The organism is Flavobacterium azizsancarii, from assembly GCF_027980145.1.
GTDB classification, from domain to species: domain Bacteria; phylum Bacteroidota; class Bacteroidia; order Flavobacteriales; family Flavobacteriaceae; genus Flavobacterium; species Flavobacterium azizsancarii.
Map to the genome: position 1 here is coordinate 1 of NZ_JAMZNK010000020.1, position 99,627 is coordinate 99,627.

Here is a 99,627-nt window from a genome sequence, read left to right on the forward strand (position 1 = left end):
GACATGTACCTAAAATGTATCGTAAATTAAGAACCGCCTTGGTACGGATCCGTATGCCAGGTGGTGTGGAAGGTCACCTAGGGAACTAATCCCTAGGTTCCTATCCGATTGCTAACCACCAAAATATTTACTCTGAAAACTCTAATTTTTGTAATTTATTCCAGCCTCCACGAGTGAAATCAGGAATTTCTACAGGAACAGAACCTTTATCCAGAGAAATTTCTGTTAACGGACCTAAACAAGACCATTCTGCAAGATCGTAAACATCCATATCAAGCGGAAGTCCTTTTTGCAGGCAGTGAATTAATCTGTAATCCATTACGAAATCCATTCCGCCGTGACCGCCTACTTTTTTAGCCTGCTCTTCAATGTCTTTAACGATCGGATGTTTGTATTTTGCCATTAGTGCTTTTTTAACCTCTTCAGGAACAAAAGAGTGTGCGCTTAGTTTTTCGTGATTTGGTTTTACATCATCGCCTAATGCTGCACCATCTAAGGCATAACCTTCTAACGGATATTTGTTTGCAAAACCTTTCGTTCCGCTTAACTGATACATTCTGCTGTATGGTCGGGGAGAAGTAACGTCATGCTGAATTTGGATTGTTTTTCCGTTTTCGGTACGAATCATTGTCATAGTGTGATCTCCGTTTCTAAAATCTTTAATTTCCTGTCCCGATTTTTCTTTGATATAGGCAGGATTTCCAACTGCTTTTGTATCCATAGAAACCAGGAAATTCATTTTGTCACCACGATGAATATTCAATGCCTGACACGCTGGCCCCATCCCATGAGTCGCATAAACATCACCGCGGTGTTTAATGTTGTAATCCATTCTCCAGTTGTTCCAGTATTCGCCCCAAAAAGGCTGAAGTCCGTGAATGTATGATCCTTCGGCATGAAGAATTTCTCCAAATAATCCTTGCTGTGCCATATTTAATGTCGTCAATTCGAAGAAATCGTAAACGCAATTTTCAAGCTGCATACAGTGTTTACGTGTTTTCTCAGAAGTATCAATAAGATCCCAGATTTCTTTCATGGTCATTGCTCCCGGAACTTCAATGGCAACGTGTTTACCGTCTTTCATTGCCTGAACTCCAATTAATGCATGGTGTTTCCAATCTGTAGCGATATAGACTAAATCTACGTTTGGTAATGCCGTTACTTTTTTCCAGGCATTTTCATCTCCAAAAAATTCCTGTGCTTTAGGAAGTCCTTGTTTGGTTAAAATCTCATTGGCTGATTGTGTATTTTTTTCTGACATATCACAAAGTGCAACTATTTCTACACCAGGAATATGTGTCATGCGTTCTACTGCTCCCGGGCCACGCATTCCTAAACCAATAAAAGCCACACGAACTGTTGGAATTGGTGCTGTAGCCAAACGCAAAACATCTTGCTGACCTTTAGGGCGGGTTGGTGTTTTGGTCTTAATCATTTGTGCCGATGCAATTGTTCCTGCAAACAAAATGCAAACGACTAACATGAATTTTAAAATAGTAGTTCTCATAATTTAATTAATTTGATTTGAAATAATGATAATCTGAATACAAATTATCAGGCAAAATTGTTTTTTGTTATTGTTATTGTTTCGTTTTTAGAATCTCTCTTTTTAAGGTAAATTCGAAAAATTTATTTCTGGTTTTTTATGGTTTAAAGGTCTTGTGAAAGTAGTTTTTGGTGTGGTGTAATTATTGAAAAAGCCTCCGTTTTTTAAATAAAAGTAATCCTTATCAAGTCCGCCGGCAAAATCCATTCGATATCCTTTTGTACCAGTATTATCTGTTGTAAAACGTACTGAATTTATTTCGACCCAAATATCTTTATCATCGCAAACCCATTGATTGTTGAATAGTACTTTACGCGATAAATCGCCTTGTTCCGGAATAAAATTTTCTAAAAACGAATGAAACCTTTTAAGATAAGTACTGGTTTCAGGACGATTAAAACTCGCTATTAACAGCCATTTCTGCAGTTCTGGTGCATAAAAATAGGCAGTGTAAGTAGTTGTATTATTGTTTTGAGGAAACCCTTGTAATAAAAACTTATAAGTCGTTCCTGCTTTCCAATTGTACTTGAGGTAGCTTTGACCTCCTGAGCCTTCATTACCAAATTCTCCGGTGTGTACATTATCGCCTTTTTTTAGCATTTTAATCTTGTGGGTTTCCGGAATACTTGCGGGATCATCTGTTGTAAATGGACTCCAGACAGAGAATAAAACTCTTCTTTCTGAGGCTGAATTTACCTGAATGCCAAAATACCCTTCGCCAAAACCATTCGCCATAAAATAGGAACCTATTTTGTCTTCGTTTTCGGGAACGGTAAGTTCGTTATAATACCACTTTGCTTTTATATTTTCAGGAACCTGATAGTTTAAATGAACTGATGGTCCGCGGCGTCCCCAATGATAAAAGTTGCCTTCGTTGTTGGGTACATAAGATATTTTTACGTTATCATCACTTGAAATTGTTAAGCGGTCAATAGACGGAAATTGTTCTCCGGTTTTATTAATTCCTTTTATTTTTAGCGCAACGTAACCTTCCTTATTTATCTTCCAGGATCCTATTGCAATCGCTTTTTTTGAGGCGGTAAATTTTACTTTTTTCGATTCATTATTGATCGAAAATTCCAATTCTGATTTTCCAAAAACCTGTACAGATTCTTCTACAGTAATTTGAAATGTTCCCGCTTTAGAAACTCTGAAATAAACGGTAAAAAACTCTTCAGGATTTTTCCAGTTTTCAATGCCATTATCAGTAACAGTATTGTTTTCGTCCTCGTGTTTAGAGCTGTAAGCATTGCCGGCAAGTGGCAGCGAAATTTTGACTTTTGGATTTTCTATGTTCATTGTTTTTATCACCTTTTCTTTGCCTGAAGCAACAGAAAAGAACATTAAAAAAGACGCAAGATAGAGATAGAATATTTTTTTCATTTTACAGGGAATTAAGTTTTTTTTGAAATTCCTCTCTAATCAAACCAAATTAGAGAGGCTTCAAAAAACAAAACTACTTCTAAACAATTATGGGTTTTGAGTCAGAGTTCCCGGATAGGCATTAATTTCTGACTGCGGAATATATTGTACGACTCTTAAGCTTGAAGCTGGCCAGTCGATCATTGGTAAATGTGGACCAGGATAATGACGTGTCATAGTCTGACCATTTCTGTACACATCATAACCTCTATGTGCTTCAAATGCGAGTTCTAACTGACGTTCTTCATCTACTCGCTGTACAGCATTTGTATTGTCTAATGATGTATAACCTCCACCAACAATCGATCTTTCTCGAATAATGTTTAAGTTGGCTAAAGCGCTATTATAATCTCCTTTTTTTACATAGGCTTCCGCCATATTCAAATACATCTCGGCCAATCTTGAAATAGAAGGAGAGTAAAGGTGAGAGTCATTATTTTGCAAAGAACACTTAGTAATGTAATACATAGGATATACACGATTTAATAACATCATATAATCTTTTTCTCCTGTATAGGTTTTGCCTTCATATAGAATCGAATATTGATTTTCGGCTGCGTTTACTGGGGTTAAGTTATAATCAACAGTTCCTATTGTGATATAAAATGTACCATTAGAATTTGTTTTCAAAGGCTGTTGCATATAGTTATAACCAGTTTGTGTGCCGCCGGTATTCTTGATGTCATAAATAAAACGGAATGCCTGAGTTTTGTTTCCTGCATCGTCTGTTGTGTACTGAGGATCGATAAAAGCCCAACGAGCATCTTTTTTTAAACCTGATTTTCTTAATAAATCCAGGTATTTTGCACTCGCATACATTTCGCCCCAACCCTGGCCTTGAATATTAGCATACATACCACCAATTCCGTAATAATGATCGTAGCCTGAAAATTCTGACGCTACTCTTTTAACGGCAAAAATAGTTTCGGTTTGTTCATTAGAATCCGGTGCATAAGTATTGAATTTCATAAAACTGTCGCGGTTTAGTAATTTATACTTTCCGCTTGTAATTACTTTATTAGCATATTCAATAGATTGTGTTGCATATTCCTGATTCGGATTTTCATAGGTACCACTCATATATAAGTATACCCTGGAGAGCATTGCCTGAGCAGCTTCCTTACCGGCATACGATGCTGATTTGTCAACGGTCATTAGAGATTCAGCTTTTTTTAAATCGCTGATGGCTTGTGCGTAAGTATCTTTTACTGTTGATCTGTCCGGTAGCGTTAGATTGATTAAGTCTGCCGGTAAACCATTTACAATTGGCACTCCTAAATTAGTTTCAGGAGATTGTGAGTAAGGTCTCCCGTAAGTACGGCAGAGGTAAAAATAAATCATACCTCTTAAATAATAGGCTTCACCAAGCTGTTGGTTAACAGCAGGACTTTCTCCCTCTGACATCATTTTGATCAAATCACTTGATTGCGAAACAATTTTATAGCTGTTATTCCAGAAAACAGATAATCTGTCATTGTTAGGAATATGTTGATAGGAGATAAATGAGTAAAATGAATCTGTAGAAGTTCCTCTAATCATGATATTATCGCCAGGATATTCTCCAAGTCTGTGCATAACATCAGACCATCCTTTTAATTGCGCGTAACAGCCATTTAATAAAACCTCTACAGCCGCTACTTTATCTTGTTCTATTTTGTCTTTTGTGTATGCATTAAAAGGTTCTCTGTCTAAATCACATGAGGACAGGAAACTAATTGCCATACATAATATAAATATCTTTTTCATGATTTTGTTTTAAAGAGTTAAGTTAAGTCCCAATACAATTTTGCGAGTTGAAGGATACACATGCGTTGCAACACCAGAAATAATATATTGCTGTGTTGTACTATTGTAAGTAGGAGGAAGCTCAGGATCTACACCGGAATAATGACTAATGGTAAAAAGATTCTCTCCGGCGATGTACAATCTCAGGTTTGAGATATGAAGGCGTTGAATAGGTACATTATATCCAAAAGTAATACTTCGCATTTTTAAGTACGTTCCGGTTTCTAAGAAACGTGAAGAAGCTTTGTTAGACTGACTATTGTTGTCATAAAGTGCCTGTGGATGTGTTGCGATATCACCCGGTTTTTCCCAACGGCTCCATCCACTATGCAGTTTCATTTGGTTTCTGTCATTATAAGCACCATCTGAATCAAATTCGGCTCTGGCATAATTATAAATTTCGCCCCCAACAGAATAGCTAAAAATCGCCGAAAAATCGAAATTCTTATAATTTAAGCTGGTAGAGAACCCTCCAAAAAAGTCCGGAGTATACGTTCCTATTGCTTTTTGATTTTTAGAAGCCTCACCGTAATTGCTCGTTTTTATACGCTCTCCGGCAGCATCTGTAGTGTACCATTGTGGTTTTCCGTTTGTGGGATCAACACCAGCCCATTCTGTTAAGTACCAACTGTCAACATCTTTTCCGGGAGTTAATAATTTGCTTGCTGAACCGGCAACACCGCTGCCATCTCCTACAATAATTTGTTGTTTGTCTCCGTACAGATTTGTTACCTTGTTTTTATTGGTACCGATATTAGCATCTACAGACCAGTTAAAATTATCGCCTTTAATGATATCAACATTAACCGAAGCTTCAAAACCTCGATTGTTTACCGCACCTACATTTCTCCAGATACCCGTAACCCCAATAACTCCCGGAAGCGGTACATAGTATAATAGATCAGAAGTATTTTTATTGTAATAGTCCAAAGTAATGTTTACTCGTTTAAAGAAGCTTACATCTAAACCAACTCCGCTTGTAAAAGTTTTTTCCCAGCTCAAATCAGGATTAGCCAATTGCGAGATTAAAGCTCCCGGGGTTTCATTATAACTATTTTTCGAAAAAGAGTACAAAGGTAGATGAGGATACAAACTTTCTGGTCGATTTCCTACAGAGCCATAACTGGCTCTAAGTTTTAAGTTATTGATATAGCCCGCGTGAAAGAAAGCTTCGTTATGAATGTTCCATCCGCCACTTATAGAGTAAAAGTTACCATATTGTGCATTTTTACCAAAGTTAGATGCTCCGTCACGACGAAAAGACACCTGCGCCAAATAACGATTATCATACGAATAATTTACATTCGATAATAAAGATTGCACCGCCCATTGTTGTCTTCCGCCGCCTACTTTTTCAGGAACAGCGGCAGCATCAGGAGCTATAATTCCGGGAGGAATTCCAGTAGCTACTCCTTGAGTAAATTTTCGGTTATATTCATTCCACTCATAACCGGCAACAGCGTTAAAAGTATGTTTGCCAAATGATTTATTGAATTTTAATAATTGATTGGTATAGATTCTATTGTAATTATCCACGTTATCTTCGATCCTGCCTTTCACAGCTAAACCGTTAGAAGATCTGGGATCTGTATAAGCAGTTGAGTTTGAATTGCTAAAAATGTAATTGTTTACAGAAGAGAAAGTCAGCCAGCTTGTGAATTTAAGGTCGAAATCAAGATTCGCTCTCACTAAATAGGTTTCAGATTCAGCATAATTCCATTGCAAATCATACAAATAATTTGATCCGGTGGTGTTTACCCAAGTTGGGTTTGGAGCATTTCCCACCAAAGAACCATCTTCCAGATAAGGACTATCCCAAGGCATATTTCCGTACAAAGCTCCAACGCTATGTTGTTTATCATTAGTTGATTCTCTGGTTAGATTAATTTGTGGTCTTAAGGCAAACCAACTGATTGGTTTATACTCAAATTTCATAAGGCCATTGTACTTTTTGTAATCATAACCTTTAATAGCTCCGGTTTCTTTATATACACCAACAGATACGTAACTTTTAAAGTTTTCACTTCCGCCACTTATCGATAAGTTATAATCTTCTGCAATACCAGTTTGAGTAGCATTGTCCCACCAGTCAAAGTTTTTATTTCTTAATTCAGGATTCCACCACCAAACATTTTGAAAAACTTCTTTGTTTTCAAATGAATCATATAAATCATATAATTCAGCCCCATTCATGATTTTAAAATTTCCGTTGTTTAAAGTCGTCATGGCTGTTTTGGCAGAAAAACTAATAACAGCTTTTCCGGATTTTCCGCTTTTAGTCGTCACGAGAATTACACCGTTTGCACCCTGCGAACCATAAACCGCTGTAGAAGCCGCATCTTTAAGAACCGTCAACGTTTCAATATCAGATGGATTCATGTTAGCAGAGCTATTCCCCACAATAACACCATCAATTACCCATAAAGGATCTGTACTTCCGTTAACGGTGGTTTTTCCTCTAATGACTATTTTGGCTACTGCTCCCGGCTGACCTCCACCCGTGTTTACGTATACTCCGGACGCTTTACCAGCCAGCATGTTTTCGACAGAAGGAGTAGTTACATCAACAATTTTTTTACTGTCTAAGGTTTGTAATGATCCTGTTAAGCTTTCTTTTTTGATTTTGCTGTAACCTACAATAACAACCTCATTCATTTGTTCGCCGGCCTCTTTCATAACGATATTAAGATTCCCTTTTCCCGCTGCTATTTCCTGATTTTCCATCCCAAGAAACGAAAAGATCAGCACAGCACCTTCACTTAGAACTTCAATAGCAAAACTCCCGTCCATATCAGTTTGTACTCCTTTTGTTGTGCCCTTTATGATAACATTTACTCCGGGAATCGGAATGCCTTTTTGATCGACAACCTTACCCTTTACTATTTTTTGAAATACAGATAAATTGGTTTCGTTTACCGGAATCTTATCAGATGGTGCAGCTGTAGAAATTTGAAAACTTAAAGACATTACTGAAAGTAATGTTACTTTAAAACTTTTTTCAAGTACAGCATGTAACCTTAAATTTCCGGTTTTTTTTGAGAATGCTTTTTTCATACTCTTCGTTTGGTTTTGGTTAATGAATGTGTTTCAGTTCAGTTTCTTAAAAAAATACCACTTTACTTTTTGTATATAATTTTCTTCTGTTATAAAGACTAAAAATGAGATTAATAGGGTTAAAAAGAAGAAATAAAAGCGTAGAATATTTTTATAATACGACGAAACTATTGATTATATTTTTACTAAACAAGAAAAAAACAAAAAAATGTGCTCGAACACATATATTTTATGTTCTCGAGCACATAAAATTATACATCCTATATTTTTAAACATAAATTATTGATTTTTTTTCTAAAACAAGACACAAAAAGCACATTCCTGTATTTTATGCTTAGTTACGGGTATTTTGATTTATTTTTAAATATTGAAAAATACTGGTTTATATTTGTATGAATATCGTAATTAGTATTCGATTTAATTGATAATACATCAAAGTTTATTATTTTATAAATAGTAGGTTTTTTCTTTGTTTTAGTTGTTGTTGCAAAATAAAAGAACAGAAAAAAACAAGCAATTTTTCAAATAAAAGGATCTCTTATATTAGTACTTAAAAAAAGAACAAAAATGGAAGTGGTTTTTTGTTGTTTTTTAATTTTAAAAATTATCTTTTACCTATTTTTATATCAATTAAATTTTCTTAAAATTATGAGCTTAATTTCTAAAGATTATCAACTGTATTTCATTAATAAAAATGGAAATAAAAATGCTGACTTTTCTAATTTGTCTTTTTGGAAAGATGCTAATTGTTTGACTGATTTTTCTTCTCCCTGGGAAAATGATTCGTTTTCAAAAATTGAATTTAGGGCGCTTCACGATCTTGAAAATTTCTACTTTAAGTTCAGGGTTTTTGATACTGATATCTACATTGATAAAAAAGATGATAGTTTTGAAAGTATAGGAAACTCAGATCGTGTAGAGTTGTTCTTTAGAACAAATGAATCTCTCAATCCTTACTATTGCTTAGAAATTGATACATCTGGAAGAATAATGGATTTTAAAGCGCGCCCAAACAAGGATTTTGATTTTAATTGGAAATGGCCTAAGAATGATATAGAAGTAAAAACGTCTAAAGATGAAACTTCCTTTATTGTTTCAGGACGAATTAGTATTCAATCCTTAAAAGATTTGAACTTAATTCATAATAATACAATTGAAACAGGAGTTTTCAGTGCAAAATTTTCTCTGGTCGAAAATCTGCAATACAAACCAACCTGGATTTCATGGGTAAACCCAAATACTGAAACACCTAATTTTCATATAGCTTCTTCGTTTGGAAGATTTATTTTGAGCCCACTGATTTAGCGGATTTAAGCTGGTCTTCGCTGACTTCAATTTGTGGAATTTTTAAAAGAATCTGCTCGATCTGTTCAATCTGTGAGCTAAAAAAATTACCCACAGATTTAGCGGATTTAAACGGATTTTCGCTGATTTATTGTGCGGAATTTATAACCCGTGGGCAATCTTACGATATGTAAAATGAAGCATTCTCCGCATTGATAATATCAATAGGCAATAAAATAGTTTCCGGGATATCTTTCCTGAATAAAAAATGCTCTATCAAAGTACTAACACCTAAATAAGCTTGTCTTTTTTGATTTTGATGAATTAGAAAATGAACCAATCCCTGATTCAGGAAGTTCACATTTTTTTCGACTAAGTCATAACCAATAAGTGCAATTTTTTTATTTTTTAATGGAGATAGAATAGAGGCAATCTGATAGGCTTTTGAAGTCGTGATGAAGATTCCTTTTAAGTGTGGGTTTTCTTCTAAAAAGGCAGAAAACTTACTTTCGACATTTGGATGTTTTAATTTTAGAGTAATTAAAGAAAATCCTGCGATCTTTTTTTCGTCAAAATAATTTCTAAAGCCTTTTTCCTTTTCCTGCATATGGACTGCATTTTTCAGGCTTTCATCAATATGGATAATTGCAATTTGACCTTCGCTTAGAATCAGGTTCATTAAACTTGCTGCGACACGTCCGCTTTTATACAAATCCTGTCCAACAAAACCCTTAATAGATTCTCCTTCGATTTGATTATTAAAAGTATTCACTATAATTTCCAACTCGTCGTATTGTTTTACAATTTCCAGTGTTTCCTTATGAAATAACGGAGCGATCAAAACAGCATCAGGAGATTGTTTGATTATGGTTTCATTAGTATTCATAAACGATTTCGTGCTTTCAGGATTAAAGTAATGAGTCTCGATAATCACACTATAGGCTTTAAATTCTGTTATAGCTTCCTGAATCCCGTTAACACAAGGAAGCCAGTAAGGATCAATTTCCGGATCCGGAAGTAAAACGCAAATACGGTAAACTTTGGTGTTTTTTAAATTTCGGGCAATTAAGTTCGGCTCATAATCAATGACATTTAAAACCTCATTTATTTTATCCAGAGCCGTTGGAGATACTTTTCCTCTATTATGCAATACCCTGTCTACAGTTCCTTTCGAAACTCCAGCCATTTTTGCTATATCCTTAATTGTGTACTTTTTATCCATATGAGCAAATATAGAAACTTTGATTTAATAATTTAAAAAATGTTGTAAGAATTATTTAGTGTGCTCGAGAACATTTTATTAGTGTGTTCGAGCACATTTTTAGTTTTTTTCTTGTTTTATAAAAATATAATATATAGTTTCGTAGAATCAAAACCAAAAATTTAAAATAAATCCTTAACCAAAAATCATTGTAAACTTCTGTTTTGTAGTGATTTATTACAATATCTTTTAAGTGAAAAAAATTACTTCCTTAGCCCCGGGTCGGACATGTCTCTTTGGAGATCATCAGGATTATTTAGGATTGCCGGTTATAGCCTGTGCAATCGATCGAAATATAAAATTAACCGCAACAGAGAATCAGACCAATACATTTATTCTTAATATGATTGATATTGGCGAAATCCGTAGCATTAATATTGATGCAACTTTCGACAAATTAGAGCCTCGTGATTATTTTGCCTCTTCATTGCGCGTACTGCGCAGATATGGCTGTGTGCCCAATGTGGGGTATACGATAACCATTACAGGAGATATTCCAATTAATTCAGGAACATCAAGTTCATCCGCTTTATTAATGGCGTGGATTCGTTTTTTAATTTCGGCTTTTGGCGTTGATCAGGAAGTTACGCCTGAATTTATTTCGAAAGTAGGATATGAATCCGAAGTATTGGAACACGGAGAACCTGGAGGAATGATGGATCATTTTAGTATTGGAGCAGGAAATATTGTTTATATAAATACAAAAGATCCTTTCTCTTATAAAATTATCGGAACAGAATTAAAAGGTTTAATTACCGGAGTTTCCGGTGTTCCAAAAGAAACAATAGGATTGCTTGGCGAAGTAAAAGGAAATGCCTTGATCGCAATTGATATTGTGAAGCAGAATTTTCCGGATTTTGATCTAAATCTTTCTAAAATTGAGGATTTAGACCGCTATAGAAATTGTTTGCCAGACCGATTAATGCCTTATTTTGATGCCGCACTAAAAAATTTCCATTATACAAAAGAAGCTTTAAAAGAGTTTGAAAAACCAGTTTTAGATCTTCAAAAAATAGGCGCATTAATGAATCTGCATCACGAAGTTTTGCGTGATTTATTAAAAATTACAGTTCCGCGAATTGATGATATGATCGATGCCGCTTTACGAGCAGGAGCTTACGGAGCTAAAATTGTGGGTTCCGGAGGTGGCGGCAGTATTGTAGTTATTGCGAATCCTGAAAAAGAGGATGTGATAATCGAAGCCATTCTTAAAGCTGGAGCTCAGGAAGCATATGCCGTTACGGTAGATCCGGGCGTTAGAATTATTGAAAATATTGAAATTTAAAAAATAAATATGCACAACAATTTAGTTATTCTTGCGGGTGGAGCATCATCCCGCATGAAAAAAGAAGCCGTTCTTGATAATTTATCTCCCGAAGAAATTACACAGGCAAACGAAAGAAGCAAAGGTTTAATTGGTGTAGGAGCAAGCGGAAGACCTTTGTTAGATTATCTTTTATTGAATGCTAAAAAAGCGGGATATAAAAACATCTACATTATTATTGGCGAACAAGGAAATTTATTCAAGGAGTTTTACGGAACTCAAAATACAAATAATAATTTTCACGGACTCAATATTTCTTTTGCGGTACAATATATTCCCGAAGGACGAATAAAACCCTTTGGTACAGCAGATGCTTTGTTTCAGGCAGTCGAACAGTTTCCGGAGTTAAATACACAACAATACTCCGTTTGTAATAGTGATAATTTATATTCGGCAGCAGCCTTACTAGCATTGAGAGAAACCGATAGTCCAAATGCATTTATTGCTTACGATCGTGATGCTCTGGAATTTCCTTCTGAAAGGATTTCGCGTTTTGCTATTGCCAAATTGGATAAAAACAACCAATTACTTGATATTTTAGAAAAACCATCTGCTGCTGTTTTGCAGGATTATAAAGATGTCCAAGGTAAAATAAGAGTTAGTATGAATGCTTTTAAGTTTAACGGAAGCACTTTGTATACCCATCTTAAAAATTGTCCGGTTCATCCGGAAAGAGATGAGAAAGAATTACCAACAGTACTTTTAAATGCTGTAAAAGAACATCCAAATACCACCTTAGGAATTCCGTTTTCAGAACATGTTCCCGATCTAACAGCCAAAGAAGATATCGCTGATGTAAAAGAATATTTACAGCAGTTTTATCCGGTTTTAGACTGGGATGCTTAAGAAAAATTAACAAAAAATTGATATCTAATTTACAAATAAGTACAACTTATTAGACTACTTTTGTTTTAAAATTGCAAAAAAAATGCATTTAATTGCATTTCAATTGCAATATATTTGCAAAAAAAAGTTGATGTTATTTTAGATAGAAAAAAACTAATCTATTAACAATCAACCAAAAGTATTATGTCAAACATTGAAAGTGCATTACAAATAGAAAAAAGGAGTACTATTATTCCGATGGTCATTTTAACCGCATTATTTTTTATTTTGGGTTTTGTTACCTGGCTTAACGGACCTTTGATTCCATTTTTTCAGTTGGCGTGTGAGTTGACCTCTTCACAGGCTTATTTTGTAACTTTTGCTTTTTACATTGCTTATTTTGTAATGGCAATTCCGTCATCGTGGGTGATTGAAAAAGTAGGCTATAAAAACGGAATTTCACTAGGATTATTGATCATTGCTGCGGGTGCATTTATGTTTTATCCTGCTGCTGAAAGCCGAACTTTTTTACTGTTTTTAATTGCATTATTTGTCATGGGAACAGGTTTGGCAATTTTGCAGACAGCATCAAATCCTTATGTAGTCGTAATTGGCCCAAGGGAAAGTGCTGCGGCAAGAATCAGCGTGTTGGGAATTGCAAATAAACTGGCCGGATTTGTGGCGCCATTGATATTGACAGCTTTGGTTTTGTCTAATATGCAGGAGTTTACAGCAGATAAAATTGCGTTGTTAGATTCAGTTTCAAAATCAAACGCTTTAAATTCTCTTGCATTGCAATTGCAAAGACCTTACCTTTATATGGGATTAATTATAATGGTTCTGGCACTTTTTGTAAAGTTGTCGCCATTGCCGGAAATTGATTTGGATGAAGACGGAAATGTAACGCATTTGAGTATTTTTAAGCAAATCAGAAATGCATTCAGACGACCACAATTGGTTTTAGGCGTAATTACTTTAATGCTGTATTTGGCTGCTGAAGTTTTAGCCGGAGATTCTATTGGAGCTTTCGGAAAAGAATTAGGAGTATATGGAACCGAAGGAAATTTTTATTTAAAATTAACTTCCTTTACCATGTCTGCAATGGTGGTGGGATATATATTAGGGATAACATTAATACCTAAATACCTTTCGCAGGTTACAGCTTTAAAAGCATCAGGAGTTTTGGGTATAATTTTGGTAATGGCCATCGTTTTGATTTCGCCTAAAATTATGGTTCAGTTGCCTGGAATTCCAAATTTACCAGTAGTAATTCTGCTAGTAGCATTATTGGGTTTAGCAAATGCATTGTGTTGGCCGGCGATTTGGCCAATGGCGTTAGAAGATTTAGGAGGATATACTAAAATAGGAAGTGCAATTTTGATCATGGGTATCATTGGAGGAGCAATTTTTCCTTTGTTATACGGATTGATCACAGAAAATATAAATGCGTCAAATATTGCAAACGGAACCGCAGAGATATCAAAAAGCGGAAATCAAATTGCTTATTTAATGTTGTTACCATCTTATATAATGATACTTTTTTATGCTATAAAAGGTCATAAATATCGAAGTTGGAAAATGTAACGAGAGGAATTAAAAAAAACTATATCATGTTAAAAAGTAAAATAGACAAGGCAACAGGTTTCGAAAAGAGATTTGAAAACATCAATACGGTGGTTTTCGAAAATTCTGGTGAAGCATCAAAAGCAGTAGCGCAGGAAATTGCGGCTTTAATTCAATCCAAGCAAAAAGAAAACAAACCTTGTATATTAGGTCTTGCAACAGGATCTTCTCCAAAAGGATTATATGCTGAGTTAGTGCGTTTGCATAAAGAGGAAGGTTTGAGTTTTAAAAACGTAATCAGTTTTAATTTGGATGAATATTATCCGATGGAACCAAACTCAATCAACAGTTACGTTCGCTTTATGAAAGAATTACTGTTTGATCATGTTGATATTTTACCTGAAAATGCTCATGTTCCTAACGGACTTTTGACTAAAGAACAAATTGCAGATTATTGTACAGATTATGAAGCAAAAATTGAAGCTTTGGGAGGAATCGATCTTCAGGTTTTGGGAATTGGGGGTAACGGACATATTGGTTTTAATGAATCCGGTTCATTACAAAACTCTAAAACTCGTTTAGTAGCTTTAGATCATATTACGAGAGTAGCGGCAAGCAAGGATTTCTTCGGATTAAGTAATACGCCGAGAACTGCAATCACGCTTGGAGTAAAAAAAATCATGGAAGCTAAAAGAGTAATCTTATTAGCTTGGGGAGAAGGAAAAGCAAATGTTGTAAAAAGATCTGTAGAAGATGAAGTTACGAATAGAGTACCTGCTTCATTTTTGCAAGAACACAATAATGCTGTTTTTGTTTTAGATAAGGAAGCTTCTTCAAAATTAACGAGAATCAACAAGCCTTGGTTGGTAGAAAAAGTAATCTGGACAGATAAATTAACGCGTAAAGCAGTTTTAGGATTGGCGCTTCAGCTTAAAAAACCAATTTTAATGTTGACTGATGCTGATTATATCGAACACGGAATGAGTGATTTATTAGCTGATTCTGGTCCGGCATACGACATAAATATTAAGATATTTAATAAATTACAGAATACAATCACAGGCTGGCCAGGTGGAAAACCAAATGCAGACGACTCAAACCGTCCGGAAAGAGCAGAACCAGCCAGAAAACGTGTATTGATTTTTAGCCCGCATCCTGATGATGATATCATTAGTATGGGAGGAACTTTTATGCGTTTGCAAGAGCAGGGACATGACGTGCATGTGGCTTACCAAACGTCTGGAAATATTGCAGTTGCAGATGATGAAGCGTTGCGTTTTGCAAGATTTGTAATTGATTACAACGAAAAATTTGGAATCAAAAGTCCGGAAGCAGATGATATTTACAAAAAAGCACAAACTTTTTTAGAGAATAAAAAGAACAGTGAAATTGATATTCCGGAAGTTCGTTACATAAAAGGATTAATCAGAAAAGGAGAGGCGAGAGCAACAAGTCATTTTGTTGGATTAACCGATGATCAGATTCATTTTATGGAATTGCCATTTTATGAAACCGGAACAATTGAGAAAAAACCAATCGGCAAAGAAGACATTCAATTGACGATGGATTTAATCGAGAACATTAAACCACATCAAATATATGCAGCAGGAGATTTAGCAGATCCACACGGAACACACAAGGTTTGTCTGGATGCTATTTTTGAAGCAGTAAAAGCTTTAAAACCAAAATCTTTCATGGATGATTGTTGGTTATGGTTGTATCGTGGAGCTTGGCAGGAATGGGGAATTGACGAAGTCGAAATGGCGGTACCAATGAGCCCGGATCAGGTTTTAGCAAAACGTCACGGAATCTTCAAGCACCAATCGCAAAAAGATGGGGTTGTTTTTCAGGGAACTGACGCAAGGGAATTTTGGCAAAGAGCCGAAGACAGAAACGCAGAAACAGCTGCTTTGTACCAGGAGTTAGGTCTGGCAACGTACGCAGCGATGGAAGCTTTCGTGAGATGGCACTATTAAAAAGTTGCTAAGGTTCTGAGAAACTAAGTTCCTGAGTTTTTTATCCTTTAAAATATTCGCCATAAATTCACGAATTAATTTAAAACTAATTTAAAACTAATTTGTGAATTCGTGGCGATTTCTTTTTAATCTATGATTTTTTGAATAGGGTATTACGAGTTTTTAAGTCTCAGTTTTCAGCTGTTAAACTGTTAACCGCGACTGAAAACTGAAATCTGCGACCGCAAACTATTTTAAAATCTGTGGCTAAAAAAATAAAAAATAGCAATAGCTTTGCATCAACAAGAAGCAAGAAAGAGAATAAGTCCATATTCTATTTTCTTGCTTCTTTCTTCTTTAAAAAAATATGGAACCAGACAAAAAACTTCTCATAAAATTAGCCCATACCAAAATGCCTTTCGGAAAATACGAAGGACGATTTTTAATTGAATTACCGGAATATTATGTGGTTTGGTACCATAATAAAGGTTTTCCTAATGGCGAATTGGGGCAACAACTGGCACTTGTCTATGAATTGAAACTTAATGGACTCGAAGAATTAATCAGGAATATTAAGAAACAATATCCCAAACCAATTAAATAGTAAGAAAAATCTTTTGCTGTATCGTTTTTTTTATTTAAGTTTGATCTATAAAAATATTACAATTTTTAAAACTAATTGATACCACAAATTCAAGCCTGAATGTGTAAATGTGTACAAGTCAATATTTTAAAATTATAATATTTAATACATAAAAATATTATAATTTTTTAAAACAAATTGATACCACAGAATTCAAGCCTGAATTTTTAGATGTGTACAAGTCAATATTTTTTAAAATTATAATATTTTTTTTATGTTAAAAATTACTTCAAGAGCCAGTATTTCATAAGGCTTTATACTCGCGCCTTTCTTACGTCATTTATGTTTGGATATTCCAAATCCCCATTAAATTTATTTGTTAGTAACTTTGAAATGTTCTCTATTGTTCTCCTAAGTGTTTTTCTATTTTTGTAATAATTAAGATGAAAAAAACTAAATGGGAAACAATATTAAAACCTCGAGTTCAGGTGAAAATTTTAGCATTGCAGCTTTAGTTTTAGGAATAATTTCTAATATAGTAGCTTTCATTCCTTGTATAAATGTGGTGGCGCTGGTTACTTCACTCCTCACTATAATTTTTGCTGTAGTTGGTTTGTACAGAGCAAAAAATGCAAATTCTTCAGCTTTGTTGGCTAAAATAAGTTTGGTTTTGGGAATCGTTGCATTGGTGTTCTCAATAATTCTCGTATTAGTTTATGGCTTTATTATTGGTGCTTTATCATTTTGGGATTAGTAATAAGGATGTGATTGGTGAACAAGGTGTGAAAAATAATTATGAATACTAAAAATAACAAGAAATTCCCTTTTAATTTATTTGTTGATAACTTTGATGCATTCTATAGTGTTCACGTAAGTGTTTTTCTATTTTTGTAATAATTAACATAAAAACACTATATGGAAGATTATAAACAACGATCAAATGCAGGTTTAGGAATGGGTATTACAGCTTTAGTATTAGGAATATTAGCTGTTATAGCTTCTTTTATACCTTGCTTTGGTTTCTTTGCAGTTCTTTTTGGAGTACTAGCAATTATTTTTGGAGCAATTGGTTTGTCCCAGGCAAAAAAAGAAAATGCGCCTACTGCATTGCCGTTATCAGGTTTGATATTAGGAATTGTTGCAAGTGCATTTGTTATTTTAAGAACATTATTTTTTGTAGGTGCTGTTGGATCAGCTATAATGTCTTCGAAAGATGAAATAAACCAAGCAATAGATTCTGCAACTGCTGAATCAATAAAAGTACAGGATTCTCTAAATGCGATCGAAATAACAACTGATACTGTAAAGGTGGAAGTAACAAAATAATAAATCCCTTTTGTGGAAATAAAATCTTCTTACGAAATTGATTCTTATAAAAAGATAAACATGATTTTTATTGTAATAATCATGTTTATCTTTTTTTATTGCTTTATAGTTCCTTTTTTAGGTTTTGGGTTTCCTTCTTCTTGCGAAGGAATGCCTTTAAGTTATTGTAAAAGCCGCGGTTTGACCAGAGCTTTTTCTCAAATACTAAGATTTAACTTTAGCGAAGCAATTGCTTATAATCCCTATAGTATAAAGATTTTTTTGTTTTTTCTAATTCAATTGGCTACACGGTTTGTTATCAATAAGATAATTCGGTTATCGAATTTAAAAAGAATATTGACTTGTGATATTTTTTTTAGTGTAGTATTCTTTATTTTTTCATTTTACAATCTTGTAGTAATGTGAAAAAGGGAAAAGAACCGAGTATTATTCAAAAAAATATCTAATTAAAAGTTAAAATTATCGATTACGGAAACATGTAATCGTTCTATTTAAAAATTTGCAAATTATCTCATTCTCTAATTGATAAATTATCTAATTAAATTTGTACTTTTGCCAAGTTTTTTACACAACTACAATACAAACAACAACAGAATGAATCAAACGAAATATATTTTTGTTACAGGCGGTGTGACTTCTTCATTAGGAAAAGGGATTATCGCGGCATCTTTAGCAAAATTGTTACAAGGAAGAGGGTATCGTACAACAATTCAAAAATTTGATCCATATATCAATGTGGATCCGGGTACGTTGAATCCATACGAGCATGGAGAATGTTATGTAACAGATGATGGTGCAGAAACAGATTTAGATTTAGGTCATTACGAGCGTTTTCTAAACGTTCCTACTTCTCAGGCGAATAACGTTACTACAGGAAGAGTTTATCTTTCGGTTATCGAAAAAGAAAGAAGAGGGGAGTTTTTAGGAAAAACAGTTCAGGTTGTTCCTCATATTACAAACGAAATCAAAGACAGAATGCAATTGTTGGGTAAATCCGGCGATTATGATATTGTAATTACTGAAATTGGTGGAACTGTTGGTGATATCGAATCACTACCTTATATAGAGTCTGTTCGTCAGTTGGTTTGGGAATTGGGAGAAAATAACGGAATTGTTATTCATTTAACCTTAGTTCCTTATTTAGCTGCTGCAGGAGAGTTAAAAACAAAACCTACACAACACTCTGTAAAAACATTGATGGAAAGCGGTATTAAAGCTGATATTCTGGTTTGTAGAACAGAGCACGAACTTTCAGATGAGTTGCGTAATAAATTAGCATTGTTTTGTAATGTAAAAAGAGAAGCAGTTATTCAGTCTATTGATGCTTCGACAATATATGAAGTTCCTAATTTAATGCTTGAAGAAGGATTAGATGTTGTGGCTTTAAAGAAATTAGATTTACCTAAAAAAGCAGCTCCGGACTTAAAAAACTGGAATACTTTTTTACGCAGATTAAAAAATCCAAAACATACCGTAAATATCGGTTTGATAGGAAAATATGTAGAAATGCAGGATTGTTACAAATCTATTTTAGAGGCGTTTATTCATGCAGGAGCTTCAAATGAAACTAAAGTAAATGTAATTTCTATACACTCAGAACACATTAATAGTGATAATATAGAAGAGAAATTAGGAACTCTTGACGGAGTTTTGGTTGCTCCTGGTTTTGGAGAAAGAGGTATTGAAGGAAAAATCGAAGCAGTTCGTTTTGCACGTGAAAATAATATTCCGTTTTTCGGAATCTGTTTAGGAATGCAAATGTCAGTTATTGAGTATTCAAGAAATATTTTAGGTTATGCTGATGCCAATTCTACAGAGATGAATGAGAAAACTCCTCATCCGGTTGTAAATTTAATGGAAGAGCAAAAAACAGTTACAGATAAAGGTGGTACAATGCGTCTTGGAGCTTGGAAATGTGATATTAAACCAAACACTTTAGCACATAAAATTTACGGACAAAAGACGATTTCAGAGCGTCACCGTCACCGTTATGAGTACAATAATAAATATGCCGATGAATTGCAGAAAGCAGGATTAATTGCTTCAGGTGTAAATCCGGATACAGGTTTGGTTGAAATTGTAGAACTTGAAAATCACCCGTTTTTTATTGGAGTACAATACCATCCTGAATATAAAAGTACCGTTGCAAACCCACATCCAATTTTTGTAAACTTTGTGGCTGCAGCAGTAAATAAGCATGTGAATACGCATAAAAAATAATAATTAATATTCTAAGGATGTAACTTTTGAGTCTAACTCATTACTAATAGCCTTAATGAATAACCTTTTTTAAATTTATAATGGAAGAAAAAAAATTTGATCTTAATTCAATCATTGGTTTTGTATTGATATTTGGAATTTTGATTTGGATTATGTACCAAAATCAACCTTCTGACAAAGAGATTGCTGCTGAAAAAGCCAAGAAAGAATTAGTTGCTAAGCAAGAAGCGCAAGCTCAGGCTGATAAAACTAAAACAGCTGTTTTGCCAGTTACTGCTGCAACTCCTGGAGATACGGTTCAATTAGCGCAATTACAAAAAACATTAGGTGGTTTTGCTTATTCAGCTACACTTCCTTCTGCTAAAGAAGGTTTTACAACTATCGAAAACGAAAAGATGATACTAAAAATCGCCAATAAAGGTGGTTATATAGTTGAAGCTACGTTGAAAGAATTTAAAAGATTTGAAAAAAATTCCGGACAATTAGTAGAATTAATCAAAGACAATAATTCTAATTTAAACATTCAGTTACAAACTACGGATAACAGAACTTTAAATTCTAAAGATCTTTATTTTGAACCAACGCTAACAAAAAACGGTGCAGATCAAATATTGACGATGCGTTTGAAAGCTGGAGCTAACGAATTTTTAGAATATAAATATGTATTAAAACCAAACGAATACTTAGTTGGTTTTGATATTCGTTCTCAAGGTTTGAATAAAGTTTTAAATTCTGCTAAACCATTAGATTTACAATGGGATTTAAAATCATATAGAAACGAGAAAGGTGTTTCTATTGAGAAGCGTTATGCGCAACTGGAGTATGAGTACGGAGATCAAAAATACAATTATGTAGGTGGTGGTGTAGGAAAAGAAGAAACACCTGAAAAAGTAAGTTATATTGCCTTTAAGCAACACTTTTTTAGTGCGATTTTAGCAACTGATAAACCATTTGATAAATCAAAATTACAATCTGATGATTTAGTAAAAGATGAAACGATAGATACTACTTTTGTTAAGCAATTTAAAGCAACTGTTCCATTGGCTTTTACAAATGGAGAAGTTGATTATAAAATGAGCTGGTATTTTGGACCGTCAGATTATAAAATTTTAAAATCATACGATAAGAATTTCGAGAAAATTATTCCATTAGGTTGGGGGATTTTTGGATGGATCAATAAATGGATTTTTATTCCGTTGTTCGGATTCTTAAGTTCGACAATGGGATTATCATTAGGAATTGCGATTATCATCTTTACGATTATCATCAAAATTGCGATGTCGCCAATTACATACAAGTCATTCCTGTCTCAGGCAAAAATGAAAGTTTTGCGTCCGGAGATTACAGAGTTGGGAGAAAAATTCAAAAAAGACCCAATGAAGAAACAACAGGAAACGATGAAACTGTACAACAAAGCAGGAGTAAACCCAATGGCAGGATGTATTCCGGCATTGATTCAGCTTCCTTTTATGTATGCGTCATTCCAGTTCTTCCCGTCAGCTTTTGAGTTAAGACAAAAAAGTTTCCTTTGGGCAGACGATTTATCGTCATTTGATGCAGTAGTAAAATTACCATTCCACATTCCGTTATACGGAGATCATATCAGTTTGTTTCCAATTTTGGCAGCAGTTGCAATTTTCTTCTATATGAAAATGACTTCAGGAGATCAACAAATGGCAGCGCCTCAGCAAGAAGGTATGCCGGATATGGCAAAAATGATGAAAATCATGATTTATGTTTCGCCATTAATGATGTTAATTTTCTTCAATAGTTATGGTGCTGGTTTGAGTTTGTATAACTTTATCTCTAACTTAATTACAATCGGAATTATGTTTGTAATTAAAAATTACATTGTAGATACAGATAAAATTCATGCTCAGATTCAGGAGAATAAATTAAAAGAGCCTAAAAAACAAAGTAAGTTTCAACAACGTCTTCAGGAAGTGATGGAACAACAAGAGGCTACAAAGAAACAGAATAAAAAATAATTAGAATATTAAAAAAATCCCGATTACTCGGGATTTTTTTATATCCGGGAACTTCTTAAATTTGAAGTTTATTAAACTAAATTCTAAAAATTTAAAAAGGATAAAACATACTTTATAAGTTTCGTTTTCGTTAAAGTTTAAAATTGAATTACAATGATTTATAAAAAAATAATAGTAGGGTTACTTTTCTTAAACGCGGTTTTAGTATCGGCGCAGGATTTTAATAAATCAGACGCCAACGGAAAAAAAGATGGAGTTTGGAAAGGAACTTATGAAGTTTCTAAACGTCCTCGTTACGAAGGGACTTTTAATCACGGAAAAGAGACTGGTATATTTAATTTTTTTGATGATACCAAAAAAGGAGATGTTATTGCTACTCGGGATTTTACTGCAAATGACGGAAGCTCGTATACTATTTTTTATGATCAGAGTAAAAATAAAGTAAGCGAAGGAAAAGAAATAGGTAAAGCACGCGAAGGCGAATGGAAATATTATCATAAAGCTTCGAAAGTGCTTATGACGCTAGAAAACTACAAAAATGGTACCTTACAAGGTGTAAAGACGGTTTATTATCCGAACGCTAAAATTGCCGAGGAAATGAATTATGTAAACGGTCTGAAAGATGGTATTTATAAAAAGTACGGACAAAATGGAACTCTTTTGGAGCAAACTACTTATAAAAATAATGAATACAATGGAGATGCCGTTTTTTATGACGCTGATGGAGTTGTAGCTTCCAAAGGAAAATTTGTAAACGGAAAGAAAGCAAATATGTGGCAGTTTTACTTAAAAGGAAAACTAACCAAAGAAGTAAATATGAGTGATCCAAAAAGTAGTTATCAGGCAGACTCAAAACCTAAAACGCAATAATTGAAGATATTCTTTTTTAAGTTTTTTAGCCACGAATTCACGAATTTTTGTTTTAAAATAAATTCGTGAATTCGTGGCTTATTTTTTCTAATTGTTTACATTTGATTTGCTAATAATTTGATTCAATGGATTTAAACGAGCTTTCCGGTAGATTTTTTTTATTGTTTTTTTCGATTCTGATTTTATATTTTTTCTCTAACAGAAAAGATAATGAAACCATTAATCCGTTGATGGTAATTGTTGGTCTTTGTACTTTTTCGCTTTGTTATTTGTTTACAAAAATCGAAATTGGAGTAGGGATTGGATTTGGGTTGTTTGCTATTTTCTCGATATTAAGATTCAGGACACAATCATTTACCGTAAACGCAATTATTTTTCTCTTTGCAACAATTACGCTTTCGATTTTGGATATTATGTATCCGTATGAAAAGATTGAGGTTTTATTATTTTTTCAATTGATTATTATTGGTTCCTATATATTGGCCTCTGTTATAGTAAATAAAAAAGCATCTAAATACTTGAATGCGGTCGATGCTAAAATAGCTATTGAAGCCAATTTTTCTTTGGATAATAAAAGTATCAGGGAATCCATTCAGCATAAAATGAATATTGATGATTTCGATTTTAAAATTATCAATATTAATACCGTTTCAAACGAAATCGACGTTTTAATATTCTATTGATTATTCGTTAAACGGCCTGACTTGTTTGATATATAGATCTCTGTTTTCTCCAACAATTTTAAATTCAATATCGACTGGATGGTAGCTGTTTTTTCGCCAATAGCGGTACATTTTTTGTTCAATTTTTTGACTGACAAGAAAAAGCCTGCTCATTTCTTTTCTGCTTAATAAAGGTTCGTTGTTGTTTAAATTGGAGTTCGAAGTATAATCAACATCAAAATCAGCATCATCAGTTCCCATGTTAAAATGATAGGCGATAAATTGTTCGCAAATTTCTCCTTTTTCAGGTTTCACAACAGAGTTTTCTCCTTTTTGAATATTCACTGTAATACCCGGAAAGTTTTTTCTGAAAATATTTTTAGTGATGATAACGCCATTTGCGAGTTCATCCGGAAAAGAACGATGAACTAAAACTCCCATAGCGATACTTTGCTGATCAATACCAAAAAGTTCCCGTTCACCATAAGAAGCTTCGTTCCAAACGCTCGCCCACACTTGTTTAATCGCTTTTTCGAAAGTTTTTATACTATCTCCTCTAATTCCTGTTTTAGAGTCATACAAACCTGCGCCATTAAAATCATCTAAATCTTCGGCATTGGTAGAAGATCGAAATCTGAAGTTTTTAAAAGAAGCATTTTTAAAGGTTTCATTTAATTTTGCTATTAATTGAGGATCAATAGGTTCTTTTTTAATCGCATCCCGTATTTTTTTTAATTGATGATTTATCCATACTGTTGAGTCTTTATGCTGATAATTTAAAAGTTCTGTGATTAACGGCGAGATTGATGCTTTTTGAATGTGTTGTGTATAATAGTAAAACGGAATAGCATGTGCATTTTCGGGAGTTTTAAACGAAATATCTTTTGAGATGGCAATCAGGTAAGACATATTTTGCGCTTTAGAACCAATATAGCTAATTCCGTTTTTAGGTATTTTACTTAAATCAACCAGATCAGTAATGCTATTATTTATGATTAATTTTTTCTTTTTGGAAATGACCTTAGCAACTATTTTTTTTGTGCTTTCCCTGATATAAAAAGTGTCCGTTTGAATTTTTAGCTCTACTTTTTTCGAAAGTAATTTTTTGATATTATCATCCTTAAAAGCATTTGTATAAGCCATGATAGGAATCTTTCTGTTTTTGCCCAAAAGAACCAAATGGCTTAATGGAGTCTGAAGTTCATTGACTATAATTCCTCTTACGTTAGGCAAAATATCAGGCGTTCCGTCTAAAACTATAATTTCGTCAGGATTTGGTTTTGTAATAGCAAGATCCTTTACTTTATATTGCTTCAAAATACCAATAGTACTTCCGGAAACAACTTCCTGATAGGTAAGTTCATTGAAAATGTAATTTGATTTGACGCACGGAATTTTAAATAGATTTTGTTGAAACCATTCCATTTGCTCCGGATTATTCAAATAGAATTTCAAATTAGAACCAATAAAAGACGATTGTACGATTAAATTATAAAAGCGTTCAATTAAAGCAACAGGCATATGGTCAGATGCAGCCAACTCGAAAATCCATTTATCAGTTCCTTTAATGTGGTTCAGGTTTCCTAGTAGATAATTTCTGTTTTTTTCAGTATCACTATAATTATCATTATTAAAAACTTCGACATCCTGATTGTAGCCTAGATATCCTGTGGCAAAATCATAATGCAGCGGAATCAAAGTACTATCGAAGTAATACATTTTTTGTTTTCTGAGATCGTAAACAATTTTTACTGATTCGATATTCGAAAATTTATCTGATAAAGGTTTTCCTCTAAAAGCTTTATAGGCGCTGTAATTAGACAAAGTCGCACTGTATCTTTGTGCACTCAAAGAAGTTAAGATAAAAAAGAAAATAAAACTACAGATGTATTTTTGCATGGTATTTTTATTGAGGATTAAAAGTAATTAAAAAAAGCAATAAGTTTTATCTACCACGGCATTATATAAACTAATCAAAACTAATACAATTATCAAAAATAGGGCTTATCTTTGCACCCTTGTAAAAATATAAACGATTTAGAATGAAACGTGTAGTTGTTGGACTTTCCGGTGGAGTAGATTCGAGTGTTGCTGCTTATTTATTGCAACAACAAGGATACGAAGTTATAGGCCTTTTTATGAAAAATTGGCACGATGACTCCGTTACTATTTCTAATGAATGTCCTTGGTTAGAGGATAGTAATGATGCTTTATTGGTAGCTGAAAAACTCGGAATACCGTTTCAAACTGTTGATTTAAGCGAGGAATACAAAGAAAAAATCGTTGATTATATGTTCAACGAATACGAAAAAGGGAGAACTCCAAATCCTGATGTGCTTTGTAATCGCGAAATCAAATTTGATGTTTTCATGAAAATTGCTTTAAGTCTTGGTGCTGATTATGTGGCAACAGGTCATTATTGTCAAAAAAATGAAATTGAAGTTGATGGAAAGCCAGTGTATCAATTGATTGCGGGTGAAGATAACAACAAAGACCAATCGTATTTTTTATGTCAATTGTCACAAGAGCAATTGGCAAAATCTTTATTTCCAATTGGAGCTTTAACTAAACCGGAAGTACGCGAAATCGCTGCTGAAATGGATTTGGTAACCGCTGAAAAGAAAGATTCTCAAGGATTATGTTTTATCGGAAAAGTACGTTTACCGGAGTTTTTGCAACAAAAATTGCAGCCTAAAGAAGGTATAATTGTTCAGATTGATAAAAATGATCCAATTTATGCTGTCGAAAAACCAGTTGGAGCTTCGTTAGTAGAAGAATTGAAATTAGAAGCTAAAAAGCGTGATTACCTTCCAACGATGGGTAAAGTAGTTGGTAAACATCAAGGGGCGCATTATTTTACTACAGGACAACGAAAAGGATTGAATGTAGGCGGAACAACAGATCCGTTATTTATTATTGCTACAGACGTTGAAACCAATACCATTTATACCGGTTTAACAAGTCTGCATCCTGGTTTGTTTAAAAAAGCTTTATTTATCGAAAAATCCGAAGTACACTGGATTCGTACTGATATGACTTTAAAAGTGGGTGAAACTATGGTAGTAATGGCGAGAATTCGTTACCGCCAGCCTTTGCAAAAAGCAACTTTACACCAGTTTGAAGACGGAATGTACATTCAGTTTGATGAACCGCAATCGGCAATTACCGAAGGTCAGTTTGCAGCCTGGTATTTAGATAATGAATTAGTTGGTTCTGGAGTAATTTCTTAGCTTTATACTTTTTACAAAGGTTTTGCCTTTTGAAAAAGTAAACTATGAAGTCTTATTTTTCGTTTCTTTTATTGGTATTTTCTTCTGTGATGTTTTCGCAAAAATATGTATGGGTTTATTTTAAAGACAAACCGAATGCACAAACTTATTTTGATGTTTCGTTAAAGATGCTTTTCGTATGTGTGTTAGAGCGCACAACCAATCAAAACATACCTTTAGATTTGAAATCAATATCATTTGTAGATAAAGTAGTTTTTGCAGATAAAACGCTAAATAAAACTTCTAATAAGGTTATGGATAGTCATGTTTAAAAAGTAAATTCTATTTTTATACTTTTGATGCTGATCGCGTGCACAAAACAGGAAAGATAATCAACAATAATAGCATTTTTGATGAATAAAATCACAAAACTTTTTAATATAAAATATCCAATTATTCAAGGCGGAATGATTTGGAACAGTGGTTACAAATTGGCTTCTGCGGTAAGTAATGCCGGAGGACTGGGACTTATTGGTGCAGGATCAATGTACCCGGAAGTATTGCGGGAACATATCCAGAAATGTAAAAAAGCGACTGGTAAACCTTTTGGGGTTAACATCCCGATGTTGTATCCTAATATCGAAGAGATCATGAATATTGTGATTGATGAAGGGGTGAAAATCGTTTTTACATCAGCGGGAAATCCTAAAACATGGACTTCTTTTTTAAAAGAAAAAGGAATTACGGTTGTACATGTGGTAAGCAGCAGTGTTTTTGCTTTAAAAGCGCAAGAAGCCGGAGTCGATGCAATTGTGGCCGAAGGTTTTGAAGCGGGAGGACATAACGGACGTGATGAAACGACAACACTGACTTTGATCCCAATGGTGAAAGAAAAGATTCAGATCCCGATTATTGCCGCTGGCGGAATTGCAACAGGACGCGGAATGCTTGCTGCAATGATTCTTGGCGCAGATGGTGTTCAGGTTGGAAGCCGTTTTGCAGCATCTCTGGAATCCTCTTCGCATGATAATTTTAAACAAAAAATTGTTGATGTAAAAGAAGGTGATACGCAATTGACATTGAAAGAATTGGCTCCCGTGCGCCTGATTAAAAATAAGTTCTACAATGACGTTCAGGATTTATATGAAAAATGTCCTTCAAAAGAAGATTTAGTACAACTTTTAGGCAGGGCAAGAGCTAAAAAAGGAATGTTTGAAGGAGATCTTGAAGAAGGTGAACTCGAAATTGGGCAAATTGCAGGATTAATCCATGAAATTTTGCCAGTAAAGCAAATTGTTCAAGAAATGATGACCGATTTTGAAATTGCTTGTCAGGAAAAGTCTAAATTTGAGTTTTAATTATCTGCATCAATAGTATATGAATTCTCTACGTACCTACTTACTAGTATTTTTTTTAGGACTTGGTTTGCACCAAAGTTATAGCCAGACTTATCAATTTAAAACATCAGGTTTTAGTGTTTTAGAAAAAAATGAAAGAGGAAAATGGGGCGAATGGTCGAACCTTGATTTAGTCAAGCTATCGGTAATTCTGGATACCAATAAACACAGAATTGTAGTGTACTCGCAGGAAATACAGCTTTTTAATATTCAGGATTATATCGAACGCGAAGAAAATGATACAGATATCGTGTACTCTTTTATGTGCAAGGACAATGATGGCAAAGAATGTAAACTATCTATAATTACTCGTAAAAAGCAAGACTATCGCAAACAACTTTATATTAATTATGACGATCATATTATTTTATATAATATTTTTAGTGTTTAGATAAACAAGAAGTATAAACTTTTAATAAACTCAAAATAAATGAAAAAAACACTTTGTCTGTTAACTGTTTTATTAATGTCATTTTCAACTATAAATGAAGAACCTGTTGAAAGAATAGGAGTGAAAGGACCAATTAATTCAATAAAACAAAATTTTCGTTAGCATGGACTGCGCATCCAAAGGATAATTATTATGCTCAGGAATATCTTCCGAAAAATGAAACTATAGAGCATTTTAATCAATTGCTTACCATTCACGTTTTTGTCACGGATCTTTCTGTTGATGATGCCATAAATCAAAAAGCGAGTTGACTAAGAGAAAAGAAACAGATAAAGTTTCTAATTTTAGTGTTATGAAAAGTCCTGACGGAAAAGAAAGTATTTTAGATTGCTTATTAAGTTCGGGAAATAACGATAAAATTGATATTGTCGAATTTATAATTTATCGCTACAAACAAATAGATTTAAAAAATAATAAAAAAGCATTGCTCATTTATGCTTATTCAAAAAGAAGTTATGACGATAAAATAACATCATTTCTTGAGAACTTGAAAAACGAAAGAACAGATTTATTAAATGTTATGACGTCAAAAGAATTACCTAAAATAGCGATTAAGGAATAATAACTAACCCGAGAGATTGGAAATTGTCGGGTTAGTTATATAAAAACTTAGCGGCTTAGTAACTCAGAATCTCAGAAACTTTTAAGAATCAATATCCTTAATAAAATCATCATACTCCAGGTAAAACATTTCCAGCGCATTCATTTTTTCGAAAAAGAAATCAAAAATAGTATCCCAGTTATTGCGGTTGCTAAAACCTACACCTTGTATTTCTGTCCAGATGCGGCTAATGGTTTTACCACTTTCGAGCGTATAGTTTTTTTCGAAAACCAAATCTTTAATAAACTCCTCTTCCAGAATATTTTTTAAAGCTTCTAATTTTTCAAAATAAGCATTTCGTTTTTCATCGCTTCGTTGTTCGATATCAATTAAAACCTGTGCTTTTTTATTGTCTACGTAGAATTTAAAAGAGAAGTCCTTGATCTTCGTGTCATAAAGAACCCATTTGCGTGGATATTTTTCGGCGAAAGCCACCCAAAATTCTCTTTTTATTTTTTGTGATTCTTCTTTACTGTACATTTTTATGGCTTTGGCTTTAGAAAGCTTGTAGATACGCGTTTTCTAAACTATATTTATATTGTATTTATTTGAAAGTACAAAAATAAACTTTGATTATGGATTTTCAAGATTTTTTGCAATATGTTCCTAATTTAATTCCGGTTGAACTCCCGGCAGTTGCGGCACATATAAAAATGGCTCCAAAAGAACGCATTGAAGCTTTGAAAAATCTGGATTTAAAAATAGAAAATCCCAGAATTGCTGCTGTCATGATGTTGTTTTATCCAAAAGACGGGAAAGCCCATTTGGTTTTAATAGTCCGTAATGCTTACAACGGTGTCCATTCGTCGCAAATTGCTTTCCCGGGAGGAAAGTATGAAACTACAGATGCTGATTATGAAGAAACAGCTCTTAGAGAAACACATGAAGAAGTTGGAGTTCCTCCTGAAAAAATAAAAGTCATCAAACATTTTACTCCAATGTATATTCCGCCGAGTAATTTTTTGGTACATCCGTATTTAGGAATTTCAAAAGAAGAACTTTCATTTTATCCTGATATTAGAGAGGTGGCTGATATTATAGAGCTGCCGCTTTCTGTTTTTTTAGATGATGAAATTATTGTCGAAGCCACATTATCAACTTCTTACGCTAATAATATTCTGGTTCCGGCATTTAATATTCAAAATCACATTGTTTGGGGCGCGACTGCCATGATTTTAAGCGAATTGAGAGATGTTTTGAAAACAACTTTTGAAGGAAAATCATAAAAGCAAAAAAATAACAATTTGATATTCATTATAATAACAATTTCTTTCCCAAATTGCTTTATAGTACGGCTAAAAGAATAATTTTTGTATGTTTGCGTCATAACAAAAAATACAATACACAGCTATGGGATTGTTTAAACGAAATCCTTTTGGACATATATTATTCATTAAGAAATGGTTAATCCGTATTTTAGGCGCCATGACTCATAGAAGATACAGAGGTTTTAATGAATTACAGATTGAAGGATCTGAAATTATTAAAACACTTCCGGATACTAATGTTTTGTTTATATCAAATCATCAGACTTATTTTGCTGATGTTGTTGCTATGTTTCATGTGTTTAACGCAAGTTTAAGCGGACGTCAGGATACTATTAAGAATATTGGATACTTGTGGCAGCCAAAAATGAATATTTATTATGTAGCGGCAAAAGAAACCATGCAGGCAGGTTTGTTGCCAAGAATTTTAGCTTATGTTGGTGCCATTACCGTTGAAAGAACATGGCGTGCAAAAGGTGTTGATGTTACAGAAAAAAGGGACGTGAACCCAAATGATACAGAAAATATTAGAATTGCGCTTGAAGACGGTTGGGTAATTACGTTTCCGCAGGGAACTACAAAGTCTTTCAAACCAGTTCGTAAGGGGACAGCACATATTATTAAACAACATAAACCAATTGTAATTCCTATTGTTATTGACGGTTTCCGCCGTTCATTTGATAAAAAAGGATTACGAATGAAGAAAAAAGGAATTCTGCAATCTTTTATTATCAAAGAACCTCTTGATATTGATTATGAAAACGATACCATCGAAGAAATCGTCGAAAAAGTAGAATATGCTATAGAACAGCATCCATCATTCCTGAAAGTTATTCCAGCCGAAGAAATCAAAGTAGAGGAAGAACTTAATAAATTAAGAAGATGGGAGTATTAGATTTAAAAATTAAAAAAGCTTAAGTTTTAAGTTTTATGTTTCAGGTTTTTCTAATTCGTATTTGAAAAAACAAATGCATTCCCAATATTCTCATGGTTTTATGACTTGATAAGAAAATCTCTGAACCTTCGCTACTTGAGCCTTGCCTTCTTTTTAAAAATCAATTTTCTTTAATTCTTTATAATTAGCATACAATCTGCGTAATAAAGTTCCGTACAGTAATCTGTAAAAGCACCAGAAGATCCCAAAGAAACCTAGTATTATCAGAATTAAAATTCCCGCTGATACCAGCATTGTTTTTCCGTTGGCAGCTAATTTTTCTCTTAAAAATGCCATATCAGGATTGTAGACAAAACCAACAAAGAAACTTAAGATGGTAGATACTATAATCATTCCTAAATTGTACCATACATAATATTGTACCGTTTTTCGGGTTTTTAAAATAGCGCCCATCAACGATTTTGTAGCTACAGTAGTCGAAATAGTTCTGTAATTTTTATAAAAAACAAAAATAAAAATCAGTACAACGATATAATTGATATAGGTTAAATACTCCAGGATTAATACAATTTCAGGATGATTCATTTTTTTCAAAACATCATCCGTATTAATGAATAAATTTGAAAATGTCCAAAGTAAAACCTCTAAAATGCTAATAATCAAAATCCATCTTACAATAGAAGATGATTTTTTATGTATCATTTTATAGATGTCCTTTTCAGAAATTTGTTCGAAAGAATTTTCATTCTTTTTCCAGTCTTTTTTTAGTAAATCCAGTTCTTTCATAATAATTTTTAAGGATTTAGTATTTTTTTAAGTTTCCCTTTAATTCTGTTCATTTTCACACGTGCATTCACTTCGCTGATCCCTAAGGTTTCAGCTATTTCCTGATAATCTTTGTCTTCTAAATACATAAAAACTAATGCTTTTTCGATGTCATTAAGCTGATAAACGGCTTTGTACATCAATTTTATCTGTTCTTCTTCTTCATAATTGTAATCAACATCTTTTACAAAATGCTGATGACTTTCATACTCAACGGTTGATATGGTTCGTTTGGTTTTTCGATATAAGGTAATCGCAGTATTTAATGCGACACGATACGTCCAGGTCGAAAATTTACTATCGCCCCTAAATTTAGGATAAGCTTTCCATAACTGAATGGTGATTTCCTGAAACAAGTCTTTGTGAGCATCTTCGCCAGCAGTATATAATCTACAAATCTTGTGGATTATATTCTGATTTGCCTGCAATTGCACAACAAATGACTGTTCTAGATTTTCGCTCATAATGTATTAGTAGTAATCAAAGCTATTTTGTTACACGGTGAAATTAAAAAAAAATAGTATTAAAATAAATTTTTAGGTAAAATCTTAAAAAAGTTTCATTTCTTTCCAACCTTTTATAATAGATAACACTCTATATATAAAACGGCCTATATATGAAAAAACTATTACTCTTTCTTTTTGTATCTGCAATTGGTTACTCACAATCTATTTACAGAGGAAATGTGAGCGAAAAAGGAATGCCAATTCCCGGTGTTACTATTTGTGTATTTAACAGTAAGAGATGCACAACATCTGATTTTGATGGAAATTATGCTATTGAAGCAAAAGTTGGCGATCAGCTGCAGCTTTCATTTATAGGTATGAAAACAAAAGTGATTAGGATAAACAATACCAACTTGTTAGAAAATGATGAGTATGTAAATCAGATTGTAAGCGGAGATTATATTGAAAAATTGAAGAAAGGGAATGATTCTTTAAAAATATCAAAATCCTCAGGAAATTTTGAATTCAATCTTGCCAGTGGGATCGAACATTATGATATAATGAAGATTAGCAGAAATAATGATGGTTTCTACGAACTAAAAAATAGGGATCAATATCATAAATTAGCTTTTGAAGTAAGTAATGAATTTATTTTGTCAACACCAATCCGTCTGCCTAAATATCAGAAAACTTATGCGCAGGGAAGAAGTTTAAATGGAGAATTAGCCTATCAGTCACCACTAACAAATGAAATTTTCAGTTGGGGACCCAATGTCAATTCGTTGCAATACTCACAAAATAGTTCTCAATGCTACCCTCAGGGAGATATTGTAAACAGAACTTCTGCGGGAGCAAATCAATTACAGCTTTTTGATCCCAATAATTTTTACCAAAATACAGAGGATAATAAATTTTCATTTCTTGCTCAGATTGAAAGTCCAAAGGGTAATTTCTTAAAAATAAATTTTGGTTATAAAACAGGCAACATCATAATTCCAGCAACGCGGAATAATGAAATTACGACATCTTTAAAATATTTCAGAAATATTACTAAGTACAGTAAAATCGAAGCGCTTTTGTCGTACAATGATTTCGAAAATAATTTCTCTAATGCAAATTTTGGAATAAATAAAGTTGTTTTTGCAAATGCTGTTACCCCAATTCATTTCGATAATAAATGGGGCTCAACGTTAGAAAGTGGTTTACAGCGCAGTTATACGGCGCTTGAAAACAATCCATATTATGTGATAGCTAATAATTTAGATACAAATAAAAGCAAAGTACTTTCGTTCAATTTTAATCAGGTTTATTCTAAAGACAGAAATCAGAATGCAGTAAATGCAAGTTTTCAGTCTTCGGAAATTAAAAACACAAACGGACAGAATTTTTATTTTGCAGAAATAACAGCTCCAAACTTCGATAAAAGAATTGAAAAATTTAAGAACGCTTCAGTTTCAGATGCATTCAAACGTATTTTTAATAATTGGGCATTTATAGAATCAAAAATCGATTTTAGGTTTCAGGATAGAAAATTAGAAAGAAATTATTTTAGCGGATTTGCATCGCAGGAAGATTTTCCTGACCATGCAGCAAATCAAATTAAACTGAATGTACCTCAGGAAAGATTTGAAGTTTTATCGAATGTAAATGGTTCTTATACTTTTACTAATGTATTTTCTACTTATAGCCAGCTTGTGGTAAAAGGCAGTTCGGGTCTAAATTATTCATCAACAGTAAAAAGCCGTTTCATGTCAAATTATTTGGCTACAGTTGAGTTGAGAAGATTTTTTAATGAAGAACTTTGGCTTACAATCAGTCACGGTTATAATGAGACAGAACCTTCATTACAAAATAATAATTTGAATTTTAATTCTTTGCAATACCACGTGAATCAATTCAAACAACTTCAGAATAATTTAGAATTAATTACCCGAAAAGATGGGATTGCTACAAATGAAAATATGACCAGTCTGGATTTAAACTACAGACTAAGTTATTTTTGGAATCTTACTATGAATTATTACCATAAAAAAGTGAATAATTTATATACACCTGTTTTTAATCAGAACTCAATAAGCTGGTCTCCGGATGTTAATTACAAACAGAACGGAATTGAATTTGCAATCGAGAGAATGAGCTATTTGGGAAGGGATTTTAAATATGGTTTCAATCTGAATTTTACTTATTACAAAAATGAAGTAACAGTTTTAAATAACAGTCAAGCCAGAATTCCTTTTGCGGGTTTTGCAGACGTCAATAAAAATTATATCGTGGGACAGTCTCTGGGAGTTATTGTTGGGAGTAGTTATTTAAGAGACAATAATCAGAATATAATTATTGACGAATTAGGTTTTCCGGTTAAGGATTCGAATTCAAAGATTTTAGGAGATCCGAATCCTGATTTTGTCGTAGGTTTTTTTAATTCTTTCCAATATAAAAATTTTTTATTGCAGGTTTCTTTTGACTGGAGTCAGGGCGGCCAACTCTGGAACGGAACTCAGCAAACTTTAAACTATTACGGAAAATCTGAATTGACAGAAAGTCAGCGCAATGTTACTAATTACGTTTTTAACGGAGTTACAGAATCAGGCGCTGCAAATACAAAAGCAGTTTCTTTTTATGATACCAATCTTCCGGTCGAACAAAATCGCTGGACAAGGTATGGCGTCGATGGCGTGGCCGAAGATGCAATTGAAGACGCAACGTATTTTAGGCTGAGCAATATTAATTTGTCGTATTCAAAAGATTTCCGCGAAGACAATGTGAATAAATTCAGTTTCAAGATTTCAGTTTTTGTGAATAATGCTTTTATAATGGCAAAAAGTAAGTCGGCTTTCAGTAGTAATTCGATGTTTAATTCTATCGATACAACTGGTTTCGATTATTTTAACACGCCAATGATGAGAAGTTTTGGTTCCTCTTTAACAATTAAATTTTAAAACGATGAAAAATATAAAATATATATTGTTTTTGCTGATATCCCAAGCTTTAGTGGCACAAAATATCGAAAGTGACTGGAATACAGTTTATAAAAAGTCAATTACAGAAAAAGTATATCTGCAGTTAAATAATGTGCTGTATACGCCTGGAGAAATTATTTATTTTAAAGGATACATTGCAGAAAGTGATAATAAACCCACTTCTTTGAGCGATTATCTTTATGTTGATTTATTTGATAGTGCTAATAAAAAAATAGCGAGCCAAACGTACAGCGTAGAAAACGGAAGCGCTTCCGGCTCGTATAAAATTCCTGAAAATGGAGCTTCAGGAATGTATAAAATAAAAGCGTATACCAATATTCAGAATCAGATTGGAGAGAATATTTTCGAGAAAACATTTTTCATCCAAAAAGTAGTTTCTCCCAGAATTTTAATGACGCTGGATTTTAGAAAAAAAGCATATGGAAAAGGGGAATCTTGTAAAGCTGATTTTGTGCTGAAAAATTTAGAAAACCTGCCAATAAGAAATTATGCTTTTAAATATGACATTTTTATCGCGGGTAAAAAAATAGATTCACTTCAGGGAAAAACAGACTCTGAAGGAAAAGCGCTTATTACTTTTAAGCTTCCGGCGGATTTAAAATTAAATGACGGAATCTTAAATGTGATGTTGGATTACGATAATTTTAAGGAATCGGTAACAAGGTCAATTCCTATCAATTTGAATTTTGTTGATTTGCGGTTTTTACCTGAAAGTGGAAATTTTATTTTGAACGAAGCATCTTCCTTGTTTTTTATTGCAAAAAATGAATTTGGACTTCCAATGGATCTCGCGGGTTTTATTGAAGATGAAAAGGGGAATAAAATTAAAGATTTTAAGAGCATTCATGACGGAATGGGAAATGTTGTTCTGAAAACAGAAGAAAACAAAAGATATTTTGCCGTAATAACTTCGCCATTTAAGTCTGAGGAAAAAATAGCTTTGCCTGTGGCAGAAAAAAACCTCTTTGTAATAAACGCCCAAAAGAAACCGGAAAATGTTGCATTGAATATTTATGCACCCACTACAATAGATGCAAAAATTTTAGTTAGAAATACAAACAAAATTCATAAAACTATTAAGCTGAGTCTCAAACAAGGATGGAATTCAGTAGATATCAAAACAAACGATTTTCCTGTTGGGATTCAATCTTTCTCGTTATTGGTTGCCAATAAAATTGTGGCAGAAAGATTAGTTTTTTTGAATTATGATGACGGATTAAAAATCGAAATTAAAACAGATAAAGAAAGCTATTTGCCAAGAGAAAAAGTAAAAGTTTCAATTTTGACAAAAGATAAAAATAATGCTCCAATAGCTTCAAATATTTCTGTGGCGGTAGTCGATACAAAACTGCTGACTTATATAGATGACAAACAGGATAATATCTTATCATGGCTGTATCTTGGTTTTGAGTTGAAGGGAAAAATTCATGAACCGAGGTTTTATTTTGATGATACTAAAAAACGTGAAGAAAGAGAAGAGGCAATAGATTTGCTTTTGAATACGCACGGCTGGAGAAAATACGATCAAAGTAATCTTCAAAAAATGCTGTCAGAAACAAAAAACATAGCACCTGAAAAAAGTGACGTAATAGAAGGATTTGTTTTAAATCAAAAAAATAAACCTGTTGCTGTAAGAGTATTGTATTTTACGGATAAAGGAAAAGTGTACGAAACAAAAAGCAATTCAAGTGGTTATTTTCAATTCAATAGAGTTCAGTTTTCTGATTTAGCGTGTTTAATCGCCGAAAGCAGAACCAAGCACAAATACACTATAAAAAACTCATTTTCAGATCAAAAAGAGTTTGCCAGAATGAAAGATACCCTTTCAAATAGTGTAAGTTATAATGTGGATTATGACTATAAAGAAAAAAAAGAAGCAATAAAAGGAGAAGAACAAATCGCAGGAAATTCAGTTTCTTTAGATTCTGAAAGTAATTCTTTGCAGGATGTTGTGGTTATGGGATACGGTATGTCGGCTAAAAAAATGATTACGAGTTCAGTCACTACAATTTATGCTCAGGAAATTTTGAATTCATTAAGTGGCCGCGCTTCCGGAATTCAAATTACGTCAGCGACAGGACAGGCGGGTGCCGCAGACAAAATAGTGATCAGAGGTTTAAGCTCCATTTATGGTAGCAGAGCCGGTGGTCAGCCTTTAATTGTAATTGATGGGATTCCGTATGTAAACAATGAAAATTCTTCTATACTGGGCAGTCTTCCCGCCAGTTCGATACAATCTGTAACTATTTTAAAAGATGCATCAGCAACGGCTATATATGGTTCCAGCGGAGCTTCCGGCGTTATTCTTGTAACTACAAAAAATAAATTATTCCAAAGCAATAAGATTTTAGGAAAAAAATACAATTATACTTTTCAGAATATTAACAGATCAGGGTCTAAAATGCTCAACGAAGCGGAGAGATTTTATTCGCCAAAATATAAAACCACAATTGTAGAAGAGAAAACAGATTTTAGAAGCTGTATTTACTGGAATTCTGTTGTGCAAACCAATAATAAGGGCGAAGCAAATTTTGAATTTCATACTTCTGATGATAATACCTCATTCAAAGTTTTGGCAGAAGGAACTTCTTATAAAGGAGATTTGGGGAAAGCAGAAGCTGTTTTTTCTGTAAAAGAATTAATTCAGACCGATGTGAAAATTCCGGTTTATGCTTCGCAGGATGATGTAATTTCGATTCCAATTTGGTTAAAAAATAATTCGGTAAACAATTTAAAATTAGAATATAAGGTAGAGTTTAATAAGCAAAATGTTAAGTTGCAGGATGCTGTTGCTGACTTACAGCCAAATGAATCAAAAATAATTTATGTTTCATTATTGGCGAATACAGTTGGAGAAAAACTTCCGTTGGAAATCGTTTTAACAGCGGAAAATTATAAAACCAAAATCAAAAAAACGGTCGATATATACGCAAAAGGATTTCCTATGAATGTTGATATTTCAGGATCCGGATCTCAGGGAAAAGATTTTGTAATTACTGAACCGATTCCGGGCTCAATTCAAGCGGGATTCAAGTTATTCTACAATCCGTTTTCTTCTATTTTTGATGGTTTAGAGGGTATGTTGCGAGAACCTTCAGGATGTTTTGAGCAGGTTTCTTCTACCAATTATCCAAATATTATGGCAATGCAGCTGTTGAAGTTTAAAAATTCTTCGCCCCAATTTAAAGAGAAAGCCCTCAGATTCTTAGAGAATGGTTATCAAAAGCTTAAAAATTATGAATCAAAAGAAGGCGGCTTTGAGTGGTACGGTGGAAATCCGGGTAATGAGGCGCTGACAGCATATGGTTTACTGCAATTTTATGAAATGAAGGAATTTATAAATATTGATCAAAAATTAATTCAGAGATCGATGGCCTGGATGAATTCCAGAAAAGACAGTAAAGGAGGTTTTAAACAAAATCCAGCGAAATATGGTTTTTCCGGAATCAAATACGAAGTAAATAATGCTTACATTGTTTATGTATTATCAGAAATAGGAGATACTGATATCGAAATACAATATCAAACAGCCTTGCGGGAAGCCTTAAAAAGCAATGATTTATATCGAATGAACCTGATGGCTTTAGCTTCTTTTAACCTTAAAAAAATACAAGAATACAAACAGTTAATGCTGCTGATAAATGCAGTAATTAAAAAAACAGCATTTAAAGATGTAAAAGCAGAACAATCAGTGATACATAGTTCCGGGAAATCTATGAATACAGAAATTGTTTCACTTTATGCACTTGCTCTATTGAAAGAAAAACAAATTACAAAAGAAGTCTCAGATGCTTTAGAGTATATTCACTCGTTAAAAAGTACATACGGTTTTGGTTCAACGCAAGCAACTGCTTTGGCTTTAAAATGCATTACAGAATATGCCAAGATTACTGCTAAAGCTAATGATGAAATTATAGAGGACGCGGTTATGAACTTGAACAATGAGTCGTTTAGATTAGTCCAAAAAGACAATGAAGGAAATGTAATTCTAAAAGATTTAAAAATCAATAAAGGAAATAATAACTTTTCGATTCAGATTCCGGAAAAGAGTAAAATTCCGTATTTGTTTTATGTACAGTATCAGACCTATAAACCTAACAATTCAAAAGAATGCAAGTTAGTGCTCAAAACAAAAATATTGAGTAATAAGGTAAAGACAAGCGAAACCGTAAGACTGGAGATTGAAATTGAAAATAAGAGCCCAGGGCAGGTTTCAAATCCCATTGCCAGAATTGGGATTCCCGGCGGATCAACTCCGGAACCTTGGCAACTAAAAGAACTTATTGAAAAAAATGTGGTTGATTATTATGAGATTTTCGGAAATGAACTGGTACTTTATTTTAGAAAATTAAACGCCAAAGAAAACAGAAAAGTCAACATTGACTTAAAAGCAATTGTTCCCGGGAATTATAAAGCAGTAGCATCGTCAACTTATTTGTATTATGAAAATGAATACAAAAACTGGAACCAAGGTTTGGAAGTTGAAGTGTTGCCGTAATTTTCTTTTATTTATCCTGACAGGTTTCAAAAACCTGTTAGGTATTTAGTTTGGTGAACTTAGGTTGAAAGAATATTATAAATCTTTGTCTTTATAATAATTCACCATCAAGTCAACAAATTTGCTATAGCCTTCCATACCATCTTTTTGATTGTTTGTTTTTAAGAAATTATCATAGAAAATATGAAAGCCTTTATCAATAAAAGTATCATATTGTTTCCAGAAATCCTGACTTTCCTGATAGTTTTTTAGGATACCAATATGAACGGTTTTCTTTAATTGGGTGAATGTCTTTTCGTCTTTTGCTTGCCAAATCCCTAAGCAATAGCGAAGGGCAAAACTGTATCCGGAATACTGATAGTATAAATTTTGATTTTTTACAGTAGCCAGAACACCAATAAAATTGCATTCGCTTTCGCTGGCATAACCCATTTGATGTGCCATTTCGTGGCAGCTCGTAACAGGAAAATTGTACATGGGTAATAAATCATTAACCTGAGCTTCGTTTGTAAAAGGATTGAGATAACCACCAAAACCCATATAGGTCAGAGGCAGGCTAAAAAGTGATTTTTTGATGCTTATTATTTCGTATTTAAAGTAAGGATATTCGTTTGCCAGATTTTCATAACCACTTAAATTCATCTGGAAAGCCTGATTTTGAGAATAGGGAAAAACTATTTTAGAACTGTCTTTTTTTGTAATCTGAAACTGAATTTCGTTTGTTTTTGCAATTAGTTTTTTGGTAAAAGTTAGCAATTCAGCGTCAGTATATTCTCTTTGGATTTCCATTTTTTCAAAAAGTGGTTCCCTGTAATAATTGAATGCCCAAAGTAAATGGAAGAAAAAATAAAATATAGAAAGGACACTAAGGGCTTTTAAAAGATTGTCTTTCCATTGTGATTTCCATGTTTTTCTTATTTTCCAAATCCATCGAATCAAGAACAAAATCAAAATAGAATAGATGTAGTCTCCCACTGAAAATGGAATTTTGCCCAAAACGATTCTTGAAAAATGTGAGGTTTTAATATACAATCCGTTACTGTAAAAGCGTTCTGTGAATTCCGGAAAATACGGAAGAATCTTTAAAAGGATGATTTGTAAGAGAAGTAATAATGGTAAAATATATTTTGATTTCACAATTTTAATTTTGGATAGGTAAATATAAATACAATTAAAAAGAGTTAGCCACGAATTCCACGAATTTTCACGAATTGATGATTTTTTTCTTAGGTTACAAAATAGTAATGATTCGTGTTATCCAGTTTTACTGACATTATAACTTGTGCTAATTAGTGAAATTCGCGGCAGAAAAATTTAAGCACTTTACCCATAAAACGAGTTTAAACTTTGTAACTTTGGAGCTCTTAATTGTTAAACTTCAAACAAAATATAATGAGTCAGGAAATAAGAAATCTGGAGCCTAAAGCGCTATGGAATAAGTTTGCAGATTTAAATGCAGTTCCACGTCCGTCAAAGAAAGAAGAACGCGTGATCGAGTTTATGAAAAACTTTGGAAACAGCTTAGGTTTAGAAACTTTTGAAGACGATATTCGAAATGTAATTATCAGAAAACCGGCAACTCCGGGAATGGAAAACCGTAAAGCAATTGTTATGCAGGGGCATCTGGATATGGTGCACCAAAAAAATGCTGATACTGTTTTTGATTTTGATAGTCAGGGAATCGACATGTATGTTGATGGAGACTGGGTTCGTGCCCGTGGTACAACGCTTGGTGCTGATAATGGATTAGGAGTAGCTACAATTATGGCTGTTTTAGAAAGTAAAGACATTCCGCATCCTGCAATCGAAGCCTTGTTTACAATTGATGAGGAAACGGGAATGACCGGAGCTTTAAATCTAAAAAGAGGAATTCTTCAAGGTCAGATTCTTTTGAATTTAGATACTGAAGAAGATGATGAAATTGATATTGGTTGTGCTGGTGGAATTGATGTAACGGCTACAAGAGCATATAATGAAGAAGAAGTTCCGGAAGGTTCAGTTGGGCATATTATTACCGTAAAAGGTCTAAAAGGTGGTCATTCAGGAATGGATATTCACAAAGGTTTAGGAAACGCGAATAAAATCATGAACCGTTTGTTGTTTGATGCTTTTGAAAACTTTGGTTTGCAGGTAGCAGAGATCAATGGAGGAAGTTTAAGAAATGCAATTCCGAGAGAAAGTGTTGCAAAAGTAATTATTTCTGAAATGTTTGATGAAGCGTATATTTTTGATATGCAGGAAATCATCAATGATATAAAAACTGAATATAAAACGACTGAGCCAAACTTATCTATTGATATCGTAAAATGCGATACGCCTTCAAAAGTAATGGATTTAGGTGTTCAGGAAGGAATTATTCGTGCTGTTTATGCTGCTCACAATGGTGTTTACAGAATGAGTGCTGATATGGCTGACCTGGTAGAAACTTCAAATAATATTGCAAGAGTTATCGTAAAAGATGGTGAAATATCTATTGGATGTTTAACACGTTCTTCTGTTGAAACTTCTAAATTTGATTTGGCTAATGCGTTGCGTTCAGCTTTTGAATTGGTAGGTTGCGAAGTAGAACTTTCTGGTTCTTATCCGGGATGGACGCCAAATGTAAACTCTGAAATATTAGATACTTTGGTAGGAATCTACGAGAAACAAAACAACGAAAAACCTAAAGTAGTGGCTTGTCACGCTGGTTTAGAATGTGGAATTCTGGGAACAAATTATCCTGAAATGGATATGATTTCTTTTGGACCAACAATTCACGGTGCACATTCTCCGGATGAAAGAGCAAGTATTTCTTCGGCTCAAAAATATTGGAAATTTATATTAGAAATTCTTTCTAATATTCCGGTTAAATAGTCACAGTATTCAGTCGCAGTCTCAGTATTCAGTTTCAAAGAACTGTAAACTGAGACTGTAAACTGAGATTGAAAACTAATCTCTTTTAGGAGCATTTTTCTTTTCTCTCTTTTCTTCTTTTTTTTCTTTAGCCGTTTTTAACGGTTCTTTTTTTGCTGTTTTCTTAGCATCCTGACTCTTTGCCATAATATTTCAATTTAGATAGTTAACTTATTTTTAAAGTAAATATAGGTTCTATTTTTGAGTTTATATTAATTATTTTGTTGATATACCTCAATAGAATCTTTTTCAAGTCTTGTTTTTAGCCACATTTTCATTTTTTGTTTCATCTCTAAATCAACTTTTTTCTTGCTCTGAAAAAGAATAACGGGAATAATTTTTGATTTATTTGTTTCGCTTTCTACAGTATAATTTCCAATGGTAAGAGAGGTAACGGCAGGAAAAAGTATTTTAGCTTCATTGCTAATCTGGTTGTTATTGAATTGATATTGGGCCAATTGATTCCGTAAATTATTTATTAAAATATCCTTTTGATCGACAACACTTTGATTATTGTTGATTTGATCCATAATGTCTTTCCTTAAATTAACAGTATCCTGCCTGATAATTAATTTTGTGTTTGGAAGATTGTAGTTTACCAGTTTTTTATTAAGATTGATGATCTCAGTATCACTAAATTTTTTCGCTAAAAAGGCCAATTCAATTCTTTTTGGATCAGTATTGTATCTTATTTTTTTATAAATAATGGGGTAGTCATTGTCCAGGAATTCTTTCTGGATGAAAATTTCTGTTCTTGAATTATAATTTTTTTGAACATATAACTGGTAAGCAAAATATATACTGGGAACAATTAAAAGTAAAATAAGAATTGTAATACCATATTTTACCCTTTTCTGATGTCTTAAATCCAGTTGTTGTGCAATTGGATAATTCAAATATTTTACAATCACAAAAGTAGCAATACAAATAAACACACAATTGATAGTATAAAGATATAGCGCGCCAAAAAAATAGAGATAATTGCCAAGAGCCAAACCATAACCAGCCGTACAAAGTGGCGGCATCAATGCAGTTGCGATAGCTACGCCGGGAATTGGATTTCCTTTTTCTACACGTGTTACGGCTATTACACCAACTAAGCCTCCAAAAAACGCAATTAAAATATCGTAAATATTTGGAGAAGTTCTGGCTAATAATTCAGATTGTGCTTCCTTAAAAGGGCTAATATAGAAATATAAAGTAGAAGTAGCCAGACTTACTAGTGTTGCGATCAACAGATTTTTTATTGATTTTTTTAAAAGCTCAAAATCATACATTCCTAGTCCAAAACCGGCGCCAACAATTGGTCCCATTAAAGGAGAAATTAGCATTGCACCAATAATTACAGCTGTCGAATTAACATTTAAACCTACGGATGCTATAATAATAGCACAAGCCAAAATCCATATATTTGAGCCTCTGAACGATATAGCGCCTGTTATATTTTCGATAACTGATTTTTTATTCTCTTCGCCTTTGTGAAGATCAATAAAATTTAAAACTTTTTGAGTTATATCCTTCATGAGCTTATAATTGAGTTGAGATTGTAGATTAATTGGATAGGAGTATAGAAGTCTAATTTAATCAAAAAAAGCACTAAAACCTACCTTTGTAAGATAAAGTACTGCAAAAGGTAGGGTAAATTAATTCTATTGCTTTTTTAGAAAACAAAAAAATCCTCAATTTTAGAAATTGAGGATTTGAGTTGTAGTTATAAGATGTAACTTAATTTCGTTTTAGTACTTTATATTGTTCATAGCAACCGTTAATTGCATCCATAATCTGTAAATCATTTGCAGATTGTATAAAGGATTCAGAGTAATTACAACGTTGCAAAATTTCAGGAATTTCGTCTTTACTAACACCTAAAAGTACAGAAACAGTTTCACGGTCATATTTAGATTCCAGAAGATTTCGAACTGTATCATCCTTTCTCATTTCTTTTAATTTCTTGAGTTCCTTTGCATTTTTTCCAAAGAAACCATAAAGTACATCCGCAGGATTAAAAATAGATCCTAATACTTTTCCAAAGGCATTTGGAGAATATTCACCAGCTTCATAACCTTGGGTAAGACCTGAGATACTGTAACGGTAATTTTCTTTTGTTGGAATCAATTTTGAATCGACTTCAAGATACCCAGTTAAACTAAAAGGAGCAATGATCACTTCTTCAAGGGCAATTGCTTTTTCAGTAAGCTGTATTCTGGTCACTTTATTTTTTATCCAGTCATTTGTTACCCTAATTCTTAAAGATTGAAATCCTAAAATCGAAAAGTGAATAGTGTCATTTAATTGTACATCGATCTCAAAATATCCTTTAGCATCAGACTTTGCACCACGAACTTTGTTGGTGTTGATGATATTTACATTAGCAAGCGGTTGTTTAGTATTATCGTTGATAATGTAACCAGATACTCTTTGCGGTACTGTAGATTCAACATCTTGTGCAAAACTAATAGTAGTAGATAGTAGTGTAAAAAAGAAAACTGCGAAATATTTCATATCCTTATTTAAAGCACTAAAAGTACTAAATCAGGATTAAATATTTCGCAGTCTTCGAATATAATTATCAGAAAATTAACAAAGGTCGTAGTGGAGCTTTTAGTATTTAAATAAAATGAGATAAAGAAGATTTAGGTTACATAGTTTTGGATTCTAAATTTTTTTTATCGGAAATAACATTATTAAAGTAAAAAAAAATCCCAAATTCCAGTTGTATTTGGAATTTGGGATTTTGTATTTCAAGATATTAAAATATTAATCTCTTCTTGGTCTTCTTGGTCTTGGTGAATCACCAAAGCTTTCAGAACGTCTTGGAGCTCTGTCTGAACCACCTTCAGTTCTTGGAGCTGAATTTCTAAAGCCACCTTCTCTTGGAGCAGAGTTTCTGTCGCTTCTGAAACCACCTTCTCTTGGAGCAGAGTTTCTGTCGCTTCTAAAACCTCCACCACCAGAACCTTCACGTCTTGGTCCGAAACTTCCTCCGCCAGAACCTTCTCTTCTTGGTCCGCCAGAACTTCTTCCACCACCAGAACGTCCGTTATGGTCACGTCTTCCGCCACCATCATTTTTAGAAATTTCAACATTAATACGACGTCCTTCTAATTGTACGTTGTTTAATACTTCCATTACTTTGTCAGTATGCTCAGGATCAGTGTTAAAGAAAGAGAAACCTTCTTTTACGTCTACTTTGAAAACGTCATCACGACCTAAGTCTAATGTTTCTTTCAGGTAGTCCTTAAGTGTCATCCAGTCAAAATTATCTCTTGAACCAATGTTTACAAAATAACGAACTGCTCCATTATTATTGAATTCTCTTGGCTCAGAATCACTTCTTTCGCGTCTTTCAGAACCTGAAGACTGGTTAGAAATGTCTCTGTTTTTCTTGTAGTAAGCAATAAAACGGTTAAATTCTACTGAAACCATTTTCTTGATCAGCTCTTCTTTAGATAAACCTTCAAGAACATTGTTGATAGCTGGTAAATAGTTGTCAATTTCGTGATCAACCTCAGTATCTTTAATTTTGTTTGCTAAGTGCAATAGTTGAATCTCACAAATTTCGATTCCAGATGGGATAGTTTTTTCTTCAAACTTTTGTTTGATGATTCTTTCGATAGAAGAAATTTTACGCAACTCACTTTTTGTAACAATTACAATAGAAGTTCCTAATTTTCCAGCTCTACCAGTACGTCCGGAACGGTGATTGTAAGTTTCGATTTCGTCAGGTAGTTGGTAGTTCACTACGTGAGTAATGTTATCTACGTCAATACCACGTGCAGCAACGTCAGTTGCAACAAGCATCTGAATTTGTCTTCCACGGAAAGACTTCATTACACCATCACGTTGCGCCTGAGATAAATCTCCGTGCAATGCAGCAGCGCTGTATCCATCTTCAATTAATTTTTCGGCAACAGCCTGTGTATCTCTTTTAGTACGACAGAAAACCACAGAGAAAATGTCTGGATTTGCATCGGCTAAACGTTTCAAAGCTTCGTAACGGTCACGTGCATTTACTAAGTAAAATTCGTGAGAAACGGTAGCTGAACCTGAGTTTTTAGCACCTACTGTAATTTCTAAAGGCTCGTGCATGAATTGTTTTGCAATTCTTGCAACCTCTTGTGGCATAGTTGCAGAGAACAACCATGTGCTTTTTTCGTCTGGAGAAGTTGAAAGAATGTTTACGATATCTTCGTAGAATCCCATGTTCAACATTTCGTCAGCCTCATCAAGAACACAATAGTTGATTTGAGAAATGTTTACCAATCCTCTGTTAATCATATCTTGCATTCTACCTGGAGTAGCCACAATAATTTGTGCTCCTCTTTTAATGTCTCTTGCTTGCTCTGTAATGCTAGCTCCACCGTAAACTGCTACCACATTAATACCTTTTTCGTATTTAGAGTAGTTTTTAATTTCGTTGGTAATCTGCAAACATAGTTCGCGTGTTGGAGATAAAATTAATGCTTGTGTATTTCTGTTGTTGGCATCAATTTTTTGAATTAGCGGAAAACCAAAAGCTGCCGTTTTCCCTGTCCCTGTCTGAGCCAACGCAACCATATCTGTGTCTTTTTCCAATAATAGGGGAATCGCTTTCTCCTGTACTTCGGTCGGATTTTCAAATCCTAGATCTAAAATCGCCTTCAGTAACGATTCACTCAATCCTAATTGTTCAAATTTGTTCATATGTATTTTTAAAATAGGGTGCAAAATTACTGTTAATTATTCAGATAAACTAATGCTATTTTAAGAATTATGTATTTGTTATGATTTGATTATCAAAAAGTTATGTTTAATGTAAAATCATTTTGTTGAGAAATTGAAGAATTTTCTGCAAAATTACGTCGTGAAATATAAAATTTAGACTTTAAAATGTTGTATTTAAAACAATTATTTGATTGTGTTCAGAAAATCAATTAGTTGATTAGTAGCTTTTGCACGATGGCTGATTTTATTCTTTATCTCTGAAGATATTTCGGCAAATGTTTCGTCGTAATTTTCTGGCTTAAAAATAGGATCATAACCAAAACCCTTATCTCCTTTTTTCTCCAGAACTATATGTCCTTTTGCGATTCCGGTAAATAAATGCTGTTCTCCTTTTATATTTAATGCGATAACGGTCTTAAACTGAGCACTGCGATCTTCCTTATTTGATAAAGAGTTTAGAAGTTTATCCATATTATCATCAGAATCGCGTTGTTCTCCTGCATATCTTGCTGAATATACGCCCGGTTCTCCATTTAAAGCTTTAACCTCTAAACCGGTATCATCTGCAAAACAATCATAACCAAATTTTTCAGTTACATAATTCGCCTTCAAAATTGCATTTCCTTCAATTGTGTCAGCAGTTTCAGGAATGTCTTCGTTACAGCCAATGTCTTCGAGACTTAATAATTGGATAGATCCTTTTAAGATACTTTGGATTTCTTTGATTTTATTAAGGTTGTTTGAGGCGAAAACCAGTTGCATAAGAATTTGTTTTTATCTGTTGTTGAATATATAAACACAAATTTAGAATTCTTATATTTGATATGTGACGAAAAATTAAAATAAATGAAGATTTCTTTACTATATAAAAAAATAACCCCTTTTGTTAAGCCTTACAGGAAAATGGTTATTGCGACTTTATTGCTAACTTTTCTGGGATCGTTTGCCGCTCAGGTCAATGCATTAATATTAAAGTATACAGTAGATTCAATTAGTAATTTAATGGTTGCTCACGAACCATTATCAAAAGGTTTTCATTTATTAGAGATTATTAGTATTGTTTTACTTTCTAAAGAATTGGTTTATTCAGTAGTGCAATTTGGTCAAAAGTTTTACGGCGAAAAATTGCGCATCTTCATAACCCGTGATATTTCGCAGGCAATAGTCGAAAAAATCTTAAGCTATCGAATGGAATTTTATACGTCTGGCGAAAATGAAAGCGGAAAACTTCAAACCAGAATAGATTTAGGAATAAGCAGTTTAACACGATTGGTCCAGAATTTTTTTATTGATATCCTGCCTTTGTTTGCAAATGCTTTTGTTGCATTGGCAATTATGTTCTATGCTAATGTATATGTAGGTTTGGTGAGTTTATGCATTATTCCCATTTATTTTTATATCAGTCAATTACAGGCAACTAAATTAAGTGGGTTTAGGCGAAGAATGCGTAATTATCGCGAGACAAAAAATAACGGAATCATTAGTTTGATTGAATCCATAACTGTGATTAAATCATTTGTGCGCGAGCCAATGGAAGCAGACCGACATAAGGATATTCAGTTTGAAATGACCGAAAATCAGTTAGCAACCAGAAAGACCAGTTTTATTTTTGAAAGTATTAAAGGTTTTGTAGAACAGATAGGAGTAGTAATTATCATTATTCTGACCGCGTATTTTGTTTTGAATAATACGATGACAATTGGAGCAATCATGTTTCATATTATGTTGTTTAATAATGTCTCTGCACCAATCAGGCAATTGCACCGAATTTATGATGAAGTAAATGATGCTTTGATTTATTCTGAAGGATTTTTTGATATTCTAGAATCCGATAATGAAAAAGAAGTAAGTGGCGATTATATCCCTGAAAAAATTGTGGGACTTATCGAGGTTAAAAATGTTGACTTTGTTTATCCAAACGGAACAAAGGCTCTTTTTGGAATTGATTTTACAATAAAACCTAACGAAACCACAGCTTTAGTAGGGTTAAGTGGTGCCGGAAAAAGTACGATCATTAATTTACTAGATAAGTTTTATTTACCTACATCGGGAAAAATCTATTTGGATGGAGTAGATTTAAATGATTATAATACTGATTTTCTAAGAAAAAACATTGGATTGGTATTGCAGAAAAATCATATTTTTAAAGGTACAATAGCCGAAAATATTTTATACGGAAAACCAGATGCTTCACAATCTGAAATTATAGAGGCAGCTCAACAAGCTTATATTCACGAACAAGTAATGCAATTGCCTAAAGGTTATGATTCTGATGCACATTTACTTTCAGGCGGACAACAACAGCGAATTGCAATTGCAAGATTGTTTTTGAAAAATCCTCCAATTATTTTCCTGGATGAACCTACGGCAAGTCTGGATGCCATAGCAACAGAACAAATTAAAAAGTCTCTGGATGCCATAAAAAAAGACCGAACAGTAATTATCATTTCGCACAGTATTTCTCAAATTATTGATGCAGCAAATATCATAGTGCTGGAACAAGGAAGATGTATCGAAAAAGGAACTCATGACGAATTATACGAAAATAAATCAACCTATTATCAAATATTTACCGCAATGGCAAATAGTCTGAACCTGGATAAGATTACTCAAACACTGGATTAGTTTAAAAGTTTATCTGCGTATTTTTGTCATTCCGAGGCACGAGGAATCTCATCAAGTAGCTCGACAATTTAGGGAAAATACTTTGTGTTAGTTTCGTGGTGAGATTCCTCGTGCCTCGGGATGACAGTGATAAAAGAGGGCTAAATCGTTAAAATTTACGTTTCAAAACAATCCTTTCGATCCCAAAAGCCAATAAGATTCCCATAGTATATGCCAGAATATCTGTCCATAGAAAACCTTGACCCAGAGTATATTTTCCTAAAAGAGTATTTCTAAGTTCGTCAATCCAATTTGCATGGTAGAGCTGCGAAAATTCAATTCCGTAGCAAATTAATAAAGAGGTAATTATGATTTGAATGCCTTTTTTATCGATCATTAGTATGCGAATAAAAACATACATCATGACAGCATAAAGAAAATCTCCTGTAGATAATGGAATAAGATCCGTTTTTCGTGACATGATTCCCAGAAAAATAATTACAAGAAGTAAAATAAAATAATAAGGTCTGTGTTTTTTCAAATTTTGATTTTTGGCGGTATCATTAGTACTTTTTTGGGTAAACAAAAATACAAAGATTCGGTTACGTCTGCTTTATTTTATAAATTTATCGATTGCAAAAAAATGTAAAATAACTTTCTGTCTAAAATTAAAATAACCACATGAATACAAGATTTACGACTCTTATTTTTGCTTTATTCCTATTAGGGAATATTAGCTATTCTCAAAAAAAGAATTCATTTAATATCAAAAAGCAATTTGAATATTGTGCAGCACAAGCTTCGAAAACTTTAGCTGTAATCCCGGATGACGGAACATCGCCAAGAACTGTCCCAAATGGAAGCAAAGAATGGAAGTTTGTTGATTATAAAGATTGGACAAGCGGTTTCTGGCCTGGAGAATTATGGTATTTATATGAAGCAACAGGGGATAAAAAATGGGAAAAAGAAGCAGATAAATTCAGTCAGTTTCTAAAGCCTTTATCGGTGAGTAAAGCGAATGATCATGATTTGGGTTTTCAGATTTTTAATAGTTTTGGAAATGGATATCGTTTGACAAAAAATCCTGCCTACAAAGATATTATTCTTAAATCTGCCGATACTTTGGCAACGCTTTTTAATCCAAAAGTAGGAACGATCTTATCCTGGCCGCATCATAAATATGAAGGCCACAATACGATTATCGATAATATGATGAATTTAGAACTGCTTTTTTGGGCTTCTAAAAGCGGAGGGAATAAAAAGCTCTATGACATTGCTGTAAAACATGCCGAAACTACAATGAATAATCATTTTAGACCTGATTACAGTTCGTATCATGTTGTAATTTATGATTATGAAACGGGTAAGAAAATAAAAGGAATGACTGCGCAAGGTTATAGTGATGACAGTATGTGGGCGAGAGGTCAGGCGTGGTCAATTTATGGATTTACAATGGTGTACAGAGAAACAAAAGATTCTAAATTTTTAGATTTTGCACATAAAGTAGCGCGTGTATATTTGGACCGATTAACAACAGAAGACTTGATACCGTATTGGGATTTTAATGCACCCGGGATTCCAAATGAACCTAGAGATGCTTCGGCAGCGGCAATTGTATCTTCGGCGCTTATCGAATTGAGTTCTTATACCAAAGACACAAAACTAAAAAATGAATACCTGACAAAGTCTAAAAAAATGATTGTCTCACTTTCAGACCATTATCAAAGTCACAATGTAAATTCAGCTTTTTTGCTTCATTCAACCGGTCATAAACCTGCCGGAAGCGAAATAGATTGTTCGATAAATTATGCAGATTATTATTATCTTGAAGCTCTTTTAAGATTGCAAAAACTAAAAAACTAAAAGTTATGATCAAAAGAATTATTCAAATTTCATTTACAGTTGCTTTAGTATTGCTGATAGTAAGTTGTAAAAACACGAAACAAAAACTTCAGGAATATGTAAAAACGTATAATAGTACTGCCGTAAATTTTAAAGCAGATGATGTTACTCTTACGACTGCCAGAGGTTATATAAATGACAACAAAATCGAATTGCGATTTGAAACTAGTTTAGAGCTCAATGATTCTAATAAAGTAAAAGCAAACACATCGTTTCCGAAGCTCTTGAAAGAAATGATCAATACAAATCAAATTCCTAAAGAACTTATAGAAGAAGGAGTTCAATTTGATACTTATTTTTTAGCTAATGACAATACTGTTCTTGTAAAAGAAATAATAAACAAAGAATCTGTAGGTGAGTTATTGAAATAACTAAATTTTACTACTGTCAAAAAGCCGCTTTAATTGTTTTTAAAGCGGCTTTTTATGTTGTTTTATTGGTAGATTTCATGAAAAAATTTCCTTGTTCTTTATCCGTTTTTGTTGTTTTATTTTGGATAATCAAGTTGTAGTCAAATAATTACAGTATTTCTTTTTGTGTTTTGAAGTTGCTTTTGTTTAAAAAGATCATTATGTTTGAGTTAAAAAATAACCATAAACCTAAAAAATTATGAAAAAAATTACCCAAATCGCATTTTGTCTTATTATTGCATTGTTATTGGTAAGTTGTAAAAATACCAAGCAACGAATCCAGGAACATGTGAGTACCTACAACACTTCGTCATCAATCAAGGGAAGCGGGATTACAAGTACGAGTGCCAAAGCATTTTTGAATGACAATAAGATTGAAATCAGAATTGAAACCAATCTGGAAGAGAATGAATCAAACAAATTAACCTACAAAGATTCGTTTCCGGACTTGTTGAAGGAAATGATTAAGAACGATCAAATTTCAAGAGCGTTAATCGAAGAAGGAGTAAAATTTGATGTTTATTTCTTAGCTTATAATAATGCTATTCTTGCTCAGCGCGTAGTTGATAAAGAAGAACTGGCAGTTTTAGAAAATACTGATGGCGGTAAAGAAGAGAAAGTAACTGCTGCGAAACTCTAGTTTAAGAAATAAAGTAAATAAAAAAAGCCTCTTTGTAAAATTTGAGGGCACTGAAAAAGTCCTTTAAAGTTAAAAAGGTAATTTTATAAGTAAAATAGAGGCTCTGAGAATCGTCTGTACGAAAGTGTTCTCCGTCACCTATCCGAGGATATCAAAGAAAAAGAAGCTGTTTTCATATTTGAAAACAGCCTCTTTTGATAAACGGTTACTTTTTCAGTGCCCTCTAAAATTTCAAAGAGGCTTTTGTTTTTATCATTTCGTGACATTAGTTAAGATGTCCGGGAAATAAGAATCTGACAGATGACCAAATTCATCACCGCGCATGAAAATATTACTATCAACATCGGCATAGCTTTTTTTGCCTGCCGCTGCTAAAAGTTCATTAGCGGCATGTAATGTGTTTTTATGAAAATGGTAGACACGATCTGATTTATCTGTAACAACCAAACCTTTCATCAGCATTTTATTTTGGGTGGCAACACCAGTAGGGCATTCATTATTATGACAACGCAATGCTTGTATGCAGCCCAATGAGAACATGAAACCACGAGCGCTATTGCACATATCTGCGCCTAAAGCTATTGCATGTAAAATAGAATAACCAGATATGATTTTTCCACTGCCGATAACTCGTATTTTATCACGAATATTTAATCCAATTAAAGTTTTGTTTACAAATATCAAAGCAGGTTCAAAAGGCATCCCAACTCCATCAGCAAATTCTAACGGAGCAGCTCCGGTTCCCCCTTCAGCACCATCGATAGTTATAAAATCAGGATAAATATCCTCAGCAATCATTTCGTGGCAAATAGCTTCAAATTCGGCTGTATTTCCAATACATAATTTAAATCCAACAGGTTTTCCGTTTGATAATTGACGTAATTGAGCAATAAAATGTATAAGTCCCTTACTGTCTGAAAAAGCATGATGTCCAGGAGGAGAAAGAATCATAGTATGTGGTTCAACACCTCTTATTTTAGCAATTTGTTCTGTATTTTTAGCAGCAGGAAGTACACCTCCATGACCTGGTTTAGCACCTTGCGAAAGTTTAATTTCGATCATTTTAACGTTAGGAAGATTCGCTTTTTCTGAGAATTTTTCAGGATTAAAATTTCCTTCATTATCACGACAGCCAAAATATCCTGTACCTATTTGCCAGGTAATATCACCACCTCCGGCCAGATGAAATTCGGTTAAACCACCTTCTCCCGTATTTTGGTAGAAGTTTCCTTTTTTTGCACCAATATTGATGGCACGAACAGCATTTTCGCTTAATGAACCAAAGCTCATAGCAGAAACATTAAATAAAGAAGCTAAATAAGGTTGTTTACAATCTTTTCCGCCAACAAGCACACGAGGTAATTCCTCGTTAACTTTGGCCGGAAAAATAGAGTGTTTTATTCCTTCATAGCTATCATGATTTAAGTTTTGCTGTGTTCCAAAAGGCGTACTTGAATCAATATTTTTTGCTCTTTGATACACTAAAGATCTTTGATTTCGTGAGAAAGGTCGTCCGTCAGTAGATCTTTCGATAAAATATTGCTGAATTTCAGGTGCAATCATTTCAAATAAATACCTGAAATAGCCTAGCACAGGAAAGTTCCTTAAAATAGCATGCTTTTTTTGAAGTGTATTATAAAAGCCAACAACCAATAATACCGGTATAATAATAACGAGTAAAAAACCACGCTCAGTTTTAAGATAGATTGCAAGAACAACTAGAAACAATAAGATTCCATATATAAAGAATTTTTTTCTCATGTTTTTAAAATTTAAAAAGTAATGTTTAATAATTAATTGAATCGCAGGCGCACATATACATGTTTGATTCCTTTTTTGTCAGATTCTCTTTCATCAATTTCAAGAATATCCGTTAGCGATTTAAGCATAGGTGTAAGCTTGGAAAAACCATAATTTCTTGGGTCAAATTCAGGTTTTTTCTTTACAATAAGATTTCCAACATCACCAAGAAATGCCCAGCCATCGTCATCTTCAATGTCTTCTATGGTGGCTTCGATAAGCTCAATGGTTTGTTTGTCTATTTTATGTAACGCCTTTTCAGCAGGTTTTTCGATAACCTTTTTGGCATCAGTTGCAGAAGTTGCCGCAGTTGTTTTAGGTTTTTTCTTTTGGATTGCCCCGTCTAAAACTTCAATATAAATAAATCGGTCACAGGCAACAATAAAAGAATTTGGTGTTTTCTTCTCGCCAATACCAATTACTTTCATGCCGGATTCTCTTAGTCTGATAGCTAAACGAGTAAAATCACTATCGCTCGAAACAATACAAAATCCGTCCAGTTTTCCTGAATAAAGCAAATCCATAGCATCGATAATCAAAGCAGAATCTGATGAATTTTTTCCTACCGTATAACTGTATTGCTGGATTGGAGTAATTGCATGTTCTAGTAAAACAGCTTTCCAGCCATTAGAATTAGGTTTAGTCCAGTCAGCATATATACGTTTTGTAGTGGGTGTGCCAAATTTTGTTATTTCTTCCATCATGCCTTTTACATTACTGTAAGGTACATTATCGGCATCAATAAGAACGGCTAATTTGAGGTCTTTTGAGTTGCTTAAAGCCATTATTTAGGTGTTAGAAAAATTAGTACTTCCAAAGGTAAAATTAAAATTGGTTTTTATTTGAATTTGATCCCGAATAAGTGTTTTGTCCTTTACTAATTATTTTGGTTATAAATAAGGGATTTACTTATAAAATTAATTAAGGATAAATTTGTCTTTTATGATGCGCTTCATTATATTTGTATGGAATTAATTAATCAATATATGTTTTCAAAAGCGTGTGAGTACGGAATTAGGGCTTCTATTTTTATTGCAACAAAATCTTCCAAAGGAATTAGGGTTGGAATAAAGGATGTCGCTAAAGAAATTGATTCGCCGGAGCCATTTACTGCCAAGATTATGCAGATTTTGACTAAAAACGGAATTATTCATTCGGCCAAAGGAGTAGGTGGAGGTTTTGAAGTTTCGAATGAAGCATTAAAAGCAATAAAATTAATTCAGATTGTAGATGCAATTGATGGGGATAAAATTTATAGAGGTTGTGGCATTGGCCTTAAAGAATGCTCAGAAGAGCGTCCTTGTCCTGTACATTTTGAGTTTAAAAAAATCAGAGGACTTCTTTTAGAAATGCTTACAACAACAACTTTAGAACAGCTTGCTTTAGGAGTAAAATCAGGTGATTTTTTCCTAAAAGGTATAAATACAAACGATTAACATTTAAATAATTATTTTAAAATGAATGCAAAAACCAAAATTTCGGTATTAGTCCTAATGGGATTCTTAGCAATAACTTCTTGCGGGAAAAAAGAAACTACTCCAGTTGAAGCAACAGAAGTAAATGAAACTTCGACAGAAGGTGAAGCAGCTCCGGCGGCGGCAGAAAATGTATTAGTTATTGAAGGAAATGACCAAATGCAGTTTAATAAAAATGAGCTAAGAGCTGTTGCAGGAAAACCAATCAAATTAACTTTAAAACATGTAGGTAAAATTCCTAAAGAAGCAATGGGGCATAATTTAGTTATTCTTCAGGAAGGAACTGATGAAGCAGCTTTTGCAGTAAAAGCGATTGCAGCAAAAGATACGGATTATATTCCGGCTTCAGAAAAAGCTTCGATTATTGCTCATACTAAATTACTGGGCGGAGGTGAAGAAGATACTATCGAATTTACAATTGATAAAAAAGGAACTTATAACTTCTTGTGTACTTTTCCCGGTCATGTGGCTATGATGAAAGGTGTTTTAATTGTAGAATAAATACAAGAACTCCTAATCTTAATAAAGGTTTGGAGTTTTTTTAAGAACTAATAAAGGATAAAATAGTCCTTTATTGAATGGTCCTAAAATAGAAGAATAATTATCATAAGAAGGATGTGCATTATAAGAGATTCGATGATCTGAATAGGAATTATAACTAGGGCGTGGTTTGTATTTGATTTGACATTAAAAAAATAGAAAAAACAATAACAATAATAATTAAGGGATTATGGAAAATTTTCAAAATAAAACAATAGGAACATTTGTGGCTGAGGATTTTAGAACTGCGGCAGTATTCTCAAAATATAAGATCGATTTTTGCTGTAAAGGAAACAGAACGATCGATGAAGTTTGTGAAAAACAAGAAATTGATCCTAAAGTGCTGCTAAAAAAAATTCAGGAAGCTTTATCAGGAGAGAATGGTAATACAATCGATTTTAATTCGTGGCCATTAGATTTATTAGCAGATTATATCGAAAAAACACACCACCGTTATGTCGAAGAAAAATCAGTTATTATCATGCAGTTTTTAAATAAACTTTGTAGTGTTCATGGCGCAAATCATCCTGAATTGTTCAAAATAAATGTGTTGTTTACGGAATGTGCAGGTGAGCTGGCGCAGCACATGAAAAAAGAAGAATTGATGTTGTTTCCTTTCGTAAAAAAAATGGTAAATGGCAAAGAAGCAGGCGAGGCTTTGGCACAGCCACCTTTCGGAACTGTTTCTAATCCAATTGCAATGATGATGCACGAGCATGATGCCGAAGGAGACCGCTTTCGCGAAATTGCCAGTTTAACGAATGATTATAAGGCTCCAAGTGATGGATGTACGACTTACAAAGTAACATTCGCCATGCTGAAGGAATTTGAAGAAAATTTACATACACATATTCATTTAGAGAATAATATTTTGTTTCCTAAATCAATGGTACTGGAAAAAGAATTTGCTTAAATAAAATAAGAATGTATAATTAATTCAAGTTGCTAGTTTTTAACAATTCAGTAAATGAACTGGTTAATATATGAAAGTATACTCCCTACGGGATATTTTTATTTGGTAGCTGTCTTGTTACCAATATTTAAATCCTAACGTATTATCTATGGTCAGTCCTGTTTACAAGATTCCTTTTTCATAATAGATAAATACCGAAAATTATATCTCGTAGAGATTACATATTGGTAACAAATAATTGGAAGAACAAGATTGTCCCTTAGGGGGGACTACAGATGATTAAGTAGCAACTTGAATTAATTAATTAAAAGAGTGCACCGATAGATTAATTTACATCGGTGCTTTTTTATTTCTCATAAACTCCTTGGTTACAATTATTTTAGTATCAATTCTAAAAACTGTCGAGATAGAAAAAAAACACCACGGAGAACGCAAAGTTTTTAAATAGGATAAGTTTAGTAAAAACACAAAGTTCACAAAGTGTTGTGTGCTTGAATTGTGTAAACACAACTTGAGTTCTAGTGAACTCTGCGAAAAATCTTCGCGCTCTCTGTAACAAAAAATAGTGACTTAGTATATTTTTTTATGTTTCCTCGCAATATTCAGCGTTGATTGTATTTTAATCCATATTCCTAAGGCTTCGGTATAGATGTTTTGAGATCAGGACTAGCTATGTGAAAAAAATGAGTTTCTTTTTGTATTCTTTTTCTACACATAAAATCTATGTTTGGATGTCTTTAAACTCAAGTTTTACAACCCAAGCGAACAGATGACGTAATTAACCCGGGATATTTTTTTAATAATAATATAGGATTGTTTTGAACTACTTGAATTTAAATAAAAATGAAATTGTTATCTAAAATGAGTTCGCAAAAAAGTTGGATGATATGTTGTTTCCTTAATTTTTTGATCGCTTCAGTTATTGGGTTACTAATGCGTTATGTCTATCTGTTTCCGCTAAACATAAACTATGCTTTTTTGCTTCATGCGCATTCACATGTAGCGATGTTGGGTTGGGCTTATTTGATGATTTATGTTTTAATTGTTCGTTTTTTTATACCAGAAGAAAAAAAAGAAAAACCAGTTTACAATCGGTTATTTTGGCTGACAGAATTTTCGGTTATCGGCATGATGATTAGTTTTCCTATTCAGGGTTATGCATTGTTTTCAATCATTTTTTCAACCCTGCATATTGTATTAAGTTATGTTTTTTGCAGATTGTTATGGAAGGATATTCCTAAGGAAAAAACTCCGGCAGAAATACTTTTACGGGTTTCAGTTTTATTTATGGTTTTCTCGACTTTTGGAGTTTGGTGTTTAGGTCCGGCAGTAGGTATGTTGGGAAAGGAAAGTGTTTTTTACCAAATTGCAATTCAGTTTTTCTTGCATTTCCAGTTCAACGGCTGGTTTTTATTTGCCGTTTTAGCTTTATTCCTAAAACAATTTGAAGATAAAATCGACACAAAATCCTTTAAAATATTCTTTATTTTATTGATCATAGCAACTTTTTTAACATTTGCTTTTCCTGTAAGTTGGTTTGTCAAGAGTAGTTTTTTAAGCGGTATTAACACTTTTGGAGTTATTGTGCAATTGATTGCTTTTGTCTTTTTTTATAAAATGCTAAGGCCACAAATAAGGACGTTTAAAGCTACTTTAGATCCAAGCGCCAAAAGAGTTTACGGTTTGGCCTTGGGTTCTTTGTTTTTGAAAATCAGCATACAATTATTAGTTCTGATCCCTAATCTGGCCGAAGTGTCGCATCAGGTACGAAACTTTGTTATTGGATTTATCCATTTAACAACTTTAGGAATAATTACAGGTTTTTTGATTGGAATATTAATTGAGAATAAATTGCTTTCACATCAATCTTATTTACTTCGGACAGGACTAAAAAGTTTTATTTTTGGCTATATAGGGACAGAATTATTCTTGTTTCTCCAGGGTGGATTTATTTATTTCAGAAACGAAGCACTTTTTGGGTATCATGAGGGAGTTTTTGTAATGAGCTTTCTTATTGTTATTGGGTTATTCTTGATTGTGGCATCAATATTTAAAAAGATTTTAAAGCTTTGTCTTTAAAATGACGCGGATTAAACTGATTCGCTAAGGCGAAAACGCGGATAGAAACGGATTTTCTTTTTATTGTTTTATAATCTGTTTTTATCCGTGTCTTTACTTTTGTAAATCAGTTTAATCCGCGTTCTTTTTTTGCACCACCAATATAGCTATTGGGATAAAAGTATTTTATACTTTGCACCACTTGCGGTTAATTCTCCTGCTTACTATAAAACAAAAAACAAGAGTCGATTAATTAAAATCTTCCCTTGTTCTTTTACGAATTAATTAACCTAATTAAATTTTGTCGGCTTCCAGATTTATTCTGTCTACCGTTTTATCATTGTTCACCCCCAAACCTTCTTGTTGGTAAATCAATTCTCCATCTGGATTAAAAACACTTATAATATTAGAGTGTGAGAAATCTATAGGAGATATTTTTTTATAATTGACGGCAAGTACTGCTGCAAATTCCCGGGTATTATCTTCAGTCGAGCGCAAGAAAATCCATGGATCATTTTCCATTTTATTAGCAATAGCAAATGCTTTTAATTTTTCAGGAGTATCTGTTTCCGGGTCAATGCTTACCAGAATCAGTTTTACATTTTTCTTGGTTTTTTCATTTAGCCGTGATTCTATATTTCTCATATCGGCGACCAATCGCGGGCAGGCAGCTTTGCAGGTTGTATAAATCATTACCATGACCAGCACATTTCCTTTCAGGCTTTTCAGTTCAATATTTTTTCCATCTTGATTTGTCCATTGAGACGGCAAATTATAAATAGATAAATCACTGATTGGTTTTTCTTTTCCGGCTAATGAACTGTCTTCTTTTTTAGATTCTTTGCAACTTTGCAGAACAAAAAGAAGAATGAAAATTGCTATTATTGTTTTTCTCATTTTAAATCATTTAAAATTATAGTTTAGTTGTGCTGGCACATCTAAAACCCAGATTTCTGGTCGAGTATTGCGCCTTAAGACTGCCTCTAAAAGCATATCGCATAAAAGCGGCATAATCCATCAGGTCAGTTGCATTAACTGATGCGCCTCCGCAAAAAAGGTTTTTATCATCACTTTTGTCCTTTCTCGATTCTCCGGATAAAAAGATGCTGTTAAAATCTGCGGTCCATTCCCAAACCAATCCATGCATATCATAAACGCCCCAATAATTTTTGAATGTTTTGCCAATAGGGTTTTCGAATGTTTTCGATTTTTCATACCATGACAAAATGTATTTGTTAAATTCAGCTTTAGTTCTGGCATCAATCCTTTTTTCATCTGCCATCGCCACATATTCCCATTCATCCATTGTAGGTAAACGTTTTCCCTGGCATTCACAATATTTTTTGGCTGCAAACCACGAAACATTCGTTACAGGAGCTTTAGGATTTGAATTTCCAAAATCAAAATCAGTTTTCCAATATAGCAGATAACTTTTGTCAGCAAAAATTCCTTTAATTTTAGATTTGCTGTAAGTTGGATTTTTTTTAATAAAGCTCAGAAACTCATTATTTGTAACCGGATAAACATCTATAAAAAAAGGTTTTACAACTACAGGTTTTTTTACTGTAGCCCCGTAAAGAGGGACAAATGAACCCTCTTTTATCGGAACCATTTTCGATTCTTGTGCTCTAATCATTCCCATGTGAGCCAAGAAAAGAATAATAATGAAAATGCTTTTTTGCATCATATTTAATGTTGTTATCTTAGTGCTTTTACCATTTCAGGTGTAATATCTGTTTTGTTATTTCCCCAACTATTATATATATAAGTCATAACATTTGCTATCTCATCATCAGATAAATTCTGGCTTGGCATAATATTATTGTATTTTTTGCCATTTACAGTTACTTCCCCGCTTAAACCATGCAAGATTGTTTTAATTGCTCGTTTAGGATCAGCATTAAGATAATCAGATTTTGCAAGAGGAGGGAATGCGCTGGCAATTCCTTGTCCTTCAGATTGATGGCAGGCAAAACAAGTTGTGCCAAAAATCTCTTTTCCAATTTTTATTTTCTCAGCTACAGTTCTTTTTGGGGTTACGGTTTTAGCAGCTTCTGTAGTAGGCATTTTTTGAATAGTTCCTCCCTCGGGTAAATAAATACCTTCCTGAATAGTTCCTGAATACACTTTTTTATTCTCAGGACCTTCAACTTTTAAGATTCCCAATGCACCTTTGTTAAAAGCTCTAAAAATAGAGTGGTCAACGATGATAAAATTACCGGGAGTTTCTACTTTAAAATCAACTATAGATGCTCCACCGGCGGGAATTAGAGTAGTCTGTACATTTTTATTAATCAGAGTTCCGCCTTCTACATGCACATTGTCAAATATTTCGCCAATAACGTGAAAAGAAGATACCAGGTTTGGTCCTCCATTTCCAACGAATAAACGAACAGTTTCTCCCACCTTTGCCGTAAGTTCACCTCCATTTGCCAGCGAACCCACTCTTCCGTTAAACACAACATAATCAGGAGTTTCTTTTACCGCTTTATTCATGTCAAAAGGCTGAAGTCCTTTAGCTCCATATTCACCCTGAGTATAAAAATCACCCTGCATAACATAGTATTCCTTATCTACCGGAGGAAGTCCGCCCGCAGGTTCTACCAGAATCAAACCGTACATTCCGTTTGCAATGTGCATTCCAACCGGAGCCGTGGCACAATGGTAAACATACAGTCCCGGATTTATTACCTTGAAACTAAATACTTTTTCATGTCCCGGAGCTACCAATGATGATGTCGCTCCGCCTCCTGGTCCGGTTACGGCATGTAAATCAATATTATGCGGTAATTTATTATCCGGATGGTTTCTTAAGTGAAATTCGACTTCATCACCAACACGTGTTCTGATAAAACTTCCCGGAACAGAACCGCCAAATGTCCAGTATGTGTATTTTACACCGTCAGTCATAGTACCTTCCTGCTCTTTTATTTCCATATTAACCTTTAGCTTCATCGCAGGTCGGTTTCCAATAGGTTTAGGCACCATTGGCGGAGCTGTAAGTTCAGCCTCCATTTCTCCATCAGTTACAATAGCTGTATAGTCAGTTGATTCTTCTCCTTTTTTACATGATGTAAACAATAGCATTGTAAAAGCGACACAAAAAACAGCTTTTAATTTCAAGGGCATTTTAAATCTTTTTCTCATAACAAGTTTGGCTAATTTTAGTTTTAAATCTATAAGCAAATCTAAAAGACAAAGAAGTCTTTTATTATGATAAAAGTCATGTAAGCAAATAAATTGTAATTTAATTCTGATACTAACAATAGGGGTTAATCTTGTTAAAGTGAGAGCTTTAAAATGTGCTTTATTTTCTAAATATTGATATTCAGATTATTTTTCGATAAAAATAATTGGCAAACTCAATTTTAGAATAATAATCATTATTTTTGCACCCTGTATAAATTAAAATTATTACTTCAAAATATATTTATGGTAAAAGATTTATTCGAAAGAATTCAGAACAATAAAGGGCCATTAGGAAAATGGGCTTCACAAGCTGAGGGATATTTTGTGTTCCCTAAATTAGAAGGTGAACTTGGTCCTAGAATGAAATTTGGTGGAAAAGATATTTTAAATTGGAGTTTGAATGACTATTTAGGTCTCGCAAATCACCCGGAAGTTCGTCAGGCAGATATTGATGCAGCAACTCAGTTTGGTGCAGCTTACCCAATGGGAGCCCGCATGATGTCAGGACATACTAAATATCATGAGCAATTAGAAAATGAATTGGCTGAGTTTGTAATGAAACCGGCTGCTTATTTATTGAATTTTGGTTATCAGGGAATGGTTTCGACTATTGACGCTTTAGTAACTAAAAACGATATCATTGTTTATGATGTAGATTCTCATGCTTGTATTATTGATGGTGTTCGTTTGCACATGGGTAAACGTTTTACATACAAACACAATGATCTTGAAAGTATGGAAAAAAACCTGCAGCGTGCTACTAAAATGGCAACTGAAACAGGTGGTGGAATTTTATTTATTACTGAAGGTGTTTTTGGAATGCGTGGACAACAAGGTAAACTTAAAGAAATTGTAGCCTTAAAAGAAAAATATAATTTCCGTTTATTGGTAGATGATGCGCACGGTTTTGGTACTCTTGGTAAAACAGGAGCCGGAGCAGGTGAGGAGCAGGGAGTTCAGGACGGTATTGACGTTTACTTCTCGACTTTTGCAAAATCAATGGCTAATATTGGTGCCTTTTTAGCAGCTGATAAAGACATTATCGATTACTTAAAATACAATTTACGTTCTCAAATGTTTGCAAAAGCATTGCCAATGATTCAAACAATTGGTTCTTTGAAACGTTTAGAGTTATTGCGTAATCATCCTGAATTGAAAGATAAACTGTGGGAAAATGTAAATGCATTACAAAACGGTTTACGTTCAAGAAACTTTAATATTGGAGATACAAATACTTGTGTAACACCAGTTTATTTAGAAGGAAGTGTGCCGGAAGCAATGGTAATGGTAAATGATTTAAGAGAAAACTACGGTATTTTCTTGTCGATTGTAATTTATCCGGTAATTCCAAAAGGAATTATTTTGTTAAGAATGATCCCAACAACTTCTCATACATTATCTGATATTGATGAAACGTTAGTTGCATTTGAAGCAATTCGTGAAAAATTAGAAAACGGAACTTACAAAGAAATTGCAAGCAGAACTAAAGTTGATTTAGACGCTTAATTTCTTGAAAAATAAATTCCTAATATGGGAATTATGTAAAAAATCCATTCGTTATGCGAATGGATTTTTTTTTATTTAAAGTAATTTTATTGTACTAACCCAGTAAAAATAAATAATATGAAAAAAGTACTAGCAATTACGATTGTTGTTTTAAGCATCTTTGCTTCCTGTAAAAAGGATCAGGTAGCTGAACCTGTAGAAATTCCTGCAGGTGCACCAAAAGAAGCTGAAATAGTTGAACCTGCCGGTGATCAGTGTTACGCGTCATCTGCTGTAAAGATGAGCTTTAATGTCAATTCACATCAGGAAGTAAATGGTAAATTGAGCTATAATATAGCTGGAAAAGATAAAAATGAAGGAACGTTGATTGGCAACATGAAAGGAGATACTCTAATCGCAGATTATACTTTTATGTCTGAAGGAGTTTCATCAGTTAGAGAAGTTGCTTTTCTAAAACAAGAAGGAACTTTTGTTGAAGGTTATGGAGATGTTGCAGAAGCAAATGGAAAAGTTTCTTTTAAAAATAAAAAACTATTGAAATTTGATCAGAAAAATGTTCTGACAAAAGTTGATTGTACTGCAGAATAATTGAAGCTGAATATAAATAATGAGAATAAAAAAATCCATTCGTTTGGGGGCGAATGGATTTTTTATTATTTGTTTTTAATTTTATTTAAGTAGTTGGTAGAATTTCCATTCCAGTAACATTTTAGACAACGCAGATTATCGAATTCGTGTTTACAATTTTCATATCCGTATAAAATACTGGAACATTCAGGACATAAATTTTCCATTACTGATTTATCTTTGTAAAATTCACTTTTGCATTCGTCACAAATTTTTATATCTGACATTTCTGTGCTTGTATTATTCTGTTAGCTGAAAATGAAAACGGAATACTTCTTTAAAGGTCTTTTGAATACGTTTTTCTTTGACAGTGAATCTTTGGATCAAAATTTTTCCATAATAAATGAATAGCTGTATTCTCTGCCAATTCTGGTGTTCTGATACAATTTTTAATTCCTTTTTCAGAAAAAGTTTTAAAATACTCGTCAAAAATAATTGCTGTAACACCTTTATTCTGATAATCAGGATGAACTCCGATGAGGTAGAAAACAACATCTTTACTCTTTTTTCGGGCTCTTAATAAATGAATAAATCCAAACGGAAAAAGCTTTCCTTTTGCTTTTTGCAAAGCTTCAGAAAAACTTGGCATTACGATACTAAAAGCAACTAAATTATCATCTTTATCGACCACAAACTTGATGTATTCCGGATTGATAAAACTGATGTATTTTTTCTTGAAATATTCTTTCTGAACGTCTGAAATGGCAACAAATGAAGATAATTTTGCATACGAATCGTTAAACAAATCAAACATTTTGTCTACATGAGGCATAATGTCTTTTGTTTTAGTAAAAGTAAGCGATCTTAAACCGTATCTTTTTTTGATTAATTCCTGTGCTTTCAGAAAAAACTCTGGTTTAACATTTGAAAACGGAAAAATACTTTCGATATATTCTTTCTCAACTTTAAAACCCAATTGCTCAAAATGAGTTACATAGTAAGGGTGATTGTACCAGGTAATCATCGTTCCCATTTGGTCGTAACCTTCAGTAAGAACGCCAACTTTATCTAAATTAGAAAAACCCATTGGGCCTTCAACATGCTCCAGATTGTTTTGTTTTCCAAGTTCGTATACTTTTTCTAATAAAGCTTTGGTAACTTCAACATCATCAATAACGTCAAACCAGCCAAAACGAACTTTTCTTTTGTGCTGATTATTTACCTCAGACCAATTAATGATAGCCGTAATGCGGCCTACGATTTCATTGTCTTTGTAAGCCAGATAAAAATAAGCTTCGGCATTATCAAAAGCAGGATTTTTTGTTTTGTCAAAAGACTCTAATTCATCCGCAATAATAGGAGGAACCCAATATGGATTGTCTTTGTAGAGTGAAAATGGAAATTTGATATAGTCTGTTAATTCCTTTTTTGATTTGGCTTCTTTAATTGTAATCATTAAGATCGTATTTGTTTTAAGAATATTCCAGGTAAAATTACTCATAGAATTGATGGCAACGAATATAGTTATCTTTAGTAAAAGAAAAAAGAATGATATAAAAAAAGCCCAAATAAATGGGCTTAATTTTTTATCATGATACTTTATATCGATCTTTTATTAATGTCTTTTTTATTTTTTGTAAGCTCCCAAAATTAACCCATTGGTTGTTTTAGCCGGATTAAAATTGTTAGAATTTATTGAGGGACTAATACTAAATGTGTTCTTTTATATCTGAATTTTCCTGATTTCTTTTATTCGTACTTAGCTTTACGTTTTCTTTCTTTTGCCTGATAATCAATTTCTCTTTGTTCCATCTGATTATCTTTATTCTTTTTGGCTTTATCCTTCGCTTTAAATTCCATTTGCTTCTCTTTATAACTTCCGTCATAACGCCATGACACACCAACTCCGCCATATAAAACAGAAGGTGTGTTTTTAAAATTGGTACTTACAGAAGCATCCACTTGTAAATTTGAATTGATCAGATAAGCGGCTCCTCCACGGGCAATTGCATCGCTATATAAATCACTTTTGTAACCTTGATTTTCAACAAAACCAGACCATTTGTCATTAAATCCATGAGTTAGGGTTAGAACATAGCCATAACTAGGGTAGTCAGTTGTAACATAATCTGCAATAATATTGGTCACAAAAACCCATTTTCCGCCACCAAATAAATTTTGAGTAATCAACATTACTTTTGGCGAAATGCTAAATTGAGATGATGAATACTGCGAATGAGAACCAAATGCGTAGGGATTATCAGCGCCAACAAAATTTGCTCCTGCAAAAACAGAAACAGCAGGAATCAATTCGTGCCAGTTAAAGCTGCGATTGGCTTTGTAACTGTAGATATTCGTTTCTTTTTTGTAATTTCTATAAGGATCATAAATCAAATATTTAGCTCCTAAAACAGTTTGTTTAAAATTATTCTTTTTATAACTGGTATATGGAGTATCAAAATTTTCTGTTTGATATTGCAAATCCACAATAAACTCTAATTGCTCTAAAAAAGCACCATAACGCAAAGTCAGATCTGTACCAAAGCCACTTGCGTCATAATCTAATAAATCATGTTTTTCCTTGATACCATAAACGCCAAGTTCGGCCTGGATAACTGATTTTCCTACTGCATAGGCAGACATCGTTTCACCCGGACGATTTGAATTAATAATATCTGTATATTGTGCAAAGAAAAATTGTGGAACTAAACAAAAGGCTGCAATAAGTAAGTTTTTATTTTTTAACATGAATGTTTTTTTAGATTAAAAAGTAATAACGCATTTCAAATGTACTATATTTTATTATTTATTTAAGATTGATATTTTAATTTTAAAGAATTGATTTATTAATTTTGGGGAAAAATTATACAATTATGCAAGAAGCATCTTTTTCAGGTTTAATAAAAGCTATATTTTATATGATAGCATTTTATTATATTTTTAAATTTTTGGCTAGAATCTTTTTGCCGGTATTGGTTAAAAAAGCAGTTCAGAAAGCAGGACAGAATTTTCAGAGACAACAACAATATAGCCAGAGTGATTCGTGGCAGCAAACGCGTACAAAAAACGATGAGATAATCATTGACACTACAAATGCAAAAAAACCTCGCGAAACCAAAAAGGTGGGCGATTACGTTGATTACGAAGAAATAGATTAAGTTTGTGTCCTAGAGTTAACAGGATTCATCATTTAACCCAAACCAGCCTAAATTGAAAATAGTAAGTAAGTTCTATCCGCATGCCCTTGTTATAATGGGGTTTATTCTCGTTTCGTTAATTTATTTTTACCCGGTTTTACAAGGAAAACAGATTTTCCAGTCGGATATTGCTCAATATACCGGAATGGCAAAAGAGCAAAATGATTTTAGAGCGACAGAACATTCAGAGCCATATTGGACAAATTCTGCGTTTGGCGGTATGCCAACTTATCAGTTGGGAGCTAATTATCCAAATGATTTTGTGGGACATTTAGATGATGTTTTACGTTTCTTGCCTCGTCCTGCTGATTATTTATTTTTATATTTCTTAGGCTTTTACGGATTATTGTTAGTATTAAAAACAGATCCTTTAAAGGCATTTATAGGGGCACTCGCATTTGGTTTTTCTACCTATTTAATTATTATTCTGGGCGTTGGTCATAATGCAAAAGCACATGCAATTGCCTATATGCCGCTTGTTATCGCCGGATTTATATTGGTTTTCCAGAAAAAATATATTTGGGGAGGTTTGCTCACCATGTTTGCGGTTGCGTTAGAAATTAACGCGAACCACTTTCAAATGACCTATTATTTATTGATATTCTTATTGATACTATCGGGTTATTTTGCTTTCAATTTCATCAAAGAAAAAGAGTATAAGCCTCTTTTGAGAGCTATTGGGGTTTTGGCTGTTGCGGGAATTTTTGCCATTGGTGCAAATGCAGCCAACTTAATGGCGACCAGCGAGTATGCTAAATTTAGTACACGCAGCAATAGCGAATTAACGTTTAATCCTGACGGATCTAAAAAGGTTAATGAAAATGCTTTAAGCCGTGAATATATAACAGAATACAGTTACGGAATTCCTGAAAGTTTTAATTTAATTGCACCAAGGCTTTTTGGAGGTTCAAATCATGAAAATGTAGGTACGGATAGCCGTATGTATGCTTTTATGCTTGAACAGGGAGTTCCATCAGAACAAGCTCAGGATTTTGTATCCGGAATGCCAACGTATTGGGGAGATCAGCCTATTGTGGCTGCGCCGGCTTACATTGGTGTTGTTGTTTTCTTTTTGGGAGTTTTAGCATTGTTTATCGATGATCGAAAAATAAAATACGTATTCCTTTCAGGAGCATTAGTTTCTTTAGTGCTTTCATGGGGTAAAAATTTCCCATTGTTAACAGACTTTTTTATTGATTACATTCCAATGTATGATAAGTTCAGAGCAGTATCCTCTATTCAGGTTATTCTTGAGTTATGTTTTCCTGTTTTGGCTGTTATGGGGTTACAATCGTTTTTTAAAGCTAAAGACGAACCTAAATTACAGCAAAAGGCATTAATTCAAACAGGTACTTTTGGTATAGGAATTATTATAATTTTAGTATTTGCCAAAGGAATGTTTCATTTTACAGGAAGCAGTGATAATTATTTTTTAGAAACTTACGGACCGGCTTTCGTTGACGCTTTAAAAGAAGACAGAAAGAGTTTATATTCTGCAGATTTATTGCGTTCAGGCTTTTTTATTGTACTGACTTTTGGAATTTTATGGTTGTATATCAAAAATAAACTAGCTCAACAAACGACTTTGATTATCGTAGGTCTTTTAATGATTTTCGATTTGTTTTTTGTAGATAAAAAATACGTTTCTGCTAAAGATTTTGTGAGCCCTGCACAGATTGCGGCTCCTTTTCAGGAAACGCCTTCTGATGCTCAGATTTTAAAAGATACAACACATTACAGGGTTTTCGAAGTAAACGGAAATATGTCAAGTGCGCGTGCATCTTATTTTCACCATTCGCTTGGAGGATATCATGCTGCAAAACCTAGAAGAATTCAACAGTTATTCGATTACCAGATTGCAAAAAATAATATGGAAGTTTTGGATATGTTGAATGTTAAGTACATTATCCAAACTGATAAACAAGGAAAAGAATTTCCGACAGTAAATCCAAATGCAAATGGAAATGCTTGGTTCGTTAGTGCCGTAAAATTGGTAAATAAGCCGGACGATGTAATGAAAACTTTGGATCATATTGATACTAAAAGCGTAGCTGTTTTTAATGTTCGTGAGAATGAAGCTAAGTTTAAAAGTGCCCGTTTAAAGAAACAATGGGATACTACAGGAACGATTAAAGTAGTAGAGTACAAGCCAAACTATATCAAGTATAAATCTGATAATGCAAAAGATGGCCTGGCTGTTTTTTCTGAGATTTATTACAAAAATGGTTGGAATGCCTATATCGATGGTCAACTGACAAATCATTTCCCGGTTAATTATGTTTTAAGAGCAATGGAAATTCCGGGAGGACAACACACTATAGAGTTTAAATTTGAACCTCAGGTTATAAAAACAGGAGGTATAATTAATTTGGTAAGCTCAATAGGGATGTTATTGCTTTTGATTGGAGGAATTTATTTCGAAAGATTCTTTCGTAAAGATTCACAAAAAAGTTACAAAGAGACTCCAAAAAATAGTTAAAAATCTTTGCAAAACTTCGCGAATTTTCATGAACGAAAGAAGGTGAAAATTAAAAAGGAGACTCAAGGGGTATTCTAATTAGGAATTAGGATCATTTAGTATCTTTGCTAATACATGTTAAGGGCTAGACAATGAAAAAAAATGTATTAAGTTTTGGTACTCCAAAAGAATTGGAAGCTAATAGAATAGCTGAAATACAATCGCTTTCGTATTTAGAAAAATTAATGGCAATTATCGAAGTTTCTTATATGCTGAAAACGGCAAAAGTAATTCAATCTAAAAAACGATGAATGAACAAATAGTAGCTATTTGGAATAGTTTTTTGAAAACAAAGAAATATATAACTATTGGAAGATTTGCAGTAAATATATATGGTTATAATAGAAATACAGGTCATATTGATATTTACTTGGAAGATACTAACTTGGCAAGGCCAATAATAGAGCAGAATAATATACTTAAACTGATATTTTCAGAAATTGAATAAACTTGGAACAAAAAAAACTCTTAATTATTACCTATTATTTCCCACCGGCAGGAGGACCTGGTGTACAGCGTTGGTTGAAATTTGTAAAGTATTTGCCTGAATTTGGTGTTCAGCCTATTGTTTATGTTCCTGAGAATCCAACTTACCCAATAGTCGATGAAGGTTTGGTGAGCCAGATCTCTGATAAAGTGATTGTTTTAAAGAACAAAATTTGGGAACCTTATCAATTGGCTTCTGTTTTTTCTAAAAACAAAACCAAGAAAATTAGTTCCGGAATTTTTCCTCACAAGAAAAAGCAAACCTTTTTAGATAAAACATTTCTCTGGATCAGGGGAAATCTTTTTATTCCGGATGCCCGTGTTTTTTGGGTAAAGCCTTCTGTGACTTATCTTGAAAAGTACATTAAGGAGAATAATATCGATACGATTGTAACTTCCGGGCCACCACATAGTTTGCATTTAATAGGTTTAGAACTCAAAGAAAAATTAAATGTAAAATGGTTTGCAGATTTTCGCGATCCATGGACAACGATTGGATACCATAAAGCATTGCGATTATCAGCTTATGCTGCAAAAAAGCACAAAACTCTTGAGAGTAAAGTACTAAATACTGCAGATACCATTATTGTAACCAGTAAAACTACAAAAACCGAGTTTCAGGCGATTACCAATAAACCTATTTCGGTTATTACAAATGGTTATGATATCGAAAATGTAGAGAAACAAACTCTCGATACAAAATTTACTTTAGCACATATTGGATCATTTTTATCAGATAGAAACCCTGAATTTTTATGGGAATGTCTGGTAGAATTACTTCGGGAAATAGAAAGCTTTAAATCACATTTAGAAATTAAATTGATTGGGGCGGTAAGTCAGGAAGTTCTTGATTCGATTGCAGAATTTCAGTTAAATGACTATTTGAATCTTCTGGGATATGTTTCGCATCACGAAGCAATTGCACATCAAAAAAAATCTCAGGTTTTACTTTTAATAGAGATTAATTCTGAAGATACTAAAAGTATAATTCCCGGTAAATTGTTTGAATATATGGTGTCAAACCGTCCAATAATTGCCATTGGGCCAAAGGGTTCTGATTTTGCCGACATTATTACAGATACAAATACGGGAGTATTTTTTGATTATTCTGAAAAAGCGAAATTAAAAAGTGTAATTTTGGACTTTTATAATCAATTTTTGGAGGGGAAATTACAAGCCAATGGTGTTGGTTTACAACAATATTCAAGAAAAAACCTGACCAAACAATTGGCACAATTGATTAACGAATCTTAAGATTGCAATAATCTGAAATCAAACCCGATAGCTATCGGTACTAAAATCTAAAATCCAAAAATGGGTATTGTTTTAAATCAGTCTTTCAAAAATACAATTATTACATATATAGGTTTCGCTATTGGGGCTGTTAATACACTTTACCTGTACCCAATTTATCTGGGAGCAACATATTATGCATTGACAAACTATATTTTGTCTGCTGCAAATGTTATTATGCCATTGTTTGCTATTGGAATGCAAAATACATTAGTCAAATTTTATTCCCAGTATAAAACCGAAGAAGAAAGAGAGCAGTTTTTGTCTTTTACAGCCTTGTTTCCTATCCTGATGTGTATTCCGTTAGGGATTATCGGGATTTTCTTTTTTGATGATATTACAGCCTTTGTAACCAAGAAAAATCCTGTTGTAAAAGAGTTTATGTTCTTAATTCCATTTATTGGAATCTGTATGGCCTATTTTGAGATTTTCTATGCCTGGGCAAGAGTTCATATGCATTCTGTTTTTGGAAATTTTATAAAGGAAGTAGGTTTGCGTTTGGTTTCTACTATCGCTTTGGTAGGATTATATTTTAATTGGATGAGCCTAGTTCAGTTTGTGTATTTTACGGCAGCTATTTATTTTGTAGCATTTTTGATTACGATGTTTTATGCCTTTTATATCAAAAAGCCTAAGTTTCAAATCAGTATTCCTGTGAATGTAAAAAGTGTAATGGAATATACTTTTTTTATAATTCTCTCAGGAAGTGTAGCCAATTTACTTTTAGATGGTGATAAGCTGATCCTGAATCAATATATGAAGATTGAGAATATTGCTTATTATTCAGTAGCTACGTATATTGCTTTAGTTATTTCGGTTCCAAGTCGTGCGATGCATCAGATTGTATATCCAATTACCGCCAGATTAATGCACGAAAACAAACATGATGAACTAAATAGTTTGTATAAAAAAACCTCAATAAATCTTCAGATTGTGGGAGGATTTGTAATGTTGTGTATTTTTGTTAATATCGATCAGCTGTACGAAATTGTTCCCGAAGATTACAGAGGCGGTATTCCTGTAGTTTTTATGATTGGTTTATCAAAGTATTTTGATCTTATCTTAGGTAATAATAATGCGATCATCTTCAATACAAAATACTATCGTACGGTATTGTTTTTGGGATTGGCTTTAGTTGTTGCGACCTTTGTTTTAAATATAATTTTCATACCAATTATGGGTATTATAGGATCTGCATTTGCGACATTATTGTCCATAACCCTATACAGTTTAGCCAAGCTGCTGTTTGTGGTTAAGAAGCTTGACTTATATCCGTTTACAAAGCAAAATCTCCATTCACTAGCCGTTACAGGCGCTTTGTTTTTGATGTTTTATTTTTGGGAGTTTCCTGTTTATCCATTAATTGGAATTGCCTTAAAATCAGTTTTAGTAACGATTTTATATGTTTACCTGAATTACAAGTTTAATATCTCTCCTGATATTAATAAAGTGATCGATATGCTTTTTCGAAAAATAGGAATTAAAATTTAGTACGATTTTATTGGGAAAAGCAAAGTAATTTAGATTTGGACCTATTTTGTTTTTATATTTGTTGCAAGGATAATCAATTAATTGCCGGCAGATATGAAAAAGAAAATACTTTGTTTTTTAGTGTTCTTCATTACTTTGTTTTCTACATTGGTTTTTGCCCAAAAAGATAGTATACAAACATCAAAAACGGCGATTCCTGAATTAAAGCAAAAAAAATATCCTGTTGCTCCTTTTAAAGACACACTTTTTTATGTCTACAATAAAGTAGGTTCTTTCTCTGCCGAAAGCAGGGCAAATGCTATTACCGAAAAAATCAGAAAACTTTACGAAGATTCTTTTTTTCAGGAAGATTCTATTTCAGTCGTGCCTTCAGACATATCTCAGGATATTATGTATAAGAACGATTTTGTGATCATGTCTATTTTAGATATCGATGCAATGGCCGAAAATCAAACAGCCGCTTATATCGCCAAACGAAATTTAGGTTTGATTAAAAAAGCAATCATTTATCAAAATGAAAACTATTCAATGCTTCCTAAAAGGTTAGGATATACAGCTTTGTTAATTTTAATTATAGGTATAGTTTTGTATTTTGTAGGCAAAGCTTTTAATCGCATAAAGCTACATATCCTAAAAAACAGCGATAAATATTTTAAAGGATTTACCTATAATAATATAAAAATCCTGTCACCGCAAAAGCAGCAATTTCTTTTAATGCGTTTGTACAGCTTTGTAAAAGGTATTACGCTCATTTTAATTGTTTATTTGTCATTGCCTATACTGTTTAGTATTTTTCCGGCTACAGAAGCTTATACAACAACTTTATTGCGATGGATCCTTACTCCTGCAAAATTAGCTGTGATGGGATTTGTCGATTTCCTGCCAAGTTTGGTTACAATCGTAGTAATCGTCTTTATTTTTAAATACACCATAAGAGTAATCCGATTCTTTTTTGATGAAATTAAAAAAGAAAATATAAAAATTGATGGCTTTTATAGTGACTGGGCAATGCCAACATTTAATATTATACGATTTCTATTGCTGGCTTTTATGGTCGTTATTATTTTTCCCTATTTGCCAGGATCAGATTCTCCAATTTTCAAAGGAGTTTCAGTGTTCGTAGGTATTTTATTCTCACTAGGTTCTTCTAATGCGATTGCAAATATGGTTGCAGGATTGGTGATTACTTATATGCGTCCGTTTAAGATAGGAGATTTTATAAAAATAGGAGATGTAAGTGGTGAAGTTATCGAAAAAACAGCTTTGGTTACCCGTATCAGAACGCCAAAATTTGAAGATATTACTATACCAAATGCTACGGTTTTGTCAAGTACATCTACAAATTATTCTTCGAATACAAAGCAGGTCAACAATGGTTTGCTAATTCATACCACAGTCTCAATAGGTTATGATGTACCCTGGGCAGCAATTCATAAAGCTTTGATAGAAGCTGCATTAAAAACAGAAATGATAGAGAAAACCCCACAGCCTTTTGTTTTGCAAACCAGTTTAGATGATTTTTACGTTTCGTACCAGATTAATGTTTATACCAAACAACCCACAAAACAGCCATTAATTTATTCGTCGCTTCATCAAAATATTCAGGATTCGTTTAATGCTGCAGGAATCGAGATTATGTCGCCGCACTATAATGCAGTACGTGACGGAAACAATACTACTATTCCTGAAAATTATTTGAAAAAGGATTATGAAGCGCCTTCTTTTAATATTAAAAAGAAAGACTAAAATATCGATAATCTGATAAAACTTAAAAAAATTAACAGTGGTTTGTTTTGCAGTTAATTTTATAAAATATAATTTTATGTGAGAATTTGGCAACACTTCGCTTTTTGAGATAAAAAATATCTGACTTAAGGCAATAAAAGTGAGGGTTGTGCTGTTTTTAGGATTGTAACAATTGTTACAAAATTAAAATATACAAAGTAATTGTAGTAGTATTTGGATTAATTTATTAATGAATGATTATGAAAAAGAATGAACTCAGTCAGGAGCAAAGCTTACAAGTATTTTCTAATATGATATCAAACAAAGTTCATAATGGATTTACATTAGAAGAGAGAAATGACGAATTTCTTTTTGCAGTTCTTTCCAAAGGCGGAAAAGTGGTAAATCATGGTTTGAATTTCATTATTTTTTGCCTGACTTTAGGATTGTGGTCATTTGCATGGCTTTATCTAACCATTGAGGCCTCAAAGCAAAAAAAAGTATTAGTTGCCATTGATGAAGATGGATTTCCCTTTGAGGAAAGATGTTTAGTAGCTTAACGATTTAAATTTTTAAAACAGAAAAGCCATAAATTACAGTAAATAATTATTGTAATTTATGGCTTAATTATTTTTATTTGTCTGTCCGGCTAAGCGAAGTCGAAGCTTTACGTGATGCCCTTCGACCACTTTGCGGTAAATGTTATTTTATATTATTTTTTTTAGAATAAAATTATACCTCAGGGTAATAGTATCACAGTAAGTTCAGTCTGAAAAACTTAGAACAACCTTAGAGACTTAGTAGCTTTTTTTACAATTTATCTTTCAAATAAATCCCTGTAATTGATTTTTTCTCTTTTACAATATCTTCCGGCGTTCCCACGGCTAATAAATGCCCACCGTTTTCTCCACCTTCAGGACCTAAATCAATAATCCAATCTGCACATTTTATCAGGTCAAGATTGTGTTCGATTACAATTATCGAATGTCCCTTTTCTATCAAAGCATCAAAAGAAGCTAATAGTTTTTTGATGTCATGAAAGTGTAAACCTGTTGTAGGTTCATCAAATACAAATAAAGCTTTGTCTTTCGTGGCGCCTTTTACTAAAAACGAGGCTAATTTGATACGTTGTGCTTCACCACCGGAAAGTGTCGATGAAGATTGTCCTAATTGTACATAACCCAAACCTACATCCTGAAGCGGCTGTAATTTTTGAGTAATTTTTGTTTGTTTGTTTTTATTAAAAAAAGCAATTGCATCATCGATAGTCATAGTTAGAATATCGTTGATATTTTTATTGTCAAAAGTAATCTCTAAAACTTCTTTTTTGAATCGTTTTCCTCCACAAGTTTCACAAGGCAATGATACATCGGCCATAAAGACCATTTCGACATTTATAGAGCCTTCTCCTTTACAAGTTTCACAACGGCCTCCATCAACATTAAAAGAGAAGTGTTTCGCCTGATATCCTCTTATTTTTGATAATTTTTCTTTGGCATACAGATCACGAATTTCATCGTAAGCCTTGATATAAGTTACCGGATTTGATCTTGAACTTCTTCCAATTGGGTTTTGATCAACATATTCGATATGTTTGATCTGCGAAAAAGAACCTTTTATTTCGCTAAACTGACCTGCTTTTTCAGATGCATTTTCCAGCTTTTTCTGCATCGCCGGAAATAGGATTTTCTTAATCAATGTACTTTTCCCACTTCCCGAAACTCCCGTAATTACAGTTAAAACGTCTAAAGGAAACGTAACATTAATATTTTTTAAGTTATTTTCTCTGGCACCAACAATATCAATATGATTTTTGAATTTTCGTCTCTTTTTAGGAACTGAAATTTCTAAATCGCCATTGAGGTATTTTGCTGTTAATGAATCTGATTTTAATATTTCTTCATAAGTTCCCTGAGCGACTAAATGACCACCAAAAGTTCCTGCTTCAGGACCAATATCTATAATCATATCAGCAGCTTTCATGATATCTTCATCATGCTCAACAACAATCACTGTATTTCCTAAATCACGAAGCGAAAGCAAAACCTTAATTAATCGCTCTGAATCTTTTGGGTGCAAACCAATACTTGGCTCATCGAGAATATACATAGAACCCACCAAACTGCTTCCTAATGATGTAGCAAGGTTAATACGTTGCGATTCTCCTCCGGAAAGGGTTGCCGAATTTCGATTTAAAGTAAGGTAATCCAGACCAACTTCTGTCAGGAAAGACAAACGATTATTGATTTCGACCATTAAACGTTTGGCAATTTGCTGTTCGTAAACATTAAGATCGATGTTTTTGAAAAAAGTAACCAAATGTTTAATCGGTAAATCAACTAAATCAGAAACCGTTTTACCATTTATTTTTACGTACGAAGCCTCTTCACGTAAACGTTTTCCGCGACAAGCGTGGCATTTTGTTTTTCCGCGATAACGGGACAGCATCACACGATTTTGAATCTTATAATTTTTTTCTTCCAGTTCTTTAAAGAAACCGTTCAGACCCTGAAAATAGCCATTCCCTTTCCATATTAAATCCTTTTGCTCTTCAGAAAGTTCAAAGTAAGGTTTATGAATAGGGAAATCAAATTTGTAAGCATGTTTGACCAATTCATCCTTGTACCAACTCATGCTGTCACCTCTCCACGGGTATATTGCATTTTCGAAAACAGATAAAGAAGTATTAGGAACAACCAAATCAGCATCAATACCAATAATATTTCCGTAACCTTCGCAAACTGGGCAAGCTCCGTAAGGATTATTAAAACTGAACAAATGAACATTTGGCTCCAGGAATGTGATTCCATCCAATTCAAAATTATTCGAATACGTAAATCTTTTATCTGAGTTTAACTCCTGTAGGTAGCAAATTCCTTTTCCTTCAAAAAAAGCAGTTTGTACAGCATCTGCCAATCGATTATAAAACTCTTCTTCGTCTTTGACAACAATCCTGTCAATGATTAGTAAAATATCTTTATTGTCTAATTTGTGTAAATCTGTAGGCGTAAAATCATCCAGACGCACCATTTCGTTATTGACCAAAATACGGGCAAAACCTTGTTGCAGCAAAACTTTTAGTTTATCTTCTAATTGTCTTCCTTCTTCTAAATGAATAGGAGCAAGCAACATCCATTTGCTGTCTAATTCCAATGTTTTTACATCGGCAACAACATCAGTAACCGTGTTTTTTTTAACTTCCAATCCTGAAATTGGCGAATAAGTACGTCCAATTCTTGCGAATAAAAGTTTAACGTAATCGTATATTTCAGTCGAAGTTCCAACAGTCGAACGTGCATTCGTTGTATTTACTTTTTGCTCAATGGCAATTGCAGGTGCAATACCTTTTATGTATTCTACTTTTGGTTTGTCTAAACGCCCTAAAAACTGACGCGCGTATGATGATAAACTTTCAACATAGCGGCGTTGTCCTTCGGCATACAAAGTGTCAAAAGCCAAACTTGATTTACCTGATCCTGAAAGACCTGTAATAACGACAAGTTTATTTCTTGGAATCGCAACATCTACATTTTTTAAATTATGTACCTGCGCTCCTTTAATTATAATATTATGTTTTGGGTCGAGTGTAGAAAGATCAATTTGCATAAAAAAAGTCAATTTTTACAAAAGTAATCAATTTTGAATTGAGTTTTGTTAATGAGATTGTTACAAATTTTAACAGATTTACATTGAAGGAAAATGGTTTTAGGATTGATATTTTTTTTACTAAAAACTTGTTGGTTCATTATAAAATAAGCTATTTTAGAACTGTTTTTGTAATAAATTAATACCACGGCTAAAATTGAAGACTAAATTTACTATGCTGCTTTTTTTAATGAGTTTTCTCTTGTTTTCTCAGGAATTTCCGCCCATTGTCAAGTATTCATCAGCTGTTTATGGCGCCGGAAATCAGAGTTGGATGATTGCTCAGGACGATCAAAACTATATGTATTTTGCTAATAATGACGGGCTTTTAGAATACAATGGTACAAATTGGCAGTTATATCCTACAGCCAACGAAACTATTATGCGATCTGTAAAAGTAATTGGGAACAAAATTTATACAGGCTGTTACATGAATTTTGGGTATTGGACAAGACAAGCAAATGGCAAATTAAAATATACTTCGCTTAGTGATACTATCAAAAATAAAATTTTAGATGACGAGCAATTCTGGAACATTCTTAAGTATGATCATTGGATTTTGTTTCAATCCTTAAACCGAATTTATATCTATGATACAAAAAACGGAAAATTTAAAATAATTGCACCTAAAAATGGTGTGGTAAAGTCGTTTGCATCTAAAAATGCCATTTATTTTCAAACGCTTAATGAAGGGCTTTTTGAGATCGAAAGCGGAATAGCTAAATTGGTTTCTGATGATCCGATTCTTAAAAGGTTTACGATCGTTAATATGTTTACGACAGAAGATGGTTTGCAGATTCAAACACAATTAGACGGGATTTATAAATTGGCAGGAAAAACTTTGACACGTTTTACTACGGATGTTGATGCGGAATTAAAATCGAGTTTTGTTTACAGCAGCCAGCTTTTGCAGGACGGAAGTTTTGCATTGGGAACGGTTTCTAACGGAATCTTTATTTTATCTGATAACGGAAAATTGAAATATCATATTTCGCAAAGTAAAGGGTTGAGCAACAATACTGCTTTATCACTTTTTGAAGATAAGGATCAGAATTTGTGGGCTGGACTTGATAATGGCATCAATTGTATCAATATCAATTCGCCGGTACATAGTTTTACAGATGATACCGGGGTTTTAGGAACAGTTTATGCTTCGGCCACTTTTAATGGTTTGTTGTATGTGGGAACAAATCAGGGATTATTTTGTAAAAACATTCAAAGTAACTCTGAGTTTAAATTCATCAATGGAACAAAAGGTCAGGTTTGGTCTCTTTTTATATTTGACAACACGCTTTTTTGCGGGCATGATTCGGGAACTTTTATTGTGACAAATGATTCCGCCAGAAGTATATTTTCAGGATCGGGAACCTGGAAATTTGAACAGGTTCCAAATTCGAAGACCCAATTGCTTCAGGGAAATTATTACGGAATTTCGGTTTTAGAAAAGGTAAACAATCAATGGAGATTCAGAAACAAAATTCAGGGGTTTGATTATTCTTCCCGTTATTTTGAAATCACGGATAATTATGATGTTTATCTAAGTCACGAGTACAAAGGAGTTTTTAGATTAAAATTAGATCAGTCGTTGTTGAAAACTCAAGGTTTCTATGCTTATAAATCTCCCAATAAAGGAAAAAATGCAAGTTTGACCAAATTTAATAATCAAATTTATTATGCTTATAAAGGCGGTATTTTTAAATTAAATCCAAAAACAAAACAGTTTGAGAAAGACAATCTGCTCAGTTCTATTTTTGAGAAAGACGAATATACATCCGGTAAATTAATTGTTGATAATTCTAATAAAATCTGGTTATTCTCTAAAAATTACATTCATTATTTTTCTGCCAGTAAATTGAGCAATCAATTAAAACAGAATATAATCCCAATTCCGTCATCGTTAACCAATTCGATGCTGGGTTTTGAGAACATTACTCAAATCTCAAAAACGACTTACTTAATAGGTACTACTGATGGCTATTATACATTGAATATTGAAGATCTGAGTTTTAAAAATTATACTGTTTTTATAACGGATATCAGCATTAATAAACAAAATGAAATTTTAAAAAATGTAGCAATCAGCAGTGAAGGAAGTTTTCATGCCAATGAAAATAATATCACATTAAACTATACAGTTCCGGAATATAATAAGTACATCAACTCAGAATATCAATATTGTCTCGAGGGTTTCCAGAACGAATGGAGCGAATGGAGTACAAAGGCGACTGTGAATTTTAAAAATCTTTCTCCGGGAAAATATACATTTAAAGTAAGGGCAAAATATGCCAATACTATCTTGCAAAATACAGCCACTTATACCTTTGTTATTTTAAAACCCTGGTATCTGACAAATCTGGCCTGGTTTATTTATTTTCTTTTAATGTGTGTACTGGCTTATTTTATCAATAAATCATACAGAAGTTATTATCAGAAACAAGAAAAGAAGTTAATTGAAGAAAATAACCTTTTATTGGAAATTAAAGAACTAGAAAACGAGCAGCAATTAATGAAACTTCGCAATGAGCAGCTGTCTCAGGATGTTGATAATAAAAATAGGGAACTGGCAGTTTCGACAATGAGTTTAAACAGCAAAAATGAATTGCTTGCGTTTATAAAAGAGGATTTAAAGAAAACAAATCAAAACGACAGTAATAACATAAAATCTGTAATAAGCACCATTAACAAAAATATTACCGAGGAAGATTCGTGGAATGTTTTTAAGGAAGCATTTGATAACGCCGATAAAGATTTCCTTAAAAGAATCAAACAACTTCATCCCGTATTAACCCCAAATGACCTGCGACTTTGTGCGTACCTGAGATTGAACCTTTCATCTAAAGAAATTGCTCCATTGTTTAATATTTCAGTTCGAAGCGTAGAGATAAAAAGGTATCGTTTGCGTAAAAAAATGGATTTACAGCACGAAATCGGTTTAGTCGAATACATTCTGGCTGTATAGTACATCAACAAACGACTCAAAAAAACTATACATTACCTCAACATTAACTATTTGTTGTGAATTCACTACAAATATGTTAAATAAATTAACATTCATGATTTATAGTTAAATAAGGGTATTTTTTAAGAAATGTTAAATGTACACAGGCTTTTTTTATGATGTATGTTTTTTGTTGTGGTTAATTTTGTTGTTTTCCTAAAGAGTTATGATAAATTTATCTTTCAATAAAAACTAACTAATTATGAAATCCAAATTATTACTAACCGTACTAATTCTGTTTACATCTTATGCGTTTTCGCAGTCCCTTGATGTAAGCGGAACAGTACTAGATGGCTCAGGATTATCACTTCCTGGCGTAAATGTAAAAGTTAAGAGTTCTTCGCAAAGTACAACCACAGACTTCGACGGATCTTTTAAATTATTAGATGTTCCAAAAGGAACAACAATTGTTTTCAGTTATATAGGTTTCAGAACACAAGAAGTTGTGGTTTCAGGAACCAAGATAACAGTAAAAATGAGCGACGATGCAAGATCTCTTGATGAAGTCGTAGTTATAGGTTACGGAACTCAAAAGAAAAGAGAAGTAACCGGAGCTGTTTCTGTAGTAGACAGCAAAACGCTTGATATCCTGAGACCAGCAAGAATCGAGCAAGCACTGCAAGGAACAATTTCAGGTGTAAATGTTACGACACAATCAGGATCGCCGGGCGCAGCTCTGGATGTTCGTATTCGTGGTATAGCTACAAATGGTCAAAACGGACCCACTGCTATTATCGATGGTTATGTGGGAGATTTAAGTATACTGAATCCAAATGATATCGAAACGATTACTGTATTAAAAGATGCGCAAGCGGCTATTTATGGTACTATTGGTGCAAACGGAATCATTTTGATTACCACTAAAATGGGTAAAAAAAATTCGAAAACAAAAATATCTTTTAATAGTTATACCGGATTTCAGGAAGCTTCAAGAAAGTTACCAATGCTAGATGCTACTGAATATGCTTTGTTACTAAATGAAAGTTATGCCAATGGCGGGAAAGCACTTCCTTATCCAAACGTAAGCGGTTTGGGCAAGGGAACGGACTGGCAGAAAGAAGTTTTAGGCAAAGGTGTTCCAATATTAAATAGTGATCTGACTATTTCAGGAGGTTCTGATAAAATTACCTATTCAATCAGTGGTTCCCATTTAGATCAGGAAGGTATTGTAGGCGAAGGTAAATCGGGTTATTTAAGAAATACTGCCAGACTAGCATTAGGAGCTGACTTGAGCGATAAGTTTAAAGTAAAAACAAATGTTATCTATACTTATTTCAATAGAAAAACAATTAACGAAAATGGATTAGGATCTGTTTTATTTAATGCTTTAAATGTACCTGCAACTCTTACACCTTATGATGCAAATGGCAATTTTACATTAGTGCCAAGCACAACAGGATTAGGAACAGAAATAATCAATCCGTTAGCACAAGTTGCGAATACGTACAACGATTACAATTATAAAAAACTAAATGGAAATTTTGGACTTGATTATAAAATTTTCAAAGGATTTGTATTAACAAGTTCAATTGGTTTTAATACTGCCAATAGCGAAGGTAAAAACTTTAGCCCACAAATAAGTTATGGCGGAAAAGTGTTTGATGTACAGAGAAGTTTTGTAACTCAAAGAACAGTAAATGACAATGATTATTCTTTTGACCTTTACGGAACTTATACTGCAAAAATAGCAGAAAATCATAATATTACGGCGACAGTAGGAAATACCATTTATAAACAATGGGGAAATTCAGCAGTTGCAACAGGTTTTGATGTTCCTAATAATTCCTGGGATTATGCAGATCTTTCTTTAACAAAAGGAATCTCGACAGCTCTTAATACCGGAGGTTATGTTTACGATCAAAGAAGACTTTCTTATTTTGGAAGAGCACAATATGATTATAAAGGAAAGTATCTTTTTTCAGCAATGATCAGACGTGATTCTTCGACAAAATTTGGCCCAGGCAATAAAGTGGGATATTTCCCTTCTTTTACCGGAGGTTGGGTAGTTTCTGATGAAGGCTTCTTTGGAGAATCAAAAACATTTAATTTCTTAAAATTAAGAGCCAGTTATGGTACATTAGGAAATGATCAGATTAAAAATAATGGTTTTTTAAGTATTCTGGACGGAGAAGCTACTTATGTTTTTGACGGGGTTTTAGTAAATGGAATGGCGACAGGACAAATTCCTAACCCGGATTTGAAATGGGAAGAAGCCAGAAAGTTTGATGTTGGTTTAGATTTAAGATTAATCAACGATAAAGTTTCGATTGTAGCAGATTATTTTATTGATACACGAAAAGATTTATTAATACCAGGTATACCGGTTTCAGGAATTGTAGGAATTGGTGCTCCTGGAGCAAGTGCCCCAACAATGAATGCGGGAACAGTTAGAAACTCAGGATTAGAATTTGCAATAGATTACAAAGAGAAATTTTCAGATTCTTTTTCTATGAGCGTTGGTTATAATGTAACCTTTCTTAAAAACGAAGTGCTGGAAGTAAATAACGGAACTGGATTTATTGAGCAAGGTGGTTTTGGAGTAGGACAACCGGCAGCTTCAAGAATGGAAGCCGGAAAACCAATAGGATATTTTTACGGATATAAAACAGATGGTATTTTTCAGAATCAGGCAGAAGTTGACGCTCATCCATCGCAATTAGCTTTGGGAGCAAATGGCTCACCCGGCGATATTCGTTATGTAGATGTAAATGGCGATGGCGTAATCGACACTAAGGACAGGACCAATATTGGAGATCCGATTCCTAATGCCACAATGGGATTCAATATACAGCTGAATTATAAAAACCTTGATTTTGCACTTTATAGTTTTGCCTCAATAGGAAACGATATGGTACGTAATTACGAAAGAGTCCTTTCTGATGCCAATCGACTCGATTATGTTTTAGACAGATGGACAGGTGAGGGAACAAGTAATTCTGTGCCAAGAGTAACCACAGGAGCAACAGCAAATAATGTTCTTTCAGATTATTATGTTGAAGACGCTTCTTATTTTAGAATTCAAAACATACAAGTGGGATATACAATTAACCCAAAGGTGACTCAAAAAGCAGGGATTACGAAACTAAGACTTTATACGGGAGTAAACAACCTGTACACTTTTACCAAATATAAAGGTTTCGATCCGGGTGCTTCATTTGGACCTACAAACCAGGATGGAGTTTCTCAGTCGCCAATAGGTGCCGGAATCGATTACGGGTTTTATCCTGTTCCAAGAACCTATTTATTAGGTCTAAACATTAATTTTTAATTTCAATTAAAATGAAAAAATATTTATTTACAACCATTATAACGCTAACTCTGTTCTCGACAATAAGTATTTCTTGTTCAGATGAGTTTGTTGATCCAAAACCGAAATATTCTATAGATTCTGAAAACTATTTCAATTCTAAAGAAGATTATGAGCAGGCACTAATTGCAGCTTATGACTTGTTGCAATCTACTTATGCAAATGTTATTTTAGGAGAAATTGCTTCAGACAATACATTGGCCGGAGGAGAAAGCCCAACAGACGTAATTGGCTGGCAGCAAGTAGACGATATGATTCATACACCGATAAACAGCAATGTAAGAGACATCTGGAATTGGATGTTTGCAGGAGTTCAAAGAGCGAATTATATTCTTGAATTTAAAGATAAAACAGATTTTGAGGGAAAAAACCAACTGCTTGCAGAAACTCGTTTTCTAAGAGCATATTACCAGTTTGAGTTAGTGAAATGGTTTGGTGGAATCCCGATGAAAGCAGATGCCAGATTTAAAGTTGGAGATGAAAAAACAACACCGCGCTCATCAATTGCTGAAGTTTATGCCTCAATCGAAGCTGATTTAATTTTTGCGTCGGCTAATTTATCTCCAACAGCATCTCAAAAAGGGAGAGTTACAAAAGGTGCTGCTCAGGCATTACTAGGAAAAGCATATTTGTATCAAAATAAATATGTACAAGCTGCAGCATCTCTTGATGCCGTTATAGGTTCAGGAAAGTATGCATTACAAACAGATTTTGATGCCATGTTTGAATTAGCCGGAGAAAACGGACCGGAGTCTGTTTTTGAAGTACAGTATACAGATGTAGAAGGAGCAGCTTTTACTTGTTTGCAATGTAGCGAAGGGAATGTTGCAGTAGGTTTTAGCGGAATCAGAAATTATTCCGGCCCATTATTTTCTTCCGGATTTAGTTTTAATATTCCAACCCAGGAAGGCGCTGATGCTTTTGAAGCGGGCGACAAACGTAAAGATGTTACGATATTGGATATCGCAGCATGGGCAGCAGCAAATACAGCTTATGATAATGGAAAAGGAGTAACATTTGGAAAAGGAAATGAAGACACCGGTTATTTTAACAGAAAGTATTTGCCTAGAAAAAGAAGTGCAGAAGCACAAGGAGATTTAAATCTGACAAATCCAAACAACTACAGAGCAATCCGTTATGCCGATGTGTTATTAATGGCAGCAGAAGCCTATAACCGCGGTGGAATTGATGATACAAAAGCAAAAAATTACCTAAATCAGGTAAGACGCCGTGCTTTTGGAGATCTTAATCACGATATCTCAGCTTCAGGAGCAGCACTTACAGATTTTATTTTAGCCGAAAGAAGAGTAGAGCTTTTTGGCGAAGGACATCGTTTCTTTGATTTAGTAAGAACCGGAAAAGCAGTTGGGAAAATACCGGGTTTTAAAGCGAACAAAAACGAATTATTCCCATTGCCAATCGAAGAAATTCAATTTGCAAGCGGAAACTGGCAGCAAAATCCTGGATACTAAAAAAACACTATTATGAAAAAATTACATTTTATTATAAGCATTTTCGTTTTTACAATTCTTCTGAGTTGTTCAAGCGACGACAGCAATCTTGATTTAGAGGGGTTAAGTGCACCAACAAACATAGCTGTTTTGACTACTGTAACTCAGGATAATTCAGGTAAGGTAACTTTTACGCCAACCGGAGAAGGAGTTACCCAATACAAAATAAACTACGGAGACGGATCTCCTGATTCAGATTATTTTTCGACAGGAGCAACTACAACCCATACCTATAAAGAAGGCGTTTATAAATCTAAGATTATAGCAATGGGAGTTACAGGAAAAACAACCGAAATCAATAAAGATGTTATTGTTTCGTTTAAATCTCCTGAAAATCTTGTTGTAGTAATTACAAATGATGTATCAGTTTCTAAAAAAATAACTGTTAAAGCAACGGCCGATTTCGCTTTGTTTTATGATGTTTATTTTGGAGAACCGGGCACAACAACTCCAGTTTCAGTCAACAATGGCGAGTCAGTTTCATTTACGTATAAAGAAGCCGGAACATACACAGTTCGTATAGTTTCAAAAAGTGCTGCCATTAAAACCGTTGAACATACAGAGCAGATTACAGCAATATTAATAGTTAATCCAACTGCTTCAGCTCCAACTCCTCCAAATAGACTGGATGCCAATGTAATTTCTATCTACAGTTCGAAATATAAAGATGTAGAAGGAACTGATTTTAATCCAAATTGGGGACAATCAGGGACTTTGTCAGAATTTGAATTGGCGGGTGATAAAATGCTGAATTATACCAACCTAAATTATCAGGGAATTGAACTAAAAGGTGTGACAGTTGATGTTTCAGCAATGGATTATATTCATATGGATATTTGGACAGCAGATTTAGAGAAACTGGATATATTTTTAATTAGTAAAACGAATGGAGAAAAAGCGGTTAGTAAAAATCTAACAGCGAATCAATGGACAAGTGTTGATATTCCGATTTCGGCTTTTACAAGTCAGGGATTAACGGTGGCTGATATTTTTCAACTAAAACTAGTTGGAACTCCTGCAGGTAAAAATGTATTTATAGACAATATTTATTTTTATAAACTGCCAGCTCAATCTGTATCATTACCTCTTGATTTTGAATCTGCTGATTTAACTTTTGGCTGGGGCGGATTTGGTAATGTAGATGCTTCTGTAGTAACAAATCCTAATAAAACCGGAACGAATGTATCTGATAAAGTAGTTAAGATAGATAAAAAATCACAAGCAGAAACCTGGGGAGGAGCAAGTTTAAATCTTGAAAGTACGCCTGATTTTAGTAAAGGAACAAAAGTAAAAGTAAACGTTTGGTCGCCAAAAGCAGGAGTTGATATATTGTACAAAATGGAAGTTTCGACCTCGCCAAAAGACGGGAATGGTAATCCAACAGTATTTATAGAAGTACATGCAACAACAACAGTTGCCAATGCCTGGAATGTTTTGACATTTGATCTTACGAGTGCGGCTGATTTTAGTGCTAATAATAAATACGACAGAGTAATTTTATTTCCGGACTTTGGAAAAGCAGGAACAGGAGATACTTATTACTTTGATGATATAAAACAATCCAATTAAAATAAAAAATCATGAGCAAAAAAATAATTATAAATATCGTATTACTTTTTGCACTGGTGTTAGCAATAAGTTGTCAAAATGACGATCATTCTTTTGGAGATTTGTCAGCACCAGCGAATCTGAAGATTACGGCTGAAATCATAGGGAAAACTGCCGCTGCTCCCAACGGAGACGGATCAGGAATGGTAAAGTTTACTGCAAAAGGAGACAATACCGTTTCGTATAAATATGCCTTTAGCGATGGTACATCAGAGAATTCTCCAAGCGGTATATTTACAAAACGTTTTACAAAAACAGGATTAAATAAATATACAGTTACCGTAATCGCTTCAGGAAGAGGTGGTGTAGCCACCAATATAACGACAGAAGTCGAAGTATTGAGTAACTTTAGAGATGATGAAGCCGTTCAGCTTTTAACTGACGGAACTTCTAAAAAATGGTATTGGTCAGCTTCTGAGCCGGGACATTTGGGAGTAGGTCAAAATAATGGAGATGCTACCAAAAATTATTTTCCAAATTATTATTCAGCAGGAGTTTGGGAAAAAGCAGCATCGCCGGCAAGCAGCTGTTTGTACGATAATGTATTGACATTCTCTAAGGATGGTGACGCATTAAAATTTGAGTTAGATAATGGTGGTTCAACATTCTTTAATGCTGCTTTTGCGAGTGTAGCAGGAGGAAGCTCGCCAAGTGATATTTGTCTGGCATATAATGCGACTGGTAAAAAAACAGTTTCATTAAGCCCTTCAGAGTCAGTTGTAATGGCAAATCCAAATCACGCAACACAAACCAGAGGTACAACAATGAGTTTCTCTGATGGCGGATTTATGGGTTACTATATTGGTCAGAATTCCTATGAGATCCTGTCTATTACAGCCAATAGAATGGTCGTAAGAGCAGTTATGGGCGGTGATCCTTCATTAGCCTGGTATCATATCTTTACTACTGTAAAACCTAGTCAGGCACCTCCTGCAGAATATACAAAATTAGTATGGTTTGATGAGTTTAACACAGACGGTGCTCCGGATCCTGCTAAATGGACTTATGATTTGGGTAAAGGTGACAGCGGTTGGGGAAATAATGAGAAACAAAATTATACCAACTCAGCAACAAATGTGATTGTTCAGGGCGGAAGTTTAAAAATTACAGCTAAAAAAGAAGCTTCTGGCGGAGCTGATTATTCGTCGGCAAGATTAAAAACTGATGGTAAATTTAAATTTACTTACGGTAAAGTCGAGATAAAAGCTAAACTTCCAATTGGTGTAGGAACATGGCCGGCAATTTGGATGTTGGGATCAAACTATGCGACAAAACCCTGGCCAGCCTGTGGTGAGATCGATATAATGGAACATGTTGGAAAAAATCAGAATGTTATTCTAAGTACACTTCATTATCCTGGACATTCAGGAGGAGACGGTAATACAGGTTCTAAAACAATAGCAAATGTTTCGACAGAATTTCATGTTTATAAAACAGTTTGGAGTCCTGCATCCGTACAAACGTTTGCAGATGATGTTCTAATTCATTCCGTTCCTAATGACGGCACTTTGCCTTTTAACAGCGACTTTTTCTTAATCCTGAATGTTGCTATGGGAGGCAATCTGGGTGGTATTATTGATCCTGCCTTTACACAATCTTCTATGGAGGTTGATTATGTGAGAGTATATCAATAATTTAGATTAATTAGTAAGAATGAAGTGAGAAGGTCAGTTAAGGCTGGCCTTCTTATTTTTTTTTCGAAATTTTAAAAGAAGACAATGAAAAAAGTAATTACACTATTAATGATTTCCAGTTTTTGTTTTGCACAAGAAGTAAAAAGGAAATTAGTTTGGGAAGAGAATTTTAATAAAAAAGAAGTTAACGAAGCTTTTTGGAATTTCGAAGTTGGTGATGGTTGTCCGGACCTATGTGGTTATGGCAATAATGAAAGACAGATTTATACCAAAACAAATCACGAAATCAAAGATGGAAATTTAATTATCGAAGCCAGAAAAGAAGGCAGCAAATATACATCGACTAAAATAACAACTAAAGGCAAAAAAGAATTTAGATATGGCCGAATCGAAGCCAAGGCAAAACTGCCTGTTGGTCATGGTCTATGGCCTGCATTCTGGATGTTAGGCGCTAATATTGATCAGGTAAAATGGCCAAAAACCGGAGAAATAGACATTTTAGAATATATAGGCAGAGATCCGCATATGGTGTACACCACTTTGCATACCCAAGACAGCCATGGTAATACCATTAATACAAAAAGAACTCCTTTTCCTAATATAGAAGAAGGATATCATGTATACGCAATTGAATGGACAAAAGATAAAATTGATTTTTTTGTAGATACTACACTCGTTTACACCTTTAATCCCGAAGTAAAAAACGAAGACACCTGGCCATTTGATAAACCATTTTATATTATAGTCAATTTAGCGATAGGAGGAAATTTTGGAGGTCCGGAAGTAGATGATACTGTACTGCCTCAAAAATACTATGTCGATTATGTTCGTGTTTATCAATAAAAGAATGTTCGACTGAAAAACTGTAATTAAATCAGATATGAACGTCTTAATTGTTTTATTATTAGGTGTTTATATCTGTTTTTTTGTATTAAAAAAAGAAGGTGAATGAAGCTTTTTTAGCAATATGAGGTCTGAAATCATGTTTGTACAACAAAAATTAACGTTTTATTGTTAATTATTGTTCCACTTGTTTGCTTTTTAAAATAATAATTTGTTAAATTTGGTCAGAATATTAACATAACCACATAAACCCAAAAGAGACGCCTATTTTATAAAACTACTTTTTAGAAAATTACTCCAAATTTTAAACAGAAAACTAAAAAAGTAGTACTATGGCTGATCTGCATATTCCAGACGCTCTATTAGTGAAAAATTATGTCGATGGCAACGAAAACGCCCTTTCGACATTAATTAAAAGACACGAGTCTAAGATATATGGATTTATATATTCGAAGATTGCTGATAGAGATATTTCAAATGATATTTTTCAAGATACTTTTATTAAGGTCATTAAAACCTTAAAAAGTAATTCCTATAACGAAGAAGGTAAATTCCTGCCTTGGGTAATGCGTATTTCCCACAACTTAATCGTAGATCATTTTCGTAAAACCAAAAAAATGCCAATGTACAGAGAAACCGAAGAATTTTCGATTTTTTCTGTAATGTCTGACGATTCTTTGACTATCGAGAACAAAATGATATTCGATCAGGTCGAAGTAGACCTGAAAAAGATAATTGAAGAGCTCCCGTCAGATCAAAAAGAAGTTTTGGTAATGCGTATGTATCAGGATATGAGTTTTAAGGAAATATCTGAAATTACGGGTGTTAGCATTAATACAGCATTAGGAAGAATGCGTTATGCACTAATGAATTTAAGAAAAATAATTGATAAACATCAAATTATTTTAACCAACTAATACTATTTTAAGTAATAGCCCGTTATACTATAATAAAAACATTTTGATAGTATGGCAAAAATTTACTCTAAAAAGGCATTAGCTTCTAAAGATTTAAAACCTAAAAAAGAAGTTGTTTCTTTTTTACTTAATTATTCACAAGCATTGACAGTTGTGAAAATTGAGAATAAGAGTTTTGAAATTATAGCTAATTAAACAGCCCACTATATTTGTCGGATGTTTATTTCGAAAGAAAAACCAAATGGTCGTTTTGGTTAAAAAGCTCACTATTTGTATGCAAATACAGATAGTGAGTTTTTTTATGCGCTTAAGGCATCCCTTTACTTTTTAATAGTTCATAAAACCATTACATCAATTTAACAATGAATTGGTATATAGGTTTGTGAAGAGTGTTTTGTTAAAGTTTAATATTTTTATCTAATATCAAATATTTATTTTATATTTAGCTTTATTTTAGTTAAAAAACAATTTTTTATTTAATTAAATGGATGTATAAGTACAGTTTATGTATTAAAAAACTTTCAATATGTATAAAGCCAAATTGTTCTAATAAAAATAATAGTTTAACCAAAACCAAATCATCTATGACCAAAAACTACCCTAACCCTGTTTTGTTTGTCGTCTATTTTAATATTTCGTAAAGAATATTAGAAAAGAGAGTGTTTATTAAATATTGATAAGTAGTAAAGGTGAAAACTTTCAACCTTTTAAATCCATGTTTATAATAAGCACTCCATAAGTAGTACCCTTAATCTATTTAACAACCAAACCTAACAGAAAATGAAAAAGAGCCTTAAAACCTTATTAGTGCTACTATTGCTAAATACCGGAGCACATGCTCAAAAAGAAGAAATTAAAGAAGCACAATCCTATTTAGCCAAAGGAAAAACTCAGGAAGCAGTAGCTATTTTAAAAAAAATAGAATATCTCGTCATCAATGCCCCCGTTGAGGTAAAGTCAGACTTCTACTTTACAAAAGGAAATGTTTACAAAGACTTAGCAACTAAAAATATAGATGCTGCAACTAATTTTGCTTTAGCAGTAGGAGCTTATCAGGATGTATTATTATACGAGAACGATTCTCAAATTTATAAATATGCCTTCAAGGCAAGTGTAGCACTAAAAGAGATGAAATCTAAATTGGTAGATGGCGCTTACAACGATTTTAAAGCGGAGAAATTCAAAGAAAGTGCAGACAAAAGTTATGAAGTTTACCTGTTCGACAAAAAAGATGTCAGAAATTTATTTAATGCAGCCTCAGCTTCTTTATCAGCTAAAGATTATAAATCAGCCATTAAATATTTCGAGGAACTTAGAAAGCTAAATTATACCGGTGAAGGAGTTCTTTTTTACGCAACCAATAAAAAAACAAAAACAGAAGAAGCTTTTGTTTCAATGAGCGCCCGGGAAGCAGGTATTCAGGAAGGATTATATGAAAAACCAAGAAATGTAAATCCACCCTCAAAAAAGGAGGAAATTATGACTTCTTTAGCCTTCTCTTATATGGAAACTAATGATTATTGCAGTGCTGAAAAATATTTTGAAGATGGCTTACAAGTCAATCAAAATTGCATAACCTGTTATATTAATCTGGCTTATATAAAAATAGAGTTCAAAAAAGAATTACTTGATTTGATGGGCACCTTAGGAAACAGCCCTAAAGAAATGCAGCAATATGATAAGTTAGATGCCCAAAAAGATGATATTGTAAAGAGCGCCATTCCGTATCTTAAAAAGGCACTAACAATCGAACCAAAAAACGAAAATGCTACAAAATCACTACTCGGTATCTATAGATCGCTCAATATGACCAGCGAATACAATACACTCAAAAGCAGTATGTAAAAACGAAATAGAAGCTACTTAACAATCTTTTTAGTAGCTTCTTCCTTTTTAGTTGCTTCTTCGATCAATGATTTTTTTCCAACAGTTCTCGTAATAATATCTTTCTCTAAACTCCATCCTCTTGCAGGCGAATACTCACGTCCGTACCAGATAATTTGTAAATGTAAATCATTCCATAATTCTCTAGGGAATAATCTTTTAGCATCTTTCTCAGTCTGCACCACGTTTTTGCCATTCGATAGATTCCATCTGAGCATTAGTCTGTGAATATGCGTATCAACCGGAAAAGCAGGAACACCAAAAGCCTGAGACATCACCACACTGGCAGTTTTGTGTCCTACAGCAGGTAATTCTTCAAGAGCTTCAAAACTCTGCGGAACCTTTCCGTCATGTTTGTCAATCAAAATATGCGATAAACCGTGAATTCCTTTCGATTTCATAGGCGACAAACCACAAGGACGAATAATTTCCTTTATTTCTTCGACGGACATTTTAATCATATCATACGGATTATCAGCCTTTGCAAAAAGTATAGGCGTAATCTGGTTCACACGTACATCCGTACATTGAGCCGAAAGTAAAACCGCAATCAACAGTGTATAAGGATCTTTATGATCTAATGGAATGGGTATAGTAGGGTAGAGTTCTTTTAACGTATTTATAACAAATTGTATGCGAGCTTCTTTATTCATTTCCGTATTTTTAATCTCGTAAAAATAGTATAATTTTAATGATGTGCCTAATCCAGTTTTTCGTTACAACTCCTCGTTGTGGCAATAACATTTTTAAGCATTCGCAAGAGCTTCCGTTGGTCGCTTTGCCAATACAAAAAATGTAAATTACCGCAACTCCGGGGTTTTCACTGCAATCTGGGGCATGAAAAAAAGTTGTAAGTAAAAAGTTAAAGGTTCAAAGGTATTGACTAAATTAAATCTCTAGTGTACTTATTTAAAATCTATGTTCTATATTCTTTTTTCTAAAATCTAATAATCTAAATAAATGACAACATTAAAAGCAGGTGATAAAGCTCCTAATTTTTCAGGAGTAGATCAGGACGGAAAAACACATAAACTAGCAGATTACGCCGGAAAAAAATTGGTAGTTTTCTTTTATCCAAAAGCAAGTACGCCAGGATGTACAGCAGAAGCATGTGACTTAAGAGATAATTTCGAACGTTTTAAAGCCAATAATTACGAACTTCTGGGAGTAAGTGCTGACAGTCAGAAAGCGCAGCTAAAATTCAAAGACAAATATGAATTTCCTTTTCCTTTATTAGCAGATGAAGATAAAGCTGTAATCAACGCATTCGGAGTTTGGGGACCTAAAAAATTCATGGGAAAAGAATATGACGGAATCCACAGAACAACCTTCGTAATAGACGAAAACGGAATTATTGATGAGGTTATCGAAAAAGTAAAAACAAAAGAACACGCAGCCCAGATTTTGAAGTAGAAATTTTTGTTTCAGGTTTCAGGTTGCAATTTTGACGTGTAATTTTGGTATGGTTTTACCGCAAAGTACGCTAAGTTTTTTTGTTCCTAGTTTTATGAAAAGTAAAGTTCGCAAAGCTTTGTGTTGAAAAAGCTTTGCGAACTTTACTTTTTTTTTAAGCTTACGCATACAAAATTTAGCGTGCTTTGCGGTAAAATTTTTATTCATTCAGAGCCTTAAACAAAAAAAGTCCCTAAATAAGGGACTTTTTTCTTTAAGTATTTTGTTCTAATTCTTTCTGCGGATGATATCCAAAAAGATGATGTTCTTTTATAATTTCGGCAATACCAGACGGAAGCATCGGTTCCCAACCTGGTTTTCCCTGATTGATCATTTTTAAAACCTCGCGGGAGAAAACTTCTAAATTGTGCGGATCATAATCAGCAATATCAACCACTTTTCCGTTGAATTTAAAGAATTTATACAATTCTTTCATTCTAGGATGTACCTTTAAGTTGTTAGAGTCCATCAAAACGCCATTGTCATCTAACATCGGATATAAGAAAACTTTCATATCTCTATAGAAAAGTTTTCCAAAGGCTTCCAGGATTCCACCGCTTAAATGACGGTAGTACTTCTCATCAAAAATATCAACTAAATTGTTTACACCCATTGCCAATCCCATTCTGGCCTTAGTATAATTAGCAAAGTATTCAACCACTTTATAATATTCCTGAAAGTTTGAGATCATTACAGTCTGGCCTAGTGAACAAAGCAATTCGGCCCTGTCCATAAAATCACGTTCATCAATTTCACCATCAGAACGTAAATTCGAAAGTGTAATTTCAAAAATAACCAGTGTATTATCTTTCTCAACCTTATTTTCCTCAAGAAACATTTTAAGCGATTTCTCGTACATGTCCATGTTTACTTTTGTAACCGGACGAAAACTTCCTCTAAGAGCAAGAAGGTTCTTTTTGTATAAGATAGAAGCCGGCAGAATGTTTTTTCCTTCAGGATTGAACATTACCGCATCAGTCATTCCGTTTTTGACCAATTGCAAACTAACCAAACGATTGTCAACATCTGCAAAACGAGGTCCTGAGAAGTTAATAGTGTCAATTTCGAGTTGGTCTTTGTCTAAGTGATCGTATAGGTAGCGAAGTAATCGTTTAGGATCGTTGTATTTGTAAAAAGCACCGTAAATAAGGTTTACTCCTAAGATCCCCAGTGTTTCTTGTTGTAGTCTGGCGTCAGTTTCTTTAAAACGAATGTGTAGAATAATTTCGTTGTAAGCTTCATCAGGTTCAATTTGGTATCTGATTCCAACCCAACCGTGGCCTTTAAATTGTTTGGCAAAATCTATAGTTGCAACAGTATTGGCATAACTAAAGAAGAGTTTGGTAGGATGTTTTTCTCTGCTTAATCGTTCTTCGATTATTTGACCTTCAAGAGTCAGCATTTTTTTTAATCGCTCTTCCGTTACATAGCGGCCATCACTTTCAACTCCATAAACGGCATCACTGAAATCTTTGTCATAGGCAGACATTGCTTTTGCAATTGTTCCCGATGAACCTCCGGATCTGAAAAAATGCCTGACCGTCTCTTGTCCGGCGCCAATTTCAGCAAATGTTCCGTAAATATTCTCGTTTAAATTAATGCGTAACGCTTTGTCTTTTATGGAAGGAATCTGTTCGATGACCTTGTCACCTTTGAGTTTTATTTCTGTACCCATTTTATTTTAAATAGATTTGTTACAAAGTTAGCAAATTAGGCTTCTAATGAAAGAGAAATAATCCTATTTTTGTAAAAAAAATAAGTTCAATTGAAGGTATATTTTTTAGGTACAGGTACTTCCCAAGGCATTCCGATCATCGGAGTCGATCATCCTGTTTGCAAAAGCACTGATGCTAAGGACAAAAGGCTTCGCGTATCCATCTGGATTACGTGGGGCGAACATTCGTATGTAATAGATTGTGGACCCGATTTCAGGCAGCAAATGCTTTCGTGTGGCTGCAGACATCTTGATGCAATCCTGTTTACACACGAACATGCAGATCACACGGCAGGTTTAGACGATATTCGCCCGTTTAATTTCAGGCAAGGCGAAATTCCCGTTTATGCACATCAGCGAGTGATCGATAATCTAAAACGACGTTTTGATTATGTTTTCGAAACCGTAAACAAATATCCGGGCGCTCCAAGCGTTAAAACGATAGAGGTAACAAATAACCAACCTTTTGCCGTTGGCGATAAAATAGCTATTCCGGTCAATGTAATGCACGGCGATTTACAGGTTTTTGGTTATCGTATTGATGATTTCGCTTATCTCACCGATGTTAAAACAATTCACGAAACGGAAGTCGAAAAACTAAAAAATCTTAAAGTTTTAGTGGTAAATGCTTTGCGTGTAGAGCCACACGATACACACTTTAATTTGCAGGAAGCACTGGATTTTATCAATTTAGTAAAACCTGAAAAAGCTTATTTAACCCACATTAGCCACGTTTTAGGCTTTCATGAAGAAGTACAAAAACAATTACCTAAAAACGTATTCCTGGCTTACGATAACTTAGAAATTACAATTTAATTATACCATAAAAATGAAAAAATCCTTAATGCTTTATCTTTTTATCCTTGCGATACTTATGAATGTCTTTACTTATATGTTTTACAGCAGAGAAGTAAAATTTGGGCAGGAAAGATATGATAAAACGACTAAGAAACTAAGAGACAGTATTAATTTAGTAACAACGCAGTTGGCTGATGCTAATTATTTTTCTCTGGAACACAATGAAAATGCACAAAATTATTTTGATAATACCGCTTCAGGAGGAAAAGTAATTTTATACGAAAAATTGATTCCCGTGGTAACAGAAAAGTTATTGGATTTGAATGCGAACCCAAACGGAAACCCTTATACAGGTCAGGATAAAATAGGCCCAAACAAGTTTATCATTAATAAAGTAAAGATTTTAAACCACAGATGGATTATAGCTGATTATAGCAATGGTGAATTATGGGGAGAAGTCTTATTAAAGTATTTTGTTGATAACGATGATAAGATTACTTTTGAAGTTAATCAAACCTGGTTGTATCAAAAATAGTATTCAGGATGCTGTTTTTTATCTCCACTTTTAAAAAATAGAGTTTATGAAAAAGATATTTTTATTTTCGATTATTATTGGTCTTTCATTTTCTTGCGCGAAGAAAGTTTCAGAAGAAAGTAAAACGCCAAAAGAACAAGAACCAAAACCAGCTGTAGTAGTTGGTGGAGATTCAGATACTCATGGTTGCAAAGCTTCTGCGGGTTATACATGGTCAACGCTCAAAAATGAATGTGTACGTCTTTTTGAAGTGGGTACCAAATTATCTCATGCTGAAGATGAAAAAAAATATTCAACGGTAGCCTACGTAATTTTTGACGGGAATAAAGCCGAGCTTTTCCTTGATACTCAAAAAGAGCCCATTCTTTTAGAAAGAAAATCAGAAGGTGATTCCTGGCTTAAAGACGATTATCAATTGATTCCCTGGAAAGGTTATGTGCTGAAAAAAGCAGATAAAATTATTTATACCGGAGAATAATTAGTTTACAGTATTCAGTCGCAATTTTCAGTTTGAAGATTGCGGCTTTTTTGTTGTGTGCCCAGCATGGGCGATAACTCTAGGGTGTAAGTCCCGAACACGCCTTTACAGTGGGAAGTGTTAGCTGAATGCAAGGGTGTCCATCGCGAGGTGGAAT

The 99,627-nt window shown here is 33.5% G+C and carries 79 protein-coding genes; 54 read left to right on the forward strand and 25 right to left on the reverse strand.

Translation table 11 applies throughout. The features are described from left to right. Positions 1-127: 127 nt before the first annotated feature. The 4 genes from NJT12_RS13080 to NJT12_RS13095 form a co-directional block, all read right to left on the reverse strand. Positions 128-1,483, reverse strand: a complete 1,356-nt coding sequence (locus NJT12_RS13080) for a Gfo/Idh/MocA family protein (protein WP_271336437.1) — start codon at positions 1,481-1,483, stop codon at positions 128-130. 126 nt (positions 1,484-1,609) lie between these two features. Further along, a complete protein-coding gene (locus tag NJT12_RS13085; protein ID WP_271336364.1) occupies positions 1,610-2,929 on the reverse strand; it encodes a DUF3472 domain-containing protein in 1,320 nt (439 codons plus the stop codon). An 87-nt stretch (positions 2,930-3,016) separates the two neighbouring features. Beyond that, on the reverse strand, positions 3,017-4,714 hold the full coding sequence (locus NJT12_RS13090) for a RagB/SusD family nutrient uptake outer membrane protein (protein WP_271336365.1): 1,698 nt from the start codon (positions 4,712-4,714) through the stop codon (positions 3,017-3,019). Between the two features lie 9 nt (positions 4,715-4,723). Further along, positions 4,724-7,807: a SusC/RagA family TonB-linked outer membrane protein gene (locus tag NJT12_RS13095; protein ID WP_271336366.1), complete on the reverse strand. Its 3,084-nt coding sequence runs from the start codon at positions 7,805-7,807 to the stop codon at positions 4,724-4,726. Positions 7,808-8,455: 648 nt separating this feature from the next. Here NJT12_RS13095 and NJT12_RS13100 point away from each other — a divergent pair. Next, on the forward strand, positions 8,456-9,112 hold the full coding sequence (locus NJT12_RS13100; RefSeq protein WP_271336367.1) for a sugar-binding protein: 657 nt from the start codon (positions 8,456-8,458) through the stop codon (positions 9,110-9,112). 160 nt (positions 9,113-9,272) lie between these two features. Here NJT12_RS13100 and NJT12_RS13105 read toward each other — a convergent pair whose 3' ends face one another. Then, positions 9,273-10,313, reverse strand: a complete 1,041-nt coding sequence (locus tag NJT12_RS13105; protein WP_271336368.1) for a LacI family DNA-binding transcriptional regulator — start codon at positions 10,311-10,313, stop codon at positions 9,273-9,275. Between the two features lie 232 nt (positions 10,314-10,545). Between NJT12_RS13105 and NJT12_RS25085 the strand changes: the two genes are divergently transcribed. The 12 genes from NJT12_RS25085 to NJT12_RS13160 all read left to right on the forward strand — a co-directional run bounded on the left by NJT12_RS25085 (position 10,546) and on the right by NJT12_RS13160 (position 23,689). Next, positions 10,546-11,637, forward strand: coding sequence for a mevalonate kinase family protein (locus tag NJT12_RS25085; RefSeq protein WP_271336369.1), 1,092 nt, complete (start codon positions 10,546-10,548; stop codon positions 11,635-11,637). Positions 11,638-11,646: 9 nt separating this feature from the next. Further along, positions 11,647-12,522, forward strand: a complete 876-nt coding sequence (locus tag NJT12_RS13115; RefSeq protein WP_271336370.1) for a sugar phosphate nucleotidyltransferase — start codon at positions 11,647-11,649, stop codon at positions 12,520-12,522. A gap of 183 nt (positions 12,523-12,705) precedes the next feature. Beyond that, the gene (locus NJT12_RS13120) at positions 12,706-14,085 is read left to right on the forward strand and encodes a sugar MFS transporter (protein ID WP_271336371.1); all 1,380 of its coding nucleotides are present in this window, start codon (positions 12,706-12,708) and stop codon (positions 14,083-14,085) included. A gap of 26 nt (positions 14,086-14,111) precedes the next feature. Then, entirely contained in the window at positions 14,112-16,040 is a 1,929-nt protein-coding gene (nagB, locus tag NJT12_RS13125; RefSeq protein ID WP_271336372.1) for a glucosamine-6-phosphate deaminase, read from the forward strand. A gap of 346 nt (positions 16,041-16,386) precedes the next feature. Beyond that, positions 16,387-16,623, forward strand: coding sequence for a DUF3820 family protein (locus NJT12_RS13130; protein ID WP_271336373.1), 237 nt, complete (start codon positions 16,387-16,389; stop codon positions 16,621-16,623). A gap of 436 nt (positions 16,624-17,059) precedes the next feature. Further along, the gene (locus tag NJT12_RS13135; RefSeq protein WP_271336374.1) at positions 17,060-17,356 is read left to right on the forward strand and encodes a hypothetical protein; all 297 of its coding nucleotides are present in this window, start codon (positions 17,060-17,062) and stop codon (positions 17,354-17,356) included. Between the two features lie 161 nt (positions 17,357-17,517). Beyond that, positions 17,518-17,928: a DUF4190 domain-containing protein gene (locus NJT12_RS13140; RefSeq protein WP_271336375.1), complete on the forward strand. Its 411-nt coding sequence runs from the start codon at positions 17,518-17,520 to the stop codon at positions 17,926-17,928. A 150-nt stretch (positions 17,929-18,078) separates the two neighbouring features. After that, positions 18,079-18,333 (forward strand): DUF2752 domain-containing protein, encoded by a 255-nt coding sequence (locus NJT12_RS25160; RefSeq protein WP_414655393.1) that lies wholly within the window; start codon positions 18,079-18,081, stop codon positions 18,331-18,333. Positions 18,334-18,522: 189 nt separating this feature from the next. Then, positions 18,523-20,148 (forward strand): CTP synthase, encoded by a 1,626-nt coding sequence (locus NJT12_RS13145; RefSeq protein WP_271336376.1) that lies wholly within the window; start codon positions 18,523-18,525, stop codon positions 20,146-20,148. Between the two features lie 80 nt (positions 20,149-20,228). Next, the gene (gene yidC, locus NJT12_RS13150; protein ID WP_271336377.1) at positions 20,229-22,136 is read left to right on the forward strand and encodes a membrane protein insertase YidC; all 1,908 of its coding nucleotides are present in this window, start codon (positions 20,229-20,231) and stop codon (positions 22,134-22,136) included. A gap of 153 nt (positions 22,137-22,289) precedes the next feature. Further along, positions 22,290-23,006 (forward strand): toxin-antitoxin system YwqK family antitoxin, encoded by a 717-nt coding sequence (locus NJT12_RS13155; protein WP_271336378.1) that lies wholly within the window; start codon positions 22,290-22,292, stop codon positions 23,004-23,006. 125 nt (positions 23,007-23,131) lie between these two features. Then, positions 23,132-23,689 (forward strand): DUF4956 domain-containing protein, encoded by a 558-nt coding sequence (locus NJT12_RS13160; RefSeq protein ID WP_271336379.1) that lies wholly within the window; start codon positions 23,132-23,134, stop codon positions 23,687-23,689. On the opposite strand, the gene NJT12_RS13165 is transcribed toward NJT12_RS13160, so the two are convergent. Then, positions 23,690-25,567, reverse strand: a complete 1,878-nt coding sequence (locus NJT12_RS13165) for a PEP/pyruvate-binding domain-containing protein (protein ID WP_271336380.1) — start codon at positions 25,565-25,567, stop codon at positions 23,690-23,692. Between the two features lie 143 nt (positions 25,568-25,710). Here NJT12_RS13165 and mnmA point away from each other — a divergent pair, with 143 nt between their 5' ends. The 5 genes from mnmA to NJT12_RS13190 all read left to right on the forward strand — a co-directional run bounded on the left by mnmA (position 25,711) and on the right by NJT12_RS13190 (position 29,287). Next, positions 25,711-26,898, forward strand: a complete 1,188-nt coding sequence (gene mnmA / locus NJT12_RS13170) for a tRNA 2-thiouridine(34) synthase MnmA (RefSeq protein ID WP_271336381.1) — start codon at positions 25,711-25,713, stop codon at positions 26,896-26,898. A 44-nt stretch (positions 26,899-26,942) separates the two neighbouring features. Beyond that, positions 26,943-27,209, forward strand: coding sequence for a hypothetical protein (locus NJT12_RS13175; RefSeq protein ID WP_271336382.1), 267 nt, complete (start codon positions 26,943-26,945; stop codon positions 27,207-27,209). A gap of 81 nt (positions 27,210-27,290) precedes the next feature. Beyond that, on the forward strand, positions 27,291-28,235 hold the full coding sequence (locus tag NJT12_RS13180) for an NAD(P)H-dependent flavin oxidoreductase (RefSeq protein ID WP_271336383.1): 945 nt from the start codon (positions 27,291-27,293) through the stop codon (positions 28,233-28,235). 19 nt (positions 28,236-28,254) lie between these two features. Beyond that, entirely contained in the window at positions 28,255-28,665 is a 411-nt protein-coding gene (locus tag NJT12_RS13185; protein WP_271336384.1) for a hypothetical protein, read from the forward strand. Positions 28,666-28,972: 307 nt separating this feature from the next. Next, positions 28,973-29,287 carry a hypothetical protein gene (locus NJT12_RS13190; RefSeq protein WP_271336385.1) on the forward strand — a complete coding sequence of 105 codons (315 nt, stop codon included), beginning with the start codon at positions 28,973-28,975 and terminating at the stop codon, positions 29,285-29,287. 81 nt (positions 29,288-29,368) lie between these two features. Here the strand turns inward: NJT12_RS13190 and NJT12_RS13195 are convergent, their stop codons facing one another. Then, positions 29,369-29,806 (reverse strand): DUF4268 domain-containing protein, encoded by a 438-nt coding sequence (locus NJT12_RS13195; RefSeq protein ID WP_271336386.1) that lies wholly within the window; start codon positions 29,804-29,806, stop codon positions 29,369-29,371. Positions 29,807-29,901: 95 nt separating this feature from the next. On the opposite strand from NJT12_RS13195, the gene NJT12_RS13200 reads away from it, so the two are divergent. Both NJT12_RS13200 and NJT12_RS13205 read left to right on the forward strand, forming a co-directional pair. Continuing rightward, entirely contained in the window at positions 29,902-30,552 is a 651-nt protein-coding gene (locus NJT12_RS13200) for an NUDIX hydrolase (RefSeq protein ID WP_271336387.1), read from the forward strand. 124 nt (positions 30,553-30,676) lie between these two features. Beyond that, positions 30,677-31,486: a lysophospholipid acyltransferase family protein gene (locus NJT12_RS13205; RefSeq protein ID WP_271336388.1), complete on the forward strand. Its 810-nt coding sequence runs from the start codon at positions 30,677-30,679 to the stop codon at positions 31,484-31,486. A gap of 153 nt (positions 31,487-31,639) precedes the next feature. On the opposite strand, the gene NJT12_RS13210 is transcribed toward NJT12_RS13205, so the two are convergent. Both NJT12_RS13210 and NJT12_RS13215 read right to left on the reverse strand, forming a co-directional pair. Then, positions 31,640-32,272 (reverse strand): hypothetical protein, encoded by a 633-nt coding sequence (locus NJT12_RS13210; protein ID WP_271336389.1) that lies wholly within the window; start codon positions 32,270-32,272, stop codon positions 31,640-31,642. An 8-nt stretch (positions 32,273-32,280) separates the two neighbouring features. After that, positions 32,281-32,775, reverse strand: a complete 495-nt coding sequence (locus NJT12_RS13215; RefSeq protein WP_072956102.1) for an RNA polymerase sigma factor — start codon at positions 32,773-32,775, stop codon at positions 32,281-32,283. A gap of 152 nt (positions 32,776-32,927) precedes the next feature. Here NJT12_RS13215 and NJT12_RS13220 point away from each other — a divergent pair, with 152 nt between their 5' ends. After that, entirely contained in the window at positions 32,928-35,696 is a 2,769-nt protein-coding gene (locus tag NJT12_RS13220) for a carboxypeptidase-like regulatory domain-containing protein (RefSeq protein WP_271336390.1), read from the forward strand. Between the two features lie 4 nt (positions 35,697-35,700). Further along, positions 35,701-40,236 (forward strand): MG2 domain-containing protein, encoded by a 4,536-nt coding sequence (locus NJT12_RS13225; protein ID WP_271336391.1) that lies wholly within the window; start codon positions 35,701-35,703, stop codon positions 40,234-40,236. 75 nt (positions 40,237-40,311) lie between these two features. On the opposite strand, the gene NJT12_RS13230 is transcribed toward NJT12_RS13225, so the two are convergent. After that, a complete protein-coding gene (locus tag NJT12_RS13230; RefSeq protein ID WP_271336392.1) occupies positions 40,312-41,373 on the reverse strand; it encodes a DUF3810 domain-containing protein in 1,062 nt (353 codons plus the stop codon). Positions 41,374-41,628: 255 nt separating this feature from the next. Here NJT12_RS13230 and NJT12_RS13235 point away from each other — a divergent pair, with 255 nt between their 5' ends. Next, entirely contained in the window at positions 41,629-43,089 is a 1,461-nt protein-coding gene (locus tag NJT12_RS13235; protein WP_271336393.1) for an aminoacyl-histidine dipeptidase, read from the forward strand. Between the two features lie 251 nt (positions 43,090-43,340). Here the strand turns inward: NJT12_RS13235 and NJT12_RS13240 are convergent, their stop codons facing one another. The 4 genes from NJT12_RS13240 to NJT12_RS13255 all read right to left on the reverse strand — a co-directional run bounded on the left by NJT12_RS13240 (position 43,341) and on the right by NJT12_RS13255 (position 48,594). Further along, complete coding sequence (locus NJT12_RS13240) at positions 43,341-44,651, reverse strand: DUF389 domain-containing protein (RefSeq protein ID WP_271336394.1); 1,311 nt, start codon at positions 44,649-44,651, stop codon at positions 43,341-43,343. Positions 44,652-44,853: 202 nt separating this feature from the next. Further along, positions 44,854-45,630 (reverse strand): carboxypeptidase-like regulatory domain-containing protein, encoded by a 777-nt coding sequence (locus NJT12_RS13245; protein ID WP_271336395.1) that lies wholly within the window; start codon positions 45,628-45,630, stop codon positions 44,854-44,856. 255 nt (positions 45,631-45,885) lie between these two features. Further along, on the reverse strand, positions 45,886-47,811 hold the full coding sequence (locus NJT12_RS13250; protein WP_271336396.1) for a DEAD/DEAH box helicase: 1,926 nt from the start codon (positions 47,809-47,811) through the stop codon (positions 45,886-45,888). Between the two features lie 204 nt (positions 47,812-48,015). Continuing rightward, complete coding sequence (locus NJT12_RS13255) at positions 48,016-48,594, reverse strand: non-canonical purine NTP diphosphatase (RefSeq protein ID WP_271336397.1); 579 nt, start codon at positions 48,592-48,594, stop codon at positions 48,016-48,018. A gap of 84 nt (positions 48,595-48,678) precedes the next feature. On the opposite strand from NJT12_RS13255, the gene NJT12_RS13260 reads away from it, so the two are divergent. Then, positions 48,679-50,457, forward strand: coding sequence for an ABC transporter ATP-binding protein (locus tag NJT12_RS13260; protein WP_271336398.1), 1,779 nt, complete (start codon positions 48,679-48,681; stop codon positions 50,455-50,457). Positions 50,458-50,605: 148 nt separating this feature from the next. Here NJT12_RS13260 and NJT12_RS13265 read toward each other — a convergent pair whose 3' ends face one another. Continuing rightward, on the reverse strand, positions 50,606-50,977 hold the full coding sequence (locus NJT12_RS13265) for a ribosomal maturation YjgA family protein (protein WP_271336399.1): 372 nt from the start codon (positions 50,975-50,977) through the stop codon (positions 50,606-50,608). A 140-nt stretch (positions 50,978-51,117) separates the two neighbouring features. On the opposite strand from NJT12_RS13265, the gene NJT12_RS13270 reads away from it, so the two are divergent. From NJT12_RS13270 to NJT12_RS13280, 3 genes are all read left to right on the forward strand, one after another. Continuing rightward, positions 51,118-52,299: a glycoside hydrolase family 88 protein gene (locus NJT12_RS13270; protein WP_271336401.1), complete on the forward strand. Its 1,182-nt coding sequence runs from the start codon at positions 51,118-51,120 to the stop codon at positions 52,297-52,299. A 5-nt stretch (positions 52,300-52,304) separates the two neighbouring features. Continuing rightward, positions 52,305-52,709 (forward strand): hypothetical protein, encoded by a 405-nt coding sequence (locus tag NJT12_RS13275; RefSeq protein WP_271336402.1) that lies wholly within the window; start codon positions 52,305-52,307, stop codon positions 52,707-52,709. Between the two features lie 238 nt (positions 52,710-52,947). Then, complete coding sequence (locus tag NJT12_RS13280) at positions 52,948-53,388, forward strand: hypothetical protein (protein WP_271336403.1); 441 nt, start codon at positions 52,948-52,950, stop codon at positions 53,386-53,388. Between the two features lie 252 nt (positions 53,389-53,640). Here the strand turns inward: NJT12_RS13280 and NJT12_RS13285 are convergent, their stop codons facing one another. Both NJT12_RS13285 and NJT12_RS13290 read right to left on the reverse strand, forming a co-directional pair. Continuing rightward, positions 53,641-55,149, reverse strand: coding sequence for an FMN-binding glutamate synthase family protein (locus NJT12_RS13285; RefSeq protein WP_271336404.1), 1,509 nt, complete (start codon positions 55,147-55,149; stop codon positions 53,641-53,643). 32 nt (positions 55,150-55,181) lie between these two features. Continuing rightward, positions 55,182-55,973, reverse strand: a complete 792-nt coding sequence (locus tag NJT12_RS13290; protein WP_271336405.1) for an NYN domain-containing protein — start codon at positions 55,971-55,973, stop codon at positions 55,182-55,184. Positions 55,974-56,174: 201 nt separating this feature from the next. On the opposite strand from NJT12_RS13290, the gene NJT12_RS13295 reads away from it, so the two are divergent. The 4 genes from NJT12_RS13295 to NJT12_RS13310 all read left to right on the forward strand — a co-directional run bounded on the left by NJT12_RS13295 (position 56,175) and on the right by NJT12_RS13310 (position 60,195). After that, positions 56,175-56,624, forward strand: a complete 450-nt coding sequence (locus tag NJT12_RS13295) for an RrF2 family transcriptional regulator (protein ID WP_271336438.1) — start codon at positions 56,175-56,177, stop codon at positions 56,622-56,624. A 21-nt stretch (positions 56,625-56,645) separates the two neighbouring features. Further along, the gene (gene azu, locus NJT12_RS13300) at positions 56,646-57,164 is read left to right on the forward strand and encodes an azurin (RefSeq protein ID WP_271336406.1); all 519 of its coding nucleotides are present in this window, start codon (positions 56,646-56,648) and stop codon (positions 57,162-57,164) included. A 229-nt stretch (positions 57,165-57,393) separates the two neighbouring features. Continuing rightward, on the forward strand, positions 57,394-58,116 hold the full coding sequence (gene ric, locus NJT12_RS13305; RefSeq protein WP_271336407.1) for an iron-sulfur cluster repair di-iron protein: 723 nt from the start codon (positions 57,394-57,396) through the stop codon (positions 58,114-58,116). Positions 58,117-58,959: 843 nt separating this feature from the next. Further along, positions 58,960-60,195 (forward strand): hypothetical protein, encoded by a 1,236-nt coding sequence (locus tag NJT12_RS13310; protein WP_271336408.1) that lies wholly within the window; start codon positions 58,960-58,962, stop codon positions 60,193-60,195. Between the two features lie 273 nt (positions 60,196-60,468). Here NJT12_RS13310 and NJT12_RS13315 read toward each other — a convergent pair whose 3' ends face one another. From NJT12_RS13315 to nirK, 3 genes are read right to left on the reverse strand one after another with little or no spacing between them, the layout of a single operon-like run. Then, positions 60,469-61,071 (reverse strand): SCO family protein, encoded by a 603-nt coding sequence (locus NJT12_RS13315; protein WP_271336409.1) that lies wholly within the window; start codon positions 61,069-61,071, stop codon positions 60,469-60,471. A gap of 16 nt (positions 61,072-61,087) precedes the next feature. Next, entirely contained in the window at positions 61,088-61,858 is a 771-nt protein-coding gene (locus NJT12_RS13320; RefSeq protein WP_271336439.1) for a formylglycine-generating enzyme family protein, read from the reverse strand. A 14-nt stretch (positions 61,859-61,872) separates the two neighbouring features. After that, positions 61,873-63,261 carry a copper-containing nitrite reductase gene (gene nirK, locus NJT12_RS13325; RefSeq protein WP_271336440.1) on the reverse strand — a complete coding sequence of 463 codons (1,389 nt, stop codon included), beginning with the start codon at positions 63,259-63,261 and terminating at the stop codon, positions 61,873-61,875. A gap of 345 nt (positions 63,262-63,606) precedes the next feature. Here nirK and capB point away from each other — a divergent pair, with 345 nt between their 5' ends. Beyond that, the gene (gene capB, locus NJT12_RS13330) at positions 63,607-64,869 is read left to right on the forward strand and encodes a cysteate-C-fatty acyltransferase (RefSeq protein WP_271336410.1); all 1,263 of its coding nucleotides are present in this window, start codon (positions 63,607-63,609) and stop codon (positions 64,867-64,869) included. A gap of 117 nt (positions 64,870-64,986) precedes the next feature. Beyond that, the gene (locus NJT12_RS13335; protein WP_271336411.1) at positions 64,987-65,457 is read left to right on the forward strand and encodes a hypothetical protein; all 471 of its coding nucleotides are present in this window, start codon (positions 64,987-64,989) and stop codon (positions 65,455-65,457) included. A gap of 316 nt (positions 65,458-65,773) precedes the next feature. Here NJT12_RS13335 and NJT12_RS13340 read toward each other — a convergent pair whose 3' ends face one another. Both NJT12_RS13340 and NJT12_RS13345 read right to left on the reverse strand, forming a co-directional pair. Further along, complete coding sequence (locus tag NJT12_RS13340) at positions 65,774-66,892, reverse strand: GNAT family N-acetyltransferase (protein WP_271336412.1); 1,119 nt, start codon at positions 66,890-66,892, stop codon at positions 65,774-65,776. A gap of 293 nt (positions 66,893-67,185) precedes the next feature. After that, the gene (locus NJT12_RS13345) at positions 67,186-68,184 is read right to left on the reverse strand and encodes a transporter (protein ID WP_271336413.1); all 999 of its coding nucleotides are present in this window, start codon (positions 68,182-68,184) and stop codon (positions 67,186-67,188) included. 170 nt (positions 68,185-68,354) lie between these two features. Between NJT12_RS13345 and NJT12_RS13350 the strand changes: the two genes are divergently transcribed. From NJT12_RS13350 to NJT12_RS13385, 8 genes are all read left to right on the forward strand, one after another. Then, a complete protein-coding gene (locus NJT12_RS13350) occupies positions 68,355-68,594 on the forward strand; it encodes a DUF4834 family protein (RefSeq protein WP_479686999.1) in 240 nt (79 codons plus the stop codon). Positions 68,595-68,646: 52 nt separating this feature from the next. Then, the gene (locus NJT12_RS13355) at positions 68,647-71,112 is read left to right on the forward strand and encodes a YfhO family protein (RefSeq protein ID WP_271336415.1); all 2,466 of its coding nucleotides are present in this window, start codon (positions 68,647-68,649) and stop codon (positions 71,110-71,112) included. A gap of 131 nt (positions 71,113-71,243) precedes the next feature. Next, positions 71,244-71,402, forward strand: a complete 159-nt coding sequence (locus NJT12_RS13360) for a hypothetical protein (RefSeq protein ID WP_271336416.1) — start codon at positions 71,244-71,246, stop codon at positions 71,400-71,402. Continuing rightward, the gene (locus NJT12_RS13365) at positions 71,399-71,599 is read left to right on the forward strand and encodes a hypothetical protein (RefSeq protein ID WP_271336418.1); all 201 of its coding nucleotides are present in this window, start codon (positions 71,399-71,401) and stop codon (positions 71,597-71,599) included. Before NJT12_RS13360 ends, NJT12_RS13365 begins: the two co-directional genes overlap by 4 nt. 2 nt (positions 71,600-71,601) lie before the next feature. Further along, complete coding sequence (locus tag NJT12_RS13370) at positions 71,602-72,891, forward strand: glycosyltransferase family 4 protein (protein WP_271336419.1); 1,290 nt, start codon at positions 71,602-71,604, stop codon at positions 72,889-72,891. Positions 72,892-72,951: 60 nt separating this feature from the next. Further along, positions 72,952-74,421, forward strand: coding sequence for a lipopolysaccharide biosynthesis protein (locus NJT12_RS13375; protein ID WP_271336420.1), 1,470 nt, complete (start codon positions 72,952-72,954; stop codon positions 74,419-74,421). Positions 74,422-74,514: 93 nt separating this feature from the next. Beyond that, on the forward strand, positions 74,515-76,167 hold the full coding sequence (locus tag NJT12_RS13380; RefSeq protein WP_271336421.1) for a mechanosensitive ion channel family protein: 1,653 nt from the start codon (positions 74,515-74,517) through the stop codon (positions 76,165-76,167). 239 nt (positions 76,168-76,406) lie between these two features. Further along, positions 76,407-76,706: a hypothetical protein gene (locus NJT12_RS13385; protein ID WP_072956831.1), complete on the forward strand. Its 300-nt coding sequence runs from the start codon at positions 76,407-76,409 to the stop codon at positions 76,704-76,706. Positions 76,707-76,956: 250 nt separating this feature from the next. Here NJT12_RS13385 and uvrA read toward each other — a convergent pair whose 3' ends face one another. Further along, a complete protein-coding gene (gene uvrA / locus NJT12_RS13390; protein ID WP_271336422.1) occupies positions 76,957-79,752 on the reverse strand; it encodes an excinuclease ABC subunit UvrA in 2,796 nt (931 codons plus the stop codon). A 196-nt stretch (positions 79,753-79,948) separates the two neighbouring features. On the opposite strand from uvrA, the gene NJT12_RS13395 reads away from it, so the two are divergent. The 9 genes from NJT12_RS13395 (at position 79,949) to NJT12_RS13435 (ending at position 94,454) form a co-directional block, all read left to right on the forward strand. Next, the gene (locus tag NJT12_RS13395) at positions 79,949-82,750 is read left to right on the forward strand and encodes a triple tyrosine motif-containing protein (protein WP_338083386.1); all 2,802 of its coding nucleotides are present in this window, start codon (positions 79,949-79,951) and stop codon (positions 82,748-82,750) included. A gap of 241 nt (positions 82,751-82,991) precedes the next feature. After that, positions 82,992-86,057, forward strand: coding sequence for a SusC/RagA family TonB-linked outer membrane protein (locus NJT12_RS13400; RefSeq protein WP_271336423.1), 3,066 nt, complete (start codon positions 82,992-82,994; stop codon positions 86,055-86,057). Between the two features lie 11 nt (positions 86,058-86,068). Continuing rightward, positions 86,069-87,568 carry a RagB/SusD family nutrient uptake outer membrane protein gene (locus tag NJT12_RS13405; protein WP_271336424.1) on the forward strand — a complete coding sequence of 500 codons (1,500 nt, stop codon included), beginning with the start codon at positions 86,069-86,071 and terminating at the stop codon, positions 87,566-87,568. A 12-nt stretch (positions 87,569-87,580) separates the two neighbouring features. Continuing rightward, positions 87,581-89,176: a hypothetical protein gene (locus NJT12_RS13410; protein WP_271336425.1), complete on the forward strand. Its 1,596-nt coding sequence runs from the start codon at positions 87,581-87,583 to the stop codon at positions 89,174-89,176. An 11-nt stretch (positions 89,177-89,187) separates the two neighbouring features. After that, the gene (locus NJT12_RS13415) at positions 89,188-90,849 is read left to right on the forward strand and encodes a family 16 glycosylhydrolase (RefSeq protein WP_271336426.1); all 1,662 of its coding nucleotides are present in this window, start codon (positions 89,188-89,190) and stop codon (positions 90,847-90,849) included. 84 nt (positions 90,850-90,933) lie between these two features. Beyond that, positions 90,934-91,692 carry a glycoside hydrolase family 16 protein gene (locus NJT12_RS13420; protein ID WP_271336427.1) on the forward strand — a complete coding sequence of 253 codons (759 nt, stop codon included), beginning with the start codon at positions 90,934-90,936 and terminating at the stop codon, positions 91,690-91,692. A gap of 332 nt (positions 91,693-92,024) precedes the next feature. Further along, on the forward strand, positions 92,025-92,609 hold the full coding sequence (locus NJT12_RS13425) for an RNA polymerase sigma factor (protein ID WP_271336428.1): 585 nt from the start codon (positions 92,025-92,027) through the stop codon (positions 92,607-92,609). 51 nt (positions 92,610-92,660) lie between these two features. Then, on the forward strand, positions 92,661-92,804 hold the full coding sequence (locus NJT12_RS13430) for a hypothetical protein (protein WP_167443809.1): 144 nt from the start codon (positions 92,661-92,663) through the stop codon (positions 92,802-92,804). 585 nt (positions 92,805-93,389) lie between these two features. Next, on the forward strand, positions 93,390-94,454 hold the full coding sequence (locus NJT12_RS13435) for a tetratricopeptide repeat protein (RefSeq protein WP_271336429.1): 1,065 nt from the start codon (positions 93,390-93,392) through the stop codon (positions 94,452-94,454). A 14-nt stretch (positions 94,455-94,468) separates the two neighbouring features. Here NJT12_RS13435 and NJT12_RS13440 read toward each other — a convergent pair whose 3' ends face one another. Beyond that, the gene (locus NJT12_RS13440) at positions 94,469-95,146 is read right to left on the reverse strand and encodes an endonuclease III domain-containing protein (RefSeq protein ID WP_271336431.1); all 678 of its coding nucleotides are present in this window, start codon (positions 95,144-95,146) and stop codon (positions 94,469-94,471) included. Between the two features lie 307 nt (positions 95,147-95,453). Here NJT12_RS13440 and bcp point away from each other — a divergent pair, with 307 nt between their 5' ends. Continuing rightward, complete coding sequence (gene bcp, locus NJT12_RS13445; RefSeq protein ID WP_271336432.1) at positions 95,454-95,906, forward strand: thioredoxin-dependent thiol peroxidase; 453 nt, start codon at positions 95,454-95,456, stop codon at positions 95,904-95,906. Positions 95,907-96,159: 253 nt separating this feature from the next. On the opposite strand, the gene NJT12_RS13450 is transcribed toward bcp, so the two are convergent. Next, positions 96,160-97,620: a TonB-dependent receptor gene (locus NJT12_RS13450; RefSeq protein ID WP_271336433.1), complete on the reverse strand. Its 1,461-nt coding sequence runs from the start codon at positions 97,618-97,620 to the stop codon at positions 96,160-96,162. A gap of 90 nt (positions 97,621-97,710) precedes the next feature. Between NJT12_RS13450 and NJT12_RS13455 the strand changes: the two genes are divergently transcribed. The 3 genes from NJT12_RS13455 to NJT12_RS13465 are packed head-to-tail and all read left to right on the forward strand — an operon-like array spanning position 97,711 to position 99,470. Further along, the gene (locus NJT12_RS13455) at positions 97,711-98,475 is read left to right on the forward strand and encodes an MBL fold metallo-hydrolase (protein WP_271336434.1); all 765 of its coding nucleotides are present in this window, start codon (positions 97,711-97,713) and stop codon (positions 98,473-98,475) included. Positions 98,476-98,488: 13 nt separating this feature from the next. Further along, the gene (locus NJT12_RS13460) at positions 98,489-98,992 is read left to right on the forward strand and encodes a hypothetical protein (protein WP_271336435.1); all 504 of its coding nucleotides are present in this window, start codon (positions 98,489-98,491) and stop codon (positions 98,990-98,992) included. Positions 98,993-99,038: 46 nt separating this feature from the next. Next, on the forward strand, positions 99,039-99,470 hold the full coding sequence (locus tag NJT12_RS13465; RefSeq protein WP_271336436.1) for a hypothetical protein: 432 nt from the start codon (positions 99,039-99,041) through the stop codon (positions 99,468-99,470). Positions 99,471-99,627 lie beyond the last annotated feature (157 nt).

Bases quoted from the DNA above. Each gene is read 5' to 3' on its own strand.
- NJT12_RS13175 (WP_271336382.1), top strand. From the start codon at position 26,943: ATGAAGTCTTATTTTTCGTTTCTTTTATTGGTATTTTCTTCTGTGATG.
- NJT12_RS13085 (WP_271336364.1), bottom strand. From the start codon at position 2,929: ATGAAAAAAATATTCTATCTCTATCTTGCGTCTTTTTTAATGTTCTTT.
- NJT12_RS13400 (WP_271336423.1), top strand. From the start codon at position 82,992: ATGAAATCCAAATTATTACTAACCGTACTAATTCTGTTTACATCTTAT.
- NJT12_RS13165 (WP_271336380.1), bottom strand. From the start codon at position 25,567: ATGCAAAAATACATCTGTAGTTTTATTTTCTTTTTTATCTTAACTTCT.
- NJT12_RS13360 (WP_271336416.1), top strand. From the start codon at position 71,244: ATGAAAAAAAATGTATTAAGTTTTGGTACTCCAAAAGAATTGGAAGCT.
- NJT12_RS13195 (WP_271336386.1), bottom strand. From the start codon at position 29,806: ATGTACAGTAAAGAAGAATCACAAAAAATAAAAAGAGAATTTTGGGTG.
- NJT12_RS13375 (WP_271336420.1), top strand. From the start codon at position 72,952: ATGGGTATTGTTTTAAATCAGTCTTTCAAAAATACAATTATTACATAT.
- NJT12_RS13130 (WP_271336373.1), top strand. From the start codon at position 16,387: ATGGAACCAGACAAAAAACTTCTCATAAAATTAGCCCATACCAAAATG.
- NJT12_RS13350 (WP_479686999.1), top strand. From the start codon at position 68,355: ATGATAGCATTTTATTATATTTTTAAATTTTTGGCTAGAATCTTTTTG.
- NJT12_RS13240 (WP_271336394.1), bottom strand. From the start codon at position 44,651: ATGAAGGATATAACTCAAAAAGTTTTAAATTTTATTGATCTTCACAAA.
- NJT12_RS13320 (WP_271336439.1), bottom strand. From the start codon at position 61,858: ATGCAAAAAAGCATTTTCATTATTATTCTTTTCTTGGCTCACATGGGA.
- ric (WP_271336407.1), top strand. From the start codon at position 57,394: ATGGAAAATTTTCAAAATAAAACAATAGGAACATTTGTGGCTGAGGAT.
- NJT12_RS13095 (WP_271336366.1), bottom strand. From the start codon at position 7,807: ATGAAAAAAGCATTCTCAAAAAAAACCGGAAATTTAAGGTTACATGCT.
- NJT12_RS13145 (WP_271336376.1), top strand. From the start codon at position 18,523: ATGAATCAAACGAAATATATTTTTGTTACAGGCGGTGTGACTTCTTCA.
- NJT12_RS13365 (WP_271336418.1), top strand. From the start codon at position 71,399: ATGAATGAACAAATAGTAGCTATTTGGAATAGTTTTTTGAAAACAAAG.
- bcp (WP_271336432.1), top strand. From the start codon at position 95,454: ATGACAACATTAAAAGCAGGTGATAAAGCTCCTAATTTTTCAGGAGTA.
- NJT12_RS13415 (WP_271336426.1), top strand. From the start codon at position 89,188: ATGAGCAAAAAAATAATTATAAATATCGTATTACTTTTTGCACTGGTG.
- nagB (WP_271336372.1), top strand. From the start codon at position 14,112: ATGTTAAAAAGTAAAATAGACAAGGCAACAGGTTTCGAAAAGAGATTT.
- NJT12_RS13430 (WP_167443809.1), top strand. From the start codon at position 92,661: ATGGCAAAAATTTACTCTAAAAAGGCATTAGCTTCTAAAGATTTAAAA.
- NJT12_RS13225 (WP_271336391.1), top strand. From the start codon at position 35,701: ATGAAAAATATAAAATATATATTGTTTTTGCTGATATCCCAAGCTTTA.
- NJT12_RS13080 (WP_271336437.1), bottom strand. From the start codon at position 1,483: ATGTTAGTCGTTTGCATTTTGTTTGCAGGAACAATTGCATCGGCACAA.
- NJT12_RS13435 (WP_271336429.1), top strand. From the start codon at position 93,390: ATGAAAAAGAGCCTTAAAACCTTATTAGTGCTACTATTGCTAAATACC.
- NJT12_RS13460 (WP_271336435.1), top strand. From the start codon at position 98,489: ATGAAAAAATCCTTAATGCTTTATCTTTTTATCCTTGCGATACTTATG.
- NJT12_RS13440 (WP_271336431.1), bottom strand. From the start codon at position 95,146: ATGAATAAAGAAGCTCGCATACAATTTGTTATAAATACGTTAAAAGAA.
- NJT12_RS25160 (WP_414655393.1), top strand. From the start codon at position 18,079: ATGCCTTTAAGTTATTGTAAAAGCCGCGGTTTGACCAGAGCTTTTTCT.
- NJT12_RS13385 (WP_072956831.1), top strand. From the start codon at position 76,407: ATGAAAAAGAATGAACTCAGTCAGGAGCAAAGCTTACAAGTATTTTCT.
- NJT12_RS13200 (WP_271336387.1), top strand. From the start codon at position 29,902: ATGGATTTTCAAGATTTTTTGCAATATGTTCCTAATTTAATTCCGGTT.
- NJT12_RS13160 (WP_271336379.1), top strand. From the start codon at position 23,132: ATGGATTTAAACGAGCTTTCCGGTAGATTTTTTTTATTGTTTTTTTCG.
- NJT12_RS13335 (WP_271336411.1), top strand. From the start codon at position 64,987: ATGAAAAAAGTACTAGCAATTACGATTGTTGTTTTAAGCATCTTTGCT.
- NJT12_RS13315 (WP_271336409.1), bottom strand. From the start codon at position 61,071: ATGAGAAAAACAATAATAGCAATTTTCATTCTTCTTTTTGTTCTGCAA.
- NJT12_RS13380 (WP_271336421.1), top strand. From the start codon at position 74,515: ATGAAAAAGAAAATACTTTGTTTTTTAGTGTTCTTCATTACTTTGTTT.
- yidC (WP_271336377.1), top strand. From the start codon at position 20,229: ATGGAAGAAAAAAAATTTGATCTTAATTCAATCATTGGTTTTGTATTG.
- azu (WP_271336406.1), top strand. From the start codon at position 56,646: ATGAATGCAAAAACCAAAATTTCGGTATTAGTCCTAATGGGATTCTTA.
- NJT12_RS13215 (WP_072956102.1), bottom strand. From the start codon at position 32,775: ATGAGCGAAAATCTAGAACAGTCATTTGTTGTGCAATTGCAGGCAAAT.
- NJT12_RS13310 (WP_271336408.1), top strand. From the start codon at position 58,960: ATGAAATTGTTATCTAAAATGAGTTCGCAAAAAAGTTGGATGATATGT.
- NJT12_RS13185 (WP_271336384.1), top strand. From the start codon at position 28,255: ATGAATTCTCTACGTACCTACTTACTAGTATTTTTTTTAGGACTTGGT.
- NJT12_RS13135 (WP_271336374.1), top strand. From the start codon at position 17,060: ATGGGAAACAATATTAAAACCTCGAGTTCAGGTGAAAATTTTAGCATT.
- NJT12_RS13405 (WP_271336424.1), top strand. From the start codon at position 86,069: ATGAAAAAATATTTATTTACAACCATTATAACGCTAACTCTGTTCTCG.
- mnmA (WP_271336381.1), top strand. From the start codon at position 25,711: ATGAAACGTGTAGTTGTTGGACTTTCCGGTGGAGTAGATTCGAGTGTT.
- NJT12_RS13280 (WP_271336403.1), top strand. From the start codon at position 52,948: ATGAAAAAAATTACCCAAATCGCATTTTGTCTTATTATTGCATTGTTA.
- NJT12_RS13425 (WP_271336428.1), top strand. From the start codon at position 92,025: ATGGCTGATCTGCATATTCCAGACGCTCTATTAGTGAAAAATTATGTC.
- uvrA (WP_271336422.1), bottom strand. From the start codon at position 79,752: ATGCAAATTGATCTTTCTACACTCGACCCAAAACATAATATTATAATT.
- NJT12_RS13420 (WP_271336427.1), top strand. From the start codon at position 90,934: ATGAAAAAAGTAATTACACTATTAATGATTTCCAGTTTTTGTTTTGCA.
- NJT12_RS13340 (WP_271336412.1), bottom strand. From the start codon at position 66,892: ATGATTACAATTAAAGAAGCCAAATCAAAAAAGGAATTAACAGACTAT.
- NJT12_RS13120 (WP_271336371.1), top strand. From the start codon at position 12,706: ATGTCAAACATTGAAAGTGCATTACAAATAGAAAAAAGGAGTACTATT.
- NJT12_RS13140 (WP_271336375.1), top strand. From the start codon at position 17,518: ATGGAAGATTATAAACAACGATCAAATGCAGGTTTAGGAATGGGTATT.
- NJT12_RS13270 (WP_271336401.1), top strand. From the start codon at position 51,118: ATGAATACAAGATTTACGACTCTTATTTTTGCTTTATTCCTATTAGGG.
- NJT12_RS13410 (WP_271336425.1), top strand. From the start codon at position 87,581: ATGAAAAAATTACATTTTATTATAAGCATTTTCGTTTTTACAATTCTT.
- NJT12_RS13465 (WP_271336436.1), top strand. From the start codon at position 99,039: ATGAAAAAGATATTTTTATTTTCGATTATTATTGGTCTTTCATTTTCT.
- NJT12_RS13235 (WP_271336393.1), top strand. From the start codon at position 41,629: ATGAGTCAGGAAATAAGAAATCTGGAGCCTAAAGCGCTATGGAATAAG.
- NJT12_RS13180 (WP_271336383.1), top strand. From the start codon at position 27,291: ATGAATAAAATCACAAAACTTTTTAATATAAAATATCCAATTATTCAA.
- NJT12_RS13245 (WP_271336395.1), bottom strand. From the start codon at position 45,630: ATGAAATATTTCGCAGTTTTCTTTTTTACACTACTATCTACTACTATT.
- NJT12_RS13290 (WP_271336405.1), bottom strand. From the start codon at position 55,973: ATGGCTTTAAGCAACTCAAAAGACCTCAAATTAGCCGTTCTTATTGAT.
- NJT12_RS13255 (WP_271336397.1), bottom strand. From the start codon at position 48,594: ATGCAACTGGTTTTCGCCTCAAACAACCTTAATAAAATCAAAGAAATC.
- NJT12_RS13090 (WP_271336365.1), bottom strand. From the start codon at position 4,714: ATGAAAAAGATATTTATATTATGTATGGCAATTAGTTTCCTGTCCTCA.
- NJT12_RS13105 (WP_271336368.1), bottom strand. From the start codon at position 10,313: ATGGATAAAAAGTACACAATTAAGGATATAGCAAAAATGGCTGGAGTT.
- NJT12_RS13115 (WP_271336370.1), top strand. From the start codon at position 11,647: ATGCACAACAATTTAGTTATTCTTGCGGGTGGAGCATCATCCCGCATG.
- NJT12_RS13220 (WP_271336390.1), top strand. From the start codon at position 32,928: ATGAAAAAACTATTACTCTTTCTTTTTGTATCTGCAATTGGTTACTCA.
- NJT12_RS13450 (WP_271336433.1), bottom strand. From the start codon at position 97,620: ATGGGTACAGAAATAAAACTCAAAGGTGACAAGGTCATCGAACAGATT.
- NJT12_RS13205 (WP_271336388.1), top strand. From the start codon at position 30,677: ATGGGATTGTTTAAACGAAATCCTTTTGGACATATATTATTCATTAAG.
- NJT12_RS13295 (WP_271336438.1), top strand. From the start codon at position 56,175: ATGTTTTCAAAAGCGTGTGAGTACGGAATTAGGGCTTCTATTTTTATT.
- NJT12_RS13345 (WP_271336413.1), bottom strand. From the start codon at position 68,184: ATGTTAAAAAATAAAAACTTACTTATTGCAGCCTTTTGTTTAGTTCCA.
- NJT12_RS13210 (WP_271336389.1), bottom strand. From the start codon at position 32,272: ATGAAAGAACTGGATTTACTAAAAAAAGACTGGAAAAAGAATGAAAAT.
- NJT12_RS13285 (WP_271336404.1), bottom strand. From the start codon at position 55,149: ATGAGAAAAAAATTCTTTATATATGGAATCTTATTGTTTCTAGTTGTT.
- capB (WP_271336410.1), top strand. From the start codon at position 63,607: ATGGTAAAAGATTTATTCGAAAGAATTCAGAACAATAAAGGGCCATTA.
- NJT12_RS13155 (WP_271336378.1), top strand. From the start codon at position 22,290: ATGATTTATAAAAAAATAATAGTAGGGTTACTTTTCTTAAACGCGGTT.
- NJT12_RS13275 (WP_271336402.1), top strand. From the start codon at position 52,305: ATGATCAAAAGAATTATTCAAATTTCATTTACAGTTGCTTTAGTATTG.
- NJT12_RS13250 (WP_271336396.1), bottom strand. From the start codon at position 47,811: ATGAACAAATTTGAACAATTAGGATTGAGTGAATCGTTACTGAAGGCG.
- NJT12_RS13100 (WP_271336367.1), top strand. From the start codon at position 8,456: ATGAGCTTAATTTCTAAAGATTATCAACTGTATTTCATTAATAAAAAT.
- nirK (WP_271336440.1), bottom strand. From the start codon at position 63,261: ATGCTATTGTTTACATCATGTAAAAAAGGAGAAGAATCAACTGACTAT.
- NJT12_RS13260 (WP_271336398.1), top strand. From the start codon at position 48,679: ATGAAGATTTCTTTACTATATAAAAAAATAACCCCTTTTGTTAAGCCT.